Source organism: Arthrobacter sp. 18067 (genome assembly GCF_902706295.1).
Taxonomy (GTDB): Bacteria; Actinomycetota; Actinomycetes; order Actinomycetales; family Micrococcaceae; genus Arthrobacter.
On the sequence record NZ_CACSJJ010000019.1, the window covers coordinates 1 to 114,624 of the forward strand.

101 protein-coding genes, 1 tRNA gene and 1 pseudogene (1 of these 103 only partly in view) are annotated in these 114,624 nt (G+C 63.3%); 63 read left to right on the forward strand and 40 right to left on the reverse strand.

Annotated elements, in window-relative coordinates; translation table 11 throughout:
* Positions 1-829, reverse strand: a pseudogene (locus tag GVL04_RS17880) (pyruvate dehydrogenase (acetyl-transferring), homodimeric type); the annotation flags it as partial.
* Between the two features lie 292 nt (positions 830-1,121).
* Between GVL04_RS17880 and GVL04_RS17885 the strand changes: the two are divergent.
* From GVL04_RS17885 to GVL04_RS17900, 4 genes are all read left to right on the forward strand, one after another.
* On the forward strand, positions 1,122-2,687 hold the full coding sequence (locus GVL04_RS17885) for an NCS1 family nucleobase:cation symporter-1 (protein ID WP_159707008.1): 1,566 nt from the start codon (positions 1,122-1,124) through the stop codon (positions 2,685-2,687).
* A 95-nt stretch (positions 2,688-2,782) separates the two neighbouring features.
* On the forward strand, positions 2,783-3,544 hold the full coding sequence (locus GVL04_RS17890) for an aspartate/glutamate racemase family protein (RefSeq protein WP_159707010.1): 762 nt from the start codon (positions 2,783-2,785) through the stop codon (positions 3,542-3,544).
* Between the two features lie 36 nt (positions 3,545-3,580).
* Positions 3,581-4,348, forward strand: a complete 768-nt coding sequence (locus tag GVL04_RS17895; protein WP_159707012.1) for an SDR family oxidoreductase — start codon at positions 3,581-3,583, stop codon at positions 4,346-4,348.
* Positions 4,349-4,616: 268 nt separating this feature from the next.
* Positions 4,617-6,104: a cation:dicarboxylate symporter family transporter gene (locus tag GVL04_RS17900; protein ID WP_159707014.1), complete on the forward strand. Its 1,488-nt coding sequence runs from the start codon at positions 4,617-4,619 to the stop codon at positions 6,102-6,104.
* A gap of 69 nt (positions 6,105-6,173) precedes the next feature.
* Here GVL04_RS17900 and GVL04_RS17905 read toward each other — a convergent pair whose 3' ends face one another.
* Both GVL04_RS17905 and GVL04_RS17910 read right to left on the reverse strand, forming a co-directional pair.
* Positions 6,174-6,584 (reverse strand): sterol carrier family protein, encoded by a 411-nt coding sequence (locus GVL04_RS17905; RefSeq protein ID WP_159707016.1) that lies wholly within the window; start codon positions 6,582-6,584, stop codon positions 6,174-6,176.
* 20 nt (positions 6,585-6,604) lie between these two features.
* Positions 6,605-7,621 (reverse strand): asparaginase, encoded by a 1,017-nt coding sequence (locus GVL04_RS17910; protein ID WP_159707018.1) that lies wholly within the window; start codon positions 7,619-7,621, stop codon positions 6,605-6,607.
* Between the two features lie 93 nt (positions 7,622-7,714).
* Here GVL04_RS17910 and purD point away from each other — a divergent pair, with 93 nt between their 5' ends.
* Positions 7,715-9,073, forward strand: coding sequence for a phosphoribosylamine--glycine ligase (gene purD, locus GVL04_RS17915; protein ID WP_200846894.1), 1,359 nt, complete (start codon positions 7,715-7,717; stop codon positions 9,071-9,073).
* A 2-nt stretch (positions 9,074-9,075) separates the two neighbouring features.
* A complete protein-coding gene (locus GVL04_RS17920; RefSeq protein WP_159707020.1) occupies positions 9,076-10,014 on the forward strand; it encodes a phosphoribosylaminoimidazolesuccinocarboxamide synthase in 939 nt (312 codons plus the stop codon).
* Between the two features lie 73 nt (positions 10,015-10,087).
* Here GVL04_RS17920 and GVL04_RS17925 read toward each other — a convergent pair whose 3' ends face one another.
* The 7 genes from GVL04_RS17925 to GVL04_RS17955 all read right to left on the reverse strand — a co-directional run bounded on the left by GVL04_RS17925 (position 10,088) and on the right by GVL04_RS17955 (position 19,065).
* Positions 10,088-11,353, reverse strand: a complete 1,266-nt coding sequence (locus GVL04_RS17925) for a helix-turn-helix transcriptional regulator (protein ID WP_159707022.1) — start codon at positions 11,351-11,353, stop codon at positions 10,088-10,090.
* A 71-nt stretch (positions 11,354-11,424) separates the two neighbouring features.
* Complete coding sequence (locus GVL04_RS24890) at positions 11,425-11,682, reverse strand: hypothetical protein (protein WP_159707024.1); 258 nt, start codon at positions 11,680-11,682, stop codon at positions 11,425-11,427.
* A 184-nt stretch (positions 11,683-11,866) separates the two neighbouring features.
* Positions 11,867-11,943 (reverse strand) — tRNA-Pro (locus GVL04_RS17935).
* Between the two features lie 99 nt (positions 11,944-12,042).
* Complete coding sequence (locus GVL04_RS17940) at positions 12,043-13,875, reverse strand: ABC transporter ATP-binding protein (protein ID WP_159707026.1); 1,833 nt, start codon at positions 13,873-13,875, stop codon at positions 12,043-12,045.
* Positions 13,872-15,671, reverse strand: a complete 1,800-nt coding sequence (locus tag GVL04_RS17945) for an ABC transporter ATP-binding protein (protein ID WP_159707028.1) — start codon at positions 15,669-15,671, stop codon at positions 13,872-13,874. The genes GVL04_RS17940 and GVL04_RS17945 overlap by 4 nt, the downstream gene beginning before the upstream one ends.
* A gap of 152 nt (positions 15,672-15,823) precedes the next feature.
* Complete coding sequence (locus GVL04_RS17950) at positions 15,824-16,771, reverse strand: metallophosphoesterase (protein ID WP_159707030.1); 948 nt, start codon at positions 16,769-16,771, stop codon at positions 15,824-15,826.
* A 2-nt stretch (positions 16,772-16,773) separates the two neighbouring features.
* Positions 16,774-19,065, reverse strand: a complete 2,292-nt coding sequence (locus GVL04_RS17955; RefSeq protein ID WP_235036341.1) for a transglycosylase domain-containing protein — start codon at positions 19,063-19,065, stop codon at positions 16,774-16,776.
* Between the two features lie 37 nt (positions 19,066-19,102).
* Between GVL04_RS17955 and GVL04_RS17960 the strand changes: the two genes are divergently transcribed.
* The 3 genes from GVL04_RS17960 to GVL04_RS17970 are packed head-to-tail and all read left to right on the forward strand — an operon-like array spanning position 19,103 to position 20,726.
* Complete coding sequence (locus tag GVL04_RS17960; protein ID WP_011775990.1) at positions 19,103-19,258, forward strand: DUF4177 domain-containing protein; 156 nt, start codon at positions 19,103-19,105, stop codon at positions 19,256-19,258.
* A 2-nt stretch (positions 19,259-19,260) separates the two neighbouring features.
* Positions 19,261-19,797: a RidA family protein gene (locus GVL04_RS17965; protein ID WP_159707034.1), complete on the forward strand. Its 537-nt coding sequence runs from the start codon at positions 19,261-19,263 to the stop codon at positions 19,795-19,797.
* Between the two features lie 17 nt (positions 19,798-19,814).
* A complete protein-coding gene (locus GVL04_RS17970) occupies positions 19,815-20,726 on the forward strand; it encodes an NUDIX hydrolase (RefSeq protein WP_159707036.1) in 912 nt (303 codons plus the stop codon).
* 83 nt (positions 20,727-20,809) lie between these two features.
* Here GVL04_RS17970 and GVL04_RS17975 read toward each other — a convergent pair whose 3' ends face one another.
* Positions 20,810-21,787 (reverse strand): YafY family protein, encoded by a 978-nt coding sequence (locus tag GVL04_RS17975; protein ID WP_159707038.1) that lies wholly within the window; start codon positions 21,785-21,787, stop codon positions 20,810-20,812.
* A gap of 63 nt (positions 21,788-21,850) precedes the next feature.
* On the opposite strand from GVL04_RS17975, the gene GVL04_RS17980 reads away from it, so the two are divergent.
* The gene (locus tag GVL04_RS17980; RefSeq protein WP_159707040.1) at positions 21,851-23,005 is read left to right on the forward strand and encodes an epoxide hydrolase family protein; all 1,155 of its coding nucleotides are present in this window, start codon (positions 21,851-21,853) and stop codon (positions 23,003-23,005) included.
* A gap of 80 nt (positions 23,006-23,085) precedes the next feature.
* Here the strand turns inward: GVL04_RS17980 and GVL04_RS17985 are convergent, their stop codons facing one another.
* Complete coding sequence (locus tag GVL04_RS17985; RefSeq protein WP_011775987.1) at positions 23,086-23,763, reverse strand: Crp/Fnr family transcriptional regulator; 678 nt, start codon at positions 23,761-23,763, stop codon at positions 23,086-23,088.
* A 235-nt stretch (positions 23,764-23,998) separates the two neighbouring features.
* Between GVL04_RS17985 and GVL04_RS17990 the strand changes: the two genes are divergently transcribed.
* Together GVL04_RS17990 and aroQ are read left to right on the forward strand one after the other, a co-directional pair.
* The gene (locus GVL04_RS17990) at positions 23,999-25,183 is read left to right on the forward strand and encodes a MarP family serine protease (protein ID WP_159707042.1); all 1,185 of its coding nucleotides are present in this window, start codon (positions 23,999-24,001) and stop codon (positions 25,181-25,183) included.
* A gap of 193 nt (positions 25,184-25,376) precedes the next feature.
* A complete protein-coding gene (aroQ, locus tag GVL04_RS17995) occupies positions 25,377-25,841 on the forward strand; it encodes a type II 3-dehydroquinate dehydratase (RefSeq protein WP_159707044.1) in 465 nt (154 codons plus the stop codon).
* Between the two features lie 86 nt (positions 25,842-25,927).
* Here aroQ and GVL04_RS18000 read toward each other — a convergent pair whose 3' ends face one another.
* The 4 genes from GVL04_RS18000 to GVL04_RS18015 all read right to left on the reverse strand — a co-directional run bounded on the left by GVL04_RS18000 (position 25,928) and on the right by GVL04_RS18015 (position 31,394).
* Positions 25,928-28,111 (reverse strand): alpha-galactosidase, encoded by a 2,184-nt coding sequence (locus tag GVL04_RS18000; protein ID WP_159707046.1) that lies wholly within the window; start codon positions 28,109-28,111, stop codon positions 25,928-25,930.
* 101 nt (positions 28,112-28,212) lie between these two features.
* Positions 28,213-29,553 (reverse strand): sugar ABC transporter substrate-binding protein, encoded by a 1,341-nt coding sequence (locus tag GVL04_RS18005; protein WP_159707048.1) that lies wholly within the window; start codon positions 29,551-29,553, stop codon positions 28,213-28,215.
* A 27-nt stretch (positions 29,554-29,580) separates the two neighbouring features.
* On the reverse strand, positions 29,581-30,492 hold the full coding sequence (locus tag GVL04_RS18010) for a carbohydrate ABC transporter permease (RefSeq protein WP_159707050.1): 912 nt from the start codon (positions 30,490-30,492) through the stop codon (positions 29,581-29,583).
* Positions 30,493-30,518: 26 nt separating this feature from the next.
* Entirely contained in the window at positions 30,519-31,394 is an 876-nt protein-coding gene (locus GVL04_RS18015; protein WP_159707199.1) for a carbohydrate ABC transporter permease, read from the reverse strand.
* A gap of 302 nt (positions 31,395-31,696) precedes the next feature.
* On the opposite strand from GVL04_RS18015, the gene GVL04_RS18020 reads away from it, so the two are divergent.
* Entirely contained in the window at positions 31,697-32,896 is a 1,200-nt protein-coding gene (locus tag GVL04_RS18020; RefSeq protein ID WP_159707052.1) for a Gfo/Idh/MocA family protein, read from the forward strand.
* 14 nt (positions 32,897-32,910) lie between these two features.
* Positions 32,911-33,930 (forward strand): LacI family DNA-binding transcriptional regulator, encoded by a 1,020-nt coding sequence (locus tag GVL04_RS18025; RefSeq protein ID WP_159707054.1) that lies wholly within the window; start codon positions 32,911-32,913, stop codon positions 33,928-33,930.
* Between the two features lie 80 nt (positions 33,931-34,010).
* On the opposite strand, the gene GVL04_RS18030 is transcribed toward GVL04_RS18025, so the two are convergent.
* The 4 genes from GVL04_RS18030 to acs form a co-directional block, all read right to left on the reverse strand.
* On the reverse strand, positions 34,011-35,381 hold the full coding sequence (locus tag GVL04_RS18030) for an FtsX-like permease family protein (protein ID WP_235036342.1): 1,371 nt from the start codon (positions 35,379-35,381) through the stop codon (positions 34,011-34,013).
* On the reverse strand, positions 35,374-36,123 hold the full coding sequence (locus GVL04_RS18035) for an ABC transporter ATP-binding protein (RefSeq protein ID WP_159707056.1): 750 nt from the start codon (positions 36,121-36,123) through the stop codon (positions 35,374-35,376). The genes GVL04_RS18030 and GVL04_RS18035 overlap by 8 nt, the downstream gene beginning before the upstream one ends.
* 151 nt (positions 36,124-36,274) lie before the next feature.
* Positions 36,275-37,063 (reverse strand): DeoR/GlpR family DNA-binding transcription regulator, encoded by a 789-nt coding sequence (locus tag GVL04_RS18040; protein ID WP_159707058.1) that lies wholly within the window; start codon positions 37,061-37,063, stop codon positions 36,275-36,277.
* A 167-nt stretch (positions 37,064-37,230) separates the two neighbouring features.
* Positions 37,231-39,276, reverse strand: coding sequence for an acetate--CoA ligase (gene acs / locus GVL04_RS18045; protein ID WP_159707203.1), 2,046 nt, complete (start codon positions 39,274-39,276; stop codon positions 37,231-37,233).
* Positions 39,277-39,745: 469 nt separating this feature from the next.
* Between acs and GVL04_RS18050 the strand changes: the two genes are divergently transcribed.
* From GVL04_RS18050 to GVL04_RS18060, 3 genes are read left to right on the forward strand one after another with little or no spacing between them, the layout of a single operon-like run.
* Entirely contained in the window at positions 39,746-41,263 is a 1,518-nt protein-coding gene (locus tag GVL04_RS18050; RefSeq protein WP_159707060.1) for a hypothetical protein, read from the forward strand.
* An 11-nt stretch (positions 41,264-41,274) separates the two neighbouring features.
* Entirely contained in the window at positions 41,275-42,069 is a 795-nt protein-coding gene (gene nth / locus GVL04_RS18055; RefSeq protein ID WP_159707061.1) for an endonuclease III, read from the forward strand.
* The gene (locus GVL04_RS18060) at positions 42,066-42,746 is read left to right on the forward strand and encodes a CoA pyrophosphatase (RefSeq protein WP_159707063.1); all 681 of its coding nucleotides are present in this window, start codon (positions 42,066-42,068) and stop codon (positions 42,744-42,746) included. Before nth ends, GVL04_RS18060 begins: the two co-directional genes overlap by 4 nt.
* A 14-nt stretch (positions 42,747-42,760) precedes the next feature.
* Here GVL04_RS18060 and GVL04_RS18065 read toward each other — a convergent pair whose 3' ends face one another.
* Together GVL04_RS18065 and GVL04_RS18070 are read right to left on the reverse strand one after the other, a co-directional pair.
* On the reverse strand, positions 42,761-42,961 hold the full coding sequence (locus tag GVL04_RS18065; protein ID WP_159707065.1) for a DUF1508 domain-containing protein: 201 nt from the start codon (positions 42,959-42,961) through the stop codon (positions 42,761-42,763).
* Positions 42,962-43,146: 185 nt separating this feature from the next.
* On the reverse strand, positions 43,147-44,838 hold the full coding sequence (locus GVL04_RS18070) for a bifunctional 3'-5' exonuclease/DNA polymerase (protein ID WP_159707067.1): 1,692 nt from the start codon (positions 44,836-44,838) through the stop codon (positions 43,147-43,149).
* Between the two features lie 139 nt (positions 44,839-44,977).
* Here GVL04_RS18070 and ssd point away from each other — a divergent pair, with 139 nt between their 5' ends.
* The 7 genes from ssd to GVL04_RS18105 all read left to right on the forward strand — a co-directional run bounded on the left by ssd (position 44,978) and on the right by GVL04_RS18105 (position 50,132).
* Entirely contained in the window at positions 44,978-46,096 is a 1,119-nt protein-coding gene (ssd, locus tag GVL04_RS18075) for a septum site-determining protein Ssd (protein WP_200846895.1), read from the forward strand.
* Positions 46,093-47,382, forward strand: a complete 1,290-nt coding sequence (locus GVL04_RS18080) for a TadA family conjugal transfer-associated ATPase (RefSeq protein WP_235036343.1) — start codon at positions 46,093-46,095, stop codon at positions 47,380-47,382. Before ssd ends, GVL04_RS18080 begins: the two co-directional genes overlap by 4 nt.
* Positions 47,379-48,167 (forward strand): type II secretion system F family protein, encoded by a 789-nt coding sequence (locus GVL04_RS18085; protein ID WP_159707071.1) that lies wholly within the window; start codon positions 47,379-47,381, stop codon positions 48,165-48,167. Before GVL04_RS18080 ends, GVL04_RS18085 begins: the two co-directional genes overlap by 4 nt.
* Positions 48,167-48,790: a type II secretion system F family protein gene (locus GVL04_RS18090; protein ID WP_159707073.1), complete on the forward strand. Its 624-nt coding sequence runs from the start codon at positions 48,167-48,169 to the stop codon at positions 48,788-48,790. The genes GVL04_RS18085 and GVL04_RS18090 overlap by 1 nt, the downstream gene beginning before the upstream one ends.
* A 150-nt stretch (positions 48,791-48,940) precedes the next feature.
* Complete coding sequence (locus GVL04_RS18095) at positions 48,941-49,360, forward strand: DUF4244 domain-containing protein (RefSeq protein WP_159707075.1); 420 nt, start codon at positions 48,941-48,943, stop codon at positions 49,358-49,360.
* A complete protein-coding gene (locus GVL04_RS18100) occupies positions 49,357-49,773 on the forward strand; it encodes a TadE family type IV pilus minor pilin (RefSeq protein ID WP_159707077.1) in 417 nt (138 codons plus the stop codon). Before GVL04_RS18095 ends, GVL04_RS18100 begins: the two co-directional genes overlap by 4 nt.
* Entirely contained in the window at positions 49,773-50,132 is a 360-nt protein-coding gene (locus GVL04_RS18105; RefSeq protein WP_159707079.1) for an Rv3654c family TadE-like protein, read from the forward strand. The genes GVL04_RS18100 and GVL04_RS18105 overlap by 1 nt, the downstream gene beginning before the upstream one ends.
* Positions 50,133-50,171: 39 nt before the next feature.
* Here GVL04_RS18105 and GVL04_RS18110 read toward each other — a convergent pair whose 3' ends face one another.
* Together GVL04_RS18110 and GVL04_RS18115 are read right to left on the reverse strand one after the other, a co-directional pair.
* Positions 50,172-52,514 carry a DEAD/DEAH box helicase gene (locus tag GVL04_RS18110; RefSeq protein ID WP_159707081.1) on the reverse strand — a complete coding sequence of 781 codons (2,343 nt, stop codon included), beginning with the start codon at positions 52,512-52,514 and terminating at the stop codon, positions 50,172-50,174.
* Positions 52,515-52,595: 81 nt separating this feature from the next.
* A complete protein-coding gene (locus GVL04_RS18115; protein WP_159707083.1) occupies positions 52,596-53,291 on the reverse strand; it encodes a GNAT family N-acetyltransferase in 696 nt (231 codons plus the stop codon).
* Positions 53,292-53,439: 148 nt separating this feature from the next.
* Between GVL04_RS18115 and GVL04_RS18120 the strand changes: the two genes are divergently transcribed.
* Positions 53,440-54,336, forward strand: a complete 897-nt coding sequence (locus tag GVL04_RS18120) for a rhodanese-related sulfurtransferase (RefSeq protein WP_159707085.1) — start codon at positions 53,440-53,442, stop codon at positions 54,334-54,336.
* A gap of 7 nt (positions 54,337-54,343) precedes the next feature.
* Here GVL04_RS18120 and GVL04_RS18125 read toward each other — a convergent pair whose 3' ends face one another.
* Entirely contained in the window at positions 54,344-54,874 is a 531-nt protein-coding gene (locus GVL04_RS18125) for a hypothetical protein (RefSeq protein ID WP_159707087.1), read from the reverse strand.
* A gap of 65 nt (positions 54,875-54,939) precedes the next feature.
* Positions 54,940-55,383, reverse strand: a complete 444-nt coding sequence (locus GVL04_RS18130; protein WP_159707089.1) for a hypothetical protein — start codon at positions 55,381-55,383, stop codon at positions 54,940-54,942.
* A 92-nt stretch (positions 55,384-55,475) separates the two neighbouring features.
* On the opposite strand from GVL04_RS18130, the gene GVL04_RS18135 reads away from it, so the two are divergent.
* From GVL04_RS18135 to proC, 7 genes are all read left to right on the forward strand, one after another.
* Positions 55,476-57,125: a methyltransferase gene (locus GVL04_RS18135; protein ID WP_159707091.1), complete on the forward strand. Its 1,650-nt coding sequence runs from the start codon at positions 55,476-55,478 to the stop codon at positions 57,123-57,125.
* 7 nt (positions 57,126-57,132) lie between these two features.
* Positions 57,133-57,843, forward strand: coding sequence for a helix-turn-helix transcriptional regulator (locus tag GVL04_RS18140; RefSeq protein ID WP_159707093.1), 711 nt, complete (start codon positions 57,133-57,135; stop codon positions 57,841-57,843).
* 125 nt (positions 57,844-57,968) lie between these two features.
* Positions 57,969-60,692: a type I DNA topoisomerase gene (topA, locus tag GVL04_RS18145; RefSeq protein WP_159707095.1), complete on the forward strand. Its 2,724-nt coding sequence runs from the start codon at positions 57,969-57,971 to the stop codon at positions 60,690-60,692.
* A 66-nt stretch (positions 60,693-60,758) separates the two neighbouring features.
* On the forward strand, positions 60,759-61,193 hold the full coding sequence (locus tag GVL04_RS18150; protein ID WP_159707097.1) for an SseB family protein: 435 nt from the start codon (positions 60,759-60,761) through the stop codon (positions 61,191-61,193).
* 89 nt (positions 61,194-61,282) lie between these two features.
* Positions 61,283-62,404: a Ppx/GppA phosphatase family protein gene (locus GVL04_RS18155; protein WP_159707099.1), complete on the forward strand. Its 1,122-nt coding sequence runs from the start codon at positions 61,283-61,285 to the stop codon at positions 62,402-62,404.
* 1 nt (position 62,405) lies between these two features.
* Entirely contained in the window at positions 62,406-63,239 is an 834-nt protein-coding gene (locus GVL04_RS18160; protein ID WP_159707101.1) for a sugar phosphate isomerase/epimerase, read from the forward strand.
* 301 nt (positions 63,240-63,540) lie between these two features.
* Positions 63,541-64,371, forward strand: a complete 831-nt coding sequence (proC, locus tag GVL04_RS18165) for a pyrroline-5-carboxylate reductase (RefSeq protein WP_159707103.1) — start codon at positions 63,541-63,543, stop codon at positions 64,369-64,371.
* 10 nt (positions 64,372-64,381) lie between these two features.
* Here the strand turns inward: proC and GVL04_RS18170 are convergent, their stop codons facing one another.
* The 3 genes from GVL04_RS18170 to GVL04_RS24720 are packed head-to-tail and all read right to left on the reverse strand — an operon-like array spanning position 64,382 to position 66,677.
* On the reverse strand, positions 64,382-65,068 hold the full coding sequence (locus GVL04_RS18170) for a TrkA family potassium uptake protein (protein ID WP_159707105.1): 687 nt from the start codon (positions 65,066-65,068) through the stop codon (positions 64,382-64,384).
* Complete coding sequence (locus tag GVL04_RS18175; protein WP_159707107.1) at positions 65,061-66,494, reverse strand: TrkH family potassium uptake protein; 1,434 nt, start codon at positions 66,492-66,494, stop codon at positions 65,061-65,063. Before GVL04_RS18175 ends, GVL04_RS18170 begins: the two co-directional genes overlap by 8 nt.
* 45 nt (positions 66,495-66,539) lie before the next feature.
* Positions 66,540-66,677 carry a hypothetical protein gene (locus tag GVL04_RS24720; RefSeq protein WP_235036344.1) on the reverse strand — a complete coding sequence of 46 codons (138 nt, stop codon included), beginning with the start codon at positions 66,675-66,677 and terminating at the stop codon, positions 66,540-66,542.
* On the opposite strand from GVL04_RS24720, the gene GVL04_RS18180 reads away from it, so the two are divergent.
* The gene (locus GVL04_RS18180; RefSeq protein WP_235036345.1) at positions 66,676-67,824 is read left to right on the forward strand and encodes an acetoin utilization protein AcuC; all 1,149 of its coding nucleotides are present in this window, start codon (positions 66,676-66,678) and stop codon (positions 67,822-67,824) included. The genes GVL04_RS24720 and GVL04_RS18180 overlap by 2 nt on opposite strands.
* A gap of 61 nt (positions 67,825-67,885) precedes the next feature.
* On the opposite strand, the gene GVL04_RS18185 is transcribed toward GVL04_RS18180, so the two are convergent.
* Positions 67,886-68,362 (reverse strand): hypothetical protein, encoded by a 477-nt coding sequence (locus GVL04_RS18185; RefSeq protein ID WP_159707111.1) that lies wholly within the window; start codon positions 68,360-68,362, stop codon positions 67,886-67,888.
* A gap of 156 nt (positions 68,363-68,518) precedes the next feature.
* Between GVL04_RS18185 and GVL04_RS18190 the strand changes: the two genes are divergently transcribed.
* Entirely contained in the window at positions 68,519-69,091 is a 573-nt protein-coding gene (locus GVL04_RS18190) for a helix-turn-helix transcriptional regulator (RefSeq protein ID WP_159707113.1), read from the forward strand.
* Positions 69,092-69,298: 207 nt separating this feature from the next.
* The gene (gene gdhA / locus GVL04_RS18195) at positions 69,299-70,636 is read left to right on the forward strand and encodes an NADP-specific glutamate dehydrogenase (protein ID WP_159707115.1); all 1,338 of its coding nucleotides are present in this window, start codon (positions 69,299-69,301) and stop codon (positions 70,634-70,636) included.
* Positions 70,637-70,718: 82 nt separating this feature from the next.
* Here the strand turns inward: gdhA and GVL04_RS18200 are convergent, their stop codons facing one another.
* Positions 70,719-72,050, reverse strand: a complete 1,332-nt coding sequence (locus GVL04_RS18200) for an alpha-hydroxy-acid oxidizing protein (RefSeq protein ID WP_159707117.1) — start codon at positions 72,048-72,050, stop codon at positions 70,719-70,721.
* Between the two features lie 90 nt (positions 72,051-72,140).
* Here GVL04_RS18200 and GVL04_RS18205 point away from each other — a divergent pair, with 90 nt between their 5' ends.
* Positions 72,141-72,839 (forward strand): FadR/GntR family transcriptional regulator, encoded by a 699-nt coding sequence (locus GVL04_RS18205; RefSeq protein ID WP_159707119.1) that lies wholly within the window; start codon positions 72,141-72,143, stop codon positions 72,837-72,839.
* A gap of 41 nt (positions 72,840-72,880) precedes the next feature.
* Here the strand turns inward: GVL04_RS18205 and GVL04_RS18210 are convergent, their stop codons facing one another.
* On the reverse strand, positions 72,881-73,912 hold the full coding sequence (locus tag GVL04_RS18210) for a LacI family DNA-binding transcriptional regulator (RefSeq protein ID WP_159707121.1): 1,032 nt from the start codon (positions 73,910-73,912) through the stop codon (positions 72,881-72,883).
* Between the two features lie 179 nt (positions 73,913-74,091).
* Here GVL04_RS18210 and GVL04_RS18215 point away from each other — a divergent pair, with 179 nt between their 5' ends.
* The 5 genes from GVL04_RS18215 to GVL04_RS18235 are packed head-to-tail and all read left to right on the forward strand — an operon-like array spanning position 74,092 to position 80,015.
* Complete coding sequence (locus GVL04_RS18215; RefSeq protein ID WP_159707123.1) at positions 74,092-75,504, forward strand: Gfo/Idh/MocA family protein; 1,413 nt, start codon at positions 74,092-74,094, stop codon at positions 75,502-75,504.
* Positions 75,505-75,534: 30 nt separating this feature from the next.
* Entirely contained in the window at positions 75,535-76,533 is a 999-nt protein-coding gene (locus GVL04_RS18220; RefSeq protein WP_159707125.1) for an NAD(P)-dependent oxidoreductase, read from the forward strand.
* Positions 76,530-77,435 (forward strand): 5-dehydro-4-deoxyglucarate dehydratase, encoded by a 906-nt coding sequence (locus GVL04_RS18225; RefSeq protein WP_159707127.1) that lies wholly within the window; start codon positions 76,530-76,532, stop codon positions 77,433-77,435. The genes GVL04_RS18220 and GVL04_RS18225 overlap by 4 nt, the downstream gene beginning before the upstream one ends.
* Entirely contained in the window at positions 77,435-78,583 is a 1,149-nt protein-coding gene (locus GVL04_RS18230; RefSeq protein WP_159707129.1) for a mandelate racemase/muconate lactonizing enzyme family protein, read from the forward strand. Before GVL04_RS18225 ends, GVL04_RS18230 begins: the two co-directional genes overlap by 1 nt.
* Positions 78,564-80,015 (forward strand): aldehyde dehydrogenase (NADP(+)), encoded by a 1,452-nt coding sequence (locus GVL04_RS18235; protein ID WP_159707131.1) that lies wholly within the window; start codon positions 78,564-78,566, stop codon positions 80,013-80,015. The genes GVL04_RS18230 and GVL04_RS18235 overlap by 20 nt, the downstream gene beginning before the upstream one ends.
* Before the next feature lie 162 nt (positions 80,016-80,177).
* On the opposite strand, the gene GVL04_RS18240 is transcribed toward GVL04_RS18235, so the two are convergent.
* Genes GVL04_RS18240 through GVL04_RS18250 form a run of 3 tightly spaced genes read right to left on the reverse strand, consistent with a single transcriptional unit; the run spans position 80,178 to position 84,699 of the window.
* Complete coding sequence (locus tag GVL04_RS18240) at positions 80,178-81,287, reverse strand: Xaa-Pro peptidase family protein (RefSeq protein WP_159707133.1); 1,110 nt, start codon at positions 81,285-81,287, stop codon at positions 80,178-80,180.
* Positions 81,284-83,332: a DUF6807 family protein gene (locus GVL04_RS18245; protein ID WP_159707135.1), complete on the reverse strand. Its 2,049-nt coding sequence runs from the start codon at positions 83,330-83,332 to the stop codon at positions 81,284-81,286. Before GVL04_RS18245 ends, GVL04_RS18240 begins: the two co-directional genes overlap by 4 nt.
* Positions 83,329-84,699, reverse strand: a complete 1,371-nt coding sequence (locus tag GVL04_RS18250) for an acetylxylan esterase (protein WP_159707137.1) — start codon at positions 84,697-84,699, stop codon at positions 83,329-83,331. Before GVL04_RS18250 ends, GVL04_RS18245 begins: the two co-directional genes overlap by 4 nt.
* A 221-nt stretch (positions 84,700-84,920) precedes the next feature.
* On the opposite strand from GVL04_RS18250, the gene GVL04_RS18255 reads away from it, so the two are divergent.
* The 3 genes from GVL04_RS18255 to GVL04_RS18265 all read left to right on the forward strand — a co-directional run bounded on the left by GVL04_RS18255 (position 84,921) and on the right by GVL04_RS18265 (position 88,286).
* The gene (locus GVL04_RS18255; protein WP_159707139.1) at positions 84,921-85,865 is read left to right on the forward strand and encodes a carbohydrate ABC transporter permease; all 945 of its coding nucleotides are present in this window, start codon (positions 84,921-84,923) and stop codon (positions 85,863-85,865) included.
* Positions 85,858-86,796: a carbohydrate ABC transporter permease gene (locus GVL04_RS18260; protein WP_159707141.1), complete on the forward strand. Its 939-nt coding sequence runs from the start codon at positions 85,858-85,860 to the stop codon at positions 86,794-86,796. Before GVL04_RS18255 ends, GVL04_RS18260 begins: the two co-directional genes overlap by 8 nt.
* 116 nt (positions 86,797-86,912) lie before the next feature.
* Entirely contained in the window at positions 86,913-88,286 is a 1,374-nt protein-coding gene (locus tag GVL04_RS18265; RefSeq protein ID WP_159707143.1) for an ABC transporter substrate-binding protein, read from the forward strand.
* Positions 88,287-88,358: 72 nt separating this feature from the next.
* Here the strand turns inward: GVL04_RS18265 and GVL04_RS18270 are convergent, their stop codons facing one another.
* Positions 88,359-90,377 carry a beta-galactosidase gene (locus GVL04_RS18270; protein WP_159707145.1) on the reverse strand — a complete coding sequence of 673 codons (2,019 nt, stop codon included), beginning with the start codon at positions 90,375-90,377 and terminating at the stop codon, positions 88,359-88,361.
* A gap of 207 nt (positions 90,378-90,584) precedes the next feature.
* Between GVL04_RS18270 and GVL04_RS18275 the strand changes: the two genes are divergently transcribed.
* From GVL04_RS18275 to GVL04_RS18300, 6 genes are all read left to right on the forward strand, one after another.
* The gene (locus tag GVL04_RS18275; RefSeq protein ID WP_159707147.1) at positions 90,585-91,874 is read left to right on the forward strand and encodes an ABC transporter substrate-binding protein; all 1,290 of its coding nucleotides are present in this window, start codon (positions 90,585-90,587) and stop codon (positions 91,872-91,874) included.
* A 30-nt stretch (positions 91,875-91,904) separates the two neighbouring features.
* Positions 91,905-92,858, forward strand: coding sequence for a carbohydrate ABC transporter permease (locus GVL04_RS18280; protein WP_159707149.1), 954 nt, complete (start codon positions 91,905-91,907; stop codon positions 92,856-92,858).
* Complete coding sequence (locus GVL04_RS18285; RefSeq protein ID WP_159707151.1) at positions 92,855-93,778, forward strand: carbohydrate ABC transporter permease; 924 nt, start codon at positions 92,855-92,857, stop codon at positions 93,776-93,778. The genes GVL04_RS18280 and GVL04_RS18285 overlap by 4 nt, the downstream gene beginning before the upstream one ends.
* 32 nt (positions 93,779-93,810) lie before the next feature.
* Positions 93,811-94,464: a Poxvirus protein I5 gene (locus GVL04_RS18290; RefSeq protein WP_159707205.1), complete on the forward strand. Its 654-nt coding sequence runs from the start codon at positions 93,811-93,813 to the stop codon at positions 94,462-94,464.
* A 45-nt stretch (positions 94,465-94,509) separates the two neighbouring features.
* On the forward strand, positions 94,510-95,793 hold the full coding sequence (locus GVL04_RS18295; RefSeq protein WP_159707153.1) for an MFS transporter: 1,284 nt from the start codon (positions 94,510-94,512) through the stop codon (positions 95,791-95,793).
* A gap of 122 nt (positions 95,794-95,915) precedes the next feature.
* Positions 95,916-97,208 (forward strand): ABC transporter substrate-binding protein, encoded by a 1,293-nt coding sequence (locus tag GVL04_RS18300; RefSeq protein ID WP_159707155.1) that lies wholly within the window; start codon positions 95,916-95,918, stop codon positions 97,206-97,208.
* A gap of 58 nt (positions 97,209-97,266) precedes the next feature.
* Here the strand turns inward: GVL04_RS18300 and GVL04_RS18305 are convergent, their stop codons facing one another.
* Both GVL04_RS18305 and GVL04_RS18310 read right to left on the reverse strand, forming a co-directional pair.
* On the reverse strand, positions 97,267-100,371 hold the full coding sequence (locus tag GVL04_RS18305; protein ID WP_159707157.1) for a family 78 glycoside hydrolase catalytic domain: 3,105 nt from the start codon (positions 100,369-100,371) through the stop codon (positions 97,267-97,269).
* On the reverse strand, positions 100,368-102,479 hold the full coding sequence (locus GVL04_RS18310; protein WP_159707159.1) for a DUF6807 family protein: 2,112 nt from the start codon (positions 102,477-102,479) through the stop codon (positions 100,368-100,370). The genes GVL04_RS18305 and GVL04_RS18310 overlap by 4 nt, the downstream gene beginning before the upstream one ends.
* 338 nt (positions 102,480-102,817) lie before the next feature.
* Here GVL04_RS18310 and GVL04_RS18315 point away from each other — a divergent pair, with 338 nt between their 5' ends.
* From GVL04_RS18315 to GVL04_RS18365, 11 genes are all read left to right on the forward strand, one after another.
* Positions 102,818-103,510, forward strand: coding sequence for a YesL family protein (locus GVL04_RS18315; RefSeq protein WP_159707161.1), 693 nt, complete (start codon positions 102,818-102,820; stop codon positions 103,508-103,510).
* Complete coding sequence (locus GVL04_RS18320) at positions 103,503-103,739, forward strand: hypothetical protein (protein ID WP_159707163.1); 237 nt, start codon at positions 103,503-103,505, stop codon at positions 103,737-103,739. The genes GVL04_RS18315 and GVL04_RS18320 overlap by 8 nt, the downstream gene beginning before the upstream one ends.
* On the forward strand, positions 103,736-105,265 hold the full coding sequence (locus GVL04_RS18325) for an extracellular solute-binding protein (protein ID WP_159707165.1): 1,530 nt from the start codon (positions 103,736-103,738) through the stop codon (positions 105,263-105,265). Before GVL04_RS18320 ends, GVL04_RS18325 begins: the two co-directional genes overlap by 4 nt.
* Complete coding sequence (locus tag GVL04_RS18330; protein WP_159707167.1) at positions 105,262-106,236, forward strand: sugar ABC transporter permease; 975 nt, start codon at positions 105,262-105,264, stop codon at positions 106,234-106,236. The genes GVL04_RS18325 and GVL04_RS18330 overlap by 4 nt, the downstream gene beginning before the upstream one ends.
* On the forward strand, positions 106,236-107,108 hold the full coding sequence (locus tag GVL04_RS18335; RefSeq protein WP_159707169.1) for a carbohydrate ABC transporter permease: 873 nt from the start codon (positions 106,236-106,238) through the stop codon (positions 107,106-107,108). Before GVL04_RS18330 ends, GVL04_RS18335 begins: the two co-directional genes overlap by 1 nt.
* 30 nt (positions 107,109-107,138) lie before the next feature.
* Positions 107,139-107,810, forward strand: coding sequence for a rhamnogalacturonan acetylesterase (locus GVL04_RS18340; RefSeq protein ID WP_159707171.1), 672 nt, complete (start codon positions 107,139-107,141; stop codon positions 107,808-107,810).
* Positions 107,807-108,499 carry a DUF1961 family protein gene (locus tag GVL04_RS18345; protein WP_235036346.1) on the forward strand — a complete coding sequence of 231 codons (693 nt, stop codon included), beginning with the start codon at positions 107,807-107,809 and terminating at the stop codon, positions 108,497-108,499. Before GVL04_RS18340 ends, GVL04_RS18345 begins: the two co-directional genes overlap by 4 nt.
* A 51-nt stretch (positions 108,500-108,550) precedes the next feature.
* Positions 108,551-109,570 (forward strand): acetylxylan esterase, encoded by a 1,020-nt coding sequence (locus GVL04_RS18350; RefSeq protein WP_159707173.1) that lies wholly within the window; start codon positions 108,551-108,553, stop codon positions 109,568-109,570.
* A 220-nt stretch (positions 109,571-109,790) separates the two neighbouring features.
* Positions 109,791-110,939: a 3-deoxy-7-phosphoheptulonate synthase gene (locus GVL04_RS18355; RefSeq protein ID WP_159707175.1), complete on the forward strand. Its 1,149-nt coding sequence runs from the start codon at positions 109,791-109,793 to the stop codon at positions 110,937-110,939.
* Positions 110,940-111,171: 232 nt separating this feature from the next.
* Positions 111,172-111,384: a helix-turn-helix domain-containing protein gene (locus GVL04_RS18360; protein WP_017199160.1), complete on the forward strand. Its 213-nt coding sequence runs from the start codon at positions 111,172-111,174 to the stop codon at positions 111,382-111,384.
* A 163-nt stretch (positions 111,385-111,547) separates the two neighbouring features.
* Complete coding sequence (locus GVL04_RS18365) at positions 111,548-111,646, forward strand: AURKAIP1/COX24 domain-containing protein (protein ID WP_003792170.1); 99 nt, start codon at positions 111,548-111,550, stop codon at positions 111,644-111,646.
* Positions 111,647-111,800: 154 nt separating this feature from the next.
* On the opposite strand, the gene GVL04_RS18370 is transcribed toward GVL04_RS18365, so the two are convergent.
* Together GVL04_RS18370 and GVL04_RS18375 are read right to left on the reverse strand one after the other, a co-directional pair.
* Entirely contained in the window at positions 111,801-112,763 is a 963-nt protein-coding gene (locus tag GVL04_RS18370; RefSeq protein ID WP_159707177.1) for a DUF559 domain-containing protein, read from the reverse strand.
* Positions 112,764-112,909: 146 nt separating this feature from the next.
* Complete coding sequence (locus tag GVL04_RS18375; protein ID WP_159707179.1) at positions 112,910-113,728, reverse strand: HAD family phosphatase; 819 nt, start codon at positions 113,726-113,728, stop codon at positions 112,910-112,912.
* Between the two features lie 93 nt (positions 113,729-113,821).
* Here GVL04_RS18375 and GVL04_RS18380 point away from each other — a divergent pair, with 93 nt between their 5' ends.
* Both GVL04_RS18380 and GVL04_RS18385 read left to right on the forward strand, forming a co-directional pair.
* Positions 113,822-114,076, forward strand: coding sequence for a glutaredoxin family protein (locus GVL04_RS18380; RefSeq protein WP_159707209.1), 255 nt, complete (start codon positions 113,822-113,824; stop codon positions 114,074-114,076).
* 76 nt (positions 114,077-114,152) lie between these two features.
* Positions 114,153-114,624: the 5' portion of a redox-sensing transcriptional repressor Rex gene (locus GVL04_RS18385; protein ID WP_141281215.1), read on the forward strand. The gene runs 236 nt beyond the window's last position; the window shows 472 of its 708 coding nt (coding positions 1-472); the start codon lies at positions 114,153-114,155; the stop codon falls past the right edge of the window.

The following is a 114,624-nucleotide window of genomic DNA, read 5'->3' on the forward strand; positions in this document are numbered from 1 at the left end:
GCTGGAGGTTGCAGTTGATCACGAAGTTCAGGTTGTCCAGGTTCTCGTTCGCGGCGAGTTGGAGCAGGCCACGGGACTCGGGCTCGTCCATTTCCCCGTCACCGAGGAACGCCCAGACCTGCTGGTCGGAGGTGTCTTTGATGCCACGGTTCTGCAAGTACCGGTTGGACTGGGCCTGGTAGATCGCGTTCATCGGGCCGATACCCATCGACACGGTCGGGAATTCCCAGAAGTCCGGCATCAACCTAGGGTGCGGGTACGAGGACAGGGCATGGCCCTCTTTGGACTTCTCCTGACGGAACCCGTCCAAATCCTCTTCCGTGAGGCGGCCTTCCATGAACGCGCGGGCGTACATGCCCGGCGAGGCGTGGCCCTGGAAGAACACCTGGTCCCCGCCGGAAGGGTGGTCCTTACCGCGGAAGAAGTGGTTGAAGCCCACCTCGTACAGGGTCGCGGCACCGGCATACGTGGAAATATGCCCGCCCACCCCAATATCGGAACGCTGCGCACGATGCACCATCACCGCGGCGTTCCACCGCATGTACGCACGATACCGGCGCTCGAACTCCTCGTTCCCCGGGAACGGTGCTTCCTGGTCCACCGGGATCGTGTTCACATAATCAGTGGTCGTCACCATCGGCACACCCACCGACCGGGCACCAGCCCGCTGCAACAACGACCGCATAATGTACTGGGCACGCTCGGTACCCTGCTCCGCGATCAACGCATCAAGGGACTCAATCCACTCCGCGGTCTCTTCCGGATCACGATCAGGCAGCTGGGCAGTCAACCCGCTGAGGATGTGTGAGGTCTCTTCTCCTGCAGCCACGTCCAACCTCTCTTCATTGAATGTCTGGGCGCTTGCTCTGTGGGGGCGCTCAAGGAATTTCGTATTGTGAGAATAAAATTCTGCAATTCGAGATTACGTCCGCTGATGGGCAGCGTCAACACGGATTGCGTAACCGAAACAGTCAACTGGGAATCCGCCCGTCAAGCAACCGAATGTGACCCTGCGTACATTTCGCGACACCTTGACGGTGAGTGACCTGCGTCATAGAGTGTTTTCACTATTCAATAACTTGATTCCGCAATGTGGAATCAGTACGAAGTGGAGATCCACGATGCAGACGACTTCATCAGTCGGCGTCACTGGTACTCCGGGAGACGCACCAGCAGGTGGCCCCAACCACCCGTCCGTGGGCAACACGGACCTTTGCGCTATTGCTTCCGAAGCATCAGGCCGTACCATCAGCCCCAGTCTTTACAACATCGACCTCGCTCCCACCAAGGCCAAGGGCCGCAAGTGGACCAGCTACAGCATCTTTACCCTCTGGGCCAACGACGTCCACAGCCTGGGTAACTACGCTTTTGCCATCGGCCTGTTCTCCCTTGGTTTGGGCGGCTGGCAGATTCTGGTGGCGCTGGGAATCGGTGCCATCCTGCTCTTTGCCCTCCTGAACTTCTCGGGGTTCATGGGCCAGAAAACCGGCGTCCCGTTCCCGGTCATGAGCCGCATCAGCTTTGGTATCAGGGGTGCGCAGATCGCCAGCCTCGTCCGCGGCGCCGTTGCCGTGGCATGGTTCGGCATCCAGACGTACCTGGCCTCGGTGGTCCTTCGAGTAATGCTGGTTGCCATGGCCCCCGGCCTGAAGGATCTGGACAGCAACTCCATCCTTGGCCTTTCCACCTTGGGCTGGTTCTCCTTCGTGGCTCTCTGGATCGTGCAGTTGGTCATCGTCAGCTTCGGCATGGAGATGATCCGTAAGTACGAGGCTTTCGCAGGCCCGGTCATCCTGGTGACAATGGCAGCGATCGCCGTGTGGGTGTTCATCGAAGCCGGTGGCGCCATCCAGTGGTCCGGCATTAAGGGCCTTGAAGGTGGGGAAATGTGGCTCACCATCTTCGCCGGAGGTGCGCTGTGGGTGTCCATCTACGGAACCTTCGTACTGAACTTCTGTGACTTCACACGGTCCTCCACGTCCAAGAAGTCGATCGTCAAGGGCAACTTCTGGGGCATCCCCATCAACATGCTGGTCTTTGGCGCCATCGTCGTCGTCATGGCCGGCGGACAGTACAAGATCAACGGCACTGTCATCGAAAGTCCCTCGGACATCGTGCAGAGCATCCCGAACACCCTGCTGCTGGTCCTGGCGTGCCTTGCCCTGCTGATCCTGACAGTGGCCGTGAACCTGATGGCCAACTTCGTCGCTCCGGTTTATGCGCTGACCAACCTCTTCCCGCGGCACCTGAACTTCCGCAAGGCAGCCTGGGTCAGCGGCACCATTGGCCTGGTGATCCTGCCGTGGAACCTCTACAACAACCCCATCGTGATTGTGTACTTCCTGGGTGGCCTCGGTGCGCTGCTTGGACCGTTGTTCGGCGTCATCATGGCTGACTACTGGCTGGTCCGGCGGGGCAAGGTCAACGTGCCCGAGCTTTACACCGAGGATCCCAAGGGGGCGTACTTCTACAAACGGGGCGTGAACCCCAAGGCGATCATCGCAATGATCCCGGCGGCAGCGATCGCCATCGCCATTGCGTTCATTCCGGCCCTGGCGGCGGCAGCGCCGTTCGCTTGGTTTATCGGAGCCGGCGTTGCCGCCCTCACGTTCTTTGCGGTGGCTGACAAGAAGCAGCTCCATGAGGACGTCTCCGGCGAGCCGATCGCCGTCGCCAGCACCCACTGACACACCAATATCAAGGCCTCGCCCGTCCTCCCGCCAAGCAGATCCCAGCAACCGGATCCGGCAGAGGACGGGCATTGCCGTTGAGAGGAAACCCCATGCGCATCCTTGTCGCAAACGTGAACACCACCCAGTCCATGACGGACTCCATCGCCGCCCAGGCCCGCGAGGCCGCAGCGCCCGGCACTGAGATCATTGGCATTACTCCGCGGTTCGGCGCCGACTCCTGCGAGGGCAACTTCGAAAGCTACCTCGCCGCGATCGCCGTCATGGACGCAGTGGTCAACTACCCCGAACCGTTCGACGCCGTCATCCAGGCCGGTTATGGGGAGCATGGCCGCGAGGGCCTCCAGGAGCTCCTGGACGTCCCGGTGGTCGATATCACCGAAGCTGCAGCAAGCACCGCGATGTTCCTGGGCCACAAGTACTCGGTGGTCACCACGCTTGACCGCGCGGTGCCGCTTATTGAGGACCGGCTCAAGCTTGCGGGCCTTGACGCGCGCTGCGCCTCTGTCCGGGCCAGCGGAATGGCCGTCCTGGAGCTCGAGGAATACCCGGAACGCGCTGTTGAGGCGATCGTGGGCCAGGCCGAGGAAGCGGTGAACAGCGACAAAGCCGAGGTCATCGTCCTCGGTTGCGGTGGCATGGCGGGACTCGACGACCAGATCCGCCAGCGCACGGGTGTTCCGGTGGTGGACGGCGTGGCCGCGGCTGTCACCATTGCCGAATCCCTGGTCCGCCTCGGCCTGTCCACGTCCAAAGTCCGAACCTACGCCACTCCGCGCCCGAAGACTGTCATAGGCTGGCCGATAACTGCAGCCCAGCCCACTGCAACTCAGCCGGCCGACGCCGCACGCTGACCCATGCGCTGAACGCACCACCCGAAAGGCAACCACATGACTGACTCAAGCCTGCCCGCAGACCCGAGGGTCGCCGTCGTGACCGGGGCTGGTTCGGGCATTGGGCGGGCAGTTGCCCGGCTGATGCTTGCCGATGGCTACCGGGTGGCACTGGCCGGGCGCCGCGAGCCGCAACTGCTGGAGACGGCCGGCGACCATCCGGAGGCGCTTGCGGTTCCGTGCGACGTGACAGCGCCCGACGACGTCGCGCGCCTTTTCGCGGAGGTCCGCCAACGTTGGGGCCGGGTTGATGTGCTGTTCAACAACGCGGGCATTTTTGGTCCGGCCGGCGACGTGGGCGAAATCAGCGTGGACGAGTGGGAGGCAACCCTGCGCGTCAATGTCACGGGTTCGATGTTGTGCGCTGCCGAGGCCGTGAGGGCCATGAAAGCCCAGGAGCCGCAAGGTGGCCGCATCATCAACAACGGCTCCATCTCAGCCCATTCGCCCAGGCCCAGATCCGTGGCCTACACGGTCACCAAACACGCTATGACCGGCCTGACCAAGAGCATCGAGCTCGACGGCCGGGCGTTCGGCATTACGTGCGGGCAGATCGACATCGGCAATACCCGCACGGAGATCATGGACACCATCGGCGTGGGCTCGGGTGCGCTCCAGGCCGACGGCAGCCGCAAGGTGGAGCCGATGTTCCCCGTGGACGACGCCGCCCGTGCTGTGCTGATGATGGCCAACATGCCGGCGTCGGCCAGTGTGGGATCCCTGGTGGTGACGGCCGCCGGCATGCCGTTCGTGGGCCGCGGCTAGCGGACTAAATGCGCGCCGTCTGGGGCGGTGCGTACCGCCACCACTCACTTTGCTTTCCGGATGCCCGTGACACGCCTGAAATGGGGTGCGTCGCGGGCATTTCCGCGTCAAAAGGGGTTGTGGAGGCACGCGCCCAGAGGCTCTCAACCAAATATGACTTCCACAATATGGAAATCCATTTCCCCCTTGCGGAATGATGTGAGCAGGATTACATTGAAAACATCCCCCCAAAATGTGGGGCTGTTCCCAAACTGATTGGTTCAGATCAATGAAGATCCCAGACCCCGCGGCGCTGAAGGCGAGTTCGGCCCCGCAGAAGAAAAAGCGGCTGTACCAGTCGCTCTTTTTTCAAATCCTGATCGCCGTCGTCGCAGGTGTGCTCATCGGTCATTTTTGGCCGAACATTGGGTCCGCACTCCGGCCGCTGGGTGATGGATTCATTCAACTCATCAAAATGATCATCGCCCCGCTGATTTTCCTCGTGATCGTCACGGGCATCTCGGCAGTGGGCGACGTCAAGGCGGTCGGAAGGGTCGGGGTCAAGGCACTCCTGTACTTCACCGGCGCCACCCTCTTCGCCCTTGTCTTCGGGCTCATCGTGGGCAACATCGTTCAGCCAGGTGCCGGCCTGAACATTGACCCTGCATCGCTTTCACAGGAGGCGCTCGACGCCAAGACCGGCCACGCCGTCCCCAAGGACGCGGCGGCCTTCATCCTGGACGTCATCCCCTCCAGTGTGATCGGCGCGTTCGCCAGCAACAGCCTGCTCCAGGTCCTGTTCTTCTCAGTCTTCTTCGGTGCCGCCATTGTGGTCATCGGCCGCGAACGCTGCTTGCCGGTCATCAGCCTCATGGAAACCGTCCTGGAACTGATCTTCAAGATCATGTCCTGGATCATGAGGGTGGCTCCCATCGGCGCATTCGGTGCCATGGCTTTCATCATTGGCCAGTACGGCGTGGGAACGCTCGGCACCTACGCGCTCCTCATAGCCTCCTGCTACGGCGCGGCCATTATCTTCATCGGCCTGCTGTTCCTGGTGGCCTGGGGCTTTGCCCGCGTTCCGCTGTGGCAGTTCCTGAAGTACACCCGGGAAGAGTTCCTGCTGGCACTCGGCACGGCGTCCACTGAAGCAGTGATGCCCCGCATCATGACCAAGCTGACCAACGCCGGTTGTTCCCGTGCCACCACCGGACTGGTTGTTCCCACCGGATACTCCTTCAACCTCGACGGCGCCGCGATCTACCTTTCGATCTCGCTGCTGTTCCTTGCCCAGGCCTTCGGCCACAACCTGGATCTCGGCCAGCAATTGGCAGCCCTGGGTGTGCTGCTCCTGACCTCCAAGGGCATGGCAGGCGTGCCGGGTTCGTCCTTCCTTGCACTGTCGGCCACAGCCGCAGCCCTCGGGATCTTCCCGGTCGCCGGCGTCGCCCTCCTCCTCGGAGCCGATCGCCTCATGGATTCCATGCGAGTCGTAGTGAACCTGCTGGGCAACTGCGTGGCAACGTTCGTCGTCGCCAAGTGGGAAGGCCAGTTCGACCGCAGCGTCATGGTCCGCGCCTTCAATGGTGAGATCACCAACGAGGACACGGCCATCATGCTCGGCAAGGAGGAGGTCTATGCGCAGCAGGAATTGGAGCGCCTCAGCAGCGGCCAGAACCCCTCGCCGAAGTTCCGCGGAGGTCCCGCCGCGGATGACATCCCACAATTCGAAATGAGCAAGAAGGGGCAACCGACAACCCCGGTCTGCCCTGACTGATCACTGCACTGATCACCGCGAAAGCATGAGGCCCCTCAAGATGATTCTTGAGGGGCCTCAGCTGTTCTCTTACAGGGGTAGTAATTCTGAAAGATCGGCACGTAAACCGGAGGCAGCCACCCGGTGGGTCGAAACGGCGTCTGCCCATGAAATCCGGCCGGTCACCAACGATAGCCAGGTGGCGGCGTCGCACTCGATCACATTAGGGGGAGTGCCTCGCGTGTGCCGGGGACCCTCCACGCATTGCGTGACGCCGAACGGCGGCACCCGGACCTCCACCGAGTTGCCGGGTGCGCGTGCGGTGACTTCCTCAAGGGAGTAGCGGACCGCCGTCGCAATGAGAGAGCGCGACGGCGGGTTCCCGGTTTCGCTGCCCGGCTCACCGACGGTTTCGCTGCCGGAAGGTTCGACGGCGGCCTGCCAAGCTCCCAGCGCGGCCCGGCCTTCCTCAATATTGACGCGGCGTCGTGCAACAGCCATGGGTTTCTCCCTCTGAAGGACTAATCGAGCAGGGCCGAGACAGCATGGCCCAACCGGATCTTACCCACGGGGCGACCGCCTCCGAGGACGGGCTCAACTACTCTTTCGAGGACGCTGGAAACTGCGGGGATGTCCACGGCGCCGCTCACGGCCAGGAGTGTCAGTCCCACCAAGGACGTGGCGCGAAGGTTGCCGTCCAGCATTTTTACGGCCACCGTTGCGCCGGTGGACGTGGCCAGGACCAGGATGCCCTCTGCGCCGATTTTGGCCAGGACTTCGAGTTCTTCCATGACGACCGTGTTGGACTCGCCCTTGCCTTGGACGGCCCAGGGGTAGTCCAGCATGGAGGTGGCGATGGTTGCAGCGCGTGCGTTGGACGAGGAGTCCCCGGGCGACTTGGCCAGGCGTGAGTAAGCGCGGGCCAGGCCGGTGAGCGAGATGGCTGCCACAGGGGCTCCGCACCCGTCGATGCCCAGATGCGAAATCGGTTCGCCGCTGTACTCCTCGATCACGGACCGTACGCGCTGCTGGAGTGGGTGGTTCGGCTCAAGGTAGCTGCGGAGGTCCCAGCCGTTTTCAGTGCAGGCCCACAAGAAGGCGGCGTGCTTGCCGGAACAGTTGAAGGCCAGCTTGGTTTGTCCACGCTCTGACCGGACCAGCCAGTTGCGGGCTGTTTCATCCTGCGGCCAGGCGGTGGGGCACTGAAGATTCTCTTCCCGGACGCCGGCGGCTTTGAGCATCCCCTCCACCACATCCATGTGGTCCAAGGAACCGGTATGGCTGCCACAGGCAACAGCAACCTGGGCTCCGCGCAGGGGCACGCCGGATTGCATGGAAGCCAGCGCTTGGAAGGGTTTGAGGGTGGAACGGGCCAGGATGGGGGCGTCGATGTCACCAAGACGGGTGACCACCGAGCCGTCACCGGCAAGAACCACGGCCGCGCCGATGTGCCGGGACTCAATAAAGCCACTTCGTTCGATCACTGCCAGTTCCACCGCAGACTCAACGTTGAACGTTTCATGCGAACTCATGGGCATGATGCAAGTCTATGGCGCGGTGAGGCGGTTCCCGGCTCATCCGAGCATCCGCGCGCTGCAGAGTAGCCGGAGCAGAGTGGCCGGGTCCGGGGAATGACACAGCTTAGGCCCCGCGCCCTTCACAAAGTACCCTTGAAGACTGTGAAGGTACTCGTCATTGGCCCAGGCGGCCGCGAACACGCCATTGTCCGCTCTCTGCTTGAAGACCCCAACGTCTCCGAGGTCCACGCGGCCCCGGGCAACGCGGGCATCAGCAAACTCGTTCCCACCCACGCGATCGACGGGAACAATCCGGAAGCTGTGTCCGCCCTCGCCACCAAGCTGGGCGTGGACCTGGTTGTCGTCGGCCCCGAGGCGCCGCTGGCGGCCGGTGTTTCCGACGCTGTCCGTGAAGCCGGTATTCCGGTGTTCGGTCCCAGCAAGGAAGCCGCCCAGCTGGAAGCTTCCAAGGCGTTTGCCAAGCAGATCATGGCCGAAGCCAACGTCCCCACGGCCATGGCCCGCGTTGCCACCAACGCCGAGGAAGCTGCCGACGCGCTGGACACCTTCGGTGCTCCCCACGTAGTCAAGGACGACGGCCTGGCCGCCGGCAAGGGCGTCGTCGTCACCAAGGACCGCACGGAAGCCCTGGCACACGCCCAGGCGTGCTTCGACGCCGGTGGAACCGTGGTCATCGAGGAATTCCTCGATGGCCCCGAGGTCTCCCTGTTCGTCCTGTGCGATGGTCGCACCACTGTCCCGCTTTCACCGGCACAGGATTTCAAGCGCATCTTCGACAACGACGAAGGTCCCAACACCGGCGGCATGGGTGCGTACACCCCGCTCGAGTGGGCTCCCGATGGCCTGGTCCAGGAAGTCATCGACCGCGTGGCCCAGCCCACCGTGGACGAGATGGCCCGCCGCGGCACTCCTTTCGTCGGCGTGCTCTACTGCGGCTTGGCCCTGACTTCCCGCGGCACCCGCGTCATCGAGTTCAACGTCCGCTTCGGCGATCCTGAAACGCAGGCCGTCCTCGCCCGCCTCAAGACGCCCCTCGGCGCGCTGCTGCTGGCAGCTGCCAAGGGCGAACTGGACACCGCACAAGAGCTGCGCTGGTCCAAGGACACGGCAGTCGCCGTCGTCGTTGCTGCCGAAAACTACCCGGACGCGCCCCGCACGGGTGACCGCATCCGCGGCCTGAAGAAGGTTGACGAGCTGGACGGCGTCCACGTGGTCCACGCCGGAACCAAGCTGGATGACGAAGGCAAGGTTGTCTCCGCAGGCGGCCGCGTCCTGGCCGTTGTTGCCCTCGGTTCGGATCTGGTGGAGGCCCGCGAAAAAGCGTACGACGGCGTCGAGCTGGTTCAGCTTGAAGGCTCACAGTTCCGTACGGACATCGGAGGCAAGGCCGCACGCGGCGAAATCCGCGTGCCGTACACCGCCACCGGCACCATTCCGAAAGTGCAGGCCTGAGCATGACTGACGGCATCCCCACGGGCGGCTTCGAAACTGAAACGTTGGACCTGCCGGGTTGGACGCACGTCTACTCCGGCAAGGTCCGTGACCTCTACGTCCCGGCCGATGAAGCCATCACGGAAATGATCGGCCAGGAGTGCGTCCTGGTGGTTGCCAGCGACCGCATCAGCGCCTACGACCACGTGCTCAGCAGCGAGATCCCGGACAAGGGCCGTGTACTGACCCAGCTGAGCCTGTGGTGGTTCGACCAGCTGGACGTTGAGCACCACGTGCTGGCCTCCACGGTTGAGGGTGGCGTTCCTGCCGCCGTCGAGGGCCGCGCCATGATCTGCAAGAAGCTGGACATGTTCCCGGTGGAGTGCATCGCCCGCGGGTACCTCACTGGCTCCGGCCTGGTGGAGTACAAGGAATCCGGCACGGTCTGCGAGATCCCGTTGCCGGAAGGCCTCGTGGACGGCTCGCGCCTGGAGAACGCACTCTTCACGCCGTCGGCCAAGGCCGAGGTGGGCGAGCATGACGTCAACATCACGTACGACGACGTCGTGGCCATGGTGGGCGACGACATCGCAGCCCGCCTCAGCGAGCTGACACTGAAGATCTACACCCGAGCCGAGGAGATCGCCCGCGAACGCGGCATCATCCTGGCCGACACCAAGGTGGAGTTCGGCATCGACGCTGCCACCGGCGTCATCACCCTTGGCGACGAGGTCCTCACGCCGGACTCTTCGCGGTTCTGGGATGCGTCCACCTACGCGCCGGGCAAATCGCAGCCCTCATATGACAAGCAGTATGTCCGCGACTGGCTCACCTCGGCCGAGTCGGGCTGGGACAAGTCCTCAGACACGCCCCCGCCGGCACTGCCCGCCGAAGTGGTGGAGCGCACCCGTGCCCGCTACGTGGAGGCTTACGAGAAGCTCACGGGCCGCACCTTCGCCTAAGGCACCCAACTGAGTCGCAGTTAAGCGCGTTTTGACCCCTCAAAATGCGCTTAACTGCGACTTACTTGGGTAATCAGGCTTCCGAGTGTTCCTTCGCGGCACGGCGCTCGGCCAGGCGGATCTCTAGGACGGCGTCCATGGCCTGCTGGACCCTGTCAGAGGCTCCCGCAGCGCTGAAGTCGTGCTGAGCCTCTTCGAGGAACTGCAGTGCCTCAGAGGCTTCCCCAGCTGCTTTCAGCGACTTGCCCAGCAACAGCGAGACTTCGCCGGCGGTGTGTCGGGCCAGGACCTTTCGGTCTGCATGGATTTCGCGGAGCTTCTCGACGGCGGCAGGAATGTCGCCGGTCAGGTACAGCCAGCGGGCGCGAATGAAGGCGACCTCCAGCTGATCGGTCTTGTTCCCGCCCACAATGGACAGCGCGAGCTCCGCACGTTCGATGGCGGACAGTGTTTCCGGTTCCACGATGCCCGAGGACAAGCGAACCGCTGCGGAGGCCTTATTGAAGCGGGCCCACAGTTCGATGTCATTGGCAGGGGAGAGCAGCTTGGCTGCACGCTCGTGGTGCTTGATACCCTCCACGTAGTCGTGGCGCATGAAGGCCACGTTGCCCACCACCCAAGCCACCTCGCCGGCCAGTTGCGACATGGAGTGCTCATCCATGTGGTCGATCATGGCCAGGCAGTACGTCCATGCCTCGTCCAGCTTGCCACTCTCGGCCAGGGCGCCGATCAGCGCGCGGTGCGCTCCGATGATGAGGGTTGATCCCTTGGGCAGTTGCTCGCACAGCTTCACTGCCTGCGTTGCATGTTCGACGGCGGTGGCCAGCTGACCTTGTCCGTGACACACTGCGGCAAGCATCTGCCAGGCGCGAACTCCGAGGCCCGCAGACTCGGTGGCCATGGGGTGTTCCAGGAGGTGCTCAACGATTTGTTGGCATTCCTTCAGGTGGCCTTGCTTCATCACGCATTCGGCCTGCATGTACGTCATGTTCCACCAGGCGCTGTTGTTCTTTGCCTCGAGCGCGATCTGGGCAGCGGTGGCAGCATGGCTGGCGGCGAGTTGGTAGTCGCGAAGGTCCCATGCTTGCCGGGCATACAGTCCAGCGAGGACGTATTCGGCGTCGCTCACGGAAACGGGTTGGCTCCACGCTTCCAAGGCCTTCGGCGCCAGTTCCAATCGGCGGGCCAGCTCTTCGATGACCTCGGCTGTGGGCTCACGCCGGCCGGTCTCAAGGAGCGAAATGTAGCTGGGCGAGTACAGGTTCTTGCCCAGCTCTGCCTGCGTTAACCCACGTTCGAGCCGTTCGGCACGTAGCTTCTCGCCGAATCCGTTTCCCACGGGTCGCCTCCTACAGGTGTCTTTTGACCTAAACCTTGACAGTCTCTGTGGAAAACATTTTACAATGTATGTCAACAGGGACCGCGCAATTTCCATAACGAATCCGACTCGCATTGGGGAAATACCATGTTCAAGAAAATCATCGCTTCAGTGGCCGTGGCGGGCGCACTGACATTAGCGGTTGCGGCTCCCGCAGTCGTGTCTGCTGCTCCGGCAGTGGACTCCAGCAGCACCATCAGTGCAATTGGCAACTGGCCCGATCCTATGCGCATCGCTGCGCCGACGAAGTCCACAACAACCACGCCGCCGACGTATACAACGTTGTCCATCGGCAACTGGCCGGATCCTATGTAAATCAACTGCAGTGAAGAAAACCCCGGAGCGTGACGAGCGATGCTCCGGGGTTTTCCTTTTTCCCAGCGGCGGTGAAGGTCCGGACCCTGTAACGGAGCCCAATCCATACGAAAGGGAAACACAAAAGAGGGCCTTCCAAATGGAAGACCCTCTTTGTTTTGGTCGGGATGACAGGATTTGAACCTGCGACCTCTTCGTCCCGAACGAAGCGCGCTACCAAGCTGCGCTACATCCCGATCCGCTGCGAAAGCAACTGTTCAAGAATAGCCGAAACGTCCCGTGATGCGAAATCGAGGAGGGGGTGTCCCTCGTCACTACCCGGGCTCGCGGTGTTGCTACACCAATGAGTCCCGCCAGGCCCCGTGCAACTGGGCGAACCGGCCGCCTCCGCTGATCAATTCGGCGGGTGTCCCGTCCTCCACAATGCGGCCGTCATGGACCACCAGGACCCTATCGGCAGTCTCCACGGTGGAGAGTCGGTGGGCGATGATGATCGCCGTCCGGGCAGAGTTCCCGCCCGTTACCCCTTCCAGCAGCTGCGCGAGCCCCTGCTGGACCATGCGCTCGGAAGGGATGTCCAAGGAGGACGTCGCTTCATCCAGGATCAGTACAGCCGGCGCTGCCAGGAACGCCCGTGCGAAACCGATGAGCTGTCGTTGCCCCGAGGACACGCGGCCGCCGCGTTTGTTGACGTCCGTGTCGTAGCCCTCGGGCAAGCTGGTGATGAACTCGTGGGCCCCGACCGCTGAGGCAGCCGCTTCAATCTCAGCCCGCGATGCTTCAGGTCGGCCTAATGCGATGTTGTCCGCCACGGATCCGCTGAACAGGAACGCTTCCTGCGTGACCATGACAACGGCGCGCCGGAGGTCGGCGGTGGAGAGATCTCTGAGATCAACACCGTCCAAGGTAATCGCCCCGGAGGTGACGTCGTAGAAACGGGCCACCAGCTTGGCCAGCGTGGACTTGCCGGCGCCGGTCTGGCCCACCAGTGCGATGGTCTGCCCTGCTGGGATGTGCAGGTCCAAGGTGGGAACCACCACCTTGCCATCGCTGTAGCCGAATTCCACGCACTTGAAGTCAATCTCGCCACGTGAGCTCTTCAGCGCCACAGGGTTTTTCGGCGGGCGGACCGTGGGAACTTCCTCCAGGAGCCCGGAGACCTTTTCCAGCGCAGCCTGCGCGCTCTGGAACGAGTTGTAGAACATCGCCATCTGGTCCACGGGCTGGAAGAAGCGCTTTGTGGACAGGATCAGGGCCAGCAGGACACCGACGGCGAGGTCACCGCTGAGCACACGGAAGCCACCCAAGAGCAGGACGACGGCGACGCAGACGTTGCCGATCAGCACCAGGCCCGGCTGGAAGATGCCGTTCAGGTTGATGGAGCGGACGGTGTTCTTACGGTAGTCCTCGGCCAACTCGCCGTACCGCGACGCGTTTTCGCGCTCCTTGCGGAACGCTTTCACAGCGCGGATGCCGGTCATGGTCTCCACGAAGTGGACGATCAACCTGGCGGACACCACGCGGGATTCACGGAACGCGATCTGCGAGTGCTTCTGGTACCAGCGGGCCAGGAAGAACATGGGCACACCGGCAGCGAGCATGATCAGGCCGCTCCGCCAATCCAAGGCGAACACCGTGATGGCCGTGAAGAGCATGAACAGCATGCCTGATGCCAATGAGCTGACACCGGAGTCCAGGAGTTCGCGGAGCGCTTCAAGGTCCGACGTCTGCCGGGCAATAATGCGCCCGGACGTGTACTTCTCGTGGAATTCCAGGCTCAGCCGCTGGGTGTGCCGGAAAACGCGCAGCCGGAGATCCAGGAGCATGGCCTGGCTCAGGCGGGCCGTGGACGTCACGTACAGCGCAGTCATGCCGGCGGTTGCGATCGCAGCGGCCAGGTACAGAGCCCCGGCCCACACCAAGGGAGCGTTATTGCCCGACTGGAGCGCGGGAAGGGCGTTGTCTATGCCAAAGGCAATCAGTGCAGGTCCTGCCACCCGAGTGAGCTGCGAAACCACCACCATCGCGATCGTCAGCCAGAAACGCAACCGCACGGGGCGGATGAGCGAGGCAAGCAAGGTGAGCGACCGGCGTCGTACGGCTTTGCTGTCTGCCTTGGTGAGGAGCGTGTTGTCCTCGTTGGCGGTTCCAAAGGTTGTTGCACTCACCGGCGGGCCTCCTCAGCTTCTTCGAGCTCGTCCAGTTCGGTATCCAGATCCTTCGGACCAGTGTCCAGGCTGGCAATGACGTAGCGGTAATGATCGTTTTCGGCCAACAGTTCCGTATGGGTCCCGACGGCGGTGATGGTGCCGTTTTCGAGCAAGGCCACCCGGTCTGCCAAGGCCACGGTGGAAGGGCGGTGGGCGACGATCAGCGTGGTGGTTTCGCGGAGGACCTCGCGCAAACGGGCTTCAACGCGTTCTTCGGTGTTTACGTCCAAGGCGGAGAGGGGATCGTCCAGGACCAGGACCTTCGGTTTGGCCGCGATGGCGCGGGCCAGGGCGATGCGCTGACGCTGGCCACCGGACAAGCTCAGCCCTTCCTCGCCGATCAGCGTGTCCACGCCGTCAGGCAACGAGTAGGCGAACTGGGCCTGCGCCACGTCCAAGGCCTCGTCCAGAGCGGCGTCGCTGGGATCCGGAGCACCCAGAAGGACGTTGTCCCGCACGGAACTCGAGAACAACGTGGTGTCCTCGAAGGCGACGGCCACGATCCTCCGGAGCTCGTCGATGTCGTAGTCGCGGACATCCACCCCGTCGATGGTCACGGCACCCGCTGTGACGTCATACAGGCGGGGGACCAGCTGGAGCATGGCGCTCTTGCCGCTGCCGGTGATGCCAACCAAGGCCATGGTCTCGCCGGGACGGATATCAAGGGTCAGATCGTGCAGGAGTGAACCGCCGTCGTCGAACCCGAAGCCCGCGTGCTCAAAGCGCAAGGCGCCCTTCACGGTCTCCGGCACCGTGGCATGATCCGGCGAAGTAATGGTGTTTTCCGTGTCCATGACCTCGAAGTGGCGGTCCAGGGCGGTCTTCGCGGTCAGCGCCATGGCCAGCAGCATGCCGGAAAATTCCACGGGAGTGGCCACCACTGCTGCCGTCGCGAAGAAGGCAACCAGCGAGCCAATGCTCAGCTGGCCGCTGGCCGCGAGCATGATGCCCACCACCAGCCCGACGCCCAGCGCAAGTTCCGGCAGCAAAGTAACAACCAAGGTGAAACCGGCCTGCTGCTTGGCCTTCGCAATCTCGGTCTGCCGAAGTTCCTCGGCCTGGCCGTTGAAGTTTTCCAGCGCTTCGCGGCTGCGCCCGAAAGCCTTCAGGACACGGATGCCGTGGACGGATTCCTCCACGGTGGTGGCGAGGTCGCCGGCCTGGTCCTGGCTGAGTCGGGTGACCAGGCTGAAGCGGCGGCGGAAGCGGAAGGAATTGATCATGATCGGCACGGCCGCGCCCAGGAAGATCAGCGCCAGCTGCCAGCTCATGGAGAACATCACACCGACGCCGATGATCACCGTCAGGGTGGTGACCACCAGCATGATCGCGCCGAACGCCATCCAGCGCCGCAGGAAGCTAAGGTCCGTCATGGCGCGGGAGAGCAATTGGCCCGAACCCCAGCGGTCGTGGAACGCCACGGTGAGCTGCTGCAAGTGCCCGTACAGGGTCACGCGCATTTTGGTCTCAACGGTCGTGGCGGGGTTGATCACGAACTGCCGGCGCAAGGCCACCAGTCCGGCTTCGGCAATACCCAACGCAAGGATCACGACGGCGGCGATCCAGACTGCGTCCGTGGAACCGCCGGGCTGCAAGGAGTTATTGACGAGGACCCGCAGTACCTGCGGAATCGTCAGCGCCACGATGCTTGCCAGCAAGGCGCAAATCAGGCCCATGAACAGGCGGGGGAGGATTGGCCGCACATGAGGGTACAGGCGGCCGACGGAGGTGAAAAATGACGTTTGCTTGGACATGCCCGCTTCTCAACAGCTGGATCTTCAGATGGTGCGGAGGTAGTTTCCCGTAGCAACTACCCTATGCCATGGCGTGATTCGTTTCACAGGACTACGCAACGTGGGTGAAATGTTTGACCCAGTTATTGAGGATCGTAATGATCCGCCGGGATCTAGTTGCGTGGCGTGAGCGTGAGCAGAACTGCTTCCGGCCGGCAGGCGATGCGGACCGGTGCGAAGCGCGAGGTGCCGATGCCGCCTGAGACGTTCACCGGCGTCGTGAATTCATTGCTTTCCCAGTCGTGGAGGCCTTTGGCGCGCCACGTGGGGAGGTCGCAGTTGGAGACTAGGGCACCGTAGCCGGGGATGCAGATCTGGCCGCCGTGGGTATGGCCGGCGAGGATCAGGTCTGCGCCGGCTTCGGTGAAGTGGTCTAGCACTCGCTGGTACGGAGCGTGGATCACAGCGACTTTGAGGTGAGGGCGGGCGTCCTGGTTCACTGTGCCGCGGGGCCAGCCAGCGTAGCGTTCCCGTTTGAGGTGCGGGTCGTCGATTCCGGAGAAATCGAAGCGGAGCCCGTTCAGCACCACAGACTGGGCGCGGTTGGTGAGATCGATCCAACCGCCCATGCCGAACGCTGACCGGAGCTTTGGCCAGTCGAGCTTGATGGGTTCAGTTTTGAGCTTTGAGGGCCCGCGGAAGTATCCCGCCGGGTTCTTGATTCTTGGCGCGTAGTAGTCGTTGGAGCCTGGCACGAAAACGCCGGGGAACTCCAGCAGGGGACGCAGCGCCTGGATCAAGGGGTCTACGGCTTTGATGTGGCTCAGGTTGTCGCCTGTGTTGACCACAAGGTCGGGTTTCAGACCCGCCAACGACTGGAGCCACTGGGCCTTCTTGTCCTGACCTGGAACGAAGTGGATATCGCTCAGGTGCAGAACGCGAAACGGCGCCGATCCCTCAGGGAGGATCGGCAGCGTTTCCTGGCGGACCTCGAACTGGTCCTTCTCCCACCAGCCGTAGGCAGCTGCTGCCGCTCCGGCTGTTGCACCAAGGGCTGTAGTGACGGCGAAACCGCGCCCGACGGTGCGGACGCGGTTTGCCAGTGAATCACGGAAGGACACGCTTAGTCCTTATCGTTGTTGCCGTTGCCGTTGTTCCCGTTGCCGCTGTTTCCGTTGCCGGAGGACGGTGCGGGGTTCGGCGTCGTTGGTGCCGGCGTTGTGTTGCGCTGCGGGGCAGCCGTGCCGAGCAAGTTGGAAGGCGGAGCTTGGAACGGGTTGGTTCCGTATGCGGGAGCCACCGACAACATGTAGTTGGTGAACTGCGGACCGGCAATCATGTAACCGTCAATGGAGGGGTAGAACTTGCCGTTGACGGTCAGGTTTCGGCCCGGGCGGAGCTGGTCACCCAGCGGGTCGCCGAACCAGGAAGCCGTTGCCAACCCAGTGGTGTAACCGACAACCCAGGTGGAGCCGTTGGAGTCGTTGGTACCCGTCTTGGCTGCAACCGGGAAGTTGCCCTTCGTGGAAAGCGCCGGGCGGATCAACGAACCCGAGCCAGCGTTGAGCACTTCCTGCATGGCATAGGCAACGCCACGGGCGACTTCGGGTTTCACGGCGTCCTTGCAATTGGAGGACTGGGCAGGCAACTCAGCGCCCGACTGGTCCTTCACCGACGTGATGGCGATCGGTTCGCAGTACTTGCCGTCAGCAGCGAAGGTTGCAAATGCGGCTGCCATTGTCAGCGGCGCGGTCTGGGTTGCACCGATCAGGTTCGACAGTGTGGTCATCGGGACCTGGGGGTTGGGATCAGTGACCTTGCCCGTTTCATCGCGGGTCGGGAGTCCGCCGTGGATTCCGGTGGCATCCACGATGCCCTGAATGCCACAGAGGTCCACCTGGGATGCAGAGGCAAACGTCGCGGTGTTGATGGAGTTCATGAGGCCGTAGAGGACGGTCATGTTCCGGTAATAACCCTCATCAGAGTTCTGGAGGTCGAAGGTACCGTTGGTGGCGTCGTACCAGCCCACCGTCGGTGCAGGACAGGTGTTCCTCCACGGGAAGTTCTGCTTGTACCTTCGGACGCTTGCGTTGATGTTCGTGTTCATCGACTTGCCCTCGTTCAGCCACTGGGCGAACGTGAACGGTTTCATCGTTGAGCCAGGCTGGAAGCCACCAATGCCGTTGAGGTCGTTGCCGTTGGCATCGAGGACATCAACGTTGAAGTTCTGGGTCTGATCGAACTTGCCCTCTTGAGGCAGCCAGACGGTGTTCTGGGCCATGCTGACGATTTGTCCCGTACCCGGCTGCACGGACGTGATCGATGCGCCCCACTTGTCCGGGTTGGCGCCGGCCGTGGCATCAACCTGCTGCTGGGCAACCGTCTGGGCAGTCGGATCGAGGGTGGTCTGGATGGTGAGACCGCCGCGCTGGACGCGCTTGATGCGCTCTTCCGTGGTGTCGCCATAGGCGGGGTTGTTGAAGAGCAGGTGAAGGACGTAGTCACAGAAGTACGGCGCCATGGTGGCGTACGCGCAACCCTGACGGGCCGGGGTGACCTTGGTGGTGACCGGGGTGGCTACGGCTTCGTCGTACTCTGCCTGCGTAATCTTGCCCTGGTTCACCATGGCAGCGAGCACCAGGTCGCGGCGCTTCTGCGCGTTGTCCGGGTTCGCGATGGGATCGAAGGCCGAGGGGCTGTTCACGAGGCCGGCCAGGAGGGCGGCCTGCGGAAGCGTCAGGTCCTTGGCGGTGGTGCTGAAGAAGAACTTGGAGGCAGCTTCGATTCCGTAGGCGTCACGGTTGAAGAACACGATGTTGAGGTAGCCCTCAAGGATCTGCTCCTTGGAGAACTTCTTCTCCAGGGCGATGGCGAGCTTCATTTCGCGGAGCTTGTCGCCCACGCCCTTGCCGCCACCATTGAGCTTGACGTCTTCTTCGCGGTCGGACGCCACCAGGGACTCGTTGATGACGTTGTTCACGTATTGCTGCGTGATGGTGGACGCGCCCTGCTTGTTGCCGCGGGCGGTGCTGACGATGGCTCGCATGATGCCGGTGGTGTCGATACCGCCGTGCTCATAGAAACGGCTGTCTTCGATGGCGATGACAGCGTCCTTGATGTACGGGCTCATCGAATCCAGCGGGACCTTGGTCCGGTTCTCCGCATAGATCGAGGCGATCGGCGAACCGTCCTTCGCCAGGATCGTTGTGTTCTGGCTGGGCGGATCCACCTGGAGTTCCGCCGGCAGAGTGTCAAAGAACTGGATTGAACCACTGGCGGCACTGCCCGAAACGGCGGCTGCGGGGACCAAAAGGCCCGCCACGAGGACGCCACAAATCGCGCTCACACCAAGGAAGCCTAGAATCTTTCCGAGGGTGGTGGCAGTGTCGAATAGTGGGTTCTTGCGAGTCACCATGTTTTCCACTTTACCGGCAAGGGCTAGGCTTTCTGTCATGACCAAATGGGAGTACGCCACGATTCCGCTCATTATTCACGCCACGAAGCAGATCCTGGACCAGTGGGGCGAAGACGGCTGGGAGCTTGTCCAGGTCGTCGGTGGCCCCGATGGCAAAGGCCTTGTTGCATACCTGAAGAGGGAGAAGCAGTAACCATGACCACCCCCGCAGAAACCACGTCTCCCGCGGAATCCGGCGCCCCCACATCCGCTGTCGAGCAGCGCTTGGCCGAGCTCGGATTGACCCTCCCCGAGGTCGCCGCACCCGTTGCCGACTACGTGCCGGCCATCGTCTCCGGCAACTACGTTTACACCTCCGGACAGCTGCCCTTTATTAACGGCAAACTCGAAGCTACGGGCAAGGTCTCCCTCGGCGAGTTGGGCACATCCGACGAACCCACCGTTGATCCCGAAGACGCCAAGCGCTACGCCGCCGTCTGCGCCATCAACGCCCTGGCAGCCGTCAAGAGCGTCATCGGCGACCTCGACCGCATCACCCGCATCGTCAAGGTAGTTGGCTTCGTAGCCTCCGAGCCCACCTTCACCGGCCAGCCCGGCGTCATCAATGGTGCGTCCGAACTCCTCGGCCAGGTCCTGGGCGAGGCAGGCAAGCACGCACGCTCCGCCGTCGGCGTTTCTGTCCTGCCGCTCGACTCTCCTGTTGAAGTCGAGCTCATCGCTGAATTCAGCTAAGGAACCGGTTCACCCAATTGCCGCAGCTTGCCCGCCGCCTGTTTGTACTGCCTCCCGAACTCGAAGGGGCAGCACGGAACTGGCTTGAGCTCGGCGAGCGGACCCCCAGGGCCGCCCGCTACGCATCATCAGTTGTGCTTTTGCGCGACTCGCCCACCGGCTTGGAAACCTGGCTTGGTTACAGGCCAGGCTCCTCGCCGTTGGGCGTTGTCGCGTTTCCGGGCGGATCTCTGGACCCGTCCGACGACGACCCCGTAGGTTGGGTTGGCCCCTCACCCCAGCAGTGGGCTGAGCACATGGGAACGGACGACGTCGGACTCGCCCGCCGCCACGTGGTGGGCGCCATCCGCGAACTCTTTGAAGAGACCGGCGTCCTGCTCGCGGGACCCGATGCATCGTCCACCGTCGAATCGAACTCCACTGTGGACTGGATGCGCGCCCGCGAAGCCGTGGCAGCCCAGGAGAAGTCCTTCACGGAGATGCTCTCCAAGCGCGGACTCTCCCTTCGCACTGACCTTCTGAAGCCGCTGGTGAACTGGCTCAGCCCGGACTTTGCGCACACCCGTTTCAACACGCGTTACTTCGCCGCGACCGTCCCAGTGAACCAGCAGCCCAGTATTCTCGGAAGCAAGGGCGTGTGGGGGCGCTGGGTCACCGCGGCCGAAGCGATTGCCCTCCGCGAGACCCCGGCGCTCGGCGACGAAGTTGGACAGCAGAACACCGTCGGCCTCACGCTTGGCCAACTGCTGGTACCCGGGTCCGAAATCATGCTCGAGAAAATGGCGGCCTCCAATGGGTGCATCGCCTACCTGAGCTACAAACGCAAAGCGCATGTGTACCAGGCGAAGCTCGTGGACGAAGGCGGAATCCTGATGCTCGAGGTCGAAGCAGCACGGACCGTGGCAGGGGAGCCCCAGCGCGAGCGTTAAAGCCCCACTCGACGCTCTCTCACCGATCACCCGTCTGAGTGGGTCGCTCTCTCACCTCCCGCTGGGTTTGGGCGAAGGCTCGCTCACTTTCTGTCGGTGACCGTCACCGGTTCGTCGTTTGTCGCTCGAAGGTAGACGTCTGCGAGGTGCCTCAAATGCGGTATCAGGGCAGCCGGCGACTCTACTGTGAAATCCATGCCAAGCATGCCGATGTAAGCGGCGATGGTTTCGAGGCTGTCGGCGCCTGTGACCAAGACGGACTCGGTGTCGGAGATCGACTCCACCACCCCCACCGCGTGGTTGATTCGAGCAAGTACAGCCTCTGCGGGTGCGGCGACGCGAAGGCGGGCATGCACTTTCCAGCCGCTGGCGGCGATCGAATGCATCGCGAACGCGGTGTAATCTCCGCCCGGCAGCGGTGACGGGGAGAACCGACGGCGGGTACGCATCCGCGGTTCGATCCAATCCGCGCGGAAGACGCCCCATTCATCAGAGGCAGGGTCACGCCCCACCAAGTACCAGCGCCGTTGCCAACTCAGCAGACGATAAGGCTCCACGAGCCTGGACGTACCGCGGTCATCGAACCGGAACCATTCGACGTCGCGGATGGCGGCTGCTACAGCGGCGAGAACCGCGTGGTTGACTTCGGGATCTTCCGCATCTGTCCCGTTGTTCTCGGGCGCGCGATCGACATTCGACAGTGCGGTGACAGTTGGCCGAAGCCGCGACGGAAGCACTTGCTCGAGTTTTGCCAGGGCACGGGCACTCGACTCGGCAATGCCGGCGATGCCCGTTGCCGTGCGGAGGCCAATAGCGACGGCCACGGCTTCCTCGTCGTCGAGGAGCAGCGGCGGTAGCTTTCCGCCGGCACCGAGGCGGTAGCCTCCCGCCGTCCCGCGGGTCGCATCCACCGGGTACCCGAGTTCCCGTAATCGATCGATGTCCTTGCGAACCGTGCGCGTCGAAATGCCGAGGCGGTCAGCGAGGTCCGTGCCTGTCCAATCTGGCCGGGACTGCAAGAGCGAGAGGAGAGCCAAAAGGCGTTCAGCTGTTGAGGACATCGTGCGAAATTCCTGATTCTTTTAGGAAGAAAGGGTTCCTATATCGACCGTATCGTCTTAAACATGATGAATATCACAGAAGCGAGTATCGATATCCGCGACTTCCGCCTGGACGTTCCGCAGGCCGAACTTGATGATCTGATGGAGCGCCTCGCCCGCACCCGGCTGCCCCAGACGGCGCCAGTTGATGACTGGGACGCAGGGACGCCGAACTCCTACCTTCGCGAGGCCGTGGACGCGTGGACCACCAGCTTTGACTGGCGGACACAGGAAGCGCGCATCAACGCCGTTCCGCACTTCACCACCGAGATCGACGGACAGCACTTCCATTTCATCCATGTGCGCTCACCACATGCGGGAGCTACGCCGCTGCTCCTGGCGCACACCTACCCTGGCTCGTCCGTCGACTACCTCGACATGATCGATGAACTTATCGATCCCGTGGCGCACGGTGGCCGGGCTGAGGACGCCTTCGACGTAGTGCTCCCGGACGCCCCCGGCTACGGATTCTCCAATCCTGTGGCCGAGACCGGGTGGAACACTGCACGCGTGGCCCGAGCCTATGACGCTCTCATGCGCGGCCTTGGCTACACCCACTACGGTATTCACGGTTCTGACAACGGCGCGATGGTGGCCCGGGAGCTCGGTCTCTTGAACCCGGATGGATTTCTTGGCCTCCACGTGTTGCAGCTTTTCTCGTTCCCGTCGGGTGATCCGGGCGAGTTCGAGAAGCTAGAACCGCAGGACTATGCAGGGCTCGCCCATATGGAGTGGTTCCAGTCAGTCGGGGGCTACAACACCATGAACGCGAGTCGTCCGCAGACCGTGGCCGTGGGGCTGAGCGACTCGCCCGTGGGGCTGCTGGCCTACAGCGAGTTGTTCAACTCGTTCGGAAACGGTACCTCACTGGTACCGCTCGAGAAGATCCTCACGGAAGTCACCGTGAACTGGTTCGCGAACGCTGCGGCAGGCATGAGCCGGAGCTACCTGGACAACGCACGCACCCAGGCCGAGCCACAGGTGAACGGGGCGCCCACCGGTGTGGCAGTTTTCAAAGACGACTTTCAAACGATCCGTGTCTTCGCCGAGCGCGATAACTCAAACATCGTGCACTGGAGTCGATTTGAGGAGGGCGGGCACTTCGCCGCTTTGGAAGTGCCATCGCTCGTAGCCGGCGACATTCGAGCATTCTTCGGGCTGGTTCGCGCCGGGCGGTAACGCCGCGCGGTAACTCAGGAACACAAAAACAAAAGAGCCGCCCCGGTAGTAAACCGGGGCGGCTCCTTGGCACTTATCGCTTAGCGGGAACGCTGGCGGAGGCGCTGCATGTCGAGGATCACCACGGCGCGGGCTTCCAGACGGAGCCATCCGCGCTGGACGAACTCGGCCAGTGCCTTGTTCACGGTTTCGCGGGAAGCGCCAACCAGCTGGGCCAGTTCTTCCTGCGTGAGCTCGTGGGCCACCAGGACTCCGTCGGTAGCCGGACGGCCGAAGCGGTCGGCCAGGTCCAGGAGAGCCTTGGCAACTCGGCCCGGAACGTCCGAGAAGACGAGGTCGGACAGCGAATCGTTGGTGCGGCGGAGGCGGCGGGCCAGGGCCTGCAGCAGCTGCGCGGAAACCTCGGGGCGCGTGCGGAGCAGCGCGTTGAGGCTTTCGTTCTTGAGGCCGGCCAGACGGGTCTCCGAGACGGCGGTGGCCGTGGCGGTACGCGGGCTGGGGTCGAACAGGGCCATCTCGCCGAAGAGCTCGCCCGGGCCGAGGATGGCCAGCAGGGACTCGCGTCCGTCGGGGGAGGTGCGGCCGAGCTTCACCTTGCCGGAAACGATGAAGTAGAGCTGGTCACCCTGGTCGCCTTCGCGGAACACCGATGCCCCGCGTGAGAGGTCCACCTCTGTGAGTTCGTCCGTCAGCAAGCGGAATGCGTCGTCGTCAAGGGTGGCGAAGAGGGGTGCGCGGCGCAATACCTCGATGTCCATGAAATCTCCTGAATATAAGTTTCGGTCGTGGCGCTTCAGCCATTGTTTCAGAATTTTTGGGCTTCTGTGACGTACTTGGCACGCGAAACGCTGAAACTACGCGGGTTTGGGGCGATCCAAGGCCTGTTGGCGGCCCACAAACGGCAATAAAGCGGCTCCGGATCGTGACCGGACTAACGGTGGGCTGTCAGGGTCAACATCTAGAATTGGCGCTACCCGGCTATGAGGAGCATTGGTGTTTGGCTTGACGATATTGGATTTGGCATTGATCTTGATGCTGCTGTCCTACCTGATCTATGGCCTTCGCAACGGCTTTATGGTCACATTGGGTGGAATTGCAGGATTTGTGGTCGGAGCCATCGCGGCATTCGTCGCCGTTCCGCTCGTCAGCGGCTGGGTGACCGACAGCGGCTGGAGGCTGACCGCCACGGTGGGCGCCGCCGTCGTGCTTATCGCCTTGGGTCATGGGCTGGGAACCATGATTGGACGCAGAATCCGCCACGCTGTGCGGATCAAGCCGCTGCACGCGGTGGACAGGCTGATCGGTGGCGTGGTGAGCGTCGTAGTCGCTGCGCTGGTGATGTCCATGCTGGCGTTCAGCATCAGCTCGCTGGGTGTGCCGTTCGTTTCGCAGCAGTTGGCCGAGTCCAGGGTTATCCGCTACATCGACAACATCACGCCGACGCCCGTCAAGAGCACCATGGCCCAGCTGCGGTCGACGGTGATTGGTGGCGGAATTCCCCAGCTCATTGAGGGCATTGGGCCCGTAACGCCCGTGCCTGTTCCCAATGAGTCAACTGACACTCCGGCCTTGAACCAAGCGGCCGAATCGGTCCTCAAAATCGCGGGGACCGCCTTCGAATGTGGCCAGAACCAGACCGGATCCGGATTCGTGGTTTCGCCCGGGCGCGTCGTCACCAATGCCCACGTCGTGGCGGGCGTGTCGCAGCCCGTTGTGGAAGTTCCCGACGGCGGTGCGTTGCCGGGTCGGGTGGTTTACTTCGACTCCCAGCGGGACATCGCGGTCCTGGCCGTGGATGGCCTGCAGTCCAGTCCGCTTCCCCTCAGCGCCGACCTGCCGGCGGGCAGCCCGGCCGCGTTCGCCGGGTACCCGCACGGCGGTCCGTTCCAGTCGAAGCCGGCTACTGTGCAAGGGATCTCCACCATTCTGGTTCCGGACATTTACGGCAACAACCCCTCGCCTGAGTTTGTCTATAAGCTGGCCGGTGACGTTCAGCCGGGCAATTCAGGCGGCCCGCTGTTGACCATGCAGGGCGAGGTGGCCGGCCTGATCTTCGCGAAGACCACCACCGACGCTGCCCTTGGCTTCGCCCTCACCATGGCGGACCTGGAGCCCGTAGCCGCACAGGCCCCCGGCCTCAGCAGCCCGGTCTCGGCCGGTCAGTGCACCCGCAAGTAGCGGATCCTCTCTCACCTTTTGATGCGTTTCGGCGGGCCCTCTCTCACCTTTCGGCGCGTTTCGGCGGGCCCTCTCTCACCTTTCGGCGCGTTTCGACGGGCCCTCTCTCACATCGTGAGCGTTTTGAGCCGATGCTCTCTCACCTCTTGGGCGCGATTCCCCGACACCTTTCCACCGCTATAGATTGGGAGCCATGACTGAAGCCACTCCCGCCACCGAAGCCGGTCGCGGCACCATCCTTGTGATCAATGGACCCAACTTGAATCTGCTGGGTACCCGCGAGCCCGAAAAGTACGGCACGTCCACTTTGGCCGACGTCGAGCAACTCGCCATGACAGCGGCTGCAGCCCATGGCTTCACCGTTGACTGTGTGCAGTCGAACCACGAGGGCGATCTCCTGGACGCCATCCATGCCGCGCGTGGCACAGCCGTCGGGATTGTCATCAATGCAGGGGCGTACACCCACACGTCCGTGGCTCTTCGGGACGCCCTTGCAGCGGTGCAACTACCCGCCGTCGAGGTCCACATCACCAACGTCCACCAGCGTGAAGAGTTCCGCCACCACTCGTACCTGTCGGGTGTGTGTACTGCGATCATCGTCGGCGCTGGCGTGTTGGGCTACAAGCTGGCCATCGATTACCTGGCCGACGCGGTCTAACGGGCCGTTAGGTGAGCGAGGGTTCCCGGGAACGGGCCGTTAGGTGAGCGAGGGTTCCCGGGAACGGGCCAATAGGTGAGAGAACGTCAGAGTGCTGTGAGCCGCAGAACGATGGCGTGTTCCGGATGAAGGACCGGCATCGGGAGCCCTACTTCGCCCAGGAACCGACCGGTCGCTTCGGCTCCGGAAGCGAGCCAGGGGGCCGGCTTGGCTTCGATGAACGTGTGCCCGTAGTCGGCGTCTCCTGGTGAGGGGAAGATGGCCTCCACCCGGTATGAACGCAAAGGATCCAGTCCTGGAATCGCCACCCGGCCCACGTGCTCGGCGAAGCCTGTGCGGGTCTTGACCACAGCGAAAAGCGCGGCCGTAGCACCTGCCGCAATCCCGCCGTCGTGCGTGTCCGCGACAACGCCGTGCACCATCAGGGACTCGTCCGGCACATCGGCCCGCACCATTCGTCCACTGTGGATAAGACCTCGGTGATCCTTGTACAAAGCGATGAAGCGCTTGAGTTCCTCGCGTTCCGCCCCGGTGACGGAGCGGACATCCCACTCCATGCCGAAGTGACCGAACAAGGCCGTGATGGCCCGGAACGACAGATCGTGCGTGCGAGCGGTGGTGTGTGAGGTGGTGGGCCCGATATGCGCGCCCACCAGCTCCGGCGGAACCACCATGCCGGTCCAGCGCTGGATGGTCTGCCGCTCCAGGGCGTCATTGCAGTCGGACGCCCACACGCGGTCCGTCCGCTCGAGGATTCCGAGGTCCACACGTCCGCCACCTGAGGAACAACTCTCGATCTCAACGTCCGGATGTGCAGCCCGGAGCGCGTCGAAGAGCCGGTACGCCGCCAGGGTTTGCTCATGGACCGAAGCACGTCCGGCGTGACCATGCTCCAAAAGGTCGCGGTTCTGGTCCCATTTGAGGTAGCTGATCTTGTTCCCGCGCAGGAGGGCGTCGATCCGCTCGAAAACGTAGGTCCAGGCCTCCGGGTTCACCAGGTCGATGACGTGCTGCTGCCGCCATTCCAAGGGCAGCCGGCCACCGTCCTTGTGCGAAGCCGCGGACGGGCCCACGATCCACTCGGGATGCGCCCGTGCAATGTCGGAGTCGAGGTTGACCATTTCCGGCTCCACCCACAGCCCAAACTCCATGCCGCGCGAGGTCACGGCGTCGATGAGCGGCGTCAGCCCGTCGGGCCACACAGTGTCGTCCACGTACCAGTCGCCCAACCCTGCGTGGTCGTCGCGGCGCCCGCGGAACCAGCCGTCGTCGAGCACGAATCGCTCCACGCCCAGGTCGGCGGCCGACTCGGCCAGCTCGATCAGGGCCTCCAGATTGTGGTCGAAGTAGACCGCTTCCCACGTGTTGAGGACCACTGGACGAGGCTTGCCCGAAAGCGCACCGACGTGATGCGGACGTGCCCGGAACCAGCTGTAGAACGCCTCGGTGATGCCATCCAGGCCGTGGTCGGAGTACGCCGCGAACAGCGCAGGAGTGGTGTAGCTTTCACCTGGCTGGAGCACCACTTCCGCGGGTCCCAGGAGCTCCGAACCGCCCACCATGGTTCGCCCGTCCGCAACGTTGTCCGCGAATTGCTCGTGGTTCCCGCTCCACGCCAGGTGCGTTGCCCAGACCTTGCCGTGACGGTTGCCGAAGCCTGCGGTACCGGCGGCCAACAGCAACGAGGAGTCGTGCCCGGTGCGGCCGTGCCGGCCCGTCCGGACCCACGTTCCCTGCTGGATGGCCCGGCGCTGCGGGTGACGTTCGCGGCACCAGCGTCCGGTCAGGTCCAAAAGTTCGACGGCGTCCGGCGCCACCGGGAGCATCGTCGCCAACTCGTCCAGCTGGAACGGCGACGTGCCGTCGTTGCTGGCCGTGTGCTTCAGTTCGAGAAGCCCGCCCGGGTGCAAGGTGAGGTTGCTGGTCACCGTGATGCCGGCGTCGGGATCCGACTGAATCACGACGGCGGTGGTGCCGTCCGTCGTCGCACTCACCATGCGGAGGCGTACTGAGAAATCGAAGCCGGGTACGCCTTCGGTGATCCGGTGTCCGCGAAGCCCGGGCCGGCCCTGCCACGACGACGAAGCCTGCGGGAGGAGTCCAGCGGGGACATTTGCGTCGATGGAAGACGGCCCGATGGGTTCGCTGAGGATAGCGAGGTCCGGCAGGGTTTCGCCCAGGTCAGCTCCCCAGTGGGTTATCTCAGCCTCTCCGCGGTGGGTGCTGATCACCAGGCTGGTACCTGCGGAACGGAGATGGAGCGGTTGCATGGATGTGAGTCACTTTCAAATCGGTTCTTATGGGGAGTTGCGGGGCCCGCTCTGCGCCCTTCGCGAAGGAAATGACGCGCAGAGCGGGCCTCAGAGCAGGGTTACTTGAAGAGGTTGTTGACCTGGTCGTTGGCTTCAGTCAGCGAGGAGGCAGGCTTCTTGCCGGAGATGACAGCATCCATGGCTGGCTTCATGATGCCATCCACCTTGGCAGCCTTGTCTGCGATCGGGAAGAGGAACGTGGTGCTGTCCTTCACATGGGTGGTGAAGGCGGAAACGTCGGTGCCCTTGTCAGCGAAGGCCTTGGCAGCGATCTCGGAGGAGCTGGCGATGGCGGGGAACACCACGGCCTTGCTGGCCACCACGTCCTGGCAGGCGGTGGAACCGAGGTATCCCACCCATTTGACGCTGGCGCCGGGGTTCTTGGTGCCTGCCCAGATGGAGTCGGCCAGGCCGTTGAACATGGACGCGCGCTTGCCGTCAGGGCCCTTGGGGGTGGGGGCGAAAGCAGTTTCGATGCCCTTGTAGGTCTGGTATTGCCCGATCAGCCAGTCACCGTTGGTGTTGATAGCAGCCTTACCGGCGCCGAAGCTGTCCGGCATGCTGGCTCCCACCGTGGTTTCAAGCTTGGGCATGTAGCCCTTGTCCACCAGTCCGGCCCACCAGGCAATGGTGTCCTGGAAACGGGGGTCGTCGTAGTTGAACTTGCTGCCCCACGGGTTCTTGTCGGTTGCGGTCCAGCCCGTGGTGGCGGTGAGGAAGCTCCACTCGGTCTGGCCCTGGCCGGAGCCGCTGCCGGTCAGGCCGAGTCCGTAGGTGGCTACGTTGTTCTTGTCGAAGCCCGACTCGTCGCCGCGCTTGCCGTTCTTGTCCACGGTCAGGTGCGCGATGGTCTTCTCGTAACTGCCGCCGTCCTTCGGGTTCCAGTCGAGGTTTGCCATTTGTTCCGCGGAGATTCCGGCGGCATCCGTCATGGCCTTGTTGTAGAACAGGCCCACGGTGTCCCAGTCCTTCGGCAGGCCATAGCGCTTGCCGTCCTGGCCCACCCAAAGCTCGGGGAGTCCCTTGGTGTATGCGTCCAGCTTGATGCCGTCCCTCTCCACGGCCTCGTCCAGCGACAGCAGCTGCTTCTTGGCGGCATATTCCGGGTACTTGGAGAGATGGTTGGTGAAGACGTCCGGGGCTGTTCCGGCCACGAATCCGTTGGTCAGGGTGGTCCAATAATCGTCCCAACCGCGCTGGGTGATCTTGACCTTGATGTCTGGGTTGGCCTTGGTGAAGTCGTTGGCACATTGCTGGTACGCCGGGAGTTGGTTGGCGTCCCAGAGCCAGTAATTGATTTCACCCTTGGCATCGGTGGAGGCGGGGGCGGAACCGCCACAGGCGGACAGGGTCAGGGCGATGGCGGCGGCAGCAGCGGCGACGCCGAGGGTTTTCTTCATAACGAACCTTTCAAGAGGGGATGCGGGTTACTTGATTCCGGAGAATCCGATGGAGTTGACTACCTTCTTGCCGAAGGCGATGAACAGCAGGAAGATCGGGAGCGCTGCGACCAGGGTCCCGGCCATGAGCCCGGACCAGTCCAGTGCGCCTTGGGGCGACTGGGACTTGAAGACGCTGAGGCCAACGGTGAGCACCCGGACGTTCTCGTCCTGGCCCACCAGCAGCGGCCAGAAGTACTCGTTCCACTGACCGATAAAGGTCAGCAACACCAGCGTGGCGATAGGGGCTGCGGCGTTGGGGAGCACAATCTGGAAGAAGATGCGCAGGTGCTTGGCGCCGTCGAGCATTGCCGCTTCCTCAACCTCGCGGGACATGCTGAGGAAGAACTGGCGGAGGAAGAAGATGGCGAACGGGGTCATGAACAGGAACGGCAAGGACATCCCGGCCATGGTGTTCAAGAGGCCGAGGTTCTTGATCATGAGGAAGTTGGGCAGCGCCGTAAAGATCGGCGGGACCATCATGGTGGTCAGGAAGACGGCGAACACTTTGTTGCGTCCGGGCCAGCGCAACCGTGAAAAGGCGTAGGCGGCCATTGCGCTGAAGAACACCTGGCCGGCTGTGGTGATGCTGGCGAAGATTACCGAATTCCGCAGGTAGAGCCAGAAGTTGATGGCCGCGCCGGAACCGCCGTCGGCGATTGCCTCTTCGGTGGTCTGCAGGCCCAGGACACGCTTGAAAGCGCCCCAGCTGAAGTCGGCCGGCAGGAGGTTCCCGGCGTTGGAGGCCAGCGCGCTGTTGCTGGACAGTGCCGTCCGCAGCATCCAGAGGAACGGGGCAACGGTCACGGCGACGGCGACGGCGACAAGCACCCACGCGCCGATCCGGCGCCAATTGAGGGGCTTCTTGCGGCGATTGCGGGGAAGGGTTGAGGTAGTCATGGCGGTTTCCTTAGTCCACATCCGGCTTAGTCCAGGTCCGATTCGTTGCCCTTGAGGAACTTCATTTGCACGAAGGCCACCAGGGCGAGGATGACGAACAGGATCACGGAGAGGGCGGATGCGTAGCCGAAGTCGGACTCCCCGAAGGCTTTTTGGTAGATGTACATCTGGATGACGCGGGAGGCGTTGACGGGTCCGCCGTTGGTGGTGACGGCCACGGTGTCGAACACTTGGAAGGAACCGATCACCGTGACCACCAGCACCAGTACCAACACGGGGCGGAGCAGCGGCATGGTGATGCTCCAGAACGTTCGTGCCGGGGACGCGCCGTCGAGGTTTGCTACCTCGTAGAGGTGGTTCGGGATGGATTGCAGGCCCGCGAATATCAGGAGCGCGGTGTACCCCATGTGCCGCCAGACGTTCACAAAGGCGATGGTGGGGATGGCCCATTGTTCGCTGCCGAAGAAAGCGACGCGGGGGAGGCCCACCCAGCTCATGACTTCGTTGACGATGCCCAGCTGATAATCGAGCATCCAGAACCAGAGCAGCGCGACGATTACATTGGCCACCAGGAACGGAAGCAGCAGCGCGCCACGAATGAACGTGGACTTGGCGACGCGGTGCATCAGCAGGGCCAGTCCCAGGGCGATGACTGTTTGGAAACCGATGTTGAGGGCGACGTACTGAAGGGTGACGCCCATGGCGTTCCAGAACAGTTCGTCGGCGAAGATCGTGGTGTAGTTCTTGATCCCGATCCAGGTGGGTTCACCAAGGATGCTGTATTCGGTGAAGCTGAGGTAGATGCCGCGGATGGTGGGGATCAGGAAGAAGGCCACGAATCCAATAACGGCGGGGAAAATGAAGAAGAGGGCGATTCTTAGGTCGCCGAGACGGCTGGTCATGCTGCGTTTGGCAGGTTGAAGCTTGCGTCCGTGGTTGCCTCCGGAACGACCCGAGGCTTTCCCGGGTTGCTTGGTTAACGTGGTCATCGTCGACCCTTTCCTGACTGTGATGTGAGTAACAATCTGGTAGGGAATCTACACGAGTAGATTTGGATAGCGCAAGAGTTAGCGGGAATTTTTGGTTAATAATGTTCGAATCTGTTCTGTCTGTTGACTCGAGTAGATTGCGGTGGAAGACTCAAGTGAATCCCGTGAGGGCGATCACAACCAGCCGCCGGCGTGCGGCTTCAGGAAGGTAGACAATGACGTTTTCGATCGGCGTTGTGGGTGTCGGGCAGTTCGGCGGCCACTTTGCCCATTTGTTCAAGCTCCACCCCGGCGTCAGCGCGGTTTATGCCGTGGACGAGCTCCCCGAACGCGCCGCAACGGCGCAGGAACGCTGGGGCCTGGATGGTGTGATGGGCAGCTTTGAGGACTTGTTGGAGTCCGACGTCGATGCTGTCGCCATTTTCACTCAGCGGTGGACCCATGGTCCACTCGTGGAGCGTGCGCTGCGTGCCGGAAAGCATGTCTACTCCGCTGTGCCCATGGCGATCTCAGAGGAAGAAATAGCACGCATCATCGAGGCCGTCCGCGAGACCAAACTTGTCTACGTGATGGGGGAGACCAGCTACTACAACCCAGCCACGGTATTCGCCCGCCAGCAACACGAGGCCGGAAAATTCGGTCGGATTTTCTACACCGAGGGCGACTACGTCCACGATATGGACCTGGGCTTCTACGAGGCCTACCAGTACAGCGGCGGAGACCGTTGGAAGGAAACCGCCAGCTACCCGCCCATGCTGTACCCGACGCACGCCATCGGAGGCGTCCTGGGGGCCGTGCCCGGGCACGCTGTCAGTGTCAGCTGCATCGGTGTAAAGGACCAGCGCGGGGACGGAGTTTTCGACAAGGACGTCAGCATGTTTGCCAACGACTTCTCGAACGCCACGGCGTTGTTCGAAATGAACGACGGCGGTGCGATGCGCACCAACGAGATGCGCCGCGTGGGGTACCCCTCGCACATCCGGGAATCACGCTTCCGCTTCTTCGGCACGGACGCCAGTTTTGAACAACTCGCCACCACCACCGTCTGGCAGGACAAGTCCACTGTGGAGGACGTCTCCGAACAGGTGGAAACCAAGCCGAGCATGTCTGCCGATGATCCGTCCTTGGCAGATGTGGCGCCGGAACTGCGGGATGCCTTCATCTCGGGCCTGGCGCCGGTTCATGACCAGTCCCGCCTTCCCCAGGAGTTCCTCGGCGCACCCAACGGGCATGAAGGCAGCCACCAGTTCCTGGTGGATGACTTTGTGACGGCTGTGAACACCCGGACGCTTCCTCCGGTGAACGCCTGGGTGGCAGCCCGGTTCACCCTTCCCGGGATCATCGCCCACGAGTCGGCCCTGCGCGGCGGTGAGCGTCTTCCCATCCGCGACTTCGGTGATGCTCCTATCGACTAGCTAGCATTTACCCCATGACCACTTCTGCAGTACAAACCCCGCGCGGCCCGGTAACACGCAAAGACGTGGCCCGGTACGCCGGGGTGAGTACCGCCGTCGTGAGTTATGTGGTGAACGGTGGACCCAAGAACGTTGCGCCGGCCACCGAAGCCAAAGTGCGCGACGCCATCCGTGTCCTCGGCTACCGTCCCAATGCCGCGGCGCGGGCGTTGAAGCTGGGATCCAGCGAGACCATTGGCGTTGTGGTGCCTGACAACACCAACCCCTTTTTCACGCATCTGGCCCATGCCGTGGAAGAGGCCGCCTCGGAACTTGGCTACGGGATGGTGCTCACCAACTCGGATGGAAGCCTGACCCGTGAGCGCAAGAACATCCGCACCTTGGCGGCACGCCAGGTGGATGGCGTGTTCCTGGCCAGCTGCGTCTTCGACCCCGATGTCACAGAGTTGGAGGCCTCGGAAATCCCGTCGGTTCTGTTGAACAACGCAGGATCACGACCGGGTTTTGCCAGCGTCGGAGTGGATTTGGAGTCGGGCGCGCGCGCAGCAGTGGAGCACCTGATCGGCCACGGTCACAAGAACATCGGGCTGGCGATCGGCACCAACACCGGGAACCAACTGGACGGCCGCGAGGTGGGCTGGCTCAACACGCTGCGCGACGCCGGCTTGCCCGACGGCCCCATGCTGCACAGCCCGTTCACACGGCCTGGCGGCTACGAAGTGGGTAAGCGATTCCTGTCCATGGCGAACCGGCCCACTGCGATCTTTGCCAGCAACGACATGCAAGCCATCGGCATTCTCCGGGCCTTCCACGAGGCTGGAGTTCGGGTGCCCGAAGACATGGCGTTGGTGTCCTTCGACGGCTCCTTGGACTCCGAATACAGTTGGCCTGCACTGACCACCGTGGCCCAGCCGGTCCAGCTGATGGCGGAGGCCGCCGTTCGGGCCTTGGTGGGCAAGGGCCGCGGAGAGGACCTGCAACACCAGATCCTGCCCACCGAGCTGATCATCCGGCAGTCCTGCGGCTGCAAATAGCCCCGCCGAGACGGCATTTAATGACAATGTTTGACGCAAACACTGTCATTAAATGCCGTCTCGGCGGGAGTTGGAAGAGGCTAGGAGTCCATGCTCGCGTAGCGCTCCGGCCGGGCCAGGACCTGGCCGATTTGCGCGGTGCCTGCAGCTATGGCCAACCGGACCAGCAGGAACCCGGCCGCGAACACTCCGCCGATGGTCAGGAACACCACGGGCTGCGTCAACAACACGGTGCCCGTCAGTGGCAGGACCAACACCGCCGCAGCGGCCGCCGAGATGCCGGCCACCAGGACGAGCGGCGACATGACAGCCTTGACCCGCGCCGCCACCATGAGCTTGCGCGGCATCCCCACCCGATCCAGGGCCACCAGGGTCGACGCCCGGTCCAGCACCGCAGCGGCTTGGTTCACACCCGCCGAGCACGCCACCATCAGGAATGAGCCCAGCAGCGTGATCATCACACCGGTGTTGATGTCACGGACCAGCAAAGCCGTTTCATCGGTGGCGCCGGGACCCATGGTGTCGGCCACGGACATGCCAACTCCCACGAACACCCCCACAAAGCTGGTCATCGCGACGCCCCCAACTTGCCGCCACGATTCCTTGGGGCTCTCCAACACGGTCCGTGCGGCTAGCAGTTGCTCGGGTCGTTTGGCCCGCTTGAGCTGCGAGGAGGCCCGCAGCCGCAGGATCCAAGGACCCATCAGGTTCAACGCCAACAGTGCCAGGCCAAAGCAACCGCCCATCACGGCGATGATCACGATGAACGCGCCAAAGCTGCTGAGCATCCCCATCGCCACCACACCGATGACCACCACCACAGCCGCGATGAGGCCGCGAACCCAGTGGGCGCCGTCGGCCGTTTGCCGGGTCCTGACGCCCAGCGGGGTGACCACAACTTTCCGGAGACCCAGGGCGGCGCTCGCAGCGGCCAGCACGCAGACGGCCAGGATGCAGCCGAGGATGGACGGCACGGACAGCCACGCGTGGCCAGCTATGGCCTGGCCCCGGAACTGGATCAGGCCGAGGAACGGTGCCGCGCAGGCGTAGAGCCCAGCCCCCGCCAGCGCACCCACCGCGGCCAGGACAGTGGACTCAATAACAGTCATCCACACCACGGTTGCGCTGTCGGCGCCCAGCAAGCGCAAAGACGCCAGGCGGTCATCACGACGGCGGGCGGCGAGTCGGGCGGCCGAGGCGCCGAGCGTCAGGAGCGGAATGATGAGCAGGACCATGGCGACGACGGCAAGCGCTTGGTACGTGCCTGCGATGTCGTCCGACCAAGACCAGAAGACTTGTGAGCCTCCGGCCACTGTGAGGAGCAGCGCTGTGACTGTTCCGAAGGCGAGGACCGGTAGTCCAGCATCGCGGAGACCTGTTTCGCGGAGGCTGCTGCCGCTGCTTCGTGCCAGGTACGGGGTGAGGCGCAGGGCCATGGAGAGGCTAGACATTAAAGGCACCCTTGAAGTTGGTGGTTGCGGGAGCTGGCTGGACGGGAGCGGCAAGGGCGCTGCCACTGTCCGCCACGATCCGGCCGTCGCGCAACTCCACCACGCGTTGGCAGCGCGCCGCCACGTTGGGATCGTGCGTAACTACCAGCAAGGTCCGGCCGTTGGCTGCCACTGAGCGAAGCAAAACGTCCAGGACTTCGTTGGACGTCGCCGAATCCAAGGCCCCCGTGGGCTCATCGGCAAATACCACCCGAGCACCTGTGACCTGGGCGCGGGCAATGGCCACGCGCTGGACCTGCCCACCTGACAGCTCACCCAACCGGCGCTGCTCCATGCCCGCAAGGCTCAAAGCCCCAAGCCACTCGGCCCCCCGGGACTCTGATGTAGCCCGGTCGGTTCCGTTCAACATCAGCGCCAAGGCCACGTTTTCCACGGCAGTCAGTTCCGGCAGGAGCATGCCCTGTTGGAAGACGAAACCAAACTCCTCACGGCGCAGGCGGGACAGCGCGGCGTCACCCAAAGTGTCCAGCCGCAACGGTGCCGACGGAGTGTTCAAGGTGATGGATCCGGCGTCGGGCCTCAAAATTCCGGCAAGGCAGTGCAGAAGTGTCGTCTTACCCGAACCGGAAGGTCCGATGATCGCAATGGACTCGCCGGCGTTTGCTGTGAAGTCGACGCGGTCCAAGGCGATGCTGCCGGGATAGTGCTTGGTGAGTTGCTGGGCGTGGAGGATGGCGTTCATGCATCCAGCATCCCGAAGAAGCGCATCCCGCGGCGTCAGTCCCGCGGTTGAACTCTGCTGACCTGCCTCCACCCGGGGTATGAGACCCAACTGAGTAGCAGTACAGCGCGTTTTGAGCACTCAAAACGCGCTGTACTGCTACCTACTTGGGCTACGCCTCCGCGATCCGTAGCTTGGCCACATTCTCGGCCAGCACGCGTCGGGCATCCTCACCGAGCAGCGAGTCGGTGATCAACTCATCGGCTTCTTCCAGCTGGGCGATCGAGGCGATGCCCACCACACCCCACTTGCTGTGATCGGCCAGGACAACGGTGCTCCGGGCGGACGTCATGAAAGCGCGGTCCGTCTCCGCTTCGAGCAGGTTCGGCGTGGTAAAGCCGGCCTGCGCATCCATGCCGTGGACTCCCAGGAACAGGACGTCCAGGTGCAGTTGCTTCAGCGAGGCCGTGGCAATCGGGCCCACCAAAGCATCCGACGGCGTGCGCTCGCCGCCGATCAGGATCACTGTGGAACCGAAGCGGGCGGGGCCCGATGATGCACCGTGATGAAAGAGATCGGCGATTCGCACGGAGTTTGTGACCACGGTGATGCGTGGGCCGTGAACCAGTTCCTGGGCCAAGGCCCACGTGGTGGTGCCAGCGCTGAGGCCGATGGCCATGCCTTCCTGGACCAACGTGGCGGCTTCGACGGCAATCGCGTGCTTCTCTGCAGTGAGCTGTGTGGACTTCAACTCGAAGCCAGGTTCATGGGTGCTCGCGTCGCCGGGAAGCTTCGCCCCGCCGTGAATGCGTTCCACGCGGCCCGTTTCCTCGAGCGCTTCGATGTCGCGCCGGACGGTCATGGGGGAAACCCCCAGCAGTTGGGCGAGGTCGGAGACGCGCACCACGCGTTCGCGCTGGACGGCATCGATGATGGCGGAGTGGCGTGCTGCCTGAAGCATCAGGGCCTTTCTGGAGAGCCTCGTTGGCGTGAGGCTGAGTCTGGCTCCAGTCTAGGACGCGGTTTCGCTGCCCGGCCGCAAATCCAGTCGCGGCGTCGTCACGCACCTGATGAAACGCACGACGGCGCCGCTCACCCCTGGAGGTGAGCGGCGCCGTCGTGAATTGCTTACTTACGCAATGACTCCGCGATCTGGGTCATGATGCCGGGGTCGGCCAGGGTGGTGGCGTCGCCGGTGTCGCGGCCCTCTGCGATGTCTTTGAGGAGGCGGCGGACGATCTTGCCGGAGCGGGTCTTGGGCAGTTCCGGAACGATCAGCAGTTGCTTGGGTTTGGCGATCGGGCCGATTTCCTTGCCCACGTGGTTGCGTAGTTCCAGGACGGTTTCGTCGCCCTTGTTCACGGCGTCACCGCGGAGGATGACGAACGCGACGACGGCCTGTCCGGTGGTCTCGTCAGCGGCGCCAACGACGGCTGCTTCAGCGACGGACGGGTGCGAGACCAGGGCGGACTCGATTTCCGTGGTGGAGAGGCGGTGGCCGGAGACGTTCATGACGTCGTCCACGCGGCCCAGGAGCCAGACGTCGCCGTCCTCGTCCTTCTTGGCGCCATCGCCGGCAAAGTACATGGCCTCGAAACGGGACCAGTACGTGTCCTTGAAACGTTCCGGGTCGCCCCAGATGCCTCGGAGCATGGACGGCCACGGTTCGCGGACCACCAGGTAGCCGCCTTCACCGTTGGCCACGGACTGGCCGGCTTCGTCCACCACGTCCACGGCGATGCCGGGCAGCGGAACCTGTGCCGAGCCGGGTTTGGTGGCCGTGACGCCGGGCAGGGGCGCGATCATCTGCGCGCCGGTCTCGGTCTGCCACCAGGTGTCCACGATCGGGGCCGGGTTGTCCTTCTTTTCGCCGTTCTTGCCGGCATTGGCGCCGATGACGTCCCGGTACCACATCCACGCTTCGGGGTTGATGGATTCGCCCACGGAACCCAGGACGCGGATGGAGGAGAGATCGTACTTGTCCGGGATGTCCCGGCCCCACTTCATGAACGTCCGGATGGCGGTAGGGGCGGTGTACAGGATCGAGACCTTGTACTTCTCCACGATTTCCCACCAACGGCCCTGGTGCGGGGAGTCCGGGGTGCCTTCGTACATGACCTGGGTGGCGCCGTTGATGAGCGGCGCGTAGGTGACGTAGGAGTGGCCGGTGACCCATCCGACGTCGGCGGTGCACCAGTACACATCGGTTTCGGGGTGGAGGTCGAACACGGCCTTGTGCGTGTAGGCGCCCTGGGTGAGGTAGCCGCCGGTGGTGTGCAGGATGCCCTTGGGCTTTCCGGTGGTGCCTGAGGTGTAGAGGATGAACAGCGGGTGCTCGGAGTCATGCCCGACGGCGGTGTGCTCCTTCTCTGCGACATCGACGGTGTCGGACCACCAGAGATCACGGCCTTCAACCCAGTTGACGTCCTCGCCGTTGCGTTTGACCACAACGACGTTCTGGACGGTGTGACCTTCTTTGCTGAGGGCTTCGTCCACGGCCGGCTTCAGGGCGCTGGGCTTGCCGCGGCGGTAGGTACCATCGGCGGTGACAACGAGCTTGGCTTCAGCGTCCTCGATCCGGGAACGCAGCGCATCCGCGGAGAACCCACCGAACACTACTGAGTGCACGGCCCCGATCCTGGCGCAGGCAAGGAGCGTGATGACGGCTTCGGGGATCATGGGCAGGTACACGGCCACGCGGTCGCCCTTGGCAACACCGAGGGACTCGAAAGCGTTGGCGGCCTTCTTCACCTCTTCGGTCAGCTGCGCATACGTGTACGTGCGGGTGTCGCCGGGTTCGCCTTCGAAGTAGATGGCGACGCGGTCGCCCAGGCCGTTTTCAACGTGGCGGTCCAGGGCGTTGTACGCCGCGTTGATCTCGCCGCCGACGAACCACTTGGCGAACGGCGGGTTGGACCAGTCAAGGGCCTCGGTGAAGTCCTTGTCCCAGGTCAGCAGCTCGCGGGCCTGCTTGGCCCAGAACGCGGGGCGATCAGCTTCAGCCTCTGCATAGGCCTCAGCATTCGTCACGGCGTTAGCGGCGAACTCCGCCGACGGCGCGAACTTGCGGTTCTCGTGGAGGAGGTTTTCAAGCGCCTCGACGTGGGGGGCCTGACCGTTTTGAGCTGTTGAAGCTGCAGCGGTGGCCGTGGATCCGGTGGTGTCCTGGGACATGGTGAACCTCATCATTCATCGATCTTTGCTGCGCGGAACCTGCCGCGAGGTTCCCGCCCGGGCCGTCGTCGGCGTCGAGCGCCTCCCCGAAAGGTCCGCAGAGTGCTATCCGCCATCAACACTATCGCTTAGAAAGGTCCTACGTGTGCGTCGTCACAAACGCGCCAGCGAGCGGCGCGGATTTAGCGACGAATGGCGCCGTGGGTGGTGGGGAACCGCTTACATGACGACGACGGCGGCACGTGCCCGCCGCTGTCGACGACGCCAATGCGGGTCGCTATCTGTAAGGGACCTTGGAGTTTGCTGTGGGCGAAGCCGGATGGCCGTTTTCAGCTAGAACCCTGTCAGTGGGGTGGCATAGGCTGAAGAAGTCTTGGGACGCATCGTCAGGTGTGTCCGGTTTTCCGCGGAATCCTGCGGGATGACCGGACCGGACTGCCCAGGACGCCGCCGTACGAAGGAGAAATAGATGAACCAGCTGAGCCCAGGCCCGCACGACTCACAACCGACGCGACCGGACACCACGGCTGGAACGGCCACGGCAACAGGTACCTCCGGAGAGGCCTTTAAGAACGACGCTGCCACGAAGGACGGTGCCAAGTACGACGCCGTCGTGGGGCCGTTCACCATCCGGGACCTGACTGTTTTCGGCTCCACGCTGTTGATGTTCGTTGCGTCCCTGTTGCCGATGTTCGGAGCGCGCTACAACCTCTGGAACCTTGGAAACCTGTTTTTCCTGCTGCTCGGCATCATCCTGCCTTTGGTGGTGGTTGCATTGTTCGTTGCCCGCAGGTTGCAGCCGGGAACCATCGTCCGTGTCGGCTCATTGTCCGTTGACCAGTTCGCATCCGTCACGGCCTCTTTCGCCTTCCCGCTCTTCTTCCTGACCATCGCCAACTCGTTCAACGGCGGCGTTTTGTTGGGCTTGGTCGGCTCCGTAGGCTTGCTGGCCGCAACCGTCATGGCTCCGCATCTTCCGTGGCTCTCCGCTGATTTCAAGGGCCGCGCCGAAATCCCGGCCCACGTTGTTGCCCGCGAAGCCGTAGTGCCGAGCCGTAAGCCCGCGTCTCCTAAAACACCCAAGGAGCCCAAAGCTGCCAAGCCGGCCGCGGGGACTTCCACGGGCGCGTCGACTCGCGGTTTCCAGGGCTCGACGTCCGGTTATCAGGCTCCGGGCACCTCCGTTGCCGGTGCGCAGGCTCCGGCTACGCAGGCTTCGGGGTTCCAAGCTCCCGCTGCAGCGGCTGCTGCAGCCTCCACGGGAGCCCCCGGCGCGGGTGCTCCCGGTACCGGTGCTCCTGCCACAGGTTCCAGCCCCTTCGCTCCGCCAGCGAGCTACGGTGCTGCGCCGTCGCCGGCGGCGGAAGCCCCCGCCGTCGTGCATTCAGCGGATGGCCCTTCAGTAGATGGCCCTTCAGTGGACGGCAAGCCAGCGCCAGTGACTACCCCCTCAGCGGCTGGTCCTGAGACTACCCAGGCCCCGGCCGGTGCAGGCACTCCTTCTTCCGCGACGTCACCGGCTTCCGCGACGTCACCGGAGCAGGAACTCGTGAAGGGTGCTGAGGCAAAGGCTGAAACAGGAAAGTCCCCGGCCGTCGCTGAGCCCGCTACAACGCAGCACGCCGCGCAGCAGCCGGCTCCGCAGCAGACTGCCCCCCAGCAACTGGCATCGCAGCAGCCATGGGCTGCCACCATGGCGACCCCCATCGTTTCGGGTGACACCAGGAAAGTCAGCGATTCCATCGGTGCCACCGTGGACCCCGCCAGCCGTCCGGACGACTCCGATTCCCCGCAGTATGAGGCGTTCTGGTTCGCTGTGGCCCAACCCCGCACTGCCTACGACGAACACTCGGGCGCTCCTGCCTTCACCATTGAACCCGGTGGTTGGGTGCTTGCACTGGAGGACCGTGGCCATGAATTCCTGGTGCAGGACACCGACGGCAAGGTTGGGGTTCTTCGGGAGCTCAGCAACATCGAACGCGGCTAAGAAGGGATCCCGTGGCCATCGCTGAAGCTGGTTCGCTGCTCGCACTCAAACGCCGGGCCCGCAAGATCAACAGGGTCCTGGCGGAAAAGTATCCATACGCCCATGCGGAGCTTGATTTCCGAAACCCGTTTGAGCTGGTGGTGGCCACGGTCCTTTCTGCCCAGACCACCGACGTCCTGGTCAACCAGGTCACCAAGATCCTGTTTGCACGCTATCCGGATGCGCGGACGTTGGCAGAGGCGGATCCCGTGGAGTTGGAGACGATCCTTCAACCCACTGGCTTCTTCCGGGCCAAGGCGCGGAACGTCCTGGCGCTCAGCAACCGTCTGGTGGATGAGTACGACGGCGAGGTCCCGGGTCGCCTGGAAGATTTGGTGACGCTCCCGGGCGTTGGGCGCAAGACCGCAAACGTGGTTTTGGGAAATGCCTTCGGTGTTCCCGGGATCACGGTGGATACGCACTTCGGACGGTTGGCCCGCCGTTTCGGGTGGACGGCGTCCGATGATCCCGTGAAGATCGAGTTCGATGTCGCCGAGCTGTTTGAACCCAAGGACTGGACCATGTTGTCGCACCGGGTGGTGTTCCACGGCCGCAGGGTGTGCCATGCCAGGAAACCTGCGTGCGGTGCCTGCCCGGTAGCAAGTCTCTGCCCCAGCTACGGCGACGGCGAAACTGATCCCGTCAAGGCAGCCAAGCTGCTGAAGTACGAGCTCGCTCCGGGCAGTGAGGCGTTGTTGGAGAAGCTTTTGGCCGAGACTCACAGGGCCGCGGAGATCCGCATGGAATCGCAAAGGAGGCCCGGGTGACCGCGCTTGAAGAGTTGTCGGCGCTGGTGACCCGATTCGAGGCGGGCGAGCAGCAGCACTATGCGCTGTGGGAGAGGCTTCCCGTCACCCTGGAAACCAACCGCCCTGCTGCGGTGCTGATGCTTTTCGGCGTGCTGGATGACGTCCCCGCCGAGTCAGGGCGCCCTATTGCCCCGGCCGACCTCGACGTTCTCTTGTTGGAGCGCGCACATACCCTGGACGACCACCCCGGGCAGGTAGCCTTCCCGGGCGGCAGCGTGGACCCGGAAGATGAATCGGTGGTGGCTGCGGCGCTGCGTGAAGCCGTGGAAGAAACGGGGCTGGACGCAAACGGTGTCCGCGTGCTCGGGGTCATACCCGAGCTTGGACTCATCCGGAGCAACTTCCGCGTGACACCAGTGCTGGGATGGTGGGATGCGCCGTCGCCAATCCGTGTGGTGGACTACGCCGAATCCGCACAGGTATTCAGGGTGCCGGTGCGTGACCTCCTGGATCCCGTCAACCGTGTAACGGCCACCATCTCGCGTTTCGGGCGTACCTACACCAGCCCTGGTTTCACAGTTAATGGAGTGCTGGTCTGGGGCTTTACCGGGATGGTTCTCAGCGGGCTCTTCGACGAACTGGGCTGGACCGTTCCGTGGGACACGGACAAGCTGCGCGACGTCGATCTCCAGTAGCGCGGCGGTTCGTTTCAGGCAGCCTTGCGTGCCGCCGTCGAACGGTCCACGATCAGTCCGGTTGCGGCGTTCTCCCGCACGGCATTGATGCCGGCAATGACACCTGAGAGCTGCGTGAACGTGGGTGATTCGGCCACGACCGTTCCATCGGCCGCTGTCAGCCGGAACCGATACGTTTCGTCGGTGTCTCTGAGAATTTCAAACCTGCCAGCCATTGCTGTTCCCCCTTGATGCTTCCTTGCACACATGTGGACCGGCAAAACTATCCACATAGCGAAAGTATCCAGAACCGGGGGAGAACAAAAGTTACTTGACGGTACCGGTCATGAGGCGGGTCATTCCGCCTCATGTGGCGAGATATGACTGGATAGTCCAGGCGGTTGCGGTTAGTGTGCGGCGGCTACTTTGCCTTGTCATAGGAATCGACGACCGCGACACTAACGGGGAATTCCACGGGAATCCGTCCAAACATGAGTTCTTTGGCCGCTGTAGCTGCTTCCTCGATGGCCCGGATGCAGGCATCCACGGCGTCGTCGGGGGCGTGAACCATCACTTCGTCGTGCAGGAAAAAGACGAGTTCCCCGGAAGGGGAGCCTTCTGCCCGCATGGTCCGCAACCGCCGTCGTAATTCTGCCAGCCAGCACGCAGCCCATTCAGCGGCTGACCCTTGGACAACGAAGTTGCGGGTGAAACGGCCCCGTGACCTGGCCAGGTTGTCCGCACGACGCTGTTCCTCGGCTGAAGTGGATTGCTGGCTCCGCAACCAGCCGGCCGACGGCGGCGGGCTGCTTCGGCCGAGCCGCGTAGTCACCGTTCTGCCCGCTTCGCCCTGCCGGGCGGCCTGCTCCACGAACCCGACGGCGCGTGGATACGTGCGGGTGAGCTGGGGCATGAGCCTGCCCGATTCGCCTGTGGTGGCGCCGTAAATGGCACCCAGCAGTGCAATTTTCGCCTTCGCCCGGTCGCCGCCGAAACCTTGGGCGGCGATGCCTGCGTAGAGGTCCTTATCGCGGGCGGCTTCGGCCATCTTGGTGTCCTGGGCCAGCGCAACCAGCACGCGGGGTTCCAATTGGGATGCATCGGCGACGATGAGCTTGTGGCCGGGATTGGCGTGGACCGCGCCCCGGATATTGCGCGGGATCTGGAGTGCCCCACCACCCCGCGAGGCCCAGCGTCCGGACACCACGCCGCCAACGACGTACTCCGGGTGGAAGCGCCCGTCACGCACCCACGCGTCCAGCCACGCCCAACCATTGGCTGTGTGAAGGCGGGACAGCTTTTTGTAGGCGAGGAGCGGCTGGATGGCAGGATGCTTGGACTCCTGGAGCTCCCATTGACGGGTGCTTTTCACCTCGATGCCGTTCCTGTGCAGGGCACGCATGAGGTCCTGAGGTGAGTCCGGGTTCAGGCTCGGGGAGTTGAGGATGTTTCTGAGCTCGGCACAGAGCGCCTCAAGGGCGGGAGGTCTGTGTCCAAGAGGCGGTCGGGTGCCCAGAACGTCGGCGAGGATCTGCTGATGCAGCTCTTCGCGCCACGGGACACCGGCGTGTTGCATCTCGACGGCGATGATGGCGCAGGCTGATTCGGCGGCGAGCAATAGTTGGAGGCGTTGCTTTCGCTGCCCGTCCGTGGGGACCTGGGCAACTGCATGCTGTTGCGCTCCGAATTCCTGCCTGAGCTCGGCGAGCCCTGCCTTGGCGTTTGACGGCGAAAGGTCCTCGAACAGCGCGCCTTGGTCTGCGGGAGGCGGCGGTGGTTGGAGGACGCGGGGAGGCGTTGAGTCGTCGTCCTGGGTGAGCTTGACCGCATGCCGGGCATAGTCCGTGTGCGCGGTGAATTCAGAGTGCGCCAGGATTGCCGCGCACAGCGCGAGGTCATGGCATCGCTCCAGCTCGATGCCGTGGGTCAACAGCTCCGGATACCAATCCTGGGCCCGATGCCAGACCCAGCGTGGCCGCTGGGCTTCGAATTCACGCACGACGGCGGGCAGCTCACCCCGCGTGACGATGCGCGCGTCTGCTGTCGCTTTTCCTGTGGGGGAGATCCTCTGTATGGCTGCGCCTTCCGGGTGGGCGGCGAGCAGCAAGTACATGGTCTCCATTCTGCCCTGTGTGAGCGGGGCTGCTGTGCCGGTGTCACTGCGCCTCCACAGGCACCGATTATTGCCAGGTTGTGCACATAGGGGTCCTTGCCACTTACCGTGGTTCGCCGGGTCCACCATTGTGGGTCCCATGAGTAAGCGAGATCGGCGGTACAGGCACACCAGCAACCTAGCAGGAGAAGCGGAAACGGACGGATCCTGGGTTCCACGCGATGCTGCCGGGATACTGCTCGTCTCCGCAGACCCCTACCTTCAGGAAGAAGCCAAACGGATAGTTGCAGCCGCAGGCGGAAGCCTCTCAATGGCTGCGGATGTCACTGAAGCTGTTCACGGCTGGGACAGCGCCGACGTTGTTTTGGTGGGCAGCGACGTGCGTGAGCTGCCTCCGCGAAGACGGGGGCCAACGGTGCTGCTGGGCAGGGCTGCCGAGGGGGACGGGCTATGGAGATTGGCCGCTGCCCTCGGAGCTGAACGGGTGGCAGTCCTTCCTGGGGCCGCGGCCTGGTTGGCTGAACACCTCAGCATGTCCGGCTCTCCGGACCCCGGAGGCGTGGTCATCGGAATTATCGGTGGCTGTGGTGGGGCCGGCGCCACCACTACTGCAATTTGGCTCGCGCAGGCAGCGGCTGATCACGGTGTCAGCACCATGCTCATCGACGGTGATCCTTGGGGCGGTGGCCTGGAGCTGGCCGTCACGGCTGAGGACATTCCGGGCCTCCGTTGGCCGGATTTCTCCGAAACCCGGGGCAGCATCGACCCCGCGCAGTTCCGGGATTCCCTGCCCGTGGCCGGCGGTTTTGCCTATCTGTCGTGGCCCGGAACACGGGATCCAGTCCAAGGCCCCGACGCCGGTGCCGTTGCCGCCGTCATGGACGCTGCACGCAGAAGCTTTGAACTCATCCTGGTGGACATCGGGCGAAACGGCGAGGGCATGAGGACCCTTGCCTGGGATTGCGACAGGATCCTGCTGCTGGCCAGGGCCCACCTCAAATCGGCCGTAGCAGCGGGGCGCATCGTGAACGAGCTCCCGCCCGTGGACGCAGGGCTCGTGGTCCGTGGGAGCACGGCCTCGTCAGTGGACGCTGGCCTGATTGCCGAGTCACTGGGACTGCCATTGTTGGGCGTCGTCCCTGAGATAAGGGGTGTGGCAGCCGGCACGGAATTGGGACGCTTGCTTGAACTCGGGCGTCGAAAGCCTGTGAACCGCTTTGCCATGTCCGTGCTGGAACTGAACGGGGCCATTCAGTGAACCCTTTCGCTGAGGGCACGCGACGCAGGCAGGGCCGAAAGCTTGACTCCCTACTCCTTGAGACGGTGCGGGAGTCTGTGCTCGCGGGCAACGGACCTGTCACGCCGTCCACCGTCGCAGCAGCAGTACAGGCAAGTGGCAGGTTACTGGGCACCGCAGGGGCTTTGGAGGCAGCCGAATCGATCAACGCAGAGCTGAACGGCCTGGGACCGCTGCAGCAACTTGCCCAGGATCCCGCCGTTACCGACGTCTTCGTCAACGGCCCGGAATCCGTATGGCTGGACCGCGGGCAGGGCTTGGAACGAGCATCGGTTCACTTCGATACCGAACAACAGGTCAGGTCTTTGGCAGCCCGGCTGGTTGCCGCAGGTGGCCGTCGACTGGATGATGGTTCTCCCTGCGTGGACGTCCGCCTCAAGGGCGGCTATCGGGTACATGCAGTCCTGGCACCCATATCCACCGCGGGGACGCTCCTGTCCATCCGCATCCGCCGAGAGAACGTGTTCACCCTGACCGAGCTAAGGGAACGCGGCATGTTCTCCGAACACATAGAGTCCGTCCTGCGCGCCATCATGGGGCAAAAGCTAAGTTTTCTGATCAGCGGGGCCACTGGCTCAGGCAAGACAACACTGCTGTCCACCATGCTTGGACTGAGCAATCCGAACGAGCGGTTGGTCCTGATAGAGGACGCCGCCGAGCTCAACCCCGTCCACCCCCATGTGGTAACGCTGGAATCCCGGCATGGAAACCTTGAGGGCGGAGGTGCTCTGGACCTCGGTGAGTTGGTTCGCCAGGCGCTGCGTATGCGGCCGGACCGGTTGATCGTAGGAGAGTGCCGCGGCGCTGAAGTCCGTGAATTGCTGACAGCACTCAACACGGGGCACACCGGCGGCGGCGGGACCATCCACGCCAATACGGCAGAGGCAGTGCCTGCAAGGTTGGTAGCTCTCGGCGCGCTCGCAGGCTTGAATGCAGAAGCCGTACGGTTGCAGGTTTCCAGTGCCTTGGACGTCGTCATCCATGTCGACCGAACCCCGACGGGACGGAAAGTTGCTTCCATCGGTGTGCTGGCCGACACCCTCGAAGGCCAGAAGGTGGTGCCGGCCCTCAGCTGGCATCCGTCAGGAATGACCCAGGGGCCGGCCTGGCCCGAACTCGCCGCGCGGCTTTCCCTTGCGTTACCTGCCCGGGATGGCGGGCGCCAGCAGAATGGAACGCCCGGCTTCGATTCACAACGCCCCGGCTCACCGCGCATGGGCTCATCGAGCATTGGGGAGGGCTCATGATCGGCGCTTTTGTCCTCCTTGCAGCGCTTGCGGCCTGGCTGCAGCTCAGGGGACACCGGGCCGATGGCCGGCGTATTCGGAAGAGCTTGGGGGAGCCTGCCCGCGGGAACGACGACTACCTTTCTCGTGCCGGTTTGTGGTTTGGACACCTGCGGCGGCGAAAGCAGCGAGAGCCTTTGTCGCTTGTGGTGCTGGTCCAACAGCTCGCGGCGCTGCTTCGGGGTGGGCGGGGAACTTCCAGCCTGTGGGAGGAGTTATGGACGGTCCACGCTCCGAGGCACACCCGCCACGGCAGCGCAACCCCGGAAGCAGTGCAAGGTCTCACCCCTGAGTCCTTGCTGGTAGTAGCCGCGGCGCGGGCAGCGTCCAGCGTGGGAAACTCGCCGGCCGATGCGATCCGCCAGGCGGCCGCAAAGATATATCCCCGGCGAGGAAGTTCTGAGCGACGTGTGTGGATGGAACTGGCAGCGTGCCTTGAGGTGTCAGAAACAAGCGGTTGTCCACTCGCCGACCTTCTCACCAGGTTTGCTGCCCAGCTTGAAGCTGAAGAGGACGCCGAAGCCGCAAGGCAGACGGCCCTTGCCGGACCAAAAGCCACCGTCCGGCTGTTGTCGTGGCTCCCGGTGTTCGGGCTGGTGTTGGGGATGGCGTTGGGCGTGGACCCCTTGGGAATCCTGCTGGACAACATTTTGGGAGTTGCGACCTTCGCGGCCGGGATCCTCCTGACAGTAGTTGGCCGTGTCTGGTCCTCACGGCTGGTGGCGTCTGCAGCCGGAGGCACGTGATGCCCGACGCCCCGGTCCTGCTGATGATTTTGTTGGTGTCCCTGGCAGCATTCGTACGTTTTGCCGCGCCAATGCGAGTGCGGGCGGTGAGGGAAAAGTTGCTGTCCGGAGACAAAGGGACAACGGCTCTGGCGGATCCGTCCGGCCCGGAAAGCCGCAGCGCCGTGGCCGATGTCACAGCACCGGTCGATGGGCTTCGCGATACGGCGATGATGTTGGAGCTGGTGGCGTCGATGCTCGACGCCGGTGCCGGCATCGGGCGGGCACTGGAGCTCATTGCGAGGTGTGCCTCGCCGCCCATCAGCCAATCATTGAGGCCAGTGGTGGCTGCGCTGGCAATGGGCGCCGCTTGGGACACTGCCTGGCGCCGCCCAAGCAAGCACGCGCCGGAAGTAGTCCGCTTGAAGGAGGCCTTGGCATTCGCAGCGCTGACCGGGGCGCCGTCGGCCTCCATTCTCTACGCACAGGCTGCCAGGGATCGCCGGGAACAGTTCCGGGCCGCGGAGAAGAGGGCCGCTGCCTTGGGCGTGAAGCTTGTTGTACCCCTGGGACTGTGCTCCCTGCCGGCCTTCATCTGCCTGGGCATCGTTCCCGTCCTGATCGCGATGCTTCCCGCCGGTTGAGCTGCGAATGATGCCCAACTGTCCCTCCACATCCAGCGGTTCGTCAGGGTTTATCCACTTGAAGGAATCCCCGTCTTACGGCCAACACCCAGCCACGGAAGAGTCGAATCAGCTGGCGGACCCGCTGGCACTCCTGAAAGGAAACCCACCGTGAAAACACTTTCCACTACGCTTCCTGGCCTTCTCGCTGACGCGCCCCGGGATCGGCCCGCTCCCTTTGGGGTCCCGGAGGCTCCTTCCCTGGAACCGGTGACAACCCAGCCGTACGAGCCCTCCGAGTACGAGCTGGAACATAACGAACTCGAGCGATTCGATGTCGAGGAAGAAATCGGGGAGTTCGAACTGGGCTTCGACGAATTTGAGGAGTTCGAGGAGGGGCGGCTTGAGGACGATGGGTTCTGGGCAAGGACGCAGCTGATGGGTTCGGAAGCGGGTATGGCTACCGCCGAGTACGCCATCGCTACTCTTGCTGCCGTAGGTCTTGCCGGCCTGCTGGTGGTCATACTTCGCAGTGAAGAGGTTCGCGGCTTCCTTCTCAATCTGATCCGCACTGCACTGTCCTTGCCATGACGCGCGTGCTGCCTGCCCGCGGGCAAGCGTCCCGGAGCAAACAGGATCGGGGTGCTGTCACTGCTGAATTTGCCGTCGCTTTGCCTGCCGTGATACTGCTCCTGGCCTTCATGCTGGCAGGCGGCGCTGCGGGCATCACTCAACTGCGTCTGGAGGAAGCCGCCAGGGCAGGTGCGCGGGCATCGGCCAGGGGCGAGACAGCGGCCTCGGTGCAAGGAATCGTCAGGAGGCTTGGCGGGGAGGGCGTCAGTTCGTCGCTGGTCGACGACGGCACTTGGCTCACAGTGACAGCCTCGTCGCCCGTTGGTGGCGCCTTGGGAAAACTGATCCCGTGGACGCTGTCAGCATCGGCATCCGCCCGTGGAGAATTACCCAGTGCAGAATCACCCGGTGAAGGGTCAGGCGTCCCGTGATGCCCTTGCCAGCACGCTCCCATCATGAGCGCGGGGCTGGAACGGTTCTCGCTCTGACGTTGGGTGCGGTCGTGATGGCATTGCTTGTAGGAGTGCTCCTGCTGGCGCAGGCGGGAGTGTTGGCGTCACGGGCTGCATCGGCCGCTGACCTCGCAGCTCTTGCTGCGGCAGATGCTGCCCGGGGCCTCACGTCAGGAGATCCGTGTGCAGTGGCGTCCGATGTAGCCGGGCGCCACGATGCAACGCTGACTTCCTGCACCGTGGTCGGAGGGGACGTGGTGGAAGTCGCCACCGCGCTGGCACACCCTTTCGACTGGGGAGGTGCCACCGGCCGGGCTCGGGCCGGACCACCCCCGTAGGCTGCGTGCGCTGACTGTTTTGCTTGGGCGGAGCCGTGGCTAGACGGCGTCCTTCAACAAGACTCCCAGCAATGTGATGGCGGCTGCCTTGTCCAGCGGGTTGTTCTTGTTGCCGCATTTGGGGGACTGAACGCAGGACGGGCAGCCGTTCTCGCACTCACATGCCTTGATCGCCTCCCTCGTGGCGGTCAGCCAGGTCTTGGCCTTTTCAAAGCCCCGCTCAGCGAATCCAGCGCCGCCTGGATGGCCGTCGTAGACGAAGATCGTGGGCACACCCGTGTCGGCGTGCAGGGCGGTGGAAACCCCGCCGATGTCCCAGCGGTCGCTTGATGCCACCAGGGGAAGGAGCCCGATGGCGGCATGTTCGGCCGCGTGCAGCGCCCCGGGAAATTCCGCTTCCACCAGGCCGGCTCCGTGAAGCGAACGGTTATCCACCACAAACCAGACGGCCTTGGTAAACAGATCGCGTGCCCCCAGCTCGAGGGGTTCCTCGCCAAGGATCTCATTTGAGATCAATGCCTTCCGCTGAAAGGAGACAACTTGAGTGGTCACTTTGACGTCGCCGAAATGCACGGTGATGTCGCCCCACTGCACCGAACGGGATGTTTCGAGGACCTCGATCTGGGTAACGTCCCGGGCCGTGGTGTAGAAATCGGGGTTTACGCGCCGGACCATCACGCAATGGTCGGATTCGTTCAAGTCCTCCACAAGGTAGCTCTCGCCTTGGTGGACATAGATGGCACCCGTGTGGGCCTGGTAGTGCGTTTGTGGCGAGTCCATGGTTCCCAGGAGGGACCCGGTCTCAGCATCGACGATGCTGACAGGTCCGCCTCCGTCGGCCCGGAGGTTCACCATCCCTGCGGCGCTCTCCGGATGTGTCCAAAACCATCCTGCGGGCCGCTTCCGGAGGTATCCCTGAACCACCAGACGATCGAGAAGGCCTTCTGCTGTTGGGCCGAAGAGTTCAAGCTCGGCAGGACCGATCGGCAACTCCGCTGCGGCCGCGCACAAGTGCGGACCGAGGACGTACGGGTTGCCGGGATCAAACACGGTGGCTTCCACGGACACATCAAAGATGGCCTCGGGATGGTTGACCAGATAGGTGTCCAGGGGGTCGTCGCTGGCCACAAAGGCCGCTATGGCATCCTGCCCGGCCCGTCCGGCGCGTCCAATCTGCTGGAAAAGGGAAGCGCGGGTGCCCGGCCATCCGGCCACAAGCACCGCATCGAGCCCCGAAATGTCGATGCCCAGTTCCAAGGCAGACGTGCTGGCAACTCCCAGCAGCCGTCCGGACCTCAATGCTTGCTCCAAGGCCCGCCGCTCTTCGGGCAAGTACCCGGATCTGTAGGCGGCCACCCGGCCCGGCAAGCTGGGGTCCACCTCGTCCAACAATCTCTTGGTGATGGATGCGATGGACTCGGCGCCGCGTCGGGATTTGATGAAAGCGATGGTCCGCACGCGGGAGGAAACGAGGTTGGCCAGGATGTCCGCTGTTTCGGCTACGGCAGTCCGCCGCTGTTTGGCACCATTCTCGCCCTTGAGGTCAGTGAGCGCCGGCTCCCAGAAGGCCACGGTGGTGGAGCCGTGCGGAGAGCAGTCTTCGGATACTTCCCTCACAGGGGCGCCGATGAGCCGTCCGAAGGAAACTCCTGGGTCGGAGGCCGTGGCAGATGCTGCAATGAACACAGGCTCGGGGAAAGTGTTTCCCGCACCGTAGTAGGCGCAGATCCGCCGGAGGCGGCGCATCAGATTGGCGACGTGGGAGCCGAAGACACCGCGGTAGCTGTGGGCTTCATCCACGATGACGTAGCGCAGCCGCCGGAAGAACTTCGCCCACCACGTGTGGTTGGGAAGGATTCCGAAGTGCAGCATGTCAGGGTTGGCCAGGATGAAGTTTGCGTGATCACGGATCCATCGGCGCGACGCAACGTCGGTGTCGCCGTCGTATGTTTCCGCCCGAACAGTGGGCAGCTTCAGCGCGCGGATCGCGGCAAGCTGGTCAGCTGCCAGGGCCTTGGTGGGCGAGAGATAGAGGGTGACCGCACCGTCGTCGTGGATCTTCCCGGGATCGGACAGGACCCGCAGTTCGGAGCGGTGTATCGCGTCCAGGGCTGGCAATTGGTAGGCGAGCGACTTCCCCGAGGCTGTTCCGGTGGCGATGACCACGTGCTGGCCCGAGTGGGCGAGGTCGGCGGCCTGGATTTGATGCCGGTACGGTTCATGGATCCCCAAGGTTCCATAAGCTGCCACGACGTCGGGGTGCACCCAGCCGGGCCACGGCTCGTTAACGGCTTTTCTGGCAGGGATGGTGTGGACATGCCGCAGCTGCTCAGGGTCCGGTGTCCGGCCCAGCAGGGAGATCAATGAATGAGGTGCAGCCACCGAATCATTCTGTCACTCCGCAGGCACGCCGACGGCGGCACCCAAGGGCTCCGCCGTCGTGCCTGGCCTTTCCCGTCGCCGCTAGGCCCCCGAGAGGTCCGATCCTTCAGTGCCACTGACGGACATCATGAGCACGTGGCACACCACGTCCCATCCAAGGTGGGAGTAGAGCTTCTGGCCGTCCAAGGATGCCAGCAAAAGGCCGTTTTCAACGTCATGCGAGAAAGCCTGGGCGGCCAGGGCCTTCATGATGAAGCTTCCCAGTCCGCGACGTTGGAAGTCGGGTTCGGTGACGATCTTGTCGAAGACAGCGGTGCCGTCCACCACGAAAACCCGGCCGCTGGCGGCAACCTGCTCGCCGGAGTGGACCACAGCGTGATGCACCCCGTTTGATTCGGAGGTTGCAAGCTCCAGGTCGTCGTCAGGAAGCCAGGGATCCTCGGCATCCTGGGTTTCCATGTCCACGATCATCATGGTTTGCGAAGCGGACGTCACGGTGAGCCCGTGCTGTTCAGCCAGGTACTTGTACCGTTGGACGTCGTTGGTGAGGATCGTCAGGATCCGGGTTGGGGCTTCTGCGGTCTTGCCCGCCAGGGCAGTGAACTCTTCGTCCGAGGGATCATGGGCGAAATACTCCCAGTCACCGGTTTTGTCGGCGCGAAAGGCGGCAGGGAAGCGGCCCTCTTGGCGTAACTCATAGCCCCGGCAACCGGACCAGCCGGCCACCCAGACTTCCAAAAGGTGCGCAATGTCTTCAACCAAGGCGTCTGGACTCATGTAGAGAGAGTATGCCAGCGCACCATGAAGCAACAGAGCCCTGTCAGCCCGGGAATCGTTGCTTATGGAATTGTGACGTCTTCTCCTGCCCGGAAGCCCGGAAGCGGCGGCCGAGGGGCGATTTTACTGCACCAAGTACCCTTGAATAGTGGCTTTAAACAGAATTGTGCTCTTCTATGGCTTTACCCCGATCGCCGACCCCGACGCCGTGCGTCTGTGGCAGCGCGCCCTGTGCGAAAAACTTGGCCTCACCGGTCGGATCCTCATTTCGAAGGACGGCATCAACGCCACGGTGGGCGGCGAGCTGAACAACATGAAGCAGTACGTGAAAACCACTCGTGAATATAAGGGTTTCCACGGAATCGACTTCAAGTGGTCAGAGGGTGGCGCAGCCGACTTCCCTCGCCTCAGTGTCAAGGTCCGCGATGAGATCGTCTCATTCGGTGCTCCCGGCGAACTCAAGGTCGATGACAACGGCGTGGTGGGTGGCGGCAAGCACCTCCAGCCAGAGGAACTCCACGCGCTGGTGGAGGCCAGGAAATCCAGCGGCGAAGACGTTGTGTTCTTCGATGGCCGCAATGCCTTCGAAGCGCAGATCGGCAAGTTCAAGGACGCGATCGTTCCGGACGTCGACACCACCCATGACTTCATCAAGGAACTGGATTCGGGCAAGTACGACGACCTGAAGGACAAGCCCGTAGTCACGTATTGCACCGGTGGCATCCGCTGCGAGGTATTGTCCAGCCTGATGGTCAACCGCGGCTTCAAAGAGGTCTACCAGCTGGACGGCGGGATTGTCCGCTACGGCGAAACGTTCAAGGACAAGGGCCTGTGGGAGGGTTCCCTTTATGTCTTCGACAAGCGCATGCACGTGGAGTTCAGCGAGGACGCCAAGACCATTGGTGAGTGCGTCCGCTGCGCCGCTCCAACCAACAAGTTCGAGAACTGTTCCAACCTCAGCTGCCGCACCTTGACCCTCTATTGTGCCGAATGTGCTTCCAGCCCGGAAACACTGCGGTGCCCCGGAGGCTGCGAGGCCGCCTAAGACAGCCTCAGAGCCTGCTTACCCTGTAGGCGAAGTTGGCGTCCGACCTGGACCCGACCGTGATGGACAAGATGGCATCCTTATCCAGTTGAACCACGCTCACCCGCGCATTGGCGCACCCCAGAGTCAGGTCCACGAGTGCCACGTCGTTCAGCCGGACGGCGAAAGTCACGCGCCGGGTACCCCGGCATGCCAACGTCACCGCGTACGTTCCTCCGGGCAACTGAACTGTTTGCTCGGACTTGGATTCGCCGGGGTTGAGGTAACCGCTGCTTGAGTAGAACGACTGTCCCTGCGATTCAGGCAGGGAAGCCTTGGCCCACTCTTCCAGGGCTTCGCCTGTGACGGTTTCTTCCAGCGCCGGATCGGGCGGAAGGACAACATTTCCGGCTGTGGAAGTGGAGCTGGCCTCTGGCCTGCCGCCGTCCTCGTAGGTATATTCGCAGCCGGCCACGCTGCCGCAGAGGACAACGAGAAGTACGACGGCGGCCCTCGCCAGCCGCTGTGGCATCACCGAGCAAGCTGCCTTGCTGCCCATGCACTGACTTTACGCCGCTGCAGTCGCTGGCTGAAGGGCTGTCTGCCGGAGGTTCCGGTGAGGGTCTAGCTGGTGGCTGGAACCATGTGGTAGGCGTAGATCAGCGGTGCATCGACGCTGCTCGTCGAGATGCTGAGGGAGCCCGTGCCGGGCACTTTGATCTTCACCACATCAAGGTTCCCATTGCAGGCTGCCGCGGCGTCCGTGATCTTGTTTCCGCCCGATGAGACGGCGAAGTAAGCCTTGCCGCCGCCATCGCACGCCATGGTGAGTGTGTAAGTTCCGGCAGGCACACTGGGTGCTTCCTTCACCAGCTCATCCCGGTTCAGGATCTTGCCCGAGTCCTCCAGGACCACACCGTTCACTGCCGGAAGGACTTTGTCCCTCCACGCCGGGACGTCTGCATCTGCGATATTGACCGGTGCCTGGCAGCCGCTGACTCCCAGCAGGGCCCCGGCGGTCATGGCAACAAGGCACGCACGGCGCCTTGTGGAGGAGAAGTTGAGCATGATTCCAAGTTACCGGGTTCCAGGCGGGACGATTGTCCACATAGCTCCACGGGGGACCGGCCTGCCTATTGCACCGCACCTACACTTGCAGGGTGACTGACACAGCTTTCTTGTTTACCGCCGGCAACATTGACGATGCTCCCCGAAGCGACCAGCCCGAGCTGCTCCCGGTGCTCGCCGGGGACCTTCGTGCCGTCTCCTACACAGTGGACGGCGTCGCTGGCCTTCTGGGGGAGTCCGCCTCCGCAGCGCTCAGCAGGGATCAAGTGGTCCCTGCGCTCCTGGCCACTGAGCGGTTGACGGATTCCCGCGATCCTGCCGTCCGGGCTTTGACTGTGGTTGTCCGTCTCTGGCTGCTCGCCGTCCCGCAGCCTGTCGCTGAGGTGGACTCTGCCTTGCCCGGGATCCGCGTGCAAGGACTGGTGGACCTGGGCTTGGTGAACGTCGAAGAGGGAACCGTCCGTGTCAATGTGGACTTGCGTCCCTACGGCTGGGAGGCCAACGCCGATGGCAGCGGCGGTGCGGAGCTCTGGGTCGCCAGCGACCTCGCAGCCCACCAGCAACCGGGAGTGCTGCGGCACGATCACGTCCTTGGCATCGGGCGTGCGTCCACAACTCTCGTCCAAACCACGTTCAGGCAGCACACCAAGCGCGCCTTGGACTTGGGGACTGGTTGCGGCATCCAAACATTCCACCTCCTGCACCACTGCGAGCATGTGACGGCCACGGACATTTCCGAGCGGGCCCTGGCGTTCACCCGCTTCAACCTGCTGCTGAACGCGGCGGAGCTTGACCTGGATCCCCGCAATTTGCAGAGTCGCGTGAGCTTGCGCCTGGGATCGCTCCTGGAACCGGTGGCAGGCGAACAGTTTGGCCTCGTGGTCTCCAATCCTCCCTTCGTGATTACACCTCGCACAGGCGGCGAATCGTCGTCGGACCAGTTCACGTATCGTGACGGAGGGCTCCCGGGGGATGGCATCGTGGCTTCGTTGGTGCAGTCCCTCGCTGGCGTACTCGAACCCGGGGGCACGGCCCAGATGCTGGGAAATTGGGAAGTCACCGCTGGCACGGACTGGAAAGACCGTCCCACGGACTGGCTCCATGATTCAGGCCTGGACGTCTGGTTCATTCAGCGGGAGCAGGTTGATCCGGAGCAATACGCGGAAACCTGGCTGCAGGACGCCTCGCAGAACCGCGAACGCGAGCAGTACAAGGACTCCTACGCCGCCTATCTTGATGACTTCGCGTCCAGGAACGTGGAAGGCGTGGGCTTCGGCATGATCTGGCTTCGCCGCCCCGCATCCGGTCACGAGCCCGTCCTCAGCCGGTTCGAGGAGATCACTTATCCCATCCAGCAGCCCATCGGACCGCATATGGGCGCGGCTGTGGAACAAGCCGATTGGGTAGCTGCCAATCCGATACCTGAAGCGCATCTGCTGGTGGCGGAGGACGTCACCGAGGAACGGCATCAGCGTCCCGGAGCCGCCCACCCCGGGGTCATCCTGCTGCGGCAGGGAGCGGGTCTTCGCCGGACCAATTTGCTCAGCACCGAACTCGCTGGCTTCGTCTCGGCCTGCGAGGGACAGTTGTCGGTCCGGCAGATCGCCTCGGCTTTGGTGTCGCTGCTGGGCGGCGGAGACGACTTCGACGAGGATGCTTTCCGTGAAGGACTGTTCCGCGACGTCGCCAACCTGGTCCTGGACGGCTTCCTGCTTCCGGATCCCGCGCGAATCAGCAAATGAGCAGCGAATGAGCAGCGACGCGATGCCATCGGCGATCAACGCCCGTCCTCGCACAAGTGACCCTGACTACACTGATGAAGTGATTGCGAACAACGAGACATCCCCGGCGTCAGGCGACGTTCCGCGGCGGAAGCGGGCCGAGAAGACGGTTGAGATCACCGATCCCAAGGCCATCCGTGCCTTGGCGCATGCTGCCCGCATCGAGGTCATCTCCGAGCTCTATGCCACTCAGGTGAGCCATACGGCAACGGAACTCGCTGCCCGTACGGGCCTCACCCCCAGCGCCATGAGCTACCACCTCCGCGCCCTCCAGAAATGGGGGATCGTGGCCCCGGCCGAAAACGCCGGAGACGCACGCGAACGGCGATGGAAAGCGGCCGGAACGGACTTCACCATCTCGGGAGGCAGCGTCGCCAGCCCAGAGATTGCCGTGGTTGACCTGGAACTCGATGCCTTCCGCCGAAGGGCTTCGGCGTTCGCCAAAGCCCGGGGGGAACGCAGACAGCGAGGTGAAGGGGGAGAGGAACCGGTATCGGTGGTCCTCTCAAGCAACCTGCTGTACCTCACCAACCCCCAACGCAAGGAACTTGCGGACAGGATCCGAGAAGTCGTGCGGGAGTACGAACTCGAAGATCCAACCCATATACCGGAGGGTGCTGAACGTGTGGCAACCTTGTGGTCAATGATCCCGGATGACCGCGTGGCACCCGGGCAATAGAGGGCCCACGCGGCCACCAAATGACCGCCCTGGTTTCCGTACCAAAACGCAGGATTCTGCAAACTATGGTGAACTAGGCCAATATGGGCACCAGCCCAATTACACATTTTTTCTGTAGGAGCACCGTGCCCAGCAAGGCAAAAACCGGCAAGAAACTCGTGATCGTCGAGTCTCCCGCCAAGAGTAAGACCATCGCCAAGTACCTGGGCGAAGGCTTCATCGTCGAGGCTTCCATCGGCCACATCCGGGACCTCCCGCAGCCGTCCGATCTCCCTGCAGAACTGAAGAAGACCTCGCTGGGCAAGTTCGCCGTCGACATCGAAAACGACTTCAAGCCGTACTACGTTGTTTCCCCGGACAAGAAGAAAAAGGTTGCAGAGCTCAAGGCCCAGCTGAAAGATGCCGACGCGCTCTATCTCGCAACCGATGGGGACCGCGAAGGCGAAGCCATCGCGTGGCACCTCCTGGAGGTCCTGAAACCCAAGGTTCCCGTTTATCGCATGACCTTTGGCGAAATCACCAAGGAAGCCATCCACCGCGCCATGGACAACCTGCGCGACGTGGACACGGCTTTGGTGGATGCCCAGGAGACACGTCGTATCCTGGACCGCCTCTACGGCTATGAGATTTCCCCGGTGCTGTGGCGCAAGGTGGCCCGCGGTCTGTCCGCCGGCCGCGTGCAGTCCGTGGTGACACGCATGGTGGTGGACCGCGAACGTGAGCGCATGGCCTTCCGGGCAGCGTCTTACTGGGACCTCACCGGCCAGTTCGGTTCGGACTCGGGCTCGTTCAAAGCCAAGCTCGCCGCCGTGGATGGGTCCAAGGTTGCCAGTGGCAGGGACTTCAACGACAACGGACAGCTCACCTCGTCCACCGTGGTGCACCTCAACGAAGAACTCGCCACCTCCTTGGCTTCCGGCCTCGAAAACGCCGACTTCCGCGTCCGCTCCGTAGACACCAAGCCGTACACCCGCCGCCCTGCCGCACCGTTCACCACGTCGACGCTGCAGCAGGAAGCCGGCCGTAAGCTCCGCTTCTCGTCCAAGAGCACCATGCAGGTAGCCCAGCGCCTGTATGAAAACGGCTACATCACTTATATGCGTACCGACTCGTCGGCGTTGAGCGATGAAGCCCTCACGGCATCCCGTCGTCAGGCCGCCGAGCTCTACGGCCCCGAATACGTGCCCCAAAGTCCCCGCGTGTACGCCAACAAGGCCGCCAACGCCCAGGAAGCGCACGAAGCCATCCGTCCCGCAGGAGACTCCTTCCGCACGCCTGCGCAGGTTGCCAAGCAGCTGAGCGGCGACGAGTTCCGGTTGTACGAGCTCATTTGGAAGCGCACGGTCGCCTCGCAGATGGCTGATGCCAAGGGCTCCACCGCAACCATCCGCCTTGGTGCTGTCGCTTCCGACGGACGCGACGCCGAGTTCTCGGCTTCAGGTACCGTCATCACCTTCCCAGGCTTCCTGGCCGCCTACGAAGAGGGCAAGGACGAGAGCCGAGGGGATGAGGAATCCGACGAAGCCCGTCGTTTGCCCAACGTTGCCAAGGGCGATTCCCTGACGGCCTCGGACATCCTGGCAGTGGGCCACGAAACGTCACCGCCGCCGCGGTACACGGAAGCATCGCTGACCGCTGAGCTGGAAAAGCGGGGCATCGGCCGTCCGTCCACCTATGCGTCCACGATTTCCACCATCCAGGACCGCGGCTATGTCCGCAAACAGGGTTCCGCGCTGGTTCCCAGCTGGATCGCCTTCTCCGTAATCCGCTTGCTGGAGCAGCACTTCACGGATTACGTGGATTACGAGTTCACGGCTGACATGGAAGGCGACCTGGATAAGATCGCCAACGGCCAAGCTGTAGGCGCTGCCTGGCTCAAGCACTTCTACTACGGTGAAGACGCTGATCCCGGCCTGTTGAGCATCGTGAACAACCTGGGCGAAATCGATGCCCGCGAGATCAACTCCGTGCCCATCGCCGAAGGCATCACCCTCCGCGTGGGCAAGTTCGGCCCCTATCTGGAAAGCTCGATCCCCACGATCGACGAGAAGACCGGTGAGGTGGTTGAGTCCTCACGGGCCAACGTCCCCGAGGAACTCGCACCGGATGAGCTCACGGCCGCCAAGGCCATTGAGCTGATGGAGACTGCTGCCCCGGAGGAACGGGTCCTGGGAACGGATCCGCACACCGGTCATACCGTGGTTGCCAAGAACGGCCGCTATGGAGCCTACGTCACCGAAATCATCCCGGAGATGACCGAGGAACAGCTGGCCAACCAGCCGGTTGAGTATTACAAGAACGGCAAGCCGAAGCCGCCAAAGAAGCCCGTCAAGGCCAAGCCGCGCACCGGTTCGCTGTTCAAGTCCATGACCGTGGACACGGTGACCTTGGACGAGGCACTGCAGCTCATGAGCCTGCCCCGGGTCCTGGGCGAGGACGCTGAGGGCAACCCCATCACGGTGCAGAACGGCCGTTTCGGTCCGTACCTGAAGAAGGGCACGGATTCCCGTTCCATAGGATCGGAAGAGGAAATCTTCACCATCACCCTGGAGCAGGCGCTGGAGATCTACTCGCAGCCCAAGCAGCGTGGCGCCCGTGCGGCCGTACCGCCGCTGGCCGAGTTCGGCCCGGACCCGGTCTCGGAAAAGAACATCGTGGTGAAGGAAGGCCGCTTCGGTCCGTACATCACCGATGGCATCACCAACATCACCGTCCCTCGTTCAACGTCGCTGGAGGAGTTGACCCGGGAACGCGCCGTCGAGCTTTTGGCCGAAAAGCGGGCCAAGGGGCCGGTCAAGCGAACCACTACACGCAAGGCGCCGGCCAGGAAGGCCGCAGCCAAGAAGTAGCTTCAATGAAGGCCGGGACAGCAATGGCGAATTGCGTCCCGGCCTTCATCGTGGTCGAGTAGAAGCATGACTGAACAGACGGTTTCACCGGATAACGAACCCTTGAACGACCTCGAGGCAAAGCTCGCCTCGGCCGAACAGCCGGACGCAAACCCGGTGGACGTCATCCTTGCCTTCCTGAACAACGAGGTCTACCTCGTCAGCACAGAAGTCGTAGATGGCCCGGATTCCTCCGTTGAGCCGCTGGTGCTCTCCAACGCCGATGGCCAGCCCGTCCTCGCGGTGTTCAGCCACCCGAGCCGTGTGGACGAGCGGTTCCTCGACGCAGCCCCTCACGTGCTGGGGACCATGGGGTCGGCGATCCTGGGCAACATCGGCGACGAACTGGGCATGGTCATCAACCCGGGCAGTGAGTTCGGCTTCGAAATCGATCCCGAGGGCATCGCGAACATCCGCCGCGACTTCAAGCGGGCCGACGAAGCAGGGGAGCCCGCGGAATAGCGGTCGCCGAGGCTGCCGGACACCATCCCGTCAGCGAAACGTCGTCACCAGGTTGCTTCACGGGCTTCGAATCGGTGAATAATGGCAGAATGCGTCTTGGCGTTCTCGACATCGGTTCCAACACCGTCCATCTGCTCCTTGTGGATGCTCACCCGGGCGCGCGTCCGGTGGCTTTCGCATCCCACAAACGTCCATTGTCGTTGGTGCAATACCTCGATGGTGACGGCAATATCAACGACGCCGGCCAGCACGAACTCATTGAGTTCGTCCTGGAAGCCTGGGAGTTCGCGGCCAGCCACAAGGCCGAGGATCTCCTGGCCTTCTGTACTTCGGCGATCCGCGAAGCAACCAACGGCCCGGAAGTCCTGGCCCGGGTCAAGCACGAAACCACAGTGACCCTCCAGGAACTCACGGGCAGCGAAGAAGCATCCATGACGTTCTTCGCCGTCCGCCGCTGGTACGGATGGGGCGCAGGTCCCATCCTCGACCTTGACATCGGGGGCGGCTCGTTTGAAATGGCCTACGGAACGGATGAGCTCCCTGAGTTCGCCACCTCCGTGCCCCTTGGCGCCAGCCGCTTGACGCGGGACTGGCTCCACGACGATCCCCCCAGTGCCAAGAGTGTCAAGGAGTTGCGGCGCTACATCCGCTCCACGCTGAAGCCGGTGGTTCGGAACTTCCATGAGCTGGGCCGCGCCAACCTGGTGGCCGGCACCTCCAAGACCTTCCGCTCGTTGGCCCGTATTGCCGGCGCTGCTCCAAGCGGCGCGGGCCCCTACGTCAAGCGTGAACTCCATGCGGCGGACCTGGGTCTCTGGGCCCAGCGCATTTCCGCCATGACAGTGGAAGACCGGCTGTATCTCCCCGGCGTCTCAGATGCCCGTGCCCGCCAGTTGTTGGCCGGTGCACTGGTTGCCGAGGCAGCTCTTGAGCTTTTTGAATTCCCCAAGATGGAAATTTGTCCCTGGGCACTGCGGGAAGGCCTTATCCTGCGCCGACTTGACCAGTTGGTTTTCGAAGAGGCCCTCGATCCCGCTCCGCATGTGGGCAAGCGAAAGAAGGACAAGTCCAAGAAAAAGGCAGGCAAGGACGGCGGCAAGGCGACGGACACTGATGAAGACCAGCCCCATATCCGGGACTTTCCTGTCCCCGTAAACACCCCGGCCCCTGCACCAATCCCAGCCCCCGTGGCAGGCGGGCTGGCCTCCTGAGATGAGCAACGACGTCGAACCTGAAGTGAATGACCGCCAGATCCCTGTAGCGCTGTCCAGCGCATCCGTCTACCCCCTGAGCGTCCACGACGCCTTTGCCGTGGCGCAGGACCTGGGCTACGAGGGCGTGGAGGTGATGGTCACCAACAATGCGGTGAGCCAGAACCCTGATGCCCTGATCCAGTTGAGCCACCGCTACCACCAGGAAATCGTGTCCATCCACGCGCCCACGCTGCTGCTGACCCAGCAAGTTTGGGGTACGGCGTGGAACAAGATCGAGAAGTCATGCCAGATGGCCGCGGACGTCGGTTGCGACACCGTGGTGGTCCACCCGCCTTTCCGTTGGCAGTCCAACTACGCCGAGAACTTCGTGGAAGGCGTCCGGGAGATCGCGGCGATGTACCAGGTTCATATCGCCGTGGAAAACATGTACCCGTGGCGTGTCCGCGGACGGGAAGCTGTGGCCTACCTGCCGCACTGGGATCCGCTCGGGCAGGATTACGACGACGTCACGTGGGACTTCTCGCACGCTGCCACTGCGGGGGCCAACAGTTTGGAAGCCATCAAGGCCCTGGGAAACAAGCTCCGTCACGTCCACCTCACCGACGGCTCGGGTTCCGGCAAGGACGAGCACCTTGTGCCCGGTACAGGAACGCAGCAATGTGCGGATGCCCTCCAACATTTGGCATCCAGTGGCTTTGACGGTGTTGTGGTGGCCGAGATTTCCACCCGCAAGGCAAAGGTGGCGGGGGAGCGCGAGGAAATGCTTGCGGAAACTCTGCGTTTCGCGAAGCAGCACCTCAGCGTTCCGCTGCTTCGAAGCGTAGACAACTAACGGCGTCGAACATCAATACGCGGCTGTCGTCCTGACAAGGGGCGGCAGCCGCGGTGGTTTAACGCGGGTGGAGGCTTAAAAGCGAAAGCACCGGCGGCCGAATCGGGAAATGGGGGAAAACCCGCCCGGCCACCGGTGCTGCTGGCGGACATCCCCATGCCCGCCTCATCACTCGCACCCTCAATGAGGTAACTACTAAGTTACGGACCAAGGATGAGTGCTGCCTGCAATAACCTTGGGAACAAGCTGGGAATCTGGAAACCGTTAGACCCCGTCCAAGGCCAACTGCAATGATGGAGCAATGAGCAACCGAATCGCATTCCTTGGCTGTGGATCCATGAACGAGGCAATCCTGGGCGGTCTGATTGCCGCTGGGACGGACCCATCCGACATTGTCGCCACTGTCCGCCGGGCAGAACGCGCTGACGAGCTGGCGCAGCGCCATCACGTCATGGCGATCGCGGGCGAGGAGGAGCCGGACAACAACAAGCTGGCCACCAAGGGCTCCAGCATGGTCATCCTGGGTGTCAAGCCGGTGGGCATCCTGGACCTGGCACGTGAGATCAGCCCGGCCCTGGCGAAGGACACCCTTGTGGTCAGCGTTGCCGCAGCGGTTTCCATCGCCCAGCTGGAAGCAGCGCTGCCGGAGGGTCAGCCGGTGATCCGCACCATGCCCAACACGCCGGCAAGGCTGGGCCGCGGCGTCATTTCCGTCTCCCCGGGAACGCATTGCACACCTGAGCAGCTGGAAAAAGCCAAGAAGGCGCTGGCGGGTGCCGGCACGGTGGTCGAGATTCCTGAAGAGCAGGTGGACGCACTGTCAGCCATCAGCGGTTCCGGCCCGGCCTACGCGTTCTATCTGGCCGAGGCCATGGCTGCGGCCGGCGTCGAGCTCGGCTTGGACCAAGAGCTTTCCGTCATGTTGGCCCGGGAAACCGTGGCGGGTGCCGGCTTCATGCTGGCCGAACCGGGAGCAGATCCCACCGCCCTCCGAATCGCCGTTACCAGCCCCAAGGGCACCACGGAACGCGCAATTGCCGCTTTTGACGACGGCGGGATCCCCAGGATCATCGCGGACGGCACCCGCGCGGCTGCCGCCAGGGCAGCGGAGATCACCAAGCAGCTCGGCTAGGAATCGAGCGCTACGGCCGCGCTGCGAAGCGCTCCAGCAGGTCCACGTGTCCGGACACGATCAACATGTCGTGGCCGGACACTTTGGTTTCCGGCCGGGCATAGGTGAAGTCCTCGCCCGGGGTTTTCACACCCACAATGGTCACGCCGTACTTGGAACGAACCTTGGATTCCTCCAGTGTGAAGCCCACCGTTTCCTTGGGCGGGTACATCTTGACGATTGCGTAGTCGTCGTCGAACTCGATGAAGTCCAGCATGCGCCCGGACACCAGGTGGGCGGCACGGACGCCGGCGTCAGCCTCCGGGTAGATCACGTGGTTGGCGCCGATCCGGGTGAGGATTTTGCCGTGCGAGGGGGTGATGGCTTTGACCCACAAGTGTTGGATGCCGAGGTCCACCAGGTTCACGGTGATGAGCACTGAGGATTCGATGGACGTGCCCACCCCAACCACGGCAGAGCTGAACTCCTGGGCACCGAGCTGGCGCAGGGCATCGATATTGGTGGCGTCGGCCTCCACCACGTGCGTGAGGACGGGCGCCCATTTCTGGACGAGGGTGCGGTCGCGCTCGATGGCCAGGACTTCGCGGCCCTGCTTGACCAGCTGTTCGGCGGTCGCAGACCCGAATCGGCCAAGCCCAATGACCAGTACTGGTGCGTTGTGTGCGGGGCGGTTGGCAGCCCCCGTGGCACTAGCCAATGATTGGCCTCTCTTCCGGGTAGTGGTACAGCTGGCTGCGTTGGCGCAAGGCCAGTCCGGCAGCAAGGGTGACGGTGCCGACGCGGCCGGCGAACATCAAAACAGTGAGGACATACACGCCCGACGGCGGCAGCTCGGCACTGAGGTTGGTGCTCAGTCCCACGGTGGCAAAGGCGGAAATGGATTCGAAGAGCACCCGGTCCAGCGAGGCACCGCTGATGGAGAGCAGCAGGAACGCGGCCACGGACACCAGGGTGGCTCCGGCGACGATCACCGAGATGGCTACGCGCATGGTGCCCTGGGGAATGGTGCGGCCGTAGACCTTCACGTCGGCGTCACCCCGGGCTTCGGCCATGATGGCCAGGAACATGACCGCAATGGTGGTTACCTTGATGCCGCCCGCGGTGGAAGCGGAGCCACCGCCGGCGAACATGAGGGCATCGGTCAGGAGCATCGTGGTGGATTCCATGTGGTTCTGGTCCACGAGGTTGAAGCCGCCGGAACGGGTCATGACCGACGCGAACAGTGAATGCGTGATCTTGTCGCCGAGGTCCATATGGCCGATGGTCCGCAGGTTGTCCCACTCCATGAGGCCCCAGAGAACAGTGCCTGCCGCCAGCAGGATGAAGGAGACCTGGATGGTGAGTTTGGTGTGGAGGTTCCACTTTTTCCAGTTAAGCCCGTTTTGCTGCAGCACCATCACCACTGGGAAGCCGAGGCTGCCGAGGAAAACCCCCAGCATCAGCGGGATGAGGATCCAGAGGTCGGTTTCGTAGGGAACGATTCCGTCCGAGTGCGGGGTGAAGCCTGCATTGTTGAACGCGGAAATCGAGTAGAAAACACCGTGCCAGACGGATTGCCAGAAGTCCTCGCCGAGCAGTATGAAGCGCGGAATCAGGGCGAGGGCAAGTGCGGCCTCGATGACCACGGACGTCACGATGACGATCCGGAGCAAAGTACCCACCTCGCCGAGCCGGCCCGCGTTGTTCATGGCTTCCTGGGCGATGAGCTTGCCACGCACACCCAGCCGCTTGCTCACCATGAGGGCCAGCAGCGAGGCCAGGGTCAAGGTACCAAGGCCACCAACGAAGATGCCGATCAGAATGACCAGCTGGCCGAAGAACGTCCAGTGCGTGGCAGTGGAAACTACTGTGAGTCCGGTAACGCAGACGCTGGAAACGGCTGTGAACATTGCTTGGTGCAGTGGTGTGACGGTCCCTTCCGAGGATGCGGCAGGGAGGGACAGCAAACCGGTGAACACCAGGATCACCACCGCAAAGACGGTCAACGCCAATCGGGCCGGTGAGGTGTTGGCAATGTTGTCGATGAAGTCGCGCACGCGGGTGAAGATCCAGAGACCTTCCCGCTCCTGCTGGTTGGGTTGCCAGTTGGCCGGGCTGGTGGACCGCGACTGGCTTTGAGACATGGCGCTCTTCCTCGGTTGAAACAAGCTTTCCTGAGTAGTAAACCACTATTCCCGCGGCGTAACCGGGCGGTAGCGCCCTCCCGCCTCGGGTAGCCTGTTCTGGATGAACTCCAGGGCCGGAACCACGGCGTCCAGCATTACGCGCTCCGCACTGCCAACGACGGTGGTGTGGGATCCAGCCATGACTGCCTACAACTTTGGTCCAGGGCACCCCATGGCCCCGCAGCGGCTGGAACTGACAGCGCGGCTGGCCGAGTCCCTGGGGCTGTTCGCCCATCAGCATGTGGCGGTGGAGGCACCCAAGGTGGCGACCGACGTCGAACTCCTCACGGTGCACAGCGCCGGCTATGTGGAGGCCGTTCGCCGCGTCAGCGAGGATCCGTCCAGTCCCGAGGAAACCCGCGGGCTGGGCACCGAGGATGATCCCGCGTTTGCCGGCATGCATGAGGCCAGTGCCCGTCTTGCCGGTGGCTCGTTGCTGGCCGCTGAGACCATCCTGTCCGGCGAGGCAGTACGTGCCGTGAACTTCAGTGGCGGCATGCACCACGCTGCGCGCGAGCGGGCCAGCGGCTTTTGCGTGTATAACGACGTCGCGCTGGCGATCCAAAGACTGCTCGACAGCGGTGTTCAGCGAATCGTCAGTATCGACGTCGATGCCCACCACGGCGACGGGACGCAGAGTATCTTCTGGAACGATCCCCGGGTCATGACCATCAGCCTGCACGAAACCGGCCTCACACTTTTTCCGGGCACCGGCTTTGCCAATGAAACCGGAGGTCCGGCTGCGCCCGGGACCGCGGTGAACGTTGCGCTGCCTACCTTCACGGGCGACGCGGCCTGGTTACGGGCCTTCCACGCCGTGGTCCCGCAGCTCGTGGGCGCCTTCCAGCCTGAGGTGATCGTCAGCCAACACGGTTGCGACTCCCACCGGGACGACCCCTTGACGCACCTCAACCTGAGCGTCGACGGACAACGTGAGGCGGCGTCCGCCGTCGCAAGCCTGGCGGCCCGCTACTGCGACAACCGCTGGATCGCCACAGGTGGAGGCGGCTACGACGTCACTGGTGTTGTGCCGCGCGCCTGGAGCCACCTGATCGGGATGGTGACGCAACGCCCGGTACCCCTCAGCACGCCCGTGCCGGAAGCCTGGCGGACATACGTCAAGGAAACGTACGGTGTCTGGGCCCCGGAGTCGATGGGCGACGACGTGGATGTCTGGTGGCGCTCGTGGGAGGTCGGATACGACCCCGCGGACGAGGTGGACAGGACCGTCATCGCCACGCGCAAGGAGATCTTTCCGCTGTATGGCCTTGATCCCTGGTTCGACTGACCCTGGTGCGACTGACCCTGGTTCGACTGACCCTGGTGCGGCTGACCGCTGACCTGGAAGGCTAGGGTCCGGTCCTCTCTGTTTGGAAAACCACTCCGGCGGCCCCCACGAGCCAACCAAGCAGGGACAGCGCGAAGGCTCCGATGAGGTCCGTGGATGCCTGGCCTTTGAACAGCCAGAGCACCAGGACCAACATGCCCATGGTCATGTAGACCATGATCGCGAAAATCACACGGCCGGAGAGCCTGGTGGCCACGTCAGCCGGGCTGACCAAGGGGCTGGGCGATCCGGCGTCGGCATTGTCACGTTTTACTTCTGAAATAGTGAAGCCGAGTGCTGAGGCTGTGAGCGAACTCAGCGACGTTGCCAAGACTCCCGCTGCGGTGACCAAGGCGCCGTTGAGTTCAGGCGCCTCCGCAGTTCCAGAGGGTACCCACGTGCCGACGCGCACCAGGACCGTGGTCCATACGAGGACAAAAAGGGCCAGGAATACAGCGGCAATGATGTCGAAGATGCGCCGCCGGAAAAATTCAGTCATTGCCATGCACCCCGTGCTTTTGGCGGCCGGGGCCTGGGAGCCCGGACGGACCGTGCCTCCGTTGTAACATCGGCCCTCGCGGGGGTCAACGATCCCTGCCTGTCGCGGCAGGAAACAGGGATGCCAATTGGCGTATATGTCGCTAGGGTGGGAGGCATGGTGACTGACGACGTATTTGCCGTCATAGCTGAGGCAACCAGGCGCGACATCCTGGTCTCCCTCCGCTCTGGGGATAAAGCAGTAGGCGAACTGGTGGAGGAACTGGCTGCGAGCCAGCCCACGATCTCCAAGCATCTGAAGGTGCTCCGCGAGGCGGATCTCGTCAGCATGCGCGCGCAAGGCCAGAAGCGCTTCTACGCGCTGAACCCGAAGCCGCTCGCCGGCGTCGCGAGTTGGCTTGAAACGTTCGACGTCGGAACCTCGGCTCCCGCCGCCGTCGTGCCTCCTGCTGTGGTGCCGTCCAGCTCTGAGTCGTCCACCGCTGCGCCTCCTGCTGAGGTTCCTGCGGCTGCTGCCGTTCCCCCGGCGACGCCCACCCGAACCGACGCCATAGGCCAAGCCGTGAAGGTACATGCGAGTGGGACGCCGGTGACCCTGGACCCGGCTTCCGATGACACCGTTCCCCAACAGATTGGCCGCACAGTGGGCCGGGCGGCCACTAAGGCTGCTGATCTCCTGGCGAACCTCCCGAACCTGCCCAACCTTCCTAAGTTCGGGCGTAAGCGGTAGCGGGCACCAACTTAACGTGATCCTCCTCACATTGTGAGTTTTTGTTAACCTTGCATTTCCTTGAGTTTTCAACGATTTTCTACAGTTGTGTTAACTCCGGAAATAGGGTCACATTGGCTCTGGATGGAGATCCCATGTCCCTCGGTGCAACCATGGGCGGGACTAATCGTCTCGCCGCGGGTCGGCGCACTGAGGATAGGAACACGCATGGATTCAAGGCTCGAAGCTGTCCGCGACACGGTGTTGGCGCGGAACCCGGGGGAGAAGGAATTCCACCAGGCCGTCACTGAGGTCTTCGAAAGCCTCGGTCCCGTGCACGATCGTCATCCTGAGTTCCTTGAGGGTGCGGTCCTGGAACGCCTCTGCGAACCCGAGCGCCAGATCATCTTCCGCGTCCCATGGACCGACGATGCCGGCCGGGTCCACGTGAACCGCGGCTTCCGTGTGGAATTCAACTCGGCCCTCGGCCCGTACAAGGGCGGACTCCGCTTCCACCCTTCGGTGTACTTGGGAATCGTGAAGTTCCTCGGCTTTGAGCAGATCTTCAAGAATGCTCTCACCGGCATGCCCATCGGTGGCGGCAAGGGCGGCTCGGACTTCGACCCCCGCGGGCGTTCCGATGCGGAAATCATGCGTTTCTGCCAATCCTTCATGACCGAGCTCTACCGCCACATCGGCGAATACACCGACGTCCCCGCCGGCGACATTGGCGTGGGCGGCCGCGAAATCGGCTACCTCTTTGGCCAGTACAAGCGCATCACCAACCGATACGAATCCGGAGTCCTCACCGGCAAGGGCATCTCGTGGGGTGGGTCCTTGGTCCGTCCGGAGGCAACCGGCTATGGCACGGTGATCTTCGCCCAGGAGATGCTCAAGACCCGCGGCCAGTCCTTTGATGGCCAGCGCGTTGTTGTCTCAGGTTCCGGCAACGTGGCCATCCACGCGATTGCCAAGGCGCAAGCCCTTGGCGCCACCGTGGTGGCCTGTTCCGATTCTGCCGGTTACATCGTGGACGAGGCGGGAATCGACGTCGCACTTCTGAGCCAGATCAAGGAAGTAGAGCGCGGGCGCCTCACCGAGTATTCCGCCCGTCGCGCCGGTGCCAGCCATGTTGTCGGTGGGTCCGTGTGGGACGTTAACGGCACCGTGGCGCTGCCGTGCGCCACGCAGAACGAGCTCGATGGTGATGCTGCGGCCAAGCTGGTCAGCAATGGACTGATCGCTGTGGCCGAGGGTGCCAATATGCCCTCCACGCGGTCCGCAGTATCCGTGTTCCAGGAGGCCGGGATCCTGTTCGGACCGGGTAAGGCTGCCAACGCCGGTGGCGTGGCTACCTCTGCGCTGGAAATGCAGCAGAACGCCAGCCGCGATTCATGGTCCTTTGAGCACACCGAACAGCGCCTCACCGAGATCATGGTGGGCATCCACGACCGCTGCGCAGCCACGGCTGACGAGTATGGTGCGCCCGGAAACTACGTGGTAGGCGCCAACATCGGTGGCTTCGTTAAGGTTGCCGATGCGATGTTGGCTCAGGGCCTGATCTAGCACCCCCGTAGCTCAACTAAGTAGCAGCCGAGCGCGTTTTGACAGCTCAAAACGCGCTCTGCTGCTACTTACATGGGTGCGGTTATCGCTGGAGCAGCCGTACGTGGTCCGGGTTGAGGTCCGCCACCTTGCTGACACCCAGCAGCGCCATGGTCCGGGTCATGTCCTTCTCCAGGATCTGGATGGTGCGGTCCACGCCTTCGCGTCCGCCGGCCATGAGGCCGTAGAGGTACGCGCGGCCGATCAGGGCAAAGTCTGCGCCCAAGGCCAGAGCCGCAACGATGTCCGCACCGCTCATGATGCCCGTGTCCAGCATGACCGCGGCCTTGCTGTTGTCCGCCTTCAGTGCCGTGGTGACCTCCGGCAGCAGGTGGAACGGGATAGGTGCGCGGTCCAGCTGGCGGCCGCCGTGGTTGGACAGGATGATGCCGTCCGCGCCGTGGTCCACTACCTTGCGGGCGTCTTCCACGGTCTGGATGCCCTTGACCACCAGCTTGCCCTTCCAGGTTTCACGGAGCCAGTCCAGGTCCTCGTACGTCAGCGTGGGGTCGAACATCGAATTGATGAGGTCGGCCACCGTGCCGGTGTAACGCGAAAGCGATGCGAAGGTCAGGGGCTCGTGCGTGAGGAAGTTGAACCACCAAGCCGGACGGTAGGACGCGTCCAGGACGGTCTTCAGTGTCAGTGCCGGCGGGATAGTCATGCCGTTGCGGACATCGCGCAGGCGGGCGCCGGCAACCGCGGTGTCCACCGTGACCATGAGGGTGTCGTTGCCGGCCCTGGCTGCCCGCTCGATCAGTTCCAGGGAGCGGTCGCGGTCCGTCCAGAGGTAGAGCTGGAACCAGTTGCGGCCGTTCGGAGCAGCGGTGGCCACGTCTTCGATGGACGCGGTGCCCATGGTGGACAGGGTGTAAGGAATGCCTGCAGCTTCAGCAGCCTGCGAGCCGGCGTACTCGCCCTCGGACTGCATCATCCGGGTGAATCCCGTGGGTGCAATGCCGAACGGGAGGCGCGATTCCTTGCCGAGGATGTCCGTGCGGAGATCGATCCTGGAGACGTCGCGCAGAATGCCTGGACGGAATTCGATGTCCTGGAAGGCTTGGCGTGCGCGGCGCAGCGTGATCTCTTCTTCGGCAGCGCCGTCGGTGTAGTCGAACGGAGCCTGTGGGGTGCGGCGCTTGGCGATGTCGCGCAGTTCCCAGATGGTGCTGGCCCGCTTGAGCCGTGCGGTCTTGCTGAATTCCGGCTTCTTGAACTGCATCAGCGGCGCCAGGTCGGAAACCTTGGGTACGCGGCGCTTGAGGGCCGGTGGCTGCACGACGGCGGGCCGCGGCTGGGCGGGGCGCGTCGCGTTTTCGTCGCTGCCGGCATTGGCAGGGGCGGCGGTGATCTTGGGATCGAGGGTCTCGGTCATACGGTTCTCCCTTGAATTCTGTGGTCCTACCACTGTGGTCTAACCACACTGTAATCCATGTGGTTGGACCACATCAACTAGTATTCCGTTATGCGTACCCACGAGTTGGTCCTGCAATGGATCGAGAAGCAGTTGTCCGACGGAGACCTTGCCCTTGGCGGCCGGCTGCCGGGTGAACGCGCCATGGCCGAACAATTGCAGGTGTCCCGGACGTCCGTGCGCGAGGCGGTCCGGATTCTGGAGGCGATGGGCGTGGTCCGTGCCGGCGTGGGCTCGGGCAAAGATGCTGGGACGGTGGTCATCGCCGAGCCAGGGTCCGCGCTGGGTTCCACGCTGCGGTTGCACGTGGCCACCCGGCACCTTCCGGTGGCTGACATCGTGGAGACCCGCGTGCTGCTCGAGTCCTGGGCGGCTGAACGGGCCCATGTTGGCGTGCCGGAGTTGGTGGAAGCCGCGGAGCTGCTGGACCAGATGGACGAGGCCCCGGATATTGACTCCTTCCTGGCCCTCGATGCCCGCTTTCATGTGGCGCTGGCTCAAGCAGCCGGCAACTCCGTGGTCAGCGCCATGATGGCCTCGCTGAGGGGTGCGATCGAGAACTACGCCGGTGAGCTCACCGGAAACCTGCCCGATTGGGGCGCTACGTCAACCCGGCTGCGCGCGGAACATCGCGCCATCCTCACCGCCGTGAACAATAACGACGGCGGCAAGGCAGCTGAGCTGGTGGCTGCCCACATCCAGGGCTTCTACAAAGAGGCGGGAGTGGGCGCAAACCCTTCGCCCAAGTGACAGTTAATGCCAATGCCCGCGGGGAACATTGGCATTAACTGTCAACTGGCGGGCGTGAGAGCGGGTGCCGCCGTGCTCTTGCGAATCTCAACCCTGGGCGGGAACTCGTCCTGCGCCTGGGTGGTGGTTTCGCCGGCCTGCTGGATCTGCTCCCGCATCCTCCGCCAAGCCAGGCTTCCGAGTTCGTTGATGGGCACGGCCGCCGTGGTCAGCGGGGGAGTTGTGTACTTGGCGAACGGGATGTCGTCGAAGCCCGTCACGGAGATGTCCTCCGGGACGCGTACTCCGCGTTCATGCAGGCCGCTGAGCAACCCCATGGCAACCAGATCGTTGAAGGCCAGGATTCCGGTGGCGCCACTGGCAATGATGGCTTCGGTGGACTCGTGGCCGGAGTCGAAGTTGGAACCGCCATGGAGCATCTGCAGCTCGATCTCCGGGTGCTCGGCGCGGAATTGGTCCAGCCCGACCAGGCGTTGGCGGTTGGATGCACTGTGCTCAGGTCCGGAGAGGAATGCCAGCCGGCGGTGGCCCAACGTCACCAGGTGCTGGGCAAGCTCCTGGATGCCCTGTCCGTAGTCCACGCTCAGGCTTGGAGTGTTGGTGGCGATGGTGGTTCTGTTGATGAGCACCAGCGGGTGCAAGGTGGGCGCCAGTTCCTCCAACTCGGCGTCGCCCATACGGGGCGCGCAAAGGACCACGCCATCGCAGCGGCGCCTGGCCTCGCCCGCAAGGATGGCTTCCTCGCTGGTGACCTCGGAGGAGTCGGCAATCAGAACGCGGTACCCGTCCTGGGCTGCCGCGATGCTGAGTCCGCGGAGGATGGCCTGGAACGTGGGGTTGGCAAGATCCGGTACCACGATGCCAATGGTGTCCGTCTTGCCCAGGGCGAGGCTGCGCCCCACAGGGTTGGGTTGGTACTTAAGTTCTACTGCGGCTGCCCGGACGCGTGCGGCGATGCCGGGATCCACCGCGGCGTTACCGTTCATGACGCGCGACACGGTGGCGTGCGAGACGCCTGCCTTCTCCGCGACATCGGCAATGCCAACGCGCCTGTTGGTGTTCCTGCGTGCCATGTGGCCCCTTCCCATTGGTCGCCTCCCGCATGCTCCGTCGTTGGAGCAATGGTTGACGTGACCACCAGAGTCTTGATACAAAGCTTATAACGCTCTGAGAAAACGCTTTCTCATGATTCTTCCCACTTGAAGCCGGGCCGTCAAGCGGTTCACTCCTGCCTTTTGAAAGGGGCATCCACATGGTCAACGTCGACTCAGCCGAGACCCAGACCGCATCTGCCGAAACGACAACCCAGGCCGGTGGCCGCAAGCGGACCCGCATTGCCCTCATCGGCACGGGCGGCCGCTCGGAGATGTACATCCGGGCCATCTACGGGCAGCATGCGGACGTCGCAGAACTCATTGCGCTTTCCGACGTCAACCAGGGCCGGGTGGACTTCTACCAGGACCTGATCAAGGAACTCGGAGGAACGGAGCCGGTGGCTTCCTTCGAGCCCGGCGGGCTCACCAGCTTCATCCAGTCCAACGACATCGAGCGCGTCATCGTCACGACGCCCGACTACACCCACGCGGACTACATCGTGGAGGCGCTCGAGGCGGGTGCCGACGTCGTGGTTGAAAAGCCGCTGACGATTGACGTGGACGGTTGCCGCCGCATCACCGACGCCGTGGCGAAGACCGGCCGCAACGTAGTGGTGACGTTCAACTACCGCTACTCGCCGCGCAATACGGCGCTGAAGGAAGTCATCCAGAACGGCGTGATCGGCAAGGTCACCTCCATCGACTTCAGCTGGGTGCTGGATACCGTTCACGGCGCCGACTACTTCCGCCGCTGGCACCGCGAAAAGAAGAACTCCGGCGGCCTGCTCATCCACAAGGCTTCGCACCACTTCGACCTGGTGAACTGGTGGATCAACGATGTTCCGGAGCGCGTGTTTGCCTCCGGCGGACTGCGCTTCTACGGCGACAAGAATGCAGCCGAGCGCGGCCTGGGAGCACGTCCGGAGCGCGGCACCGTTGACGGCCTGGAGCACGATCCGTTCCGCCTGGATATGCGCGAGGACGAGCGTCTGAAAGCGCTGTACTACGACAACGAAAAGTTCGACGGCTACCTCCGCGACCAGGACGTCTTCACCGAGGGCATCACCATCGAGGACAACCTCGCCCTCGTGGTGGACTACCAGGGCGGGCCGACGCTGAGCTACTCGCTGAACGCCCACAGCCCGTGGGAAGGCTACCGGGTCACCGTCAACGGCACCGAAGGCCGCGCGGAACTCGAAGTGGTGGAACGTGCCGCCGTCGAATCCAGCACCGATAAGAAGACCGTGGTGGACCCGAGCGCGACGCCGATCGAGGAAGAAGACGCGGTGCGCCGCAACGGAGAACGCCTCGTTGTCCAGCGCCACTGGGAAGCTGCCTACGAAGTCCCGATCATCAACGGCGAAGGCGGCCACGGTGGCGGCGACAACCTGTTGCTCTCGGACCTCTTCAACGGTCCCGGCGTTGACCCGCTGGGCCGCCCGTCCGGTTACATCGATGGACTCCGGTCCGTGTCGGTGGGCATCGCCGGCAACCAATCCCTTGACTCAGACCTGCCCGTCCGCATCAGCGAACTTGGCCTCGGCGTTGATCTCAGCCGCGGCCAGGCCTGACCGGTTCACTACCCAAGCAAGGAAAAGACCATGAGCAGGATATTCGTCACCGGCGGTTCCGGCCGGCTCGGCCGCAGCGTGGTGGCCGGCCTCACCGATGCGGGCCACAAGGTCATCTCGGTTGACCGGGACGCCGTCCCGGAGGAGCAATTGCCCCCCGGAGCCGAGCAGTACACCGCAGATCTGCTGGCGCCCGGGGAAGCGGAGCGGCTCATCCGGGAAACAGCGCCCGACGCCGTCATCCACCTCGCTGCTATTGCCGTACCATTCAGCGCACCCGAGGATGTCATCTTCAGCACGAACACCCGGCTCGCCTACGCGGTGGTCAGTGCGGCCACCGACGCTGGCGTGCCGAAGATCGTGACGGCCAGCAGCCCCACCGCCCTGGGGTATGGCTCACCGGCCGGCTGGCTGCCGCCGTCGTTCCCGCTGGACGAGCGGACGCCGCCCAAGCCGTGGAACGCGTATGCGTTGTCCAAACTGATCGCCGAGCAGACCGTGCAGATGTTCGCGGCCGCGCAGGGCGAGAAGATCAGGTACGCGGCATTCCGCCCGTGCTACGTCATCTCCCCGGAAGAATGGGAAGGCGCGTTGACGCAGCAAGGACACACGGTCCGCGAGAGGTTGCTGGACCCGGCACTTTCCGCGCCGGCCCAGTTCAACTACGTGGATGCCCGGGACGTGGCCGAATTCCTGGACGTGCTCCTGGACAAGATGGACTCGATCCCCAATGGCGAGGTGTTCTTCGTTGGCGCGAAGGATGCCCTGGCCACGGCACCGCTGGCCGAGCTCTTCCCGCGGTTCCTGCCAGGCAGCGGCCCCCTCACAGAACACCTGACCGGCACCAGCCCAGCGTTCTCCATCGACAAAGCCCGCGAACTTCTCGGCTGGGAGCCCAAGCGCACCTGGCGCACCGAACTTACGCCGCCATTCGAGGGCGAAGACACCGCAGCAACCGAACAAGCAGCACTCAATGACGAGAACCACGCCGGCCTGGTCCCGGCGGGAGCAACCAAGGAGACACCATGAACTTCGACGGCGTATTGTTCTTCCCCGTCACGCCCTTCGCTGAGGACGGCACGGTAGATGTAGCCCTGCTGAAGGAGCACATCACCTCCCGCCTTCCGTTCGGCCCCGGCGGCGTGTTCCCCGCCTGCGGCACAGGCGAATTCCATGCACTCTCCCTCGATGAGATCCGCACCGTGGTGACCGCCGCCGTCGAGGCCGTTGCGGGAGCTGTTCCCGTAGTCTCCGGTGCCGGTGGACCCCTGGGTCACGCCATCGCCGCAGCCAAGGTGGCTGAGGAAGCCGGCGCAGACGCCCTCCTGGTGCTCCCGCCGTACCTGGTCACCGGTCCCACCGATGGTGTGGTGGCCTACGTCGAAGCCATCGCCGCCGCGAGCAGCCTGCCGGTGATCGTGTACCACCGTGGGACCGCCAAGTTCACCGCCGAGGCGATCACGCGCCTCACCGCCAACCCGAAGGTGGTTGGCTTCAAGGACGGAATCGGCGACGTCGGACTGGCCCAGGAAATCGTCTCCGCGATCAATGCCAGCGGCCGCACCGACTTCGCACTGTTCAACGGCCTGCTCACGGCTGAGCTGACACAGGGTGCCTACCGTGGCCTCGGCATCCCCTTGTACTCCTCCGCGGCGTTCGCCATGGCCCCCGAAATTGCCAAGGCCTACTACGACGCCTACGTCTCCGGCGATGAAGAGCGCCGTCACGCCCTGCTTGAAGGCTTCTACGCTCCGCTGGTCCGGCTCCGCGACCAGACCCCGGGCTTTGGCGTTTCCCTGATCAAGGCTGGCCTGCGGCTCGCAGGATTGCCCGTTGGTCCGGTCCGTCCGCCGCTGGTTGACCCCAACGAGGAACAACTCCTGGAGCTCAAGTCCATCCTGGCCAAGGGCCACGAGCTGGCCGGCAGCTGATGCCGGCCCGCATCACGGGCCTCACCACCCGGCTGATCACGGTCCCGCTGCTGCGCAGCTGGGGTGCGGAGGCACCCGAGAACCATGTGATCGTCACCGAACTGACCACGGACGACGGCGGGACGGGCCACGGCTTCTCGTGGACACCTACCATTGGTCCCCAGGCGGTGAAGGCTCTCCTGGATCACGACATTGCCCCGTTCATCCGTGGTTTGGAAGCGAACGCGGAGATCGTGTGGGACCAGCTCTGGAAGCGGCTGCACGAGGCCGGCGGGGGAGGCCTGACCACCATCGCGATGGCCGGTGTGGACCTTGCCCTGTGGGACCTGAAGGCACGGCAGGCCGGAACCTCCGTCACGGGGCTTTTGGGCCAGCGCCAGGAATCCGTGGAGGTGTACGGTTCCGGCGTGAACCTGCACTACACCCTGGAGCAGTTGGTGGAGCAAGCCCAGCGATGGGTTGCTGCAGGACACAATGCGGTGAAGATCAAGGTGGGAAAGCCCGAACTCCGCGAAGACGCCGAACGCGTTGCAGCAGTGCGGGCAGTGATCGGCCCGGACCGGCTGCTCATGATCGACGCCAACCAGCGTTGGGACCTCGCCCACACATTCCGTGCCTTGGATGTTTTGGGGGAGCACAGACTGGAGTGGCTGGAAGAACCGATCCGCGCCGACGACCTCTGGGCCTACCGCCGCTTGCGCAAGCACTCTCCCGTGCCCATTGCCCTGGGTGAGAACGTCCACACCATCTACCGATTCCGCGACTTCATCGAAGCTGAAGCCGTGGACATCATCCAGCCCAACATTGTCCGCGTGGGCGGCATTACGCCGTTCCGCAGGATCGTTGAGCTTGCCCGTGCCAACAGCATCAGGGTGGCGCCGCATCTGCTCCCGGAGCTTTCCGGTCAGCTGGCGCTCACCCTGGCCGAGTCCGTGAGCGTGGAGGACGTTGAGGACGCTTCATTCGAACAGCTTGGCATCCTGTCCGGGCCATCCCCGGTTAGCATCCGCAACAGCCGCCTCACGTCTTCAGGCCTCAACGGGCTTGGCTTCGACTTCGGCGGGAAGCCGCACACAACTGAGGTGGCTGCCCCTGACAGCTCCGCCCCCGAGAGTAAAGGAAACCGCATTGAGTACAGCAACTCTTGACCTGACCGCCATCACGGCGGCAGCTACCGAGGCCGCAAAGGTGACCGCAGCAGCGTCCGACGCCGAGCGCGCAGCCTGGCTGACCGCCGTCGCCGACGCCTTGGACGCCAACGTCACTGAACTGGTGGCCATCGCCGATTCCGAGACCAGCCTGGGTACTGTCAGGCTCACGGGCGAGGTAGCCAGGACCAGTGGCCAGTTGCGGTTGTTCGCAAACGTGATTACCGAGGGCTCGTACCTCGAGGCCGTCATTGATCACGCCGACCCTTCGGCCACTCCGCCCAAGCCCGACCTTCGCCGCATCCTGCGTCCGATTGGCCCGGTGGCCGTGTTCTCGGCGTCGAACTTCCCCTTCGCGTTCTCCGTGGCCGGTGGCGATACCGCGTCCGCGTTGGCTGTTGGCTGCCCGGTGATCGTCAAAGCGCACTCGGGACACATCCGTCTCTCCGAGCGGACCGCTGAGGTTGTCGCCGAGGCCCTGGCCAAGGCCGGAGCCCCGGACGGGATCTTTGCTTTGGTCAGCGGGCGCGAGGCCGGCACGGCGCTTGTGCAGGACCCGGCCATCAAGGCTGTGGGCTTCACTGGTTCCATCCCCGGTGGCCGCGCGTTGTTCGACCTCGCGTCGTCCCGCCCTGAGCCCATCCCTTTCTACGGCGAGCTGGGCAGCCTGAACCCTGTGGTCATCACGGCGGACGCGCTGGCCGAGCGAGGCCAGCAGCTCGCGGCGGGCCTGGCAGGCTCCTTCACGATGGGTGCGGGCCAGTTCTGCACCAAGCCCGGGCTGGTCTTCATCCCGGCCGGCACGGACTTTGCGTCCCACCTCGCGGAGGCGAGCAAGGACAAGCCCACGGCCGCCATGCTCACTGAGCGCATCGCCGAGGCGTACCCGGACGGGCTCCGGAACGTCGCAGACCAGCCGGGTGTCGCCGTCGTCAGTGGCACCGTCCAGCAGGACAGCCTGGCCGACGGCGCCGCGCCCGTGGTGTTCTCCACCAGTGCGGCCAACGTCCTGGAACGCCCCGATGAGCTGCTGGAGGAGTGCTTCGGCCCCACCACGCTGCTCATCGAGTACGCCAACCAGGAGGAACTGTCCGCTGCCCTCGCGAAGGTTCCGGGCAGCCTCACGGGCACGGTCCACGCACAGCCGGGCGAGGATGTGGCTGCCCTTGTGGAGCAGCTCAGCGGCCTGGCCGGACGGGTCCTGTTCGATGGCTGGCCCACCGGCGTTGCCGTGAACTGGGCCCAGCAGCACGGTGGTCCCTACCCGGCCACTACCTCGCTGTTCACCTCTGTTGGCGCCACTGCGGTCCGCCGCTTCCAGCGTCCGGTGGCCTACCAGGACGCCCCCGAGACTGTCCTGCACCCGGCCTTGCGCGACGCCAACCCGCTGGGCATCCCGAGGCGCGTGGACGGCGTGCTGACACTCAGCTAACCCACCCACCCGTACCCAACTAAGTCGCAGTTAAGCGCGTTTTGAGAGCTCAAAACGCGCTTAACTGCGACCCAGTTGGGTAGGCACACGGTTGGGTAGGAACAGACGAAAAGGGCGGGGTCACCGTGATGGTGACCCCGCCCTTTTCGTGTTTGGGTGCAGTTAGGGGCGGAGCGTCAAGGGACGACGGCGGCTGTCCACTTCGGTGGTCGGCCAGCGCTCGTCAACGGTCAGGACGCGCACGCCGGAATCCGTGAGCAGCACCGTGTCCTCGATCTTCACGGCAGGACCGGACGGGTTCCACGTGAAGGGCTGGTTGAGGACGATGGTGTCTGTGACGTCTGCCGTGACCCGGGGGTCGCGGCCCGCATAACCCGCTGGGCCGCCCTGGTGGTGCAGCGTCCACTGATCGTCGCCGAATCCATGCCGGGCATAGGCCTGCTTGATCTCGGTGAAGACATCGCTGAGCTTGGCGCCGGGAACCGTGGCCCGGAAGATGTCAGCCTCAACAGCAGCGATGCGGTCCTCGGCGTCGAGTTCCTGGGGAGTCCCGGCGTCGAACGCTACCCAACGGGTCACGTTGGCAACCAGGCCGTTACGGCGTGCGCACACGACTGCCATGGCGCGCCGGCCGATGGGGGAGTGTGTGGCCAACGGGTGCCGGAAGTCGCTGCGGGACGTGCCGTTGCAGAGCAGCACCAACGGCTCTGCGCCCACCGACACGATCCTGGCGGCCAGCTCTGAAACCAACTGGAACTCGGTGGTTTCCGGCGTCGCAGATGTGAGGACGTCCGTCATGGCTGCGGCTGCGTCGGCGGAAAGTGAGGCGTACCGGGCTGCCTCGGCGGGCAGGAGTTGCTGGCGGGCCGCCCGGAGTTCCGAGGTGATTGCTGCCTCCACCAGTGGGTCGCCGTCGATCGCCAGGCCGGCCGCCGCAGCATGCAGCTGACCGTGCCACGGGACGGTGTCCAGGCTGACGCCTTCCGGCAGTTCCTCGGCGGCGATCCGCCCGGCTTCATTGTTGAACGTGACCAGGTGGTCGCCGGCGCGGTCCACCAGGAGGGCCGCGATGGGGTCGCCCGCCAGGCTGATGTGGACGCGGCTGCCGTCCAGGTACCAGGTGAGCGCGGTGTTGGACGTGAGCAGGAGCGAGTCGCGTCCCGCGGCGTCCAGGATGTCCAGCACGCGGCGGCGTTTGACTGCGCGGTCGGCGGCATTGCCGGGTGCAGTCAGCGACGTCAGAGCCGGCGTGGATTGAGTTGGCGTGGTCATGCCGATTCCCCCAAGGTAGTGATGAGCACTTCAATGTCTTGTGTTGCCAGGAAGCCGTCCGTGACGAGCACGGTGACGGACCTGTGGACAGGGCGTCCGGGTTTGGCGGCTACCGGGGCATCCCAGGCCAGCGATAATCCGACGCCGGGGTAACCCGAGTGCCGTACGAACCAAGGGTCCGGGGCCTGTGGTGAAGCAAGGAATACGAGCGTTGCCGGGTGGCCCAGCCCGGGGTCGCCGCTGACGTGCGCGGGGCCGGAGATTCCGGCGTCGAACGTTCCCGACCATGCCAGCCAGGGAGCCACGCTCCCGTGGACAGCGTCCTCACCGCGCGCATCCGGTGTCCAGATGGTGGCGTCGCCAACTTGGGGCAGCCGCCAGAAGAAGCCGCCGTAACCGCCCTGCGGCCGCCCGTTGGAACCGGGGCTGCCCAGCAGCACGGTACGGCCGGTGGCGGACTCCAGCGTGAAGTCCAGCGTCAGTTTCCACGCTGAACTCCCGACGGCGGCCCAGCGCCATTCGCGCTGTTCGCGGAGTACCGGTGTGCCGTCGGGGCCGAGCCAGCTCAGCTGTTCGCGCCTGCACCCGGCTGAGTGTTTCGCGGAGTCCGTGACGATTCGGCCGTGGTCCTTGCGCCAGACGTACGCCCCGGCGTCGCGGGTGTACGTCCGGCCGCCCCAGAAGTTGATGCCGTCCACATCCTGGAGAGCGACTCCTGCGCCGAGATGCCACACGTGGTCTGCCGGGACGTGATCGGTGACCACCGTTCCGCCAAGGGTCCGCACGGGGTGGAGGTAGGGGCGCGGGGAGGATGTTTCCCGGATGTGGGATCCGTCCTGGAGGGTCGCGACCGGGGTGCTGTTGATGTCCAGCATCGGTCCGCCGGACGTAGTCCAGGGTGCGCCCAGTTCCGCGAAAGTGGCTTGGCCCAAGGCTGCCCTTTGGATCAAGGATTCGATGCCGTGCACCACGGGGTGGGCGTCGTCGCCGTCGCCCTCCCACGTGATGAAGTCCGGATTGATCGGCAACGGTGAGTCCGCCGTTCGGATGGCCTCCAACACGGCCACGTAGGCGCCGGCGCCGCTGAGCGGGCTGAGCAGATCCTTCTCGCTGCGCGCTGCAAGCAGGTTCTCCAGGAGGTCCTGCCGCCCAAAGCCCTGGGTGCGGACACCCTCGGACGTGGTGATCTCCACCCGGTCCTCCGTATAGGAAAGGGTGACCTGCCCCAGCGTCCCGTAGATGGTGACCGCCGGCGCGGACTGCACGGGTGCGCAGAGCGTCAGGGCGCAGGTCAGGGCAGTGCCGTCCTTGGTCCGTACCCGCACCACGGAGGTGTCGTCACTCTCGGTATCGTTGGCCCGGTAAAGGTCGGTGTCTACGGATTCGACGTCCGCTACGGTCCTTGCACCGGCCAGCCGCAGGCCGGTAGCAACTGCGTGCGCCAGGGCGTTGGTGGCCACCCCGTCCACCACATCGGTCCCGTTCAGGCTGCGCTTCCCGGCCCACCGGGAGCGCTTGAAATACCCCTTGGTTCGCAGCCATAAGCCAGTGGCACTGATGCCCCGGACCTCACCAATGCCGCCGGATGCCACGAGTGCGTCGATCGCGGGCAGGGCATCGGAACCCAGGCTCTGGAACCCCACCTGAACCAGTCGTCCTGCGCTCGCGGCCGCTGCCATGACTTCTTCGTATTGCTCCATGGACGCTACTGGAGGCTTTTCCAGATACACATTGGCGCCGGCTTTGAGGGCAGCGAGGGCCAATGGCGCGTGGGTCTGGATGGGCGTGGAGACGATCACCACGTCCGGTGCGGTTCCAGCAGCGAGGAGCTCATCAAGGGACGAGAAGACATTAACCCCGGGGCTGAGTTTTCCGTCCGCCGGGGGCAGGGGATCGGCGACGGCAACCAGTTCGACGCGGCCGGCAGCGCTGAGGCGATGGAGGTTTTCCAAGTGCCGTTCGCCGAATCCGTGCACGCCCACCAGTGCGATGCGGGAGAGTCGGGCTTGGACTTCCGCAGGTGAGGTGGTCAAAGGCTGGGTCATGAGTCCGTCCTAGCGGGATCAGGTGCGGTGGAACTGGTGGGTTGTTTGGGCTGCAGGGCTGCGGCGAGGAAGGCCGCGGCCTCGTCCTGCATGGCCGGAGTGAAAACGTGGGGTTCGTGCCAGAAGCTGCCCGTGTAGCGGGTGGGCATGTGTGACGACAACAGGGCATGGGCGTCGCGCATGCCCTGTTCGGGGAAGAGATGGTCGGCAAGTCCGTATTGGACCAGGACGTCGGCGTTGGAGCGCACGGCAAGGTCCGGCCAGTCTCCAAGCCTGGCCAGGCCCGGTGAATGCAGCAGCCAGGAGTGTGCGTCGAGGTAGGCGGGCAGGAGCGACTCAAAGGTGGTCATCATGCACGTCACCACGTAGCAGCGGATTGCGGGGCTCAGTGCAGCGAGCACCAAAGCCCGGCCACCCCCGCCGGAGAATCCCAGGCAACCAAGCCGATTCCGGTCCACGCCCGGCAGCGATGCGAGGATACTTAGCGCCGCGAGGTCGTCATGCGCCACGGTGCCGGCAACACTGCTGCCGAGCAGCGTGGCAGCTTTCGCCACGGTTTCCTCGTGCGCAGCCGCCGCTGTGTCGTACTGTTCCGCCGCGGAGGGTTCGACGCCGGCCTCCCGCCAGAGAGCCTGCTGGCCGTTGACGGCGTTGGCGGTTCGCCAAGGTAAGGGATCCAGTTCAAAACGTCGGCTGCCCCACATGAAAGCGTCGTGCGCCAGAACGGCAAAGCCCTGCTGAGCCAACCAGGTGGCGAGTGCCCGCCCGCCATAGAGATTTCCACCCAGCTCGGGGAGCAGGCGGCCGAAGCCGACGGCGTTGGAGGTACCGCCGTCGTGGTCTTCCCGGCCGAGAGGCAGAGACACGAGCCGCTCAGCACCGTAAGCCTTGATGCCGCCGTGGCAGTGCAAGGCGAGCAGACCGGGCAGCGGTCCGGTGGCGCCGGCCGGCCTCACGAACCATGCGGACGTTCTTGGCCCGAAGCCCAACTGCCAGGAAAGGGACGAGGTGATGACGCCGTCGTGCTCTGTTTCCGAGTGCACCGTGTACCCAAGGTCCGGTGTTACGGCAGGAACCCCAAGTGTGTCGGCCAGTTGCCCGGCTTCAGGGGAGTCGGCCATGTACTGATGGCGCGCCGCATACCCCGGCCAGTCTTCGTAGCCGGCCAGCGCGCTGGGGCGGATGGGCGCTTCTGCCATGTCAGGGGCGGTCATGGCAGGCGGAGTCGGTGGGAAACAATAGTGTCCTGCCTTATCGATGCGGGATGGTGTGCGGAAGCGCACGCCGGGCTTCTTCAGCGTGGGGAAATCGATGTGGTCGCCTTCGTAAGAAAACGCTTTCTCAAAAATTAGCAAAAGGCTGTACATGGGTCAAGAAAACGTTTACTTTGGTACGGAGCCGCTGAACATCGGGAGTCGATCCCGGCATCTCAGGGGGTCCCGCCAGTTAGATGGGCGGCGTCCCGGAAGGCAAGCACCAACCAGACTCGAACTCCGTGGATGGCCACGATGACCAAAGGAGACCACATGGCCGCTGTACTACACACGGGGACGCCGCAAGGCGTTCGCGGGCCGGCGAGGGGGAAGCAATGAGCGCTATTGGCGAACTCTCAACGATGACCCGCCGCAAGGGCCCCATGACCAAGGAAGAGAAGAAGGCGAACGGCCGCGACAACAAGGCCGCGTACGTCTTCCTACTTCCTTGGCTGATTGGCCTGGCGGTCATCACTGTGGGACCCATGTTGATGTCGTTGTATCTGTCCTTCACGGACTACAACCTCCTGCAGCCCCCGGAATGGGTCGGCCTGGACAACTTCGTCCGCATGTTCGGCGATGCCCGCCTCCACAACTCGCTGCGCGTCACCTTCACCTACGTCCTGGTGGGTGTTCCGCTCCAGTTGGCTGTGGCACTGGTGATTGCATTGGTCCTGGACAAGGGCCTCCGCGGCCTGCCGTTCTACCGTTCAATCTTTTACTTGCCCTCCCTCCTGGGCGGTTCCGTTGCAGTTGCCATCCTGTGGAAGCAGATTTTCGGCACCACGGGCCTGGTAAACCAGGTCCTGGCGATGGTAGGCATCGAAGGTCCCGGCTGGATCTCGGATCCCAACACGGCCCTTGGCTCCATCATCCTGCTGCACGTCTGGACCTTCGGCAGCCCCATGATCATCTTCCTGGCCGGCCTGCGCCAGATCCCCACCATGTACTACGAGGCAGCTGAAGTTGACGGTGCCAGCACCTTGCAGAAGTTCTGGCGGATCACCCTTCCCATGCTGAGCCCCATCATCTTCTTCAACCTGGTGCTGCAGATCATTGGTTCATTCCAGTCGTTCACCCAGGCGTTCATCGTCTCCGGCGGCAACGGCGGCCCGTCCGACTCCACCATGTTCTTCACCCTGTACCTGTACCAAAAGGGCTTCGGCCAGTTCGATATGGGTTACGCCTCAGCGATGGCCTGGTTCCTGCTGGTCATCATCGGTGCCTTCACTGCCATCAACTTCATCGCTTCAAAGTATTGGGTGTTCTACGATGACTAAACTCCAGACCCTTCCCGCATCTTCTTCTTCCGACCGCAAGGCAGGAAAGGCCGGCAAGAGCCCGCGCCGCCGTGAATCCAGGGGCAGCCTCGCCTTCAGTCGCAGCGCCCGCATCAAAGGCCTGATCAAGCACGCCATCCTGATCATTGTTGGCGGCGTGATGATCTACCCGCTGTTGTGGATGGTGGTTTCCTCACTGCGGCCCAACGACCTCATCTTCCGCGAACCCGGCCTCTGGTTGGAAAACCTGGAAATGAGCAATTACACCGACGGCTGGTCCGCGCTGACGCACCCGTTCGGGCACTACATGATCAACTCCGCGATCGTGGTCCTGGGCTCCATACTGGGAAACCTGATCTCCTGCTCCATGGCTGCGTACGCCTTCGCCCGCCTGCAGTTCAGCGGCAAGAAGATCTTCTTCGGCATCATGCTGCTGACCATCATGCTGCCGTTCCACGTGGTGATCGTGCCCCAGTACATCCTGTTCTCGCAGATCGGCTGGGTGAACACGTTCTGGCCGCTCATCGTTCCCAAACTCCTGGCCACGGATGCGTTCTTCGTGTTCCTCATGGTCCAGTTCATCCGCGGCATCCCGAAGGACCTCGATGAGGCTGCCCGCATCGACGGTGCCGGCCACCCCAGGATCTTCCTCCGCGTGATCCTTCCCTTGATGGTTCCGGCGCTGGCCACCACCACCATCTTCACGTTCATCTGGACCTGGAACGACTTCTTCGGCGCCCTCATCTACCTGACGGATCCGGATATGTTCACCGTGCCTGTGGCTCTCCGGGCATTCGTGGACTCGCAGTCGGCAACCAGCTGGGGATCGCTCTTCGCGATGTCCATCGTGTCCTTGCTCCCGGTATTCCTCGTGTTCCTGTTCGGCCAGCGGTTCCTCATCAAGGGCATCGCAACCACAGGGATCAAGTAAACCCAGTAGTAAGACAAGTTGACGTCTTGTAATACAAGATTGTGACTTGTATCATAATCTCAACGAGAAAACGCTTTCTCAGTTCGCATCAGGATCAAAGAAGATCGGAGACCACAGTGCTGGTAAATCCAAAGGGTGAAGCAGTCGCCCCCGCAGTTGACGCGGAAACCCGCGCGTCAGCACCCAGGCGCACCAAGCGCAAGCTTCGGGCCTCTGCCCTCGTCGCGGCGACGGCTGCTGCCGTTCTGGCGCTCACTGCCTGTGGCGGTGGCGGGGGATCGGACTCGAAGAGTGCCGATGGCAAAGTGGAGCTTCGTTTCGCATGGTGGGGTGGCGACAAGCGCGCCCAGGTAACCCAGGCGGCCATCGCGGCGTTCGAGGCCGAGAACCCGAACATCAAGATCAAGCCCGAGTACGGTGACTGGAGCGGCTACTGGGACAAGCTGGCCACCCAGGTCGCCGCCAATGACGCACCGGACATCATCCAGATGGACGAGAAGTACATTACTGAGTACTCCACCCGCGGCGCCCTGCTTGACCTTTCGAAGTACCAGATCGACACCTCCAAGCTGGATGCAGCCGCCCTGGATGCGGGCAAGGGCGAAAAGGGCCTGACTGGTATTGCCGCAGGCATCAATGCGGCCACCATCCTGGCCAACCCCGCTGTGTTCCAGGCTGCCGGCGTAGCAATTCCTGACGACAAGACCTGGACCTGGGAAGACTTCGAGCGGATCTCCGCCGAGGTCACCGCCAAGTCGCCGAAGGGAACATATGGTGCGGCTGCCTACGGAACGGACGAGGCCTCATTGGGTGTGTGGCTGCGTCAGAACGGAAAGTCCCTCTACACCGAGGACGGCAAGCTCGGCTTTGAGCCCTCGGACATCGCTGAATGGTGGGGCTTCCTGAAGGAACTGAGCGAGAAGAAGGCTGTCCCTTCGGCATCCGAGGTTGTTGAAGCCGAGGCTGCCCCGCTCGATCAGAGCGGCCTGGCTACGGGCAAGAACGGCTTGGCCTTCTGGTGGTCCAACCAGCTTCCGGCCCTCGAAAAGGCAGCCGGCGGCGAACTCCAGATCCTTCGCTTCCCGTCCAAGACGGGCAAGGCTGAGGACGCCAAGCTTTGGTACAAGGCTTCCCAGTTCTGGTCTGCATCATCGCGCACCAAGCACCCTGAAGAGACCGCCAAGTTCATCGACTTCCTGACCAACAACGTCAAGGCAGGCGAGGCTCTGCTGGCAGATCGCGGCGTGTACCCGAACTCCGAGGTCCGTGAGGCCATCGCACCCAAGCTCGCCAAGGCTGACGTCAAGGTGGTCGACTTCATCGATGAGATCAAGGGAGAACTTGGCGAAGCTCCGGCAGCACCGCCGAAGGGCGCCGGCTCCATCCAGGAAATTGTGAAGCGATACACCTCGGAGGTCCTGTTCAACAGGCTCTCCACGGAGGAAGCCGGCAAGAAGGCCGTGGACGAAATGAAGTCTGCGATCAGCTAGCTTTCCCGAACAAGGGCCGCGCCCCGGGCGAATCATTCGTGATCCGCCCGGGGCGCGGCTTTTGTCGTGTGGTCAGTCTTCCGCGATGACGGCCACGGCTCCAGAAGGTACAACGCCACCGAAGCGCCCACCGCTGAGCAGTTCCTCGCCGTCGGCCTTCACCGTGGCGTCGTCGCGGCTGTGGTTGATGGCGAACAGGAAGCTGCGGCCATCTGCGGCGCGCCGGCGGGAGATTTCGACGCCGGCAGCCGCCTCGGTCACGGCCGTTACGCCTGCTTCATCCACCAGCCGTGCGGTCAGGGCATCAATGCCATCGGCGTCAGGAAGCGTTGCGAGATACCAGGCGGAACCGGTCCCGACGGTGCGGCGCGTCAGTGCCGGCATGCCGCAGAGAGGGTAATCCGTGAAAGTGGCAACAACCTCGGTAGAGGCGTCCGCGTGCACATGTTCGCTCCATACGGAGCCCGTGGATTTGTCGCTGAGCGTGACCGAGGTTCCGGGGAAAAGCGGGTGGAATTCCTCGCTGCGGATGCCCAGGAGTTCGCGGAAAGCGCCGGGGTAGCCGCCCAAGCGGACGTGGTCCCGCTCGTCAACGATGCCGCTGAAGTAGCTGATGAGGACGGTGGCGCCACCGTCGGCAGCGGCGGCAATCGAGGAAGCCGCGGTATCGGTGACGGCGTACAACGTGCAGACCAGGATGAGGTCATATCCGGAGAGATCGGCTGAGGGATGGATGAAGTCGGCAGTGATCCCGCGCAGGTACAGCGAGCGGTGGAAGGCGCGCATCGTATCGAGGTATTTCAGCGAATTGTTCGGGTGCGAGTCCAGCTCCGATGCCCACCAGGCCTCGTAGTCGAACACGATTGCAACGCGTGATTCCACCCGGGAGCCTTTGACTGGCTCAAGCTTGGACAGCGCCTCGCCAAGGTCAACCACGTTGCGCCACACCTGCGTGTCGCGGCCGCCGTGCGGAACCATGGCTGAGTGGAATTTCTCCGAGCCGGCCTTGCTCTGCCGCCACTGGAAGAACATCACGGCATCGGCGCCGCGGGCTACGTGCGTCAGGGAGTTGCGGAGCATTTCGCCGGGCATCTTGGGCTGGTTGTGCGGCTGCCAGTTGACCGCCGACGTCGAGTGTTCCATGAGGATCCAGGGCTCGCCACCCGCTACGCCACGGGTGAGATCGGCGCTGAAGGCGAGCTCGATTTCGCGTTCAGGGTCCGCCGCCACCAGGTAGTGGTCGTTGGCAATCACGTCCATGTCCTTGGACCAGTCGAAGTAGTCCAGGGTCTTTGTGGCGCTGGAGACCATGAAGTTGGTGGTTGCCGGAATGTCCGGGGTGACCTCTCGGATGACGGCCAGCAGTTCGCGGTAGTAGTCGATGAACGCCCAGGAGTTGAACCGTGCGAAATCCAACTGCTGGCCCGGGTTGAGCGTGGTGGGGGCCGCGCCGGGCGGGATGATTTCCTCGAAGGAGGCGTAGTGCTGGGACCAGAACGCAGTACCCCAGGATTCATTGAGGGCCTCGATGGAACCGTATCTGCGTTCCAGCCACGCGCGGAACGCGGCCGCGTCTTCTTCGCCGTAAAATTCGCCAACGTGGCAACCGAGTTCGTTGTCAACGTGCCAGAGCGCCAGGGCCGGGTGGTCCTTGTAACGTTCTGCGATAACGCGCGTCATGGCGGTGGCGTAGCGGCGGTAGACAGAGGACGACGGCGTGTAGTGGCGTCGCGAGCCACGCTCCAGCGTGACTCCTTCCGCGGTGACGGGGAGGATTTCGGGGTACTTGCGGGCCAGCCATGCCGGCGGTGACGCGGTGGCCGTTGCCAGCGCCACCTTGATCCCGGCGCCATAAAGGTTGTCCATCACGTCATCGAGCCAGCCGAAGTCGTAATTGCCTTCGGTGGGTTCAAGGAGTCCCCAGGAGAAGATGCCGACGCTGAGGAAATTCACGCCGGCTTCCTTCATGAGCTCGATGTCCTCGAGCCGGATGTCTTCTGGCCACTGCTCCGGGTTGTAGTCGCCGCCGTAGGCAAGGCCGTCGATCCTGTTCCAGACGGATCTGCTGCGTGGGATTTCGGGGGAGGTCAAGGGGACTCCTTCGTCAGGTTGGCCGTGCTGGTACGGGTGGTACTGAAGGTATAAGAGCAGCGTATCGATGAAAACACGTTCTCTGGAAAACGCTTGCCCAGATTCTGGTTTAGGGATATTGTATCGATTCAGAACGAGTGTAAGCGAGATCACTGCCACGTTGTAGAGAACTCGACCAGCTTGCACCAACTGAGCAAGGAGGCTCTCATGATCGATAGAAGGAAATTCCTCACCACTGTGGCTCTCGGCACTGCATCTGCCGCGTTCCTCTCAGCCTGTGGCGGCCAGTCCTCGACTGCTGGACAAACCGGTTCCGCGGAGAACCCCGTCACCATCACCTACACCTGGTGGGGCAATGACGACCGTGCCGAGCGCACCCGCAAGGCTATTGCCCTCTTCGAGTCCAAGAACCCTGACGTGAAGGTCAACGGCAACTTCTCCGACTTCGCCGGATACTGGCAGAAGCGCGCCACCGAAGCTGCCGGCGGCGGCCTCCCGGACGTCATGCAGTGGGATTTGTCTTACCTGCGTGATTACGGCCAGCGGAACCAGCTTCTTGATCTGGGCACGGTGAAGGTCAACACGGACGCTTTCGAGAAGTCCCTCCTTCCTTCGGGCCAGATCCGGGGCAAGACCTACGGCATCCCGACCAGCACCAACGCCTTCGCGGTCTACTACGACCCCGCCAAGCTCGCTTCCCTGGGCATAGCGGAACCGGACGGCTCCTGGAACTACAAGGAGTTCAATGCGTTTCTGGCCGAGGTCGGGGCCAAGGGCAATGGCACCTTGTTCGGCGGCACCGACTACACCGGTATCTGGTGGAACTTCAACATCTGGCTGCGGCAGAACAACATCCAGGCCTTCACCGAGGACGGCAAGCTCGGCTTCTCCAAGGATGATCTGAAGAAGTGGTGGAACCTCACTGCGGACCTGCGCGGTACCGGTGCGATTGTGGGCGAGGACAAGGCGACCCAGTTGCTGCCCAAGTCCCCGTTCGGCTCCAACGTCACGGCCACTGAGGTCACCTGGGACAACTTCATGGCCGGCTACCTCGCGGACAGCGGCGCCAAAGAACTCAAGCTCGTCCCGGTCCCATCGGACGACCCGGACAACCTGGGCCTCTTCCTGAAGCCGTCAATGTTGATGGTGGCCAGCGCGAAGACGAAGTACAAGGACGCCGCTGCCCGGTTCATTGACTTCATGGTCAACGATCCCGAGGTGGGCCAGATCTTCAAGACCTCCCGCGGTGTTCCGGCGTCGAAGACCCAGCGTGACGGCACCACGTTCGAAGGCACGGACAAGCTGGTGGTGGACTACGAGAAGTCCATCGAGAAATACCTCAAGGACGCCCCTGAGCCGCCCATTGTTGGGTTCGGCACGCTGGAGTCCACGTTCAAGCGGGTCACGCAGGACCTGAACTACGGCAAGCTCACCGTGGACGGCGCAGTTGATGCGTGGTTCAAGGAAGCCGAAGACCTCATCAAGCAGAACGCCTGATCCAGGCTTCATTACTGACGGACTGATCTTGTGACTCAAAGCCCAACCCTGAGCAGGCGTTCGACGTCGTCCGCTCCCTCGCAGCCGCGCAAGTCGCGGCGGCGGGGGGCGGATGCCCGCGCCGGCTATACCTTCCTGTTGCCGTGGCTGCTGGGATTCATCGCCCTGACCGTAGGTCCGATGATTTCCTCGCTGTACCTTTCCTTCACCAACTACAACCTCTTCGATGCCCCCAAGTGGATCGGCCTGGATAACTACACCTCCCTCTTCCAGGACGAACGTTTCCTGCAGTCGGTAGGGGTGACCATGCAATATGTGGTCTTCGGTACTCCTTTGAAGCTCGCGGCGGCGTTGGCGATCGCGATGCTGCTCAACAGCAAGCGCAAGGGCCAGGGCTTTTACCGGTCCGCTTTTTATGCACCGTCCCTGATCGGTGCATCCGTGTCCATCGCCATTGTCTGGAAAGCGATGTTCGGCGATTCCGGTCCTGTGGACCAGGGCTTGTCCTTCTTCGGGATCAACCTGGGCGGCTGGGTGGGCAACCCGGACATGACGATGGGCATGATGATCCTGCTGACCGTCTGGCAGTTCGGTGCCCCGATGGTGATCTTCCTGGCCGGCCTGAAGCAGATCCCCGCGGACCTGTACGAGGCGGCCTCGATGGACGGCGCCGGCCCGGTCCGGAAGTTCATCAACATCACCTGGCCCATGCTTTCCCCGGTGATTTTCTTCAACCTGCTGATGGAAACCATCCACGCCTTCCAGATCTTCGCCTCGGCCTACATCATCTCCAACGGCGAAGGCGGCCCGGCAGGCTCCACCCTCTTCTACACCCTCTACCTGTACTTGCGCGGATTCTCCGATTTCCGGATGGGCTACGCCTCGGCCATGGCCTGGCTCCTGGTGATCGTGGTCGGCATCATCACGCTGATCTTCTTCAAGACCTCCAAGTCCTGGGTCCACTACAGCGGTGATTCGAAATGACAACCATGGCAACACCCACCCAGAACCAACCCACAACAACCACTCCGGCGCCGGTCTACAACCCGAAGTCCGAGTCCACCACGGTCAAGCGCATCAAGAGCACCATCTTCCACATCGTGGCTTTGGCGCTGGTGGCCATGGTCCTGTACCCGGCCATCTGGATGATCTCCGCATCCTTCAAGCCGAACTCCGAGATCGGCGGCGCCAACAACGCGCTCTGGTCCAACAACTTCAGCTTCGACAACTTCATCACGGCCATGGAAGGAATCGGCGGGGTCTCCACCCTGACGTTCTTCACCAACTCCCTGATCCTGGCCGTCGGCGCCGTCGTCGGAACCGTCCTCTCGGCGTCCATCTCCGCCTACGCCTTCGCCCGGATCAACTTCCCCGGCCGCGGACTGTTCTTCGGCATGATGATCGCCACGCTGTTGCTGCCCTTCCACGTGGTGATCATCCCGCAGTACATCGTGTTCCAGCAGCTCGGCCTGGTGGATACCTACGTGCCACTGCTGATCGGCAAGTTCCTCGCCGCGGACGCGTTCTTCGTGTTCCTTATGGTCCAATTCATGCGCGGCCTCCCGGCCGAACTGGACGAAGCAGCCCGTATCGACGGCGCAGGACACGTGAGGATCTTCGGGTCCATCATGCTGCCGCTGATGAAGCCGGCCCTGATCTCCACCTCGATCTTCTCCTTCATCTGGAGCTGGAACGACTTCCTGGGCCCGCTGCTCTACCTCAACACCCCCGAAAAGTATCCGCTGCCCCTGGCATTGCGGCTCTTCGTGGACCAGACCCAGTCTTCGGACTACGGAGCCATGATCGCCATGTCCGTGCTGGCGCTCCTGCCCGTGCTTGTCTTCTTCCTGGTCTTCCAGCGCTACATCGTCGAAGGTGTTTCGACGCAAGGCCTCAAGGGCTGACGGACACGGAAGAGAATACAGAAATGAGCACTATGGATGCCACAGGAAAGTCGTCGGGAAAGCCCGGGATTCCGGTCAACCGCTTTGCCCTCTTCGCCGAGACCATCCTGGCGGGAGTCATCGTGCTCCTCCTTTCCATCCCCTTGGTGACGGCGCCGGCTGCCTACGCGGCCGGCGTCGCACACCTGGAAAGGCACCTCAGCGGCAGGGATGATTCCCTGTCGAGCCTTTGGGGGAATTTCCGCCGTGCGTTGCCCGGCAGTTGGAAGATTGGCATCACGACGGCGGTTGCCGCCGTCGTGGTTGTCCTGAACCTCTTGCTCGCGCTGGTGGGGCAATTGCCCGGCCGCGCGGCAATCCTGCCCGCTACCCTGATTCTCGCCGCGGCCGGGGCGGTGCTGTTCCTGCGGATCGCTGCCAATTGGAGCGGCGGGGTCAACTGGGACGGCGACGCCGGCCAGGAACCTTCCGAAGTTCCGGGCCCTCAACGGTGGGCTGCGGCGTACGCCAGCGCCAAGGCTGACTCGCTGCGTGACTGGAGCGGCTCGCTTCTGCTGCTGGCCGCTGTGTTCATGGCGGTTGTCTTCGTCTGGATGCTGCAGGCGCTGTTCGTCATTGTTCCCGGGACCCTGGTCCTGGCCGCTGCAGCCATTAAAATCCGGGCCGGCAACAGAGCCCGCAGCTAGCCCGCGTCACTTAACCCCCAACCGCTGAATCGAGCAGACCACCCCGTGTCGCCGCGCCCGTTCCCACTGCGCCCCCCATCCACATCACCGCGAGCCCGCAACACTGAGTCCTGGCATTATCCGCTGCGGCACCACAATTACCGGATCTTCGTCACCCTCTCCCTGGTGGGGAGCGGGGGTGTATGGATGCAGAGGTTGGCGCAGGACTGGTTGGTTCTCCAGCTCACGGGCAGTCCGGCCGCTGTTGGGCTCGCTGTGGCACTCCAGTTCCTGCCCATGCTGGTGGTGGGTCCCATCAGTGGCGTGCTGGTTGATCTTTTCCCTAAGCGCCGCATCCTGCTGGTGTGCCAATCGGTGGCCGCGTTGCTGGCCGCAGGGCTGGCTGTCTGGAATGCGATGGGCGGCACCGACGTGTGGGTCGTCTACGCCTCCTGCATTGCTTTGGGCATCACCAGCGCCATTGACGGGCCGGCACGCCAAGTATTCGTCAACGAGGTGGTCGGCGACGCCGGCCTGCCCGCAGCTATTGGCCTGAACAGTGCAATCGGCCAGCTGGGGGCCATGGCGGGCCCCGCCCTTGGCGGCGTTGTCATAGCCCACGCAGGACCAGCAGCTGCATTCGCTGCCAACGCTGGCTTGGGGGTCGCGGTCCTGGTGATGATCGCGTCCATGAGGCCGGGGGAGCTGCACCATTCCCCGGCGGCGCCTGATCCGGGAGCCAGGCGAGGCCAGATCCTGGCTGGATTCCGTTTTGTCCGTGCCCGTCCGCCACTCCTGTTGACCATGCTCCTTGCGGGTTTGCTGGGGGCCTTTGGAATGAACGGTCCGGTGGTCTTGGCCGCATTCGCAGATGAGGTGTGGCATAGCGGACCTGCCGGGTTTGGCCTGTTCAACACGGTCAGTGCTGTGGGAGCTTTGGCCGGGGCATTGGTGGCAACCAGGATCAAGCGTTTTGGTCGCAAGGGGATTGTGGCCAGCGCAGGGCTCTTTGGACTGACCCAGCTGCTCGCCGCACTGATGCCAACGCAGGAGTGGTTCGTGGTGATGCTGATAGTGGTGGGCTTCATGACCCTGGTGTTCCTCACCAGCGCAGCAACAGCGGTGCAGCTGGAGGCCGGCGCAAGTGTGCGCGGCAGGGTCCTTGCCCTCTACTTTCCGCTGCTTTTGGGCGGTCACGCTTTGGGTGGGTTGCTTGCCGGCTGGCTGACGGAAGACTTCGGAGTGCGAACCGGGCTTGTTGTCACAGGAGCGTTGGGCATGGTGTCAGCAGTGGTGATTGGGCTCCTGCTGTGGAGGTATTCAGTCCGACGCACCCGCGCATCAGCCTGAGCGCTTTTGTTAAAAGTGATAGCTCAAACAAACAAAAACTCCCTTGACGAGTGATGTAGCGCACACTTAGGCTGAGAAAGCGTTTTCTCCCCGGTAGCGCACGACTCAGATAAGGACGTTTGATGTCTCCTCGAGCACGCACAAAATTAGCCGCGAAAGTTGCAGCGGCCGCGGCCGCCATCGCCATTACGATGACCGGTTGTGGCGCCGGCTCCCAGCAATCCGCCTCCGATGGAACCGTCACCCTTCGCTTCAGTTGGTGGGGTTCGGATGTTCGCCACAAGATGACCCAAAAACTCATTGACGCTTTCGAAGCGGAAAATCCCACCATCAAGGTCAAAGGTGAGTACGGCGACTGGTCCGGCTATTGGGACAAGCTGGCCACCCAGGTCGCATCGCAGGATGCCCCGGATATTATCCAAATGGATGCCGCCTATCTGGGTGAGTACGCCGAACGCGGTGCGCTGCTGGAGCTCAAGGATGTGGACCTCGGCAAGTTCGATCCTGCCGTGGCAGATGCCGGCAAGGTTGAAGGCAAGCAGTACGCCGTCACTGCAGGCGTGAACGCCCAGGTAGTCCTTGCGAACCCTTCGCTCCTCACAGCCAGCGGTGTCACGTTGCCTGATGACAAGACGTGGACCTGGGACGAATACAACAAGACGGCTGCCTCCATCACCGAAGGCAGCAAGAGCGGTGTCTATGGCTCGGGTGCTGTCAGTGGTGACGCTCCCATGAACCTCTGGTTTCGCCAGCACGGCAAATCGCTGTTTACCTCCGACGGCAAGTTCGGCTTTGACGAGGGCGACCTGACGGGCTGGTACGAATACCAGGCCGAACTCCGCGATTCCAAGGCAGTGCCTCCCGCCTCAGTGATGACCGAAGACGCCACAGCTTCGGTGGACCAGCAGGGCCTGGCCACCAACAGGTTTGGGCTCGCCTGGTACTGGTCCAACCAGCTGAGCGCCCTCACCAAAGCCTCGGGCCAGCCGCTGGAGATCCACCGCCCGCCCAGCACGGACGGAAATGCGGCCAGCGCCGAGCAGTTCTACAAGTCGTCCCAGTTCTGGTCCGCGAGTTCCCGGACCAAGCACCCGGCAGAGGTGCAGAAGTTCATCGACTTCCTGTCGAACAATGTGGCGGCCGGCGAGATTGCCCTGGCGGACCGCGGCATCCCGGGTAACTCCGAAGTCCGCGCAGCTGTCCTTCCCAAGCTGACGCCTGAAGATGCAGCCACAGCCAAGTTCATCGACGAGATCTCCTCCGAATTGGGAGACGCCGTACCGGTCCCGCCTGCGGGTTCCAGCTCCGCCGTCGAGGCCTTCGGCCGCTACGCCCTGGAAGTCCACTTCAAGCGGATGTCACCCTCAGAGGCCGCAAAGAAAGCCATGGACGAAGCGAAGAGCGCGCTGAGTTAGCCCTCTTTTGGCCCCGCGAGGTGGCACTTAATGACAGTTCCGGCGCGGAACATTGGCATTAAGTGTCACCTCGCGGGAGCATTACCTGGGCTGTGACTCCTGCGGGGACCGTGTACTCCAGTTCCACGCCCGCTGCCGTGCGGTGCCAGGAAACCCAAACGGTTCCGCGCTGTGTCGGCACGCTGCCCTCGGCATGTTCCAGCCGGCACACCGGCGGCTGAATTACGACGGCGGAGCCGCCCGCCGCTGTGACGCGGACGCCAAGGAGGTACTCAAGGATCTCCCGGATCACCGATGCCGACCAAGCGTGTGACTGGCTGTAGTCAGTGCCTTCATCAAGCTCCCAGGCCTCCCACGTGAAGGAGGCCCCGGCGTCGAGCTGGCGGGCCCACCCCGGTTGGCTGGAATCCGTGAGCAGGGTGAGGACATCGTCCACCCGCCCCTGCGAGAGCAGTGCGCGGAACAGCCGATGCACCGTCATGGGACCTTGGCGCATCCCCATCCCGGCGATCCGTTCGGCATCCTTCGCCGCGTGTTCAGTGTGAGTGATTCCCATGGACAACGGGAATGAGGTCGCATGCTGTGAGGCATTGAGGCTGGGGCGGCCGTCTGAGTAAAGTCCGTCCACCATCACACCGTCCACACGGAGCCGGGCGTTGATCTGTCCGGCAAGCGATGCTGCTGCCCCACCGAACCGGGCCGCCTCCCGCTCGAGGCCAGCGACCCCACACAGCCGGCTGACGGCGTCGAGGACTGACCATGACTGGGCGTTCACCGTGGTGCGAGCCGCGCAGTCCATGTCGTATCCGAAGCGGCCCGGCGCCGGCCAGTCCACGATGCCGTGGAGGTACGGACCTCCGCCGCCACCCAGATCGGTGACCAGCCCGGCAGTGGGACCGTCCGTGGGGATGTGGCGCAGGACGTACTCCGCCGTGTCCTGGAGGCAGGGGAGGAGCTCCTGGACCAGCGCGTCGTCCCCGCTAAGCCGGTGGTAGTCCTCCACCCATTCGGGCATCATGAGCGAGAAATCAGGGATGTCCCGCTTGCCGTCGCCGTTGGGATACACCGCGTTGTAGCGGCCTCGCTTGTCGGGCGAATCCCAGTAACGTTGGGCCGACCCCGCGAATTCGCGGAGTGCCTTGGCTGTGAAGTGACGCTCTCCGAACAACGCCATGGTGGCGTAGGAGATGTTCACGGCGTCGCCCAGGAACTGGCCCTTCTCCCGGGTGGGCGTGTCCACGAACTGTTCCTGCACGCCGAACAACGCTGAGTCCCGGAGAAGGGCGAAGACCCGGTTCAGCGTTTCGTCGGAACTGTGGAAGCTGCCTTCGGCCGGGTGCTGGGCGTGGATGACCGTTGCTCCCACGGCGCGGAGGTCCTGGATGTTTACGCCCGGCAGTTCGAGATAGCGGAACCCCAGATGCACCGCCGCCTCGTAGCGCTGCAGCCCGTCCTTTTGTGTATAGGGGAATGCCATGTCTGTGTTCTGACTGGCAGTCTTTCCTGCGTCTACGCGCCCGTTGGCCTGGAGGTTGTAGCCCGCACGGAGGAGGACGGTCCGCCCGTGCCCGCCGGAAAGGAACTCCACAACAGGGCGCCCGGGAATGACCCTGCCGAAGTCAGCGACGGGCGTCCCGTCAGCTGCGGTGAGAATGTCGACGGCGGAAACATGGTTCCGCCCGACGCTTGCGTGGTTGGGGTTGAGGACCGGGAAATCCGGGACGGGATGGACGCCGAGCGAAAGAGCGGGATGCCAGTCTGCCGGAGCCGGCCACGCGGTCGCATCGAAGTGCTCGATCGGGTCGCCCTCATCGTTGCGGTACCCGCTCTGGCGGTAGGGCCCCTCGGCCACCAGCCATCCGGGCCCCGATCCGAACACGTCATGTGTGCCGTCGTCGTACTCCACCGTCAACTGGGCCAGAAGGCCCGGGCGTCCGGCAGCCCGGCCCTGACCGGGACCATACCAATGGGCGACGGCGGTCAAAGCGGCGGTATCGCCCGACTGCAGGGCAGCAGTGACGTCGGCGGCGTTGTAGAAGTGCCCGCCCGGGTACCCGAAGTTGGTGGTCTCCAGGCAAGGGCTGCCGTTGATGGAAAACGCCGCGTGGTGGCTCGCCGCAGCGTAGAGGCGTGCGCGGACCACGGTTCCAGTGAAGTTGATGGTTGTTGAAGCGAGGGTCCACTCATCGGGCTGGCGGAGGGGAGTGGTGGTGGTCCAGCCGGTCAGGGCATCGGGGATGGTGAAGTCGCTGCTGAGGAGGGTCCTGCCGCCGCTCCGGACGCCAAGTGACAAGTACTCGGCTTGGCTCCGCGGTCCCTGGTGGAAGGCGATGCCAGTGCCCCCGGTGGTTTCGATGTCCGCCTTCAGAGCGGCTGTGCCGTCAATCGTGACGGTGATGCGGCGGCCGTCGTCGGTGATGACCAGGTCTTGCCAGTCGTCGTGGGAAATGGCTCCGGCACGCGAAACAGCGGTGGCCTCGAAAGCCGGCGTCCCGGCAAGCGGTTCCGTGGCAGGTGCCGACATGGCCCCGATCTCCCAGACGGGAGCGGGGCGGAGGAGAGCCGATCGGTTCGGCTTGATCTCCAGCAGCAGCCCGGTTCCGGCCCCCTCGCTGCGGAGGAGGATTCCTGCTGTACCGAGGCGCAAGCGGAAGCGGGCCGTGATGACCGTACTGCCGCTTGCTGAAACGGGCCACGGAAGGTGGGGCGAGCCACTGACGCGCAGCAACCCGTTCACCAGTTCCATCGGCGCACGTCCGCCGGGTTCACGGTGAATCCACTCCGCCGCCCAACTGTTGGCGATGGACTCGAAGAGACCCGTGCTGAAAGCGGCCGGAGCGCAGGGTTCACCCACGTCGCCGGTGGAGTCGGTCAGCTGTACCGTCCACTGGTAGTCGCTGTCCGGGGCGAGTTCCGGGCCTGTGTAGGGAAGGTGGTGCTGCTGGTCCGTGACAACGGTGCCTGAGTCCCATATGTCAGTTCCGGCATGGTCCATCAACCTGATGCGATAGCCGCCCTGGAATGATTGCCCGGCGCTCGCAGAGTGGCCTGCATCAAGCAACCAGCCGAACTTTGGCGCAGCCGGTGCCGTCAAACACTGCGTCAGGCCCTGGACCGTGAGGTTCGTGGCGGCGAGTGGTGATCCTGTGGCGCCGGAGCTCATCGGCTGGCCACCAGCCCTTCGATTTCGCCAATATCCAGTGTTCCGTCAGTGATCCACACCGTGACGGAGCGGGTGAGGGACTCGCCCGCGGCAAGCATTACGGCTGCATCCCAGGCAAGCGCCGAACCGACGGCCGGGTAGCCGCTGCACCTGACAAACCAAGGGTCGGGGGACTCAGCTGGTGCGCCAAACACCAACGTTGCAGGGCCGCCGTCGAACTCTCCAGTCCACGCCAACCACGGCGTAACTGAGCCGTGGACGGCGGGTTCGCCCTCGGCTGTGGAGGAGAAGACACGCGCCGATGCATTGACAGGAAGCCTCCAGAAGAAGCCGCCGTAGCCGCTTCCGGCCGCACCGTGGGACCCCGGGCTCCCCAGCGCCACAGGCACGACGGCGGTGAGTTCCGTTGCGATGTCCAGGCGCCATGTGCTCGGGTTGATTGGCGTACGGCGGAAAATGCGGCGCTCTTCAAGGAGCAACCCACCATCGGCGCCGAGCCAGTGGAGGTCCGCCTTGGACTGGTCCGACCCGCGCGTGATTCCCGCGATCTCGATCCTGCCGTGGTCGTTCAAGTCCAGGTATTTTCCGGCGGCCCGTCGATAACTTCGGCCGCCCCATAGGTTGCTGCCGTTGACATCCTGCAGCGCGAAGCCGGCGCCGAGGTGCCAGACGTGGTCGGATGCCAGGTGGTCCGTCACCACGATGCCGCCCAGGGTGGTCACCGGATGAAGGTACGGCCGCGGCGACAACGCAGTCTCGAGGCCGCGTCCACTGCGGAGGACTGCATCCGGGCCATCGATTCCGGCATCGCCGGGAGTGAAGAGAGCTTCAGTGCCCGCGGAGGTTGGCCGCGCCCAAGGGAGGCCGAGCTCGGAGAACGTGACATGGGCGAGCGTGGCCCGTTTCAGGATGTCTTCGATGGTGGGGATCACGGCATGGGCTTGATCGCCCGTTCCAACCCACGTCACGAATTCCGTGGGAATCAAAGCCGGCGCCTCGGCTGTCCGGATGGCTTCCAGGACGCGCATGAACGCCCCGCTGTCATCCAACGGGCTGAGCAGGGGAACACCTTCGGAGAGGTGCTGGAGCAGGTTCTCGGTGAGATCGTCCCGCCCGAAGACATGGATGGTCTCATCGGCTTCCGTGCTGACGGTTACGCGGTCTTCGGTGTAATGGAATACGGCTGTTCCCTCGGTGCCGTGCAGCGTGACGTACGGTTCCACCGATTCCGTGGCGCACAATGTGAGGGCACAGGTGATGGGCAATCCGTCCACGGTCTTCATGCGGATCACTGAGGTGTCGTCCGCTTCAATGTCGTTGGCACGATACAGATCCGTGTCTACGAAGGCTAGGTCCTCCGCTTGCCGCGCTCCGGCAATGCGCAGCGCAGTAGCTATCGCATGGGCCAAGGGATTGGTTGCAACTCCATCCACCACGTCAACGCCGTCGAGGCTGCGCTTGCCCGCCCAGCGTGAGCGCTTGTAGTAAGCCCTGTCGCGGACCCAGCGGCCGGTAGCAGAGATGCCCTTCAGCGTGCCGATGCCGGGAAGTTCTTCCGTGGCTTCGCCGTTGGCCAGCTTCGCCAACGCCGCAAGTGCATGGGAACCGAGGCTCTGGAATCCAATCTGGACACTGCGACCAGCTGCGTTCGCTGCGTCCTGGAGGCGGAGGAAGTCACCCATGGAGGCCACTGGAGGCTTTTCCAGATAGAGGTCGGCCTCGGAAGCGAGCACAGACAGGGCCAAGGGGGCGTGGGTCTGAATGGGGGTGGCCACGATGATGACGTCCGGGTGGTGGTCGCCTGCCAACAAGGCGTCCAGGTTTTTGTGGACAGCAGTGGTTTCGGGCAGGGCCCCAGCGGCCGGGGGATTTGGGTCGGCCACGGCGACGAGTTCCACTACGCCCTGTGCGCTGAGCCGCTCGAGGTTGTGGAGGTGATGCGTTCCGAAGCCATGGACTCCCACCAAGGCAATCCTGGCGGGTGCGGTCCGAGATGCCGGGGCTGCTTCCTTCGCCGGGGCGGCTCCGGTTGCCGCCGTTTCTCCGATTGCAGGTGAAGCCCGGCGGGGGTTCGGGCTGGTGATGGACTCGATGGAAGGGGTGTCCATGGCTCTCCTCTGCTGGCGCTGCAACGAAGGCTGTGACGCCGTCGTCAGGGTATTCACGAAAGTGGTCCGGCGGGTTCAGGCTATACCCAGCAAGCGCTTTCCCAATTCCGGCTCCGCCCAGTGTAGCGCGGGATGGGCTCGAATGTAACGATTCAAGAAACGGCTTGACGCCAGCCTTGCGCAGCGTCTAAGTTTTCGGGAAAGCGTTTACTTAGTGACATGGCCCACTCGGGTCGACCCCAACTGACTGGCATTAGTCGTTGTTCTGAGCTTTCAGGGCAGCCGCCAATGTCAGTCATCTGGGCCTGTTCTGCAACGATGGAGAAAGGGGTAGCGCCATGGCGTCTGGTGGATTTGGCTTCCGGGCCTACACGCTCTTCGACACGCTCGTGTGGATTGCTTGCCTGAACGTGCTGTGGATAGTCTTCACAGTCCTTGGTGGAGTTGTTTTGGGAATTGGTCCCAGCACTGCTGCGGCGCATGTCCTGGTCCGGGACAAAGTGCGTGGAAATGCTGCGCCCTTGATGCGGCGCTTCGCGAAGGAGTACTTCAAGAACTTCGCCAAGGGCAATGCCTTGGGACTGCCGTTGATTGTGGTGGGGGCGGCGTTGTCCCTGAACTGGGGCTACTTCTCTGCCGGCTGGGACTTTGGTTCGCAGATAGTTTCCGCGGGAATCCTACTGGCTGCCCTTTTTGCCGCAGGCGCGGTCTGCTACTTGTTCCCGATGTTCGCCCGCTATGAGCTTTCCCTTCCGCAGTACTTCCTGATGTCCTCGAGGTTTGCCATGCGGCACCTTGCGGGAACTGTGATTCTCCTGTTCGTCACCGCGGCCGCCCTTTTTGTGTGCCGCTCGGTTCCGGGGCTGATCCCCTTCTTTGGTGTTGGCGCTTGGCTCTATGTGACGGGCTGGCTCTGCGACCGCTTCTTTACGGCCAACGATGAGGCGATGTCCCCCGGCGCACCCGCTGCAGCCGCACCCGCCGGCAAAGCCCCCGCGCCGACCATCGCTAAGGAGGCCAGCCTTGTCTGAGCAAAGCCGCACGCGTCCCGCCTTGAGTGGGCCGCCCCTTCTCCACCGCTCCCTGGACGTCCAGGGAAGTGCTGAACTCGTCCTCAACGCCGCTGGCGTGGACATTAATGAAACGTATCAAGATGCGAATGCCCAGCACATGTGGACCCTCAAGAGGTTTCCCGGCGTGCAGCCCACCGAAGAGCCAAGCGACAAAAACCCCGAAGAAGTGGAGCAGGTAAGAAAATGATCCGTAGAAAACACACGTTGGCAGCCGCCGTCGTCGTTTCCGCAGCCCTGGCGCTGACCGCCTGTGGTGGCGAAGCGCCGGCGTCGGACCTTTCATCCGTCAAGATTATGGCGCCGTTCCTGGAGGCGCAGCCGCCGACAGCCGATGGCGCCGTGCAGAAGAAGCTCGAAGAGCTGACAGGCAAGGACGTCAACATCACGTGGACGCCCAACGCGTCGTACGAAGACAAGATGAACATCACGCTGGCATCCTCGGAGATCCCGCACGTCCTGGTGGTTCAGGGCAAAACGCCCGGCTTCGTGAAGAACGCCGAAGCCGGAGCGTTCTGGGACCTGACTGACAAGCTCAAGGACTATCCGAACCTCAACACCACCTTCCCCGAGGTCCAGCAGAACGCCAGCGTCAACGGCAAGGTCTACGGTGTGTACCGTGGCCGTAACCCGATCCGCGCTGCGGTCATGTTCCGCCAGGATTGGTTGGACAAGCTGGGCCTGAAGGCGCCGGAAACTACCGAAGACCTGTACAAAGTGGCCAAGGCCTTCACGGAGCAGGACCCGGACGGCAACGGCCAGAACGACACCTATGGCATCACCATCCCCAAATGGGGCGCGCTGGGAACCAACAGCCCGTACGACCTGATCGAGACCTGGTACGGCGCCGGTAACCGCTGGACCGAGCGTGACGGCAAGCTGGTCCCGAGCTTCGAAACCGAAGAATTCCTGGAGGCAAACCGCTTCGTCAAGAAGATGGTGGACGAGAAACTCATCAACCCGGACTTCGCCACGTTCGACGGCACCAAATGGAACGAACCGTTCTTCAACGGCAAGGGCGGCATCATTGTGGACGTCGACTCCCGCGTCAGCGTGCTGATCAACCTCTTCAAGCAGGCCAACCCGAACGACTTTGAGAACAAGGTGGGCTTCGTAGGCAGCCTCAAGGGACCGGACGGCGAACTGCACGCCCACCCCACCGACGGCTACTCCGGCTTCCTGGCCATTCCGAAGTCCAGCGTCAAGACCGAGGCTGACCTGAAGAACGTGCTCAGCTTCCTGGACAAGTTGAACAGCAAGGACGTTGCCGTCCTCATGAACAACGGCATCGAGGGAGTGAACTTCACGCTTGAGGAAGGCCTCGCCGCCACCATCAAGCCGGAAACCCCTGAGGGCAAGGTGGTCAACACTGACATCAAGAGCTTCGCCCAACTTGGCACCAACGTCACTGGCAACAACTTCTACCCGGTCAAGCAGGCCTCCGAGTACGAGCAGAAGGTCTTCGATGACCGCGTCGCCGTCATGGCCGAGGACCTCAAGAGCGCCGTGTACAACCCGGCAGCTGCCTTCGTCTCGCCCACCTATGTTGCCAAGGGTGCGCAGTTGGACAACATCGTTGCCGATGCCCGCATCAAGTACCTGGCTGGCCAGACCGACGAACAGGGCCTGAAGGACGCCATCAAGCTGTGGAACACCAGCGGCGGTGACAAGGTCAAGGAAGAAATTAACAAGCTCTGGCAGGACAACAAGAAGTGACAGCCCCGGTTGTAGAAGCCAAAGCCTCGGAGCGGGCGGCCACCACGCCGCCCGCCCCGGCGCGGCGGCGCGGGTTCGCAGTCCACTTCGCGCATTACAAGTGGCTGTATCTGCTGTTGCTGCCCGGAGTCCTGTACTTCGCGATCTTCCGGTACGGGCCCATGTACGGCGTGTCCATCGCCTTCAAGGACTACGTTCCGTTCCTGGGCGTCAACGGCAGCCCCTGGGTGGGTGTCACCAACTTCACGGACTTCTTCGCGAACCCGGACTTCCCACGGCTGTTGGGCAACACGCTGATCCTGGCGTTCCTGAACCTGGGCATCGCGTTTCCGCTCACCATCATCCTGGCGTTGCTGCTCAACGAGGTCCGCCTGTCGGTGCTCAAGCGCACCGTCCAGACGCTCGTCTACATTCCGCACTTCCTGTCCTGGACCATCGTGGCGTCGCTCAGCTTCCTGCTCTTCGCCCTGGACATTGGGCCGTTGTTCCAGTTCGTCAACAGCCTGTTCGGGACCAACGTGGACATCCTGTCCGATCCCAACTGGTTCCGGCCCTTGATTGTGCTCCAGGAAATCTGGAAGAACACAGGCTTGGGAACCATCATCTTCCTCGCCGCACTGGCCACCGTGGACCAGGACCAGTACGAGGCAGCGATCATCGACGGCGCGGGCAGATTCCGTCGCGTCTGGCACATCACCTTGCCCGGCATCCGGTCCACCATCATCGTGATGCTCATCCTGGCCATCGGGCAGATGCTCAACACCGGCTTCGAGCAGATCTACCTCATGACCAACGCACTCAACCGCAGCGTGGCCGACGTCTTCGATACCTACGTGTACTTCGTGGGCATCACTCAAGGCGCCTACAGCTACAGCACCGCCGTCGGGCTGTTCAAGTCCTTGGTGGGTATCGTGCTGATCTTCGGCACCAACTGGCTGTCCAAGCGGTTCAACCAGAGCGGATTGTTCTAATGAAGATTCACAACACCCGTGGCGGACGGGTCTTTGATGCCGCAAACTACGTCTTCCTGAGCCTGATCGGCATCATCACCCTGCTGCCGTTCATCTATGTGATCGCCGGGTCCTTCGCCAATGAAGCCGAGATCACCCGGCGGGCGTTCTTCGTCTGGCCTGAGCAATTCACCTTGGGCGCCTACGAGTACATCTTCTCCACGCCTGCTTTCACCCGGGCATTGATCACCACCGTGCTGGTCACGTTGGTGGGCACCCTGGTGCAGTTGGTGCTCACTGTGACCATGGCCTACCCGTTGGCGAAGAAGAACCTCCGCGGCCGGAAGCTGATCATGTCCCTGGTGGTCTTCGCCATGGTGTTCTCCGGCGGCATGATTCCCACGTTCCTGCTGGTCAAGGACCTGGGCCTGCTGAACTCATACTGGGCCCTGATCCTACCGGCGGCCATCAACCCGTTCAGCCTGATCATCATCAAGAACTTCTTCCAGGAGCTCCCTGCCGAGTTGGAAGAATCCGCCAAAATGGACGGCGCCACGGAAATCGGGATTCTTTGGAGGATCCTGCTGCCGCTGTCCAAGCCGGTCCTGGCCACGTTTGCATTGTTCTACGCGGTGGGCATCTGGAACGACTTCATGTCGCCCCTGCTGTACCTGAGCGACAACAACATGTGGACCCTCCAGATGTACCTGCGCCAAGTCACCGCCGCGTCCGATCTCCTGGGCACCGGCAACGTGGACCCCACCTACATCCCGCCGGAACAAGGCATCAAATTCGCGGTGATCGTAGTGGCAACCCTGCCCATCCTGATCTTCTACCCCTTCCTGCAGAAGCACTTTGCCAAGGGCATGCTGATCGGTTCAGTGAAGGGCTAACCCCCCCCGCTGCAACCAGAAAGGACAACCATGAAAATCCTCCTCGCGGGCGACTCCACTGTTGCCGCCTGCCCCAGCTACGAATATCCGATGAGCGGCTGGGGCGCCCACCTTGCCCCCGGGACCTACTGGTGGGCCACTGTCCACAACTACGCCAAAGGCGGCGCCACCACGGAGTCTTTCCGCGAGGAGGGTCTCTGGTACCAGCTCATCAACCAGACGGTTCAGGGGGACCTGGTCCTCATCCAGTTCGGGCATAACGATCAGAAACGTGAGCACCTCGGGGCGCGCACGGGCTACACGGACAACCTCCGGCGGATGGTCGCCGAGGTTCGCGCCAAAGGCGGTGTCCCCGTCCTGTGCACCTCGGTTGAGCGCCGGCACTTTGCGGACGGACAGCTTGAGGTCACCCTGGGGGACTACCCTGTGGTGGTCCGGGAGCTTGGGTTGGAGCTCGGCCTGGAGGTCATCGACCTCAACCAGTGGACGCGCTCCCTCTACCAGGAGCTGGGGGAGGAGGGTTCCAAGGAGCTCTTCTTCCATTTCGCTCCCGGCGAGCACGCGCACTGGGCCGGCGGCCTTGAGGACAATACGCATTTCCACGAAAAGGGCGCCCAGCGGATCGCTGCGTTTGTGGCGGAGCAACTGGAATCCCTCGGTTACGGGCTGGTGGCTACGGTCAGCGCGGGAGTGCGCGCTTGATCTACTCCAACGCCTTGCGGGGTCCTTCGGATGTGGCTGATTGGGTGGCTGAAGGGCCGGTCCAGTTCGGAACTCACGCCCCTGGAACACACGACGACGGCGGACCGGGCCTCGGTGGCGACGGCACCGGCGCCCTGGTGCTGTCGGGCGCCTTGGACGCGGATGAGCACGGCGACCACGCCCATTGGACCCTCTGGTGCCCCGAGCAAATTCCCGATCATGTGAAGATGACCTGGGAGTTTTTGCCCTTGGAGGAGCCCGGCCTGGCCATGGTGTTCTTCGCGGCCCGCGGTCATGGGGGCGAGGACCTGTTTTCTGCAGCCCTTGCTCCCCGCACCGGCTTCTACCCCCAGTACCATTCGGGAGATATCGATGCCCTCCACATTTCCTACTTCCGGCACAAGCACCCTTCCGAGCGCGCGTTCCGAACCTGCAATCTCCGCAAAAGCGCTGGCTTCGAGCTGGTGGTGCAAGGAGCCGATCCACTTCCGCCCGCCGGGGATGCAGACAATTTCTATCGCATGGAAGTGATCAAAGACGGCCCGCGGGTGGCCTTCTCCATTAACGAATTGCGGCTCTTTGAATGGACCGATCCCGCAGCAGAACCACTCGGCGGTGGCTACTTCGGAATCCGCCAAATGGCCCCGCTGAAAGCCGCGTACCGCAACCTGTCCATCAGCGAACTCTGACCACGGGAGCCCTGTGACGGGGCACACGAAACCATGACGTAGGATGTCCCCATGCCCCTCTTTGACCTTCCCCTTGAGCAGCTCCGCGACTACACCTCAAGCGCGGTCCCACCAGCAGATCTGGACGCCTTTTGGGACCGCACCCTCACCGAGGCCAGGACTTTTTCGCTCGACGCCGTATTCGAGCCCGTGGATAACTACCTCTCAGTGATCGACACCTACGACGTGTCCTTCTCCGGCTTTGGGGGAGACCGCATCAAGGGCTGGCTGCACGTGCCTGCACATCTGGAGAAGGGCCAGCGACTTCCCGTGGTGGTCGAGTACATTGGCTACTCCGGCGGCCGGGGCCTGGTGAACCAGAACACCCGATGGGCCCAGGCGGGCTACGCGCACTTCATCATGGACACCCGTGGCCAGGGATACGGCGGCGTTTCGGGGGATACGCCGGATCCGCACGCGTCGGCCGGTGGCGTCAATTATGCCGGGCTCATGACCCGGGGTGCCGACCACCAGGACAACTGCTACTTCCGGCGGGTCTACGTGGACGCGTTCCGTGCAGTGGAAGCGGCGCAGAGCCATCCCGCCGTCGACCCTTCCAAAGTGGTGCTGGCCGGCGTGAGCCAGGGTGGCGGCATCACTGTTGCTGCCGCCGGGCTGACGGCCGGAAGGCTCGACGGCGTCATCGCCGCGCTGCCCGACGTCCCGTTCCTGCAGGACTTCCCGCGCGCCATTGACATCACCCCGCGTGGCCCGTACCCGGAGATTGCCGGGTTCCTGGGGCGGCATCGCGACAAGTACGAGCCCATGCTGGCGGTTCTGAACTACTTCGACGGCGTCCACCTCGGGCGCGCGGCCACCGTGCCCGCGCTGTTCTCCGCTGCCCAGATGGACGACATCTGCCCTCCGTCCACCGTGTTCGCGAGCTACAACAACTACGGTAATGGCTCTCTCGAAAACGGCAGCGCGCCCGAGAAGGACATTGAGGTGTACCGCTTCAACAACCACGAAGGTGGCCAGGAGCACCACTGGATCAGGCAGCTGCAGTTCCTGCGCAAACTGTTGTCATCTTGATGGACAGGATTTGCCCGCTGTGAAGAACCGCGGTTATGGTGTGGCTATGACAAACCGTTGGTATGCGTATTTTTCGTTGGCTCTGGAGGGGCCCGCGTCTAACTGACACGCATCCAACTTTCCTTCAGAGCCAACAGGGCAGAGATTATTCTCTGCCCTTCGCCATATCCGGCGGGTTCTGAAAAGGGGCCCGCTCCGCATCCCGGAACAGGACCCAGAAATGACCAGCATCGCCGCAGAACCCACCAAATCGCTCGACTCCCCTGAAACGGGAGATACCGCGCAGCCGGCCACCTCCAACCTCCGTGTTGCCCGCTTCGAGCCCCTTCCCGCACCCCAGGACCTCATCGCAGAGTTGCCGTTGGACGCCCGCTCAGCAGCCGTCGTCGACCGCGGGCGTGACCAGGTCCGCGCCATCATGGACGGCGTGGACGACCGCCTTCTGGTGATCGTTGGCCCGTGCTCCATCCACGATCCCAAGGCCGGCTTGGAATACGCCCGCCGGCTGGTCAGCCAGGCAGAGAAGCACAAGGAAGACTTGCTGATCGTCATGCGGACCTACTTCGAGAAGCCGCGCACCACCGTCGGCTGGAAGGGCCTGATCAACGATCCCCACCTGGACGGCAGCCACGATATCGCTGCAGGCCTGCGTGCCGCCCGCGGATTCCTGAAGCAGGTCACTTCTTTGGGGTTGCCCACTGCCACCGAATTCCTTGAGCCCATCAGCCCTCAGTACATGGCTGACCTTGTTTCATGGGGTGCCATCGGCGCGCGCACCACCGAAAGCCAGATCCACCGCCAGCTCGCTTCCGGACTGTCGATGCCCATCGGGTTCAAGAACGGCACCGACGGCGACCTGCAGGTGGCCATCGACGCTTGTGGCGCGTCCGCCGCCGAGCAGGCCTTCCTGGGAATCGACGACGACGGCCGCGCGGCCCTCGTGGCGACGTCCGGCAACCCGGACACCCATGTCATCCTGCGTGGCGGACGCAAGGGTCCCAACTACTCGCAGGAAGATGTTGCTGCCGCCTCGGACAAGCTCGCTGCCAAGGGACTGAACCCGCGCTTGATCGTGGACGCAAGCCACGCCAACAGCGGCAAGAGCCACCACCGCCAAGCCGAGGTTGCGCTGGAAATCGGCGCGCAACTCGAGGCAGGGGAGACCTCGCCGGTCGCCGGCGTCATGCTGGAGAGCTTCCTCGTGGGAGGAGCGCAGAACCTGGACACCGCCAAGCAGTTGGCCGGCGAGCAGGAACTCGTTTACGGCCAGAGCGTCACCGACGCCTGCATGGAATGGGACGTCACGGCGTCGGTCCTGGAACAGCTCGCAGCGTCGGCGCGGAAGCGTCGTGCGGTGGTCGCGGCGTAGATCCGTTTCGTGGCTTCGCTGCGCAGCATGCCGGGCGTTCGGCATTGCCCGCAGCGAGCCCCCGTTATGGGCCTTGCTCAGGCGGGGAGTGGCATCCCACTTACGGGAAAAGCTTTCACATTGGCCCCATCAGCCTCTAGAGTATCTAGCACATGGTTGTTTGATGGCTCAGCATCGGCACACCGTTCTACTGGGGGTGTCCTTACCGGCTGAGAGCAAAGGAATATGGGAAATGTCCGCAGAGACTAACTTCTCGAACGCGCGTTTCATGACGGTGGCTGAAGTGGCCGACGTCCTGCGTGTTTCCAAAATGACTGTGTATCGCCTGGTCCACTCAGGGGAAATGCCCGCCGTAAGGTTCGGCCGTTCCTTCCGGGTTCCTGAAGAGGCTGTCGCCCAGTACCTCAAGGGTGCTGTGGTTGACGGACAATCCGAGACCGCCTGAGGCTGCCGGGGTCCGTCCCGCGGACCGTGGTCATGGGGTACCCCTTTGAAGCGGTACTCTGTTAAGGAACGTTTTACGTCAATGTAAGAATCTGTCAGTTGTACTGTCTGCTTCCGCGGATCTGTTCCAACAGACAGGAACTTCTAGTTTGTAAGGAACTTTCGTGGGTTCAGTTATTAAGAAGCGCCGCAAGCGTATGGCCAAGAAGAAGCACCGCAAGCTGCTTCGCAAGACCCGCCACCAGCGCCGCAATAAGAAGTAGAGATACTTCATCAAGCGTGAATGCCCGTTGCCTTTCGAGGTGGCGGGCATTTTTGCATCCCGGAGCCCGTCCCCAGCTACCGATCCTCTCTCACCGTCCGCACGGTTTCTGCTGACGCTCTCTCACCGTTCGGGCCTTTCGGCGGAGGCCTCTCTCACGGTCCCGGTGCGAAACCCGATTCGACGGCAGGGTCGATCCAGCTGTTCCGTAGGACCTTCTTGATTTTCAGTATTGCCTTGGCGAATCCGTCTGCCAGATCGTTTTTATCGAAGACAAGAACTGTCCAGCCTGCCGCCGCGAAGGCTTTGTCGCGGCGCCGATCGCTGAAGAACTGTTCCTCCTCAAGGTGATGTTCGCCGTCGTACTGAATGGCCAGGCGCCGCACACGAAATCCGAGGTCCGCGGATGGAGAGAACGGGTCGTCAGCTCGGAGTCGTATCTGGAGCTCGGGTTCGGCGAGACCTGCGTCGAGCATGGCCAGACGAAGCATCGACTCCGGCGCCGAGTCAGCACCGACCCTCATCAGTTCAAGTGCTTCGCGTGCCCGGACCACACCTTGCAGGTTCTTGTGCCGGTCAAGCATCTTCCGAAGTGCCTGGATTGAACTGAACGGCGTTTCGCGTCCTTCGAACTCTTGCCGCGGCGTGCGAATGATTTGGTCGCCTACACAGACGAGATCTTTCAACGGCAGACGGCGTGCCAAGTCAAGCCAGGTCCTGGAACGGGTGCTAATCCACATGCGCTGGTTGAACTCGATTTCGGATTCGTCCACGATCACCGTGTGTCCGATGATGCCTCGTCGGCGGGCTGACGGGAGTTTCCGTGGCTTACTGAGATGCAGTTCATTAGAGTCGGCCAGCCAGGGCGGGAGGAATAGGCCGTGTATCCTGGCGGCGGTTACATGGGAGATCCATGCGCCAGGACTCGCAGCTGAGAGGGATCGCGCAGCTTCCGCGAGGTCAAAGTCCCAGTTGGCGGGACGGTAGATTCCTTGGCTGACACTTTCGATTGAGTTTCGATTTCTGAGTTGCACGTGCTCCAGGCCCGCAGCCTTGGCCTCGTCAATCGTGAAGGGAGCAGAAGCCAGCAAGGCAGGAACGGGCGACGGTTTTTGCATACGGGCATTGTTGCCCAAGACGGCCAGCGCGTGCAGAAGTTATCCACAGGCCCCGCTGCTGAACTCATGCGGTGAGAGAGGGTCTGCCGGGAGGGGTGGTTTGGTGAGAGAGGGTTGGCCGGGAGGGGTCGTTTGGTGAGAGAGGGTCAGTAGCGGGGGCCGCGGAACCGTGAGAAACCGCGCCACAGGCCGTAGATCGCTCCGCCCACCGTGGCAGCCTTGAGCCCCAGGGTCGCTGCGCGGCGGCCGGACCGGAAGTCGTACACAGGCCAGTTGTTTTCGCGGGCGTGCCTGCGCAACTTCGCGTCCGGGTTGATGACTACGGGATGGCCGACCATGGTGAGCAGCGGAATGTCGTTGGCTGAATCGCTGTAGGCCCAGCAGTGGTCCAGGTCCAGGCCCTCCCGGTCGGCAACGAGTTGAACGGCTACGGCTTTTGCAGGGCCGTGGAGGATGTCACCCACAAGTTTCCCCGTGTACATTCCGTCCTCCACTTCGCCCACCGTGCCAAGGGCGCCAGTCAGGCCGAGCCGCGTGGAAATGACCGTGGCAACCTCGATGGGTGTTGCCGTCACAAGCCACACCTTCCGGCCGACCCTGAGGTGCTGTTCCGCCAATGCCTTGGTTCCGGGCCAGATCCGCGACTCGATCATTTCGTCGTAGACCTCCTCGCCCAGTGCCTTGATGTCATCTACGGTGATGCCGGCGGCGAGGGTCAGGGCAGAGTCGCGTACTGCGTGGACGTCTTCCATGTTTTCGCCGCGCATGACGAATTTGAACTGCTTCCAGGCGAAGCCAGCGGCCTGGGGGAGCGTGAATGCCTTGCGCTCGTACATTTTGCGGGCCACGTGGAAGAGGCTTGCGCCCTTCATCAAAGTGTTGTCGACGTCGAAGAATGCGGCTTCGCCACTACGCTTCTGCACTTTGGCATCCGCGAACACAGCGGCGTTCTTCTCCTCGGGCATGCTTTGAGTCTAGTCAATCGCCGGTACCTCGCGCTGACGGCACCCGGGAGGGTGAAGGAAGTGGGACGGGATCCGGGCGGTTACCGTTATCCCATGGCTATTCCCGACGTCGTCCTCCTCACCAAAGCTGACTGCCACCTCTGCACGGAGGCGCGTGCCGCCGTCGAACGTGTAACGAAAAGCCTCGGTGTGCAGTGGACAGAGCAAAGGATCGACGACGATCCCCAACTGCAGGAGCGGTTTGCCGAAGAGATTCCCGTGGTGCTGGTGGACGGCGTCCAACGGGATTTTTGGAAGATCGACGAGCAGCGGTTGAGCCGCACCCTGAAGAAAGTCCTGGAGGGCTGAGGGTGGGGCTACCCGTAAGTAACGGCTTTTGTTGAGTCCGGCCGGGGGTCATAGAGTGGAACAACAAAGCGACGCAATGGAGAATACCGTGACTGCGCTGGAACCGTCACCGGAAGCAACAACCGGGGACAACGAACCTGCCGCCAAGCAGATCCCGCCCGCGGCTGTGGCCCGGATGACCCTCTATTTGCGCGCGCTCAACTCTCTTTTGGCCGAGGGCGTGGAACGGGTTTCTTCCGAAGCGCTGGCTGAGGCCTCGGGCGTCAGTTCGTCCACGCTCCGCAAGGACCTTTCCTATGTCGGCTCCTACGGGACCCGCGGCGTTGGCTACGAAGTTCAGTACCTGAGCCGCCACATAGCGGCCGCACTCGGCCTGACCCACGACTGGAAGGTCGCAATCGTCGGCGCGGGTAACCTCGGGAAGGCCCTGGCACGGTATGGCGGCTTCGAATCCCGGGGTTTCGACGTCGTAGCAATCTTCGACGCCGATCCCATGGTGATCGGTAATGAAGTGGGCTGGCTGCGGGTCAGCGACTCAGCCGAACTCG

Bases quoted from the DNA above. Each gene is read 5' to 3' on its own strand.
- GVL04_RS18370 (WP_159707177.1), bottom strand. From the start codon at position 112,763: ATGCAAAAACCGTCGCCCGTTCCTGCCTTGCTGGCTTCTGCTCCCTTC.
- GVL04_RS18160 (WP_159707101.1), top strand. From the start codon at position 62,406: ATGAGCAACGACGTCGAACCTGAAGTGAATGACCGCCAGATCCCTGTA.
- GVL04_RS18000 (WP_159707046.1), bottom strand. From the start codon at position 28,111: ATGCAACCGCTCCATCTCCGTTCCGCAGGTACCAGCCTGGTGATCAGC.
- GVL04_RS17965 (WP_159707034.1), top strand. From the start codon at position 19,261: ATGACCACCCCCGCAGAAACCACGTCTCCCGCGGAATCCGGCGCCCCC.
- GVL04_RS18250 (WP_159707137.1), bottom strand. From the start codon at position 84,699: ATGTACAGCCTTTTGCTAATTTTTGAGAAAGCGTTTTCTTACGAAGGC.
- GVL04_RS17895 (WP_159707012.1), top strand. From the start codon at position 3,581: ATGACTGACTCAAGCCTGCCCGCAGACCCGAGGGTCGCCGTCGTGACC.
- purD (WP_200846894.1), top strand. From the start codon at position 7,715: ATGACACAGCTTAGGCCCCGCGCCCTTCACAAAGTACCCTTGAAGACT.
- ssd (WP_200846895.1), top strand. From the start codon at position 44,978: ATGAGTAAGCGAGATCGGCGGTACAGGCACACCAGCAACCTAGCAGGA.
- proC (WP_159707103.1), top strand. From the start codon at position 63,541: ATGAGCAACCGAATCGCATTCCTTGGCTGTGGATCCATGAACGAGGCA.
- GVL04_RS18375 (WP_159707179.1), bottom strand. From the start codon at position 113,728: ATGCCCGAGGAGAAGAACGCCGCTGTGTTCGCGGATGCCAAAGTGCAG.
- GVL04_RS18285 (WP_159707151.1), top strand. From the start codon at position 92,855: ATGACAACCATGGCAACACCCACCCAGAACCAACCCACAACAACCACT.
- GVL04_RS17955 (WP_235036341.1), bottom strand. From the start codon at position 19,065: ATGGTGACTCGCAAGAACCCACTATTCGACACTGCCACCACCCTCGGA.
- GVL04_RS17890 (WP_159707010.1), top strand. From the start codon at position 2,783: ATGCGCATCCTTGTCGCAAACGTGAACACCACCCAGTCCATGACGGAC.
- GVL04_RS18020 (WP_159707052.1), top strand. From the start codon at position 31,697: ATGACGTTTTCGATCGGCGTTGTGGGTGTCGGGCAGTTCGGCGGCCAC.
- GVL04_RS18315 (WP_159707161.1), top strand. From the start codon at position 102,818: ATGGCGTCTGGTGGATTTGGCTTCCGGGCCTACACGCTCTTCGACACG.
- gdhA (WP_159707115.1), top strand. From the start codon at position 69,299: ATGGATTCAAGGCTCGAAGCTGTCCGCGACACGGTGTTGGCGCGGAAC.
- GVL04_RS18350 (WP_159707173.1), top strand. From the start codon at position 108,551: ATGCCCCTCTTTGACCTTCCCCTTGAGCAGCTCCGCGACTACACCTCA.
- GVL04_RS17975 (WP_159707038.1), bottom strand. From the start codon at position 21,787: ATGTCCTCAACAGCTGAACGCCTTTTGGCTCTCCTCTCGCTCTTGCAG.
- GVL04_RS18210 (WP_159707121.1), bottom strand. From the start codon at position 73,912: ATGGCACGCAGGAACACCAACAGGCGCGTTGGCATTGCCGATGTCGCG.
- GVL04_RS18065 (WP_159707065.1), bottom strand. From the start codon at position 42,961: ATGGCTGGCAGGTTTGAAATTCTCAGAGACACCGACGAAACGTATCGG.
- GVL04_RS18130 (WP_159707089.1), bottom strand. From the start codon at position 55,383: ATGCTCAACTTCTCCTCCACAAGGCGCCGTGCGTGCCTTGTTGCCATG.
- GVL04_RS18290 (WP_159707205.1), top strand. From the start codon at position 93,811: ATGGATGCCACAGGAAAGTCGTCGGGAAAGCCCGGGATTCCGGTCAAC.
- GVL04_RS18070 (WP_159707067.1), bottom strand. From the start codon at position 44,838: ATGTACTTGCTGCTCGCCGCCCACCCGGAAGGCGCAGCCATACAGAGG.
- GVL04_RS18225 (WP_159707127.1), top strand. From the start codon at position 76,530: ATGAACTTCGACGGCGTATTGTTCTTCCCCGTCACGCCCTTCGCTGAG.
- GVL04_RS18140 (WP_159707093.1), top strand. From the start codon at position 57,133: ATGAGCAGCGACGCGATGCCATCGGCGATCAACGCCCGTCCTCGCACA.
- GVL04_RS18125 (WP_159707087.1), bottom strand. From the start codon at position 54,874: ATGGGCAGCAAGGCAGCTTGCTCGGTGATGCCACAGCGGCTGGCGAGG.
- GVL04_RS17945 (WP_159707028.1), bottom strand. From the start codon at position 15,671: ATGTCCAAGCAAACGTCATTTTTCACCTCCGTCGGCCGCCTGTACCCT.
- GVL04_RS18190 (WP_159707113.1), top strand. From the start codon at position 68,519: ATGGTGACTGACGACGTATTTGCCGTCATAGCTGAGGCAACCAGGCGC.
- GVL04_RS18035 (WP_159707056.1), bottom strand. From the start codon at position 36,123: ATGAACGCCATCCTCCACGCCCAGCAACTCACCAAGCACTATCCCGGC.
- GVL04_RS17885 (WP_159707008.1), top strand. From the start codon at position 1,122: ATGCAGACGACTTCATCAGTCGGCGTCACTGGTACTCCGGGAGACGCA.
- GVL04_RS24890 (WP_159707024.1), bottom strand. From the start codon at position 11,682: ATGGACAACGTTGTATACGTCGGCGGCGTGGTTGTTGTGGACTTCGTC.
- GVL04_RS18050 (WP_159707060.1), top strand. From the start codon at position 39,746: ATGAACCAGCTGAGCCCAGGCCCGCACGACTCACAACCGACGCGACCG.
- GVL04_RS18205 (WP_159707119.1), top strand. From the start codon at position 72,141: ATGCGTACCCACGAGTTGGTCCTGCAATGGATCGAGAAGCAGTTGTCC.
- GVL04_RS18325 (WP_159707165.1), top strand. From the start codon at position 103,736: ATGATCCGTAGAAAACACACGTTGGCAGCCGCCGTCGTCGTTTCCGCA.
- GVL04_RS18305 (WP_159707157.1), bottom strand. From the start codon at position 100,371: ATGAGCTCCGGCGCCACAGGATCACCACTCGCCGCCACGAACCTCACG.
- GVL04_RS18040 (WP_159707058.1), bottom strand. From the start codon at position 37,063: ATGCTTCAGGCAGCACGCCACTCCGCCATCATCGATGCCGTCCAGCGC.
- GVL04_RS17900 (WP_159707014.1), top strand. From the start codon at position 4,617: ATGAAGATCCCAGACCCCGCGGCGCTGAAGGCGAGTTCGGCCCCGCAG.
- aroQ (WP_159707044.1), top strand. From the start codon at position 25,377: ATGACTGAAGCCACTCCCGCCACCGAAGCCGGTCGCGGCACCATCCTT.
- GVL04_RS18115 (WP_159707083.1), bottom strand. From the start codon at position 53,291: ATGAGTCCAGACGCCTTGGTTGAAGACATTGCGCACCTTTTGGAAGTC.
- GVL04_RS18085 (WP_159707071.1), top strand. From the start codon at position 47,379: ATGATCGGCGCTTTTGTCCTCCTTGCAGCGCTTGCGGCCTGGCTGCAG.
- GVL04_RS18005 (WP_159707048.1), bottom strand. From the start codon at position 29,553: ATGAAGAAAACCCTCGGCGTCGCCGCTGCTGCCGCCGCCATCGCCCTG.
- GVL04_RS18260 (WP_159707141.1), top strand. From the start codon at position 85,858: ATGACTAAACTCCAGACCCTTCCCGCATCTTCTTCTTCCGACCGCAAG.
- GVL04_RS17920 (WP_159707020.1), top strand. From the start codon at position 9,076: ATGACTGACGGCATCCCCACGGGCGGCTTCGAAACTGAAACGTTGGAC.
- GVL04_RS18200 (WP_159707117.1), bottom strand. From the start codon at position 72,050: ATGACCGAGACCCTCGATCCCAAGATCACCGCCGCCCCTGCCAATGCC.
- GVL04_RS18015 (WP_159707199.1), bottom strand. From the start codon at position 31,394: ATGACCAGCCGTCTCGGCGACCTAAGAATCGCCCTCTTCTTCATTTTC.
- GVL04_RS18090 (WP_159707073.1), top strand. From the start codon at position 48,167: ATGCCCGACGCCCCGGTCCTGCTGATGATTTTGTTGGTGTCCCTGGCA.
- GVL04_RS18180 (WP_235036345.1), top strand. From the start codon at position 66,676: ATGACTGCCTACAACTTTGGTCCAGGGCACCCCATGGCCCCGCAGCGG.
- GVL04_RS18240 (WP_159707133.1), bottom strand. From the start codon at position 81,287: ATGACCACGCCAACTCAATCCACGCCGGCTCTGACGTCGCTGACTGCA.
- acs (WP_159707203.1), bottom strand. From the start codon at position 39,276: ATGTCCCAGGACACCACCGGATCCACGGCCACCGCTGCAGCTTCAACA.
- GVL04_RS18275 (WP_159707147.1), top strand. From the start codon at position 90,585: ATGATCGATAGAAGGAAATTCCTCACCACTGTGGCTCTCGGCACTGCA.
- GVL04_RS18185 (WP_159707111.1), bottom strand. From the start codon at position 68,362: ATGACTGAATTTTTCCGGCGGCGCATCTTCGACATCATTGCCGCTGTA.
- GVL04_RS18230 (WP_159707129.1), top strand. From the start codon at position 77,435: ATGCCGGCCCGCATCACGGGCCTCACCACCCGGCTGATCACGGTCCCG.
- GVL04_RS17905 (WP_159707016.1), bottom strand. From the start codon at position 6,584: ATGGCTGTTGCACGACGCCGCGTCAATATTGAGGAAGGCCGGGCCGCG.
- GVL04_RS18105 (WP_159707079.1), top strand. From the start codon at position 49,773: ATGCCCTTGCCAGCACGCTCCCATCATGAGCGCGGGGCTGGAACGGTT.
- GVL04_RS18155 (WP_159707099.1), top strand. From the start codon at position 61,283: ATGCGTCTTGGCGTTCTCGACATCGGTTCCAACACCGTCCATCTGCTC.
- GVL04_RS18360 (WP_017199160.1), top strand. From the start codon at position 111,172: ATGTCCGCAGAGACTAACTTCTCGAACGCGCGTTTCATGACGGTGGCT.
- GVL04_RS18025 (WP_159707054.1), top strand. From the start codon at position 32,911: ATGACCACTTCTGCAGTACAAACCCCGCGCGGCCCGGTAACACGCAAA.
- GVL04_RS18300 (WP_159707155.1), top strand. From the start codon at position 95,916: ATGTCTCCTCGAGCACGCACAAAATTAGCCGCGAAAGTTGCAGCGGCC.
- GVL04_RS18355 (WP_159707175.1), top strand. From the start codon at position 109,791: ATGACCAGCATCGCCGCAGAACCCACCAAATCGCTCGACTCCCCTGAA.
- GVL04_RS18175 (WP_159707107.1), bottom strand. From the start codon at position 66,494: ATGTCTCAAAGCCAGTCGCGGTCCACCAGCCCGGCCAACTGGCAACCC.
- GVL04_RS17985 (WP_011775987.1), bottom strand. From the start codon at position 23,763: ATGGACATCGAGGTATTGCGCCGCGCACCCCTCTTCGCCACCCTTGAC.
- GVL04_RS18010 (WP_159707050.1), bottom strand. From the start codon at position 30,492: ATGACTACCTCAACCCTTCCCCGCAATCGCCGCAAGAAGCCCCTCAAT.
- GVL04_RS17910 (WP_159707018.1), bottom strand. From the start codon at position 7,621: ATGCCCATGAGTTCGCATGAAACGTTCAACGTTGAGTCTGCGGTGGAA.
- GVL04_RS17980 (WP_159707040.1), top strand. From the start codon at position 21,851: ATGATGAATATCACAGAAGCGAGTATCGATATCCGCGACTTCCGCCTG.
- GVL04_RS18100 (WP_159707077.1), top strand. From the start codon at position 49,357: ATGACGCGCGTGCTGCCTGCCCGCGGGCAAGCGTCCCGGAGCAAACAG.
- GVL04_RS17960 (WP_011775990.1), top strand. From the start codon at position 19,103: ATGACCAAATGGGAGTACGCCACGATTCCGCTCATTATTCACGCCACG.
- GVL04_RS18245 (WP_159707135.1), bottom strand. From the start codon at position 83,332: ATGACCCAGCCTTTGACCACCTCACCTGCGGAAGTCCAAGCCCGACTC.
- GVL04_RS18255 (WP_159707139.1), top strand. From the start codon at position 84,921: ATGAGCGCTATTGGCGAACTCTCAACGATGACCCGCCGCAAGGGCCCC.
- GVL04_RS18215 (WP_159707123.1), top strand. From the start codon at position 74,092: ATGGTCAACGTCGACTCAGCCGAGACCCAGACCGCATCTGCCGAAACG.
- GVL04_RS24720 (WP_235036344.1), bottom strand. From the start codon at position 66,677: ATGGCTGGATCCCACACCACCGTCGTTGGCAGTGCGGAGCGCGTAATG.
- GVL04_RS18150 (WP_159707097.1), top strand. From the start codon at position 60,759: ATGACTGAACAGACGGTTTCACCGGATAACGAACCCTTGAACGACCTC.
- GVL04_RS18310 (WP_159707159.1), bottom strand. From the start codon at position 102,479: ATGGACACCCCTTCCATCGAGTCCATCACCAGCCCGAACCCCCGCCGG.
- GVL04_RS18380 (WP_159707209.1), top strand. From the start codon at position 113,822: ATGGCTATTCCCGACGTCGTCCTCCTCACCAAAGCTGACTGCCACCTC.
- GVL04_RS18030 (WP_235036342.1), bottom strand. From the start codon at position 35,381: ATGTCTAGCCTCTCCATGGCCCTGCGCCTCACCCCGTACCTGGCACGA.
- GVL04_RS18340 (WP_159707171.1), top strand. From the start codon at position 107,139: ATGAAAATCCTCCTCGCGGGCGACTCCACTGTTGCCGCCTGCCCCAGC.
- GVL04_RS18220 (WP_159707125.1), top strand. From the start codon at position 75,535: ATGAGCAGGATATTCGTCACCGGCGGTTCCGGCCGGCTCGGCCGCAGC.
- GVL04_RS18335 (WP_159707169.1), top strand. From the start codon at position 106,236: ATGAAGATTCACAACACCCGTGGCGGACGGGTCTTTGATGCCGCAAAC.